78 protein-coding genes and 4 pseudogenes (1 of these 82 cut by a window edge) are annotated in these 84,705 nt (G+C 59.0%); 16 read left to right on the top strand and 66 right to left on the bottom strand.

Annotation, left to right across the window (positions count from 1 at the left end; all coding sequences use genetic code 11):
• Positions 1 to 391 (bottom strand): hypothetical protein (locus tag QZ766_RS23045; protein WP_366509357.1); only part of this gene is annotated, 391 nt, incomplete at its 3' end.
• Between QZ766_RS23045 and QZ766_RS01240 the strand changes: the two are divergent.
• A pseudogene (locus QZ766_RS01240) lies at positions 373 to 597 on the top strand (IS3 family transposase); the annotation flags it as partial. The gene QZ766_RS23045 and the pseudogene QZ766_RS01240 sit on opposite strands and share 19 nt — an antisense overlap.
• A 31-nt stretch (positions 598 to 628) precedes the next feature.
• On the opposite strand, the pseudogene QZ766_RS01235 reads toward QZ766_RS01240, so the two are convergent.
• The 31 genes and pseudogenes from QZ766_RS01235 to ssb1 all read right to left on the bottom strand — a co-directional run.
• Positions 629 to 960 (bottom strand): annotated as a pseudogene (locus tag QZ766_RS01235) (tyrosine-type recombinase/integrase); the annotation flags it as partial.
• Positions 961 to 1,053: 93 nt separating this feature from the next.
• Positions 1,054 to 1,512 carry a hypothetical protein gene (locus tag QZ766_RS01230; protein ID WP_297196393.1) on the bottom strand — a complete coding sequence of 153 codons (459 nt, stop codon included), beginning with the start codon at positions 1,510 to 1,512 and terminating at the stop codon, positions 1,054 to 1,056.
• Positions 1,512 to 2,123: pseudogene (locus tag QZ766_RS23040) on the bottom strand (RHS repeat-associated core domain-containing protein); the annotation flags it as partial. The pseudogene QZ766_RS23040 and the gene QZ766_RS01230, both read right to left, overlap by 1 nt.
• 24 nt (positions 2,124 to 2,147) lie before the next feature.
• A complete protein-coding gene (locus QZ766_RS23035; protein WP_366509356.1) occupies positions 2,148 to 2,336 on the bottom strand; it encodes a hypothetical protein in 189 nt (62 codons plus the stop codon).
• Between the two features lie 126 nt (positions 2,337 to 2,462).
• The gene (locus QZ766_RS01220; RefSeq protein WP_297196391.1) at positions 2,463 to 2,873 is read right to left on the bottom strand and encodes a hypothetical protein; all 411 of its coding nucleotides are present in this window, start codon (positions 2,871 to 2,873) and stop codon (positions 2,463 to 2,465) included.
• Positions 2,874 to 2,875: 2 nt separating this feature from the next.
• Positions 2,876 to 7,408, bottom strand: coding sequence for an RHS repeat-associated core domain-containing protein (locus QZ766_RS01215; RefSeq protein WP_297196389.1), 4,533 nt, complete (start codon positions 7,406 to 7,408; stop codon positions 2,876 to 2,878).
• On the bottom strand, positions 7,405 to 7,830 hold the full coding sequence (locus QZ766_RS01210) for a DcrB-related protein (RefSeq protein ID WP_297196387.1): 426 nt from the start codon (positions 7,828 to 7,830) through the stop codon (positions 7,405 to 7,407). Before QZ766_RS01210 ends, QZ766_RS01215 begins: the two co-directional genes overlap by 4 nt.
• Positions 7,827 to 9,752, bottom strand: a complete 1,926-nt coding sequence (tssI, locus tag QZ766_RS01205; protein WP_297196385.1) for a type VI secretion system tip protein TssI/VgrG — start codon at positions 9,750 to 9,752, stop codon at positions 7,827 to 7,829. The genes QZ766_RS01210 and tssI overlap by 4 nt, the downstream gene beginning before the upstream one ends.
• Positions 9,753 to 9,769: 17 nt before the next feature.
• Positions 9,770 to 10,342, bottom strand: coding sequence for a hypothetical protein (locus tag QZ766_RS01200; RefSeq protein ID WP_297196384.1), 573 nt, complete (start codon positions 10,340 to 10,342; stop codon positions 9,770 to 9,772).
• Between the two features lie 116 nt (positions 10,343 to 10,458).
• Complete coding sequence (locus QZ766_RS01195; protein WP_297196382.1) at positions 10,459 to 11,922, bottom strand: serine/threonine-protein kinase; 1,464 nt, start codon at positions 11,920 to 11,922, stop codon at positions 10,459 to 10,461.
• A gap of 23 nt (positions 11,923 to 11,945) precedes the next feature.
• On the bottom strand, positions 11,946 to 14,558 hold the full coding sequence (gene tssH, locus QZ766_RS01190) for a type VI secretion system ATPase TssH (protein ID WP_297196380.1): 2,613 nt from the start codon (positions 14,556 to 14,558) through the stop codon (positions 11,946 to 11,948).
• A gap of 721 nt (positions 14,559 to 15,279) precedes the next feature.
• Positions 15,280 to 16,323: a type VI secretion system baseplate subunit TssG gene (gene tssG / locus QZ766_RS01185; protein WP_297196378.1), complete on the bottom strand. Its 1,044-nt coding sequence runs from the start codon at positions 16,321 to 16,323 to the stop codon at positions 15,280 to 15,282.
• A complete protein-coding gene (gene tssF, locus QZ766_RS01180) occupies positions 16,320 to 18,191 on the bottom strand; it encodes a type VI secretion system baseplate subunit TssF (protein WP_297196376.1) in 1,872 nt (623 codons plus the stop codon). Before tssF ends, tssG begins: the two co-directional genes overlap by 4 nt.
• Positions 18,192 to 18,198: 7 nt before the next feature.
• The gene (gene tssE, locus QZ766_RS01175; protein ID WP_297196374.1) at positions 18,199 to 18,762 is read right to left on the bottom strand and encodes a type VI secretion system baseplate subunit TssE; all 564 of its coding nucleotides are present in this window, start codon (positions 18,760 to 18,762) and stop codon (positions 18,199 to 18,201) included.
• Entirely contained in the window at positions 18,759 to 19,553 is a 795-nt protein-coding gene (locus QZ766_RS01170; RefSeq protein ID WP_297196373.1) for a type VI secretion system accessory protein TagJ, read from the bottom strand. Before QZ766_RS01170 ends, tssE begins: the two co-directional genes overlap by 4 nt.
• Before the next feature lie 9 nt (positions 19,554 to 19,562).
• Positions 19,563 to 20,582 (bottom strand): hypothetical protein, encoded by a 1,020-nt coding sequence (locus QZ766_RS01165; protein ID WP_297196371.1) that lies wholly within the window; start codon positions 20,580 to 20,582, stop codon positions 19,563 to 19,565.
• A gap of 13 nt (positions 20,583 to 20,595) precedes the next feature.
• Complete coding sequence (locus QZ766_RS01160; protein WP_297196370.1) at positions 20,596 to 21,390, bottom strand: protein phosphatase 2C domain-containing protein; 795 nt, start codon at positions 21,388 to 21,390, stop codon at positions 20,596 to 20,598.
• Positions 21,390 to 23,354, bottom strand: a complete 1,965-nt coding sequence (tagH, locus tag QZ766_RS01155) for a type VI secretion system-associated FHA domain protein TagH (protein ID WP_297196368.1) — start codon at positions 23,352 to 23,354, stop codon at positions 21,390 to 21,392. The genes QZ766_RS01160 and tagH overlap by 1 nt, the downstream gene beginning before the upstream one ends.
• Positions 23,355 to 23,804: 450 nt before the next feature.
• Positions 23,805 to 24,221, bottom strand: coding sequence for a hypothetical protein (locus QZ766_RS01150; protein WP_297196366.1), 417 nt, complete (start codon positions 24,219 to 24,221; stop codon positions 23,805 to 23,807).
• A complete protein-coding gene (locus QZ766_RS01145; RefSeq protein ID WP_297196364.1) occupies positions 24,221 to 25,210 on the bottom strand; it encodes a hypothetical protein in 990 nt (329 codons plus the stop codon). Before QZ766_RS01145 ends, QZ766_RS01150 begins: the two co-directional genes overlap by 1 nt.
• Positions 25,211 to 25,275: 65 nt before the next feature.
• Positions 25,276 to 25,758, bottom strand: coding sequence for a type VI secretion system tube protein Hcp (locus QZ766_RS01140; RefSeq protein WP_297196363.1), 483 nt, complete (start codon positions 25,756 to 25,758; stop codon positions 25,276 to 25,278).
• 905 nt (positions 25,759 to 26,663) lie between these two features.
• Positions 26,664 to 28,163 carry a type VI secretion system contractile sheath large subunit gene (gene tssC / locus QZ766_RS01135; protein WP_297196362.1) on the bottom strand — a complete coding sequence of 500 codons (1,500 nt, stop codon included), beginning with the start codon at positions 28,161 to 28,163 and terminating at the stop codon, positions 26,664 to 26,666.
• Positions 28,164 to 28,165: 2 nt separating this feature from the next.
• Positions 28,166 to 28,690, bottom strand: coding sequence for a type VI secretion system contractile sheath small subunit (tssB, locus tag QZ766_RS01130; RefSeq protein ID WP_297196360.1), 525 nt, complete (start codon positions 28,688 to 28,690; stop codon positions 28,166 to 28,168).
• A 129-nt stretch (positions 28,691 to 28,819) separates the two neighbouring features.
• Positions 28,820 to 29,833 (bottom strand): type VI secretion system protein TssA, encoded by a 1,014-nt coding sequence (gene tssA, locus QZ766_RS01125; RefSeq protein ID WP_297196358.1) that lies wholly within the window; start codon positions 29,831 to 29,833, stop codon positions 28,820 to 28,822.
• 11 nt (positions 29,834 to 29,844) lie between these two features.
• The gene (gene tagF, locus QZ766_RS01120) at positions 29,845 to 30,552 is read right to left on the bottom strand and encodes a type VI secretion system-associated protein TagF (protein ID WP_297196356.1); all 708 of its coding nucleotides are present in this window, start codon (positions 30,550 to 30,552) and stop codon (positions 29,845 to 29,847) included.
• Positions 30,553 to 30,568: 16 nt separating this feature from the next.
• Positions 30,569 to 34,192 carry a type VI secretion system membrane subunit TssM gene (tssM, locus tag QZ766_RS01115; RefSeq protein ID WP_297196354.1) on the bottom strand — a complete coding sequence of 1,208 codons (3,624 nt, stop codon included), beginning with the start codon at positions 34,190 to 34,192 and terminating at the stop codon, positions 30,569 to 30,571.
• Positions 34,193 to 34,194: 2 nt separating this feature from the next.
• Positions 34,195 to 35,430 (bottom strand): DotU family type VI secretion system protein, encoded by a 1,236-nt coding sequence (locus QZ766_RS01110; protein ID WP_297196352.1) that lies wholly within the window; start codon positions 35,428 to 35,430, stop codon positions 34,195 to 34,197.
• Positions 35,431 to 35,447: 17 nt separating this feature from the next.
• Complete coding sequence (gene tssK, locus QZ766_RS01105; RefSeq protein WP_297196350.1) at positions 35,448 to 36,791, bottom strand: type VI secretion system baseplate subunit TssK; 1,344 nt, start codon at positions 36,789 to 36,791, stop codon at positions 35,448 to 35,450.
• Between the two features lie 23 nt (positions 36,792 to 36,814).
• Positions 36,815 to 37,321: a type VI secretion system lipoprotein TssJ gene (gene tssJ / locus QZ766_RS01100; RefSeq protein WP_297196348.1), complete on the bottom strand. Its 507-nt coding sequence runs from the start codon at positions 37,319 to 37,321 to the stop codon at positions 36,815 to 36,817.
• Positions 37,322 to 37,346: 25 nt separating this feature from the next.
• Positions 37,347 to 37,847, bottom strand: coding sequence for an SH3 domain-containing protein (locus QZ766_RS01095; RefSeq protein WP_297196346.1), 501 nt, complete (start codon positions 37,845 to 37,847; stop codon positions 37,347 to 37,349).
• A gap of 1,358 nt (positions 37,848 to 39,205) precedes the next feature.
• The gene (gene ssb1 / locus QZ766_RS01090; protein ID WP_297196344.1) at positions 39,206 to 39,742 is read right to left on the bottom strand and encodes a single-stranded DNA-binding protein SSB1; all 537 of its coding nucleotides are present in this window, start codon (positions 39,740 to 39,742) and stop codon (positions 39,206 to 39,208) included.
• Between the two features lie 327 nt (positions 39,743 to 40,069).
• Here ssb1 and uvrA point away from each other — a divergent pair, with 327 nt between their 5' ends.
• Entirely contained in the window at positions 40,070 to 42,895 is a 2,826-nt protein-coding gene (gene uvrA, locus QZ766_RS01085) for an excinuclease ABC subunit UvrA (RefSeq protein ID WP_297196342.1), read from the top strand.
• Here uvrA and QZ766_RS01080 read toward each other — a convergent pair whose 3' ends face one another.
• The 6 genes from QZ766_RS01080 to dnaB form a co-directional block, all read right to left on the bottom strand.
• Positions 42,896 to 43,249 carry an MmcQ/YjbR family DNA-binding protein gene (locus QZ766_RS01080; RefSeq protein WP_297196340.1) on the bottom strand — a complete coding sequence of 118 codons (354 nt, stop codon included), beginning with the start codon at positions 43,247 to 43,249 and terminating at the stop codon, positions 42,896 to 42,898.
• A 2-nt stretch (positions 43,250 to 43,251) separates the two neighbouring features.
• On the bottom strand, positions 43,252 to 43,668 hold the full coding sequence (locus QZ766_RS01075; RefSeq protein ID WP_297196338.1) for a secondary thiamine-phosphate synthase enzyme YjbQ: 417 nt from the start codon (positions 43,666 to 43,668) through the stop codon (positions 43,252 to 43,254).
• 109 nt (positions 43,669 to 43,777) lie between these two features.
• Positions 43,778 to 44,482 (bottom strand): acid phosphatase AphA, encoded by a 705-nt coding sequence (gene aphA / locus QZ766_RS01070; RefSeq protein WP_297196336.1) that lies wholly within the window; start codon positions 44,480 to 44,482, stop codon positions 43,778 to 43,780.
• 201 nt (positions 44,483 to 44,683) lie between these two features.
• The gene (locus QZ766_RS01065; protein ID WP_297196334.1) at positions 44,684 to 45,877 is read right to left on the bottom strand and encodes an amino acid aminotransferase; all 1,194 of its coding nucleotides are present in this window, start codon (positions 45,875 to 45,877) and stop codon (positions 44,684 to 44,686) included.
• A gap of 130 nt (positions 45,878 to 46,007) precedes the next feature.
• Positions 46,008 to 47,087 carry an alanine racemase gene (gene alr, locus QZ766_RS01060; protein WP_297196332.1) on the bottom strand — a complete coding sequence of 360 codons (1,080 nt, stop codon included), beginning with the start codon at positions 47,085 to 47,087 and terminating at the stop codon, positions 46,008 to 46,010.
• Between the two features lie 147 nt (positions 47,088 to 47,234).
• A complete protein-coding gene (gene dnaB / locus QZ766_RS01055; RefSeq protein WP_297196329.1) occupies positions 47,235 to 48,650 on the bottom strand; it encodes a replicative DNA helicase in 1,416 nt (471 codons plus the stop codon).
• Positions 48,651 to 48,715: 65 nt separating this feature from the next.
• Between dnaB and QZ766_RS01050 the strand changes: the two genes are divergently transcribed.
• The gene (locus QZ766_RS01050) at positions 48,716 to 49,699 is read left to right on the top strand and encodes a quinone oxidoreductase (RefSeq protein WP_297196327.1); all 984 of its coding nucleotides are present in this window, start codon (positions 48,716 to 48,718) and stop codon (positions 49,697 to 49,699) included.
• Positions 49,700 to 49,854: 155 nt separating this feature from the next.
• Here the strand turns inward: QZ766_RS01050 and pspG are convergent, their stop codons facing one another.
• Positions 49,855 to 50,097: an envelope stress response protein PspG gene (gene pspG, locus QZ766_RS01045; protein WP_297196325.1), complete on the bottom strand. Its 243-nt coding sequence runs from the start codon at positions 50,095 to 50,097 to the stop codon at positions 49,855 to 49,857.
• A 136-nt stretch (positions 50,098 to 50,233) separates the two neighbouring features.
• Positions 50,234 to 51,271, bottom strand: a complete 1,038-nt coding sequence (gene dusA / locus QZ766_RS01040) for a tRNA dihydrouridine(20/20a) synthase DusA (RefSeq protein WP_297196323.1) — start codon at positions 51,269 to 51,271, stop codon at positions 50,234 to 50,236.
• Between the two features lie 89 nt (positions 51,272 to 51,360).
• Between dusA and QZ766_RS01035 the strand changes: the two genes are divergently transcribed.
• On the top strand, positions 51,361 to 52,452 hold the full coding sequence (locus tag QZ766_RS01035) for a site-specific integrase (RefSeq protein ID WP_297196321.1): 1,092 nt from the start codon (positions 51,361 to 51,363) through the stop codon (positions 52,450 to 52,452).
• 89 nt (positions 52,453 to 52,541) lie between these two features.
• Here QZ766_RS01035 and QZ766_RS01030 read toward each other — a convergent pair whose 3' ends face one another.
• The 25 genes and pseudogenes from QZ766_RS01030 to QZ766_RS00910 form a co-directional block, all read right to left on the bottom strand.
• On the bottom strand, positions 52,542 to 52,919 hold the full coding sequence (locus QZ766_RS01030; protein WP_297196320.1) for a hypothetical protein: 378 nt from the start codon (positions 52,917 to 52,919) through the stop codon (positions 52,542 to 52,544).
• Positions 52,916 to 53,455: a lysozyme gene (locus tag QZ766_RS01025; RefSeq protein ID WP_297196318.1), complete on the bottom strand. Its 540-nt coding sequence runs from the start codon at positions 53,453 to 53,455 to the stop codon at positions 52,916 to 52,918. Before QZ766_RS01025 ends, QZ766_RS01030 begins: the two co-directional genes overlap by 4 nt.
• Positions 53,436 to 53,663, bottom strand: a complete 228-nt coding sequence (locus tag QZ766_RS01020; protein ID WP_297196316.1) for a class II holin family protein — start codon at positions 53,661 to 53,663, stop codon at positions 53,436 to 53,438. The genes QZ766_RS01025 and QZ766_RS01020 overlap by 20 nt, the downstream gene beginning before the upstream one ends.
• A 75-nt stretch (positions 53,664 to 53,738) precedes the next feature.
• On the bottom strand, positions 53,739 to 54,032 hold the full coding sequence (locus tag QZ766_RS01015; protein WP_297196314.1) for a hypothetical protein: 294 nt from the start codon (positions 54,030 to 54,032) through the stop codon (positions 53,739 to 53,741).
• 9 nt (positions 54,033 to 54,041) lie between these two features.
• Positions 54,042 to 56,282, bottom strand: coding sequence for a hypothetical protein (locus tag QZ766_RS01010; protein ID WP_297196312.1), 2,241 nt, complete (start codon positions 56,280 to 56,282; stop codon positions 54,042 to 54,044).
• Between the two features lie 18 nt (positions 56,283 to 56,300).
• The gene (gene terL / locus QZ766_RS01005; protein WP_297196311.1) at positions 56,301 to 57,911 is read right to left on the bottom strand and encodes a phage terminase large subunit; all 1,611 of its coding nucleotides are present in this window, start codon (positions 57,909 to 57,911) and stop codon (positions 56,301 to 56,303) included.
• Positions 57,908 to 58,255 carry a hypothetical protein gene (locus tag QZ766_RS01000; RefSeq protein WP_048275919.1) on the bottom strand — a complete coding sequence of 116 codons (348 nt, stop codon included), beginning with the start codon at positions 58,253 to 58,255 and terminating at the stop codon, positions 57,908 to 57,910. The genes terL and QZ766_RS01000 overlap by 4 nt, the downstream gene beginning before the upstream one ends.
• Before the next feature lie 64 nt (positions 58,256 to 58,319).
• Entirely contained in the window at positions 58,320 to 58,646 is a 327-nt protein-coding gene (locus QZ766_RS00995; protein ID WP_297196309.1) for a hypothetical protein, read from the bottom strand.
• Positions 58,647 to 58,664: 18 nt separating this feature from the next.
• The gene (locus tag QZ766_RS00990; protein WP_297196307.1) at positions 58,665 to 61,166 is read right to left on the bottom strand and encodes a hypothetical protein; all 2,502 of its coding nucleotides are present in this window, start codon (positions 61,164 to 61,166) and stop codon (positions 58,665 to 58,667) included.
• A 2-nt stretch (positions 61,167 to 61,168) separates the two neighbouring features.
• Positions 61,169 to 62,497: a hypothetical protein gene (locus QZ766_RS00985; protein WP_297196305.1), complete on the bottom strand. Its 1,329-nt coding sequence runs from the start codon at positions 62,495 to 62,497 to the stop codon at positions 61,169 to 61,171.
• Positions 62,494 to 64,362, bottom strand: coding sequence for a hypothetical protein (locus tag QZ766_RS00980; RefSeq protein ID WP_297196304.1), 1,869 nt, complete (start codon positions 64,360 to 64,362; stop codon positions 62,494 to 62,496). The genes QZ766_RS00985 and QZ766_RS00980 overlap by 4 nt, the downstream gene beginning before the upstream one ends.
• A 93-nt stretch (positions 64,363 to 64,455) precedes the next feature.
• The gene (locus tag QZ766_RS00975; RefSeq protein WP_297196302.1) at positions 64,456 to 64,944 is read right to left on the bottom strand and encodes a hypothetical protein; all 489 of its coding nucleotides are present in this window, start codon (positions 64,942 to 64,944) and stop codon (positions 64,456 to 64,458) included.
• Between the two features lie 2 nt (positions 64,945 to 64,946).
• Entirely contained in the window at positions 64,947 to 65,396 is a 450-nt protein-coding gene (locus tag QZ766_RS00970; RefSeq protein WP_297196300.1) for a GNAT family N-acetyltransferase, read from the bottom strand.
• A gap of 1 nt (position 65,397) precedes the next feature.
• On the bottom strand, positions 65,398 to 67,404 hold the full coding sequence (locus QZ766_RS00965) for a hypothetical protein (protein WP_297196298.1): 2,007 nt from the start codon (positions 67,402 to 67,404) through the stop codon (positions 65,398 to 65,400).
• On the bottom strand, positions 67,404 to 67,967 hold the full coding sequence (locus QZ766_RS00960; RefSeq protein ID WP_297196296.1) for a hypothetical protein: 564 nt from the start codon (positions 67,965 to 67,967) through the stop codon (positions 67,404 to 67,406). The genes QZ766_RS00965 and QZ766_RS00960 overlap by 1 nt, the downstream gene beginning before the upstream one ends.
• A gap of 55 nt (positions 67,968 to 68,022) precedes the next feature.
• Positions 68,023 to 68,934, bottom strand: coding sequence for a phage capsid protein (locus tag QZ766_RS00955; protein ID WP_297196294.1), 912 nt, complete (start codon positions 68,932 to 68,934; stop codon positions 68,023 to 68,025).
• Between the two features lie 371 nt (positions 68,935 to 69,305).
• A pseudogene (locus tag QZ766_RS00950) lies at positions 69,306 to 69,605 on the bottom strand (Gp49 family protein); the annotation flags it as partial.
• A gap of 33 nt (positions 69,606 to 69,638) precedes the next feature.
• Complete coding sequence (locus QZ766_RS00945; RefSeq protein ID WP_297196290.1) at positions 69,639 to 70,490, bottom strand: hypothetical protein; 852 nt, start codon at positions 70,488 to 70,490, stop codon at positions 69,639 to 69,641.
• A complete protein-coding gene (locus tag QZ766_RS00940) occupies positions 70,477 to 70,713 on the bottom strand; it encodes a hypothetical protein (RefSeq protein WP_048286558.1) in 237 nt (78 codons plus the stop codon). The genes QZ766_RS00945 and QZ766_RS00940 overlap by 14 nt, the downstream gene beginning before the upstream one ends.
• Complete coding sequence (locus QZ766_RS00935; RefSeq protein WP_297196288.1) at positions 70,713 to 72,335, bottom strand: portal protein; 1,623 nt, start codon at positions 72,333 to 72,335, stop codon at positions 70,713 to 70,715. The genes QZ766_RS00940 and QZ766_RS00935 overlap by 1 nt, the downstream gene beginning before the upstream one ends.
• A 3-nt stretch (positions 72,336 to 72,338) precedes the next feature.
• On the bottom strand, positions 72,339 to 72,563 hold the full coding sequence (locus tag QZ766_RS00930) for a hypothetical protein (protein ID WP_048286560.1): 225 nt from the start codon (positions 72,561 to 72,563) through the stop codon (positions 72,339 to 72,341).
• 10 nt (positions 72,564 to 72,573) lie between these two features.
• Positions 72,574 to 72,960: a hypothetical protein gene (locus QZ766_RS00925; protein ID WP_297196284.1), complete on the bottom strand. Its 387-nt coding sequence runs from the start codon at positions 72,958 to 72,960 to the stop codon at positions 72,574 to 72,576.
• Positions 72,961 to 73,237: 277 nt separating this feature from the next.
• The gene (locus QZ766_RS00920; protein ID WP_048275932.1) at positions 73,238 to 73,513 is read right to left on the bottom strand and encodes a hypothetical protein; all 276 of its coding nucleotides are present in this window, start codon (positions 73,511 to 73,513) and stop codon (positions 73,238 to 73,240) included.
• Between the two features lie 310 nt (positions 73,514 to 73,823).
• On the bottom strand, positions 73,824 to 75,992 hold the full coding sequence (locus QZ766_RS00915; RefSeq protein ID WP_297196282.1) for a VapE domain-containing protein: 2,169 nt from the start codon (positions 75,990 to 75,992) through the stop codon (positions 73,824 to 73,826).
• Positions 75,993 to 75,995: 3 nt separating this feature from the next.
• Positions 75,996 to 76,196, bottom strand: coding sequence for a helix-turn-helix transcriptional regulator (locus tag QZ766_RS00910; RefSeq protein ID WP_297196280.1), 201 nt, complete (start codon positions 76,194 to 76,196; stop codon positions 75,996 to 75,998).
• A gap of 131 nt (positions 76,197 to 76,327) precedes the next feature.
• Between QZ766_RS00910 and QZ766_RS00905 the strand changes: the two genes are divergently transcribed.
• The 11 genes from QZ766_RS00905 (at position 76,328) to QZ766_RS00855 (ending at position 84,048) form a co-directional block, all read left to right on the top strand.
• Positions 76,328 to 77,005, top strand: coding sequence for a S24 family peptidase (locus tag QZ766_RS00905; protein ID WP_297196278.1), 678 nt, complete (start codon positions 76,328 to 76,330; stop codon positions 77,003 to 77,005).
• 361 nt (positions 77,006 to 77,366) lie between these two features.
• Complete coding sequence (locus QZ766_RS00900) at positions 77,367 to 77,561, top strand: hypothetical protein (RefSeq protein ID WP_297196276.1); 195 nt, start codon at positions 77,367 to 77,369, stop codon at positions 77,559 to 77,561.
• Between the two features lie 238 nt (positions 77,562 to 77,799).
• On the top strand, positions 77,800 to 78,693 hold the full coding sequence (locus tag QZ766_RS00895) for a hypothetical protein (protein WP_297196274.1): 894 nt from the start codon (positions 77,800 to 77,802) through the stop codon (positions 78,691 to 78,693).
• A gap of 3 nt (positions 78,694 to 78,696) precedes the next feature.
• Positions 78,697 to 79,998 carry a DUF2800 domain-containing protein gene (locus tag QZ766_RS00890; RefSeq protein WP_297196273.1) on the top strand — a complete coding sequence of 434 codons (1,302 nt, stop codon included), beginning with the start codon at positions 78,697 to 78,699 and terminating at the stop codon, positions 79,996 to 79,998.
• Between the two features lie 16 nt (positions 79,999 to 80,014).
• Positions 80,015 to 80,563: a DUF2815 family protein gene (locus QZ766_RS00885; protein WP_297196271.1), complete on the top strand. Its 549-nt coding sequence runs from the start codon at positions 80,015 to 80,017 to the stop codon at positions 80,561 to 80,563.
• A gap of 33 nt (positions 80,564 to 80,596) precedes the next feature.
• On the top strand, positions 80,597 to 80,740 hold the full coding sequence (locus tag QZ766_RS00880) for a hypothetical protein (protein ID WP_297196269.1): 144 nt from the start codon (positions 80,597 to 80,599) through the stop codon (positions 80,738 to 80,740).
• Between the two features lie 77 nt (positions 80,741 to 80,817).
• The gene (locus tag QZ766_RS00875; protein ID WP_297196268.1) at positions 80,818 to 82,941 is read left to right on the top strand and encodes a DNA polymerase; all 2,124 of its coding nucleotides are present in this window, start codon (positions 80,818 to 80,820) and stop codon (positions 82,939 to 82,941) included.
• Positions 82,942 to 82,946: 5 nt separating this feature from the next.
• On the top strand, positions 82,947 to 83,249 hold the full coding sequence (locus QZ766_RS00870) for a hypothetical protein (protein WP_297196267.1): 303 nt from the start codon (positions 82,947 to 82,949) through the stop codon (positions 83,247 to 83,249).
• Positions 83,246 to 83,458, top strand: coding sequence for a hypothetical protein (locus QZ766_RS00865; protein ID WP_297196266.1), 213 nt, complete (start codon positions 83,246 to 83,248; stop codon positions 83,456 to 83,458). The genes QZ766_RS00870 and QZ766_RS00865 overlap by 4 nt, the downstream gene beginning before the upstream one ends.
• Positions 83,459 to 83,469: 11 nt before the next feature.
• Positions 83,470 to 83,697 (top strand): ANR family transcriptional regulator, encoded by a 228-nt coding sequence (locus QZ766_RS00860; RefSeq protein ID WP_297196265.1) that lies wholly within the window; start codon positions 83,470 to 83,472, stop codon positions 83,695 to 83,697.
• 75 nt (positions 83,698 to 83,772) lie between these two features.
• On the top strand, positions 83,773 to 84,048 hold the full coding sequence (locus tag QZ766_RS00855) for a VRR-NUC domain-containing protein (RefSeq protein ID WP_297196264.1): 276 nt from the start codon (positions 83,773 to 83,775) through the stop codon (positions 84,046 to 84,048).
• Here QZ766_RS00855 and QZ766_RS00850 read toward each other — a convergent pair.
• Positions 84,035 to 84,547, bottom strand: coding sequence for a hypothetical protein (locus tag QZ766_RS00850; RefSeq protein WP_297196263.1), 513 nt, complete (start codon positions 84,545 to 84,547; stop codon positions 84,035 to 84,037). The genes QZ766_RS00855 and QZ766_RS00850 overlap by 14 nt on opposite strands.
• 71 nt (positions 84,548 to 84,618) lie before the next feature.
• On the opposite strand from QZ766_RS00850, the gene QZ766_RS00845 reads away from it, so the two are divergent.
• Positions 84,619 to 84,705, top strand: partial view of a SprT-like domain-containing protein gene (locus tag QZ766_RS00845; RefSeq protein WP_297196262.1) — the 5' portion only. 513 nt of this gene lie beyond the right edge of the window; the window shows 87 of its 600 coding nt (coding positions 1–87); the start codon lies at positions 84,619 to 84,621; its stop codon lies off the right edge, out of view.

Raw genomic sequence — 84,705 nt, 5'->3', positions numbered from 1 at the left:
TCCCGTCCGTCTGCATCTGCCGCACTATCTGGTCCGCGCGGTCCCACTGGTAGCGCCGCTCCGACACCAGCCGGCCCCGCGCGTCGTCCGCGCAGCGCCGGTGCGTCACCCGCCCCGCCATGTCGTATCCCGTCTCCAGCGTCAGGCTCACCAGCGTCCGCCGCGTCTCACGGTGCAGCCGGTCCCGCCGGTAACCCGCCAGGGCGTGCTTCTCCCCGCCCAGCGACAGCTGCATCTCCAGCAGGTGGCCGCTGCCGTAGCGCAGGTACGCCAGCTCGCGCCCGTCCGGGTACGTCGTCCCGCTCAGGTTGCCCAGCGCGTCGTACCGGTGCGCGTAGCGCCCGCCGTGGTTCTCCTCGCCCGTACGGTCAACGCGGCAGTATGAGCGCAAAAGGCTGTTGCTATGATAATGCCTGTGCGGAAAGTTTTTTCCACTCGCTGAAGGTGGAATGCATCCACGGCGAGCGTCTGGTCAGACGTGAAGATATGCGTGCAGTGATATTTAATTACATTGAATGCGATTACAACCGCTGGCGTCGTCACAGTGCCTGCGGTGGTCTCAGCCCGGAACAATTTGAAAATCAGAACCTCGCTTAGGGGGGCGTCCATATTACGAGGAGAGGATCACTTTGTCGCCCTTACCCTGCCGCACGTACACCACCCCACGACTGAAGTCCACATCGCACCGTATCAGGTTCGTTAGCTCCATGCGCCGTATTCCTGTGCTCCAGAATAGTTCGAGGATGGCCCGGTTGCGCAGACCCAATGGCGTTCTGGCGTCGTTGCTGACCAGCACCGAACGGGTTTCCTCCTCACTGAATACGTGCGCGGGCAGCATCTTTTCCGCCTTCGGCAGCATCAGGAGGCCAGCGGGGTTGTAGAGGATGACGTGTTTTTAAGCAGCCAGCGGAACAGCCCCTTTATCGCACTCAGACGATTAAGCTGCCCGCTGACGGCCATGGCGCAGGTCAAAAGCATGCTCAGTCTGGTAAAACAGGATGTATTAGGCTAAATAAAATACTTGGGAGTGTATGACATACCACTCCCAGTTTTTTATTTCAAATTACCTACATATAATTCATTAAAAACAGTCTCATCATCCAAATCAGAAAAATAATTAAAATCATCAATGTCATCAGGCATGCCAAAATAAATAGTAAAGTCCTGATCAATTACAAGATATCCTTTTATAATATCTTGCCTTTTAGATTTATCTCTTATTTCCCGAGCTGTGATCCCAGGATATAACTTCCCCTTAAAGCTACCCGAGTAAGGAGGCTCACACCATAATGCTACAATAACATCATGATTATTAGTGGTAAATGATATAGCCCCTCCTTGCACCCTATAAAAAGAATAATTGCCCGTAGCATTACTAAAACTAGATTTGGAAATATTATATTTATATTCTATATGTCGGATAATGTCATTAACATTTGCGCCTAAAGGTATCCCTCCAATAGATTTACCTGGAACGATGTCCATATCCAGCCCTATAATAATATTATTCATTATTGCCCCCATGAGTTCATTAACACCCCATCGACATAAACAGGAGAGTTCTTGATTTTATCATAGCGTTCAAAGCCACCATGCCCAATACGCCCATACACAGTTTCTACTGGATCATTAGGTTTTATTACCTTCCAATAATCACTATTATGTGTTTTTCCTGAAGGATTATAGTCAAGATGGTATATCTCACCTGCCTTTGTTGTTTTTTCAAAAATAACATGCTGTGTTTTATGTGGTGTAGCACTTTGCGGATATGTAGTTTTCCAGCCTTTGCTGTTTAAATATTTTTCTACATCAGCAGGTTTTTTCCCTGAGAGTAAATCTACATAACGCTTAGTTATTCTATCTCTCTTATTAAATCGCTTTTGTGAATTACGACAACTCAACCCCAGCGGATCCACCCATGTTAACGGATCCCCCACATACCCATACGTATTCAACCCGCCCAACAGCCCCACCGGGTCCACCTGAGTATAGCACCCGCCCCACGCGTCGTAGTACCGCAGCGTGTTGTAGTGCAGCCCCGTATCCCGGTCCAGGTACTGCCCCTGGAACCGCAGGTTCTGCTGCCCGCGCCAGCGCCCCGACCCGCTCTCAGCCAGCGTACGGCCCCAGGCGCTGAACGTGCCCCGCTATACCGTTTCGCCCTCCGCGTTGGTCATCCTCTCCGGCAGGCCGTTCAGCTCCGCGTGGTACCAGTATACCTGTGCCGATGCGCCGAAGCTCTCCACCCGCGCCAGCGGCGTGAAGCCGCCCTCCTCGTACACGTGCTGAATTTTTGCGTCCGGCCGGGCGTCGCTCTCCTCGCCCACCATCTGCATCCCCGACCACGCGTACGCCGTGCGCTCCGACGCATTTGCCCCGTGCCGCTAGAACCGCTCGTCAGCCTCCAGTGAGCCCTGCCGCAGCGCAGATTTAAATTTTGAGCTGATCCTCAAAATTAATTACTAAAGTAAACCTAACGCAATTTCAGCGGCATCACTTATATCTGGATTTTTGGATTTTAAGGATATTTCAAGTCCATCTCTTAACATTTCATCATTAAATGCCGCTGCTATTTGCGTGCTCCAATATCTTACACCATCAGATATATTTACATCTTCAAGCACTTTTTTTATTTCCCTTTTAACTTCAGGCTCAGGACACTGATAAAAAAAATCCTCTACTAACTGATATACTCCCCACCCATCTCCATCGCCAAAAGAACGTAGAAACAGCTTTATAGCTTCACTATCTGGATGCTGGATAAAAAATTTTCTCACATCATCATATCTATCGATAATATCTTTAGTTAAATCTTTATCTGAGGGCATCGGTTGATGCTTTAAAAGAAATTTCAACGCTTCTTCTTTAGTCATTATCATTGTCCTAATGTCTTCCAGAGCTCTTTATTCTGTCTAATTAACTCGCCCAATTGCCTATTTACAATATCACGCTCATAGCCTGCATTACGTAGTATCTTTCGAAGGTCGGCAATATCTCTACCCAAATAATCTCTATTACTTAACCCACGAACCATAGGTTTTTTATAAGTCCATGTTAATTCATGAAGGTCTTTTCTCATATTGATAGTTATACCTCTACCATGCGTTGTGGGGCTAGCTGCATTTTGAATTGCGTGATGTGGAGTATGAGTCGGATTAAGGCCACTTTTTATATTAGCACCTCTCACTTGGTTATATGTTCCAACATATAAATCCTCTCCTGGTTTAGACAATTTTGATAAACTATTGCAAGGCGTTAACCCCAGCGGATCCACCCACGTTAACGGATCCCCCACATACCCATACGTATTCAACCCGCCCAATAGCCCGATCGGGTCCACCTGAGTATAGCACCCGCCCCAGGCGTCGTAGTACCGCAGCGTGTTGTAGTGCAGCCCCGTCTCCCGGTCCAGATACTGCCCCTGGAACCGCAGATTCTGCTGCCCGCGCCAGCGCCCCGACCCGCTCTCGGCCAGCGTCCGGCCCCAGGCGCTGAACGTGCCCCGCCACACCGTTTCCCCCTCCGCGTCGGTCATCCTCTCCGGCAGGCCATTCAGCTCCGCGTGGTACCAGTACACCTGTACCGATGCGCCAAAGCTCTCCACCCGCGCCAGCGGCGTAAAGCCGCCCTCCTCGTACACGTGCTGAATTTTCGTCTCCGGCCGGGCGTCGCTCTCCTCGCCCACCATCTGCATCCCCGACCACGCGTATGCCGTGCGCTCCGGCGTGGCTGCCCCGTGCCGCCAGACGCGCTTCTCCGTCCGCCGCCCCAGCACGTCGTAGCGATACTCTGCCCTCGCGTACTCCCGGTCGCCCTCGATGCCCACCGCGCTGATGCGGTCCTCGTCGTCGTAAGAATAGCGCTGGGTCACGTCCCGGTGCGCGTCGCGCCGCACCGTCATCCGGCCAAAGCCGTCGTACTCCCGCGCCACCCCGTCGAGGCGCCGCAGCATGTTGTTCCACACCGGCTGCCGCTCCGCCGTCGTCCGGTTGTCCGCCGCGTCCCACCAGAACCGCTCGTCCGCCTCCGGCTGCACGCTGCGCGTCATCCTTCCCGCCGCGTCGTATCCCCACTGCGCCTGCCGGTACTTCTCCTCCGGCAGCGCCGGCGTCCCGTCCGTCTGCATCTGCCGCACTATCTGGTCCGCGCGGTCCCACTGGTAGCGCCGCTCCGACACCAGCCTGCCCCGCGCGTCGTCCGCGCAGCGCCGGAGCGTCACCCGCCCCGCCATGTCGTAACCCGTCGCCAGCGTCAGGCTCCCCAGCGTCCGCCGCGTCTCACGGTGCAGCCGGTCCCGCCGGTAACCCGCCAGGGCGTGCTTCTCACCGCCCAGCGACAGCTGCATCTCCAGCAGGTGGCCGCTGCCGTAGCGCAGGTATTCCAGCTCGCGCCCGTCCGGGTACGTCGTCCCGCTCAGGTTGCCCAGCGCGTCGTAGTGGTGCGCGTAGCGCCCGCCGTGGTTCTCCTCGCCCAGCAGCAGCCCCGTTCCGCCGCGCTCGAACGCCACCGTCTCCGCCCATTCCGGCTCCGTCCCGGCAATCATAGCCTCCCGCCAGGCGTCGCGCTGCATCCGGCGAACCGCCGTGCGCCGAGGGCCGTAAACAAACTCCGCCCGGTGTACCGCCGTCTCCCGCGCGGTCATCCGGCCCAGCCCGTCGTACTCGTAGTGCAGCGCCTGCGCCGCCTGCCCGCTCCCGGGGGCCGGATGGCGCACCAGCGTCTCCACCTGCCGCAGCCGGTTGTGCCGGTACTCCGTCACCCGACCCGCATAGTCCTCCTGCCGCGTCAGCTGCCCATCCGGCGCGTAGCTGAACCGCCACTGCTGCCGGTTGCCGTTGGTCAGGCTCTCCAGCCGGCCCCACCGGCTGAAGGCGAACCGCGTCACCTGCCCCGCCGGGTCTACCGACTCCAACACCTGACCCCGGGCGTTGAGCACCACCCGGCGCTCCAGCTCGCCGTCGATACTCTGCCCGCACAGCAGGCCCGCCCGGCTGTACTGATACCGCGTCTCGCGCCCGTCGGCGCGGGTCCACGCCCGCAGGCGGCCCGCCGCGCTCCAGGCGTAGCCCTCGGTGTTGCCCTCCGCGTCCGTGGTGGCGACCAGCTGCCCCGCCGCGTCGTACAGATAGCGCGTCGGGTACCCGGAGCAGTCCTCCTCTCGCGTCAGCTGCCCGCGCTCGTCCCAGCGGAAGCGCTGGACGTTGCCCAGCGCGTCGGTGCGCGCGGTCAGGTCGCCCCGGTCGTCCCATTCAAAGCGCGTCACCCCGCCCTCCGGGTCGGTGAGCGCCGTCACGTCGCCGGCCAGGCTGTAGTCGTACTGCCACGCCGCGCCGTCCGGCTCCACCACCTTCTGCGGCTGCGCGTACAGCGGGTGCCACGTCTGCAGCAGCGCGCCGCCCAGCGGGTCGCGCGCCAGGGTAAGGTTGCCCCGGTCGTCGTAGTCAAACGTCCAGCGCCCGCCGTCCGGCTGCACCAGCGCATCCAGCAGCTCGCTGTCGCCCCGCCACTCGAACCGCCAGCCGCCGCCGCCGGCGTCGGTGTAGTCCAGCATCCGTCCCAGCGCGTCCCAGCGGTGCGCGGTCACCGCGCCCTCGTCGCTGCTGACCCGGGCGGTGCGCTGCCCCTCGTCGGCGTCGATGCGCCAGTGCTCCAGCAGCGCGTCGCGCTCGTCGCGCACCTCAAAGGCGAACGCCCGCCAGTGGCGGCTGTCCGCCGCCGGGCGCCACTGATAGTGCACCGTCAGGCCGGTGGCGTAGCCGTGCCGGGCCAGCATGTCGCTGGCGCGGTCCCAGCCGAACTCGCGGGTGACGATGCCGTCGGCGTCGGTCACGGCGACAAGCTGGTCCTGTTCGTTATAGCCGTAGCTGACCAGCCGCCGGCGCTCGCCGCCGCAGATCTGGTACACCGCGGCGAGCCGCCCCGCGCGCCCGTACTCGAGCGCCACGTCCAGCGCCTCGTTGTCGCCGCTGATGCGCACCAGCTGCCCCTGCGGGCTCCACTCAAAGTGCTGCACGTTCTCGTGCCGGTCGTAGATGCGGTGCAAGCGCCACTCGCCGGGATGAACCGGGTCCGGCTCGTACAGCTGGTGCTCGCCGTCGGCAAACTGGATCACCATCGCCCCGTTCGGGGCGGAGAAGAGGCGCATCCCCTCGTCGCCGAAGTCGATCACGTCTCCCGGGCGCACCTCGCCCATCGCCAGCTCGCGGCCGCTCACGTCGCGGAACATCAGCTGGTCTTCCGCCAGCCGCCACAGGCGCGTCTCAAAGGGCAGCATCCAGCCGGTGCCGAGCATCCCGGCGGTGAGGTTGCGGCTGTGGTAGACCCGCTGCCAGCGCAGCGGAATGCGGTCCGTCAGGACGAAGTCCAGGTCCTCTTCGCCGGCGAGAACCTTGGCGCCGGTGGCGATGTTAACTGGATAAGCGGTATGGCTGGCAGCGGCAATTTTTGCCCCCGCGCCGCCGCCTGCGATGCGTCCTACGCTTTGGGCGATAGCCTCCGTAGCCACGGCACCGCCGATGGGACAGATAATCTCTTTACCCAGCCCGCGCAGCAGCATGCGGCTGTAGCCGTACTGGATCAGTTTTCTGACGGCACCGCCGCCGATTAGCGTTCCGGCAAAATAGGCCAGCATATTTTTGCCGCTGCGGATGTCGCGCACCGTGATGGTGTCGCCGCCGATACGCACCCGCGAATTTTCGCTGACCTGGATCTCCGCCTCACAGGTGCTCTTGTCACCGTTGCGCGCCGCGGGCTGATTGTTGATAAAGACCTTTTTCGATCCCTGGGCGATAAAGTTCTGCGCGGTGACCGCGTGGCCCTTCGAGCACTCCACCAGATCCAGCGGCGCGGGGGTGGCGTGGGGATCGGCGCTTTCAACCAGCGGCTGGGACAGCCCCTGCCAGAGGCTTTTTCCAAAGTCGGCGACGTCGTCCCAGGTGGTGTTGCCCACCCGCTCCGCCAGCGCCGCCAGCGCGCTACCCGGATTAAGTGTCGTGCTGATTGCCGCCGCCACGGCGGTGAGCATCGTCAGGCCCACCTCGGTCCAGTTGATGCTGTCATCACCGGGGGTGACGTTCAGCGACGCCCTGTTCACCGTGCCGGCGGCGCGCGCTGCCTTTTTGCCCATGATGTAAACATCGTCGGAGCCGGTGACGATAAAGGCGTCGGGCGGGCCGGTGCCGATGAGGTTATCGACAATCTTCCCGGCAGCATTACCAATCGTCTCCAGCCCCCCGGAAACAGTGAGGCCGGCAATAACAGTTACGGCGATAACCGTCCCGATACCGCTACTCGCGGCGGCAAAAAGCCCGACAACGACCGCCCCCTCAGCGAGGGCGCCGACGAAATCCGCCAGCGCCGAGCTGTGGATCAGCGGATCGCCCATGCGGGCGGCGAGGTAATCACTCATGGCTGCGCCTCCGGCTGCAGACCGGCTTTAATGGCGGTCCAGAACGCCTCTGCCTCATCGTCGAACGGCGCCATGCGGCTGAGGGTGAACACCAGCAGGTGCTCGTCAATCCGCGCGATGGCCAGCTTCTCGTACACCGGGCCCTGCCCGCTCTGAAACTGTACCGCCACCTCGCGGGCGGGATGGCCGCCCAGCGTGCTGTCCTGCGGCTCGCCGGCGGTGAATTTTTTCATCCGCTGCTTCACCTTCTCCAGCTGCTGGCCCAGGTAGCGCTCGTCCTCTTCCGGCTTGATGTCCCACGCCCGGGTGATGGCCAGCGTCGCGGCCTGCTGCGGGAAGCGCAGCACGTTAATGCTGCAGTCCTGCCACGCGCCGGGCAGCGCCAGCGCGCCCTCGGAAAGGATAAAAGGGGTGTTTTTCATGCGTTACCGTCTCCCTGACTGAAAGCGTTCTTCACCGCGGCCTGAATCTGGCCCGGCGTCGGCTCCGCCGCGGGGGCCTTGCCCGGCTTGTTAATGTTTAAATCCAGCGTGCCGCCGGTATTGATTTCGCCGACGCCGGAGGCGTTTACCGTAAAGTTAACGCACTGCAGGGTGACCTGGCCATTCGCGCCCAGATCCAGCACCGACTGGCCCGAGACCAGCCGGATACCGGTATCCGAGGCCTGCACCAGCCCGCCCTGCACCTGCTGAATAAAGCCGCCGCCGACCAGCTCGCTGTGGCTGTGCTGGGTGGCCTGGGAGTGGGAGCCCGAGACGGTGCCGGTGTAGTCGCGGGTGACGCTGACGGTGCGCGATCCCCCCACGCTGTGCGTCTCATCATTCTTGACGTTGGTGTCCAGGTTCTTCTGCGCCTGGATCCACACCTGCTCCTCGCCCGCCTTGTCCTCGAAGCGCAGCGCGTTCGCCGTCTCCGACGAGCCGTCCTTCGTCCGGCTTAAAAAACCCATCTGCGTCGCCGCCGCCGGCAGCGCCCACGGCGGCATACTCGCCTCGTTGTATACCCGACCCGTCACCAGCGGACGGTCCGGGTCGCCGTTGATGAAGTCAATCACCACCTCGTCGCCCACACGCGGGATTTGCACCCCGCCGAACCCCTGGCCCGCCCACGCGCTCGACACACGCACCCAGCACGAGCTGGTGTCGTCACCCTTCGCCAGACGGTCCCAGTGGAACTTCACCTTGATGCGCCCGTAGCGGTCCGTCCAGATGCTCTCGCCCTGCGGGCCCACCACCCGCGCCGTCTGCGGCCCGTAGGTCCGCGGCCACGCCGTGCCCTGCGCCGGCCGCCACGCCACCCCCGCCGGGATGACCGTGAACTCCGTCCGGTGGATGGTCTCGCCGTCGCCGCCGCTCGCGTAGCGGTTTTCCTCGAACTGGTACGTCGCTTCGGTGGTCAGGTACTGCCCGTCGTCGCTGAAGAACGGCGCGTTGGTCAGCGTAAACACGTGTCCCGGCGCGATGCCCATCGCCGTTGCCGTCGCCTGTACCTGCTGGTGCTCCACCTGCCACCGCTCCTGGCGGATGCGGGCGTAGAATTCCCCGTGGCCGTGCTCCACGAACCTGCCCGGCCAGTCGTACACGTCGATGCTCCCCGGCGACGGCGACGCCGGGTTCTGCCGCGCCTGGAACAGCCACGCGTTCGGCTTGCGGAAGTCGTAGTCGTCCAGGCTGTAAATCCCCGGCGTCACGCTGTCCGCCAGCGCCCACTGGCTGATGCCCTCCTCGCTGGTGCTGCCCCCCGACGGCGTCTGGTGGTACGGAATAATCTCGTACCCGGGGAACGGCTGCCCGCTGCCCGCCGCGTCCGTCAGCACCAGCACGTGCCGGTCCGCCTCGTGGCGGAAGTGGTAGGCTATCCCCTCCAGCTCCATCAACCGGCTGATGAAGTCCAGGCTGCTCTCCTGGTACTGGACGCAGTACTCCCACTCCCGGTAGCTCCCCGTCAGCCGGTCCTCGACGTTCACCTGATACTCCGCCAGCAGCGCCTGCACTATCTGCGGCACCGTCTGCCCCTGGAAGATGCGCAGGTTGCGGTCCCGCTTCATCGGCCACAGGTCCGGCTCCACCGTCAGGGCGTATGCCGCGTAGCGGGTGCCGCTCAGCTCGGTGGCGCTCACCGCCACCCGGGTGATTTTGCCGTTGATGTAGCGCGGGGCCAGCAGGCTCTGGGTCGGAATGGTGACCGTCACCGGCTGGCCCAGCAGCCGGCTGCGGTCAATGCGCGCGTCGGTGCCCAGCAGGGTCAGGGTCAGGGCGAAGGGCTCGGACATCGCCTCCCGGCCCGCGAGCTTCCAGAACAGCAGCTCCCCGTCGGGAAGCGTGACGGTGATTCGGTTTAGCATAGCGTTCATTCCATTAATCAAAGTTTGGTTCGCTGCACGCGGGCCAGCGCCGTGATGCGCAGGGTTCGCGCGTAGAGCACAAACAGGATAAAGCCCCGTCCGTTGAGGATGATGCGGCACAGCAGCAGCAGGGCGACAAGGCCCATTACCGCGTGATGGGTTTCGCCGGCGAGCGCCGAACGTAGAAATAAAAAGGTCGTCAGCCAGATGAGCGTCTGATGCACCCGGCCATACCACGCCAGACCAGAGGTCTTTCCCCGGGAAATCAGGTATGTGGCGGTCAGATTGGCGAGGGTGAGCAGAATTGCAGGAATAAAATAGAGCGCTGCCTGCGCTGGTGCGGATAGCGCAGGCAGCAGCAGGAGTAAATCCACGGCAAAAGGCAGAATAAAACAGAACAGCACAAATGCCAGTGGGAAACCGTTTTGCCGCGGGAGTTCAGCGGGCGGTTTGTCAAACCAGCGCTCCAGCTCCGGGGTCGAATGCTGCAGCAGGCTGCCGTCGTTTCGGGCAATAACCTGCTCCATTTCCCGGCCGTGGGCCAATAGATCGCAGAAATAGCGACCTGAGATAATTGATGACAGCCTCACGCCGATACCGCCCAAAAGAGTACCCCGATAAATTATCCTCAAGACTCGAACCCGGCAGATTCACTTAACGCGCCTTGTTCAATTCTATATTCACTATAAAAAGCGAACCCGGCGTATTACCCCGCCGGATTCACCAGCCAGGTGCCCGCCTTACCGATGTTCAGGGTTTGCGTGCGGCTCTGCCCGCCGTTCTGCAGCACCAGCTCGTAGCGGCCCGGCGCCAGCTTCAGCGGCACGAAGCCGCTGGTGCCCGGCGTTACGTTTTGCGTCTCGCCGTTGAGTTTGAGGGTTTCGCCATCGTGGATGCGCACGTAAACCAGCGCTACCGGCGCCGCGGCCGGAACGGCAGGCGCGGCTTGCTGCGCAGCAGGCGCGGTTTCGGCAGGCGCCTGCGCGGTGGCAGATGCGCTGGCCGGGGCGGTTTCAGCCTGCGTCGGCGTTGCGGCCTGCGGCTGGCTTTCCGGCGTCGTGCGGCCGGCGGTTTCAGCCGCCGGTGCTTTTTCGTCGTCGCTGCCGCCGCCGCTGAACAGCAGGCCGCCGGCGATAATGCCCGCCAGCACGCCCGCGGCGATCATCCCCGGCACCTTGTAGCGCCGCCAGTCGGTCAGGCCCGGCTCCTCTTCTTCCACCACCGCCAGCATGGTGCCGGTCTTTTTCACCGTCAGCACGTCGTTAATGTCGGAGACCGGCATCTCAATCAGCTCGGCGAACTCGTCGATGGACTGCGGCCGGTCCTGAACGTGCAGGGCCAGCGCCTTATCCACGGCGCTGAGCAGCGCCAGCGAGTAGCCCGCCGGCTGTCTTTCCGCCAGCGGCACGTAGGTATCCTGAATGCTGCGCACTACGCTCACCGGCGGCGGAGAGCCGACAATCAGCGTGTGCAGCACCGCGCCGACGGCGTAGATATCGGTCCAGGCGCCCTGCTCGCTCTCGTTGTCGTCGGTGTACTGCTCCAGCGGCGCGTAGCCCGGGCGCAGCATGGTCTCGGTCTCATCATTGAGGTTGCCGATGGTGCGGCGGGCAGAGCCGAGATCGAGCAGCACCGGCAGGCCGTTCTCCTGGATCTGAATATTGTCCGGGGAGATATCCCGGTGCAAAAAGCCTTCGTCGTGGATGGTTTTGATCGCGCCAAACAGCATCGGCAGCATCCGGCGGATCCACGCCTCGTCGATCAGATCGGGCTGCTGCTCGCGTAGCCGGGTCAGCGTGGTGCCGGTATAGAACAGCGTCCCCATGTAGGCGGTGTCGTTCTGTACCCAGAAGCGCAGGACGTGAACCAGGTTCGGGTGATTAAAGCGCGCCAGCAGGCGCGCCTCCTGGATAAAGCTGTTCAGCCCGGCGGAAAAGGCCTTGCCGAAGCGCTCGCTGCGCAGCACCAGCGTCATGTCATCGCTGCGCACCGCCAGCGAGGAGGGCATAAACTCCTTGATGGCGATGGTGCGCTCAAGCTGGTGGTCCCAGGCGCGGTAGACAATGCCGAAGCCGCCGCCGCCAATCACTTCCTTGATTTCAAACTCGTTAAAACGGTACCCGAGCGGCAGCGCGTTCAGGACAGTCCGGTTATTTTCGTGATCCGTCATGTTTAAGACTCACTTAATGATTATTACGCGGCAAACTGACAATGAAACTCGCCATTCTCGAACGTCACGCGCAGGTGTCGGAACTGCTCGTCGTTGCGGCTGGCGGTTAACAATATCTGGCTTATCTGCGGAAGCAGCGTGTTGATGAGTATCGAATCCACCATGCGTCCTCCGGATTCAACTTCGGTACAGCGCTGGACGATTTGCGCCACCACGCTGTCGTCGATGTCGGAAATAATAGCGTGGTTCTCCTGCAGGCGGCGCTGAATACGGGCCAGCTGCAGGCGCACAATCTGCCCCAGCATCTCGTCGCTCAGCGGATAGTACGGCACCACCAGCAGGCGGCCCAGCAGCGCCGGCGGGAAGACCTGCAGCAGCGGCTGGCGCAGGGCAGTGCCCAGGGCCTCCGGCTCCGGCATCAGATCCGGATCGGCGCACATGGCGCTAATCAGGTCGGTGCCGACGTTGGAGGTGAGAATAATGATGGTGTTGCGAAAATCGATGTGGCGACCTTCGCCGTCCTCCATCCAGCCTTTGTCGAACACCTGGAAGAAGATCTCGTGCACGTCCGGGTGCGCCTTCTCGATTTCGTCCAGCAGCACCACGCTGTAGGGGCGGCGGCGCACCGCTTCGGTTAACACACCGCCTTCGCCGTAGCCGACGTAGCCCGGAGGCGCGCCCTTCAGGGTTGAAACGGTATGCGCTTCCTGAAACTCGCTCATGTTGATGGTGATGATGTTCTGCTCGCCGCCGTACAGCGACTCCGCCAGCGCCAGCGCGGTTTCGGTTTTGCCGACCCCGGACGGGCCGCAAAGCATAAACACGCCGACCGGCTTGTTCGGATCGTCGAGCCGCGCCCGGGAGGTGCGCACCCGTTTGGCGATCAGATCCAGCCCGTGGCGCTGGCCGATCACCCGCTGGTTGAGGGTGTCCGCCAGGCCCAGCACCGCGTCGATTTCGTTTTTCACCATCCGCCCCAGCGGAATGCCGGTCCAGTCGGACACCACGGCGGCGACTACGTTTTCATCCACCGCGGCGAACAGCAGCGGGCTGTCGCCCTGCACGGCGCTCAGCGCCTGCTGCTTCTCGTCCAGCGCTTCGCGCAGGGCGGGCAGCGCCTCATCGTCGGCAGCGTGCATCTCGGCGCGCAGGGCGATAATCGCATCTACCAGTCCGCGCTCCTCTTCCCACAGGCGGGCCAACGCGTCGCGCTCCGCCTCCAGCGCCTCGCGAGCCTGTGCAAGCTGCGCCGGACGCTGGCTGTCGCCGACGCCGACCCGGCTTTCGCGCCCGGCGATGTCGATTTCGATGTTAAGCGCGTCAATACGGTGCTGCAGATCTTCCAGCTTCGGCGGCGTCGCTCCCTGGCTGACCGCCACCCGCGCGCAGGCGGTGTCGAGCAGCGCGACGGCTTTATCCGGCAGCTGGCGGGCGGGAATGTAGCGGTGGGAGAGTTTTACCGCCGCGCTCACGGCTTCGTCCAGCAGCAGCACCCGGTGGTGCTGCTCCAGCGGCGATACGGTGCTGCGCAGCATCAGCAGCGCCTTCGCCTCGTCCGGCTCGTGGATCTGCACCGTCTGGAAGCGGCGGGTCAGGGCCGGATCTTTCTCAATGTATTTTTTGTATTCCGCCCAGGTGGTGGCCCCGATGGTGCGCAGCTGGCCGCGGGCCAGCGCCGGCTTGAGCAGGTTGGCGGCATCGCCGGTGCCCTGCTGGCCGCCCGCTCCGATCAGGGTGTGAATTTCGTCGATAAACAGAACTATCGGGGTCGGGCTGGCCTGGACTTCGCCGATCAGCGCCTGCAGGCGGGCCTCAAACTCGCCCTTCATGCCGGCCCCGGCCTGCAGCATGCCGATATCCAACAGCCACAGCGCCACGTCCTGCAGCGGCGCGGGCACGTCCCCGGCGGCAATGCGCAGGGCAAGCCCTTCGACCACCGCGGTTTTGCCGATCCCCGCCTCGCCGGTGAGCAGCGGGTTGTTCTGGCGACGGCGCATCAGAATATCCACCATCTGGCGGATCTCTTCGTCGCGCCCGACCACCGGATCGATTTTGCCTTCCCGCGCCCGCTCGGTGAGGTTCTGGCCGTACTGCGCCAGCGCGCCCTTCGCCGCCGGTACGTCGCCCTGCCCGGCGGGTTCCGCCATTGCCTGCTGGCTCTCTTTGCTCTCCGCCAGCAGGGCGTCAAACTGCTCGCTCAGCGCCTCAACGTTGATGCGGCTGAACTGGGACGAAATGCCCTTCAGCACGTTCGCCAGATTCCAGGTTTTCAGCAGGCCGATAATCAGGTGGCCGCCGCGAATGCGGTTCACGCCGTACTTGAGCGAGCCGTATACCCAGGCGCGCTCGACGGCGCTGTCGATATGCTCCGAGAGATCGGACACCGAACTGGCCCCGCGCGGCAGCGCGTCAAGGGCGGCGATAATGTCCCGGGTCAGGGCCTGCTCGTCCAGCGCGAAGTGCTGAATAATACGCTGCAGATCGCCGTCCGGCTGCTGCATCAGCTGATGCAGCCAGTGCACCAGCTCAACGTAGGGATTGCCCCGCAGCTTACAAAACGCGGTGGCGCTCTCCAGAGAGGTAAACAACAGCGTGTCCAGTTTGCCGAACAGTACGGCGCGGCTGATTTCTGACATCTTCGGTTCCATTTAATAGCGTAATACGTTGTCGTTTACCGGACGGTGATGCTGCGTCCGGCGTACAGAGCGGTGTGCGGTGTTAGTTATAAATATGCTTGGGTAGTAAGGTGTTCAGGGAGATTCTTGACCGTAGGGTGGAATATTCCGTTCACTGGCAAGACTCTGCTTCCTTGAGCAACTACAAGCTCCTTTACAGCGCTGAACCACACAACATAAAAATATATCCCATTGTTTTTTATAAATTATTTTTAATAAACGTACTATGAGGGTGTGTGCATCCGGCAAAAAATCGCCTCAGATTATTGCGGATGGCCGGGGCAGCCAGCAGGGATGCTGGCTGAGGCGAAACGAGACAGGATGTCGAGTCGAGCCGTACCCGAAAGCCAGTAGCAATAATCTGAGGTCCCGCGCAGCGGCGATTTTTGTGGCCGGGAGCCGGGTTTGCAAAGGGGGCGGCGGTGAGCCCCCTTTGCACGTTCACCGCAGAAAGCCTGACAGAAAAGCGGACACCTGTTAGTGAACGGAACATTCCACCTCGCGGCAAAGAATGAAACTAAACTCCGGCTGCGGCGATTTTTGTGGACGGGAGCCGGGTTTGCAAAGGGGGCGGCGGCGAGCCCCCTTTGCACGTTCACCGCAGAAAGCCTGACAGGAAAACAGCCACCTGTTAGTGAACGGAACATTCCACTCACCGAGAAGAATGAAATAACAAACACCCTCAGCGATCTCCCCCAAAAACCAAATCCCCCCGCGCCACAAACTCCGGCTGCTTCCCAAGCCAGGCGCTGTACCCGAGCCTCCCGCCGCCGCACAGCGAGACAGAAGGCACCTCTTCGGCGCGGAGCTGCACCTGGATCTCCCACTGAAATTCAATCCCGAGATACTGGCGCACCCAGTCGCGCAGCGCCGCGATGTCCGGCGCGTCGGGCAGGAAGCGCTCATACTCCTGCATGCTGAGCGGGCCTATCTGCAGGCGAAATTTATGCTGCACGTCGCGCACCGCCACGCCGAGAAAACCGGTAACGCCCAGCCGGGGCTGGCGGCGTCCGGCGCCGAGGCGGGCGCGGTCCCGCTCGCTGAGCGGCATCCACTGCGCAACGTTGCCGATGACCTGCACCGGGACGTGAAAGTAGTGACGCAGAATTTTCTCCAGCCCCTCCGGATCGCGACCGTTGCGGGTCAGGTGTCCGGCGTGGGTAAAGCGGGCGTGGGCGGCGAGCGCCCCTTTCGCCATTTGTCCCGGCTGGCCCATGCCGATCAGCGATGCCAGGTAGCGGTTGAAGCGCAGGTTGTCCGGGCGATCCAGCGATACCGTCGGCTGGGCGTCGGCCCAGGCGCGGTAGAACAGCAGCGTCAGGCGGTGGTGAAACAGATCCGCAAAGGCGCTGAGGCTGCTGTCCTGGTGGTGGTGCAGCCGCTCGCGGGCGTATTCGGTCAAATGGACCGGCAGCGGTCCGTTGGGGCCGAACAGGCCAAAACTCAGAATCGACACCTCGTGCAGGGTGCTGTCCTCGCGCCTGCGCGCGGCGGACAGAGTTGACGGCGCAAAGGACATCGACGGCGCCTGGCCGATGCGCAGCGCCTCAAACTTCGGCAGCGGCGCGCGCCCCAGCGGATAGCGCTCGCCGCCGAGCGCGTCCAGCTGGCGCAGGAGCTGAAACAGATCGTAGCGCCAGGGGGCGGCCATCACCCCCTGCCAGAATCCGTCCGGCAGCCGGGTCAGGCGGTGTACGGTGGCGGTGTTTTCCGCCGCGCGGCTCATATCAGCGCCCTCTTGCCCATGCGCGGGCCCCAGTAGCCAATTTCGCCGCGCTGCTGGCTGACGAGGGTGAACTCCGTAAAGCTGTTAAGCGACACCAGCCGGGCGAAAACCCGCTCCAGCACACTGCCGAACAGCCAGGGGCTGGAGCCGGAGAAGGCGCGCTCGTCAACGGTCAGGGTGATGCCTATCCCACGGGCGAAGACAATAGGGCCCGGCTCCGGCACCCGGCGGTGAACCGGCTCCAGCACGCAGCTGCGCACCCCTTCAATCTGGCGGGCGACGGCGGTTTCCGCCAGCCCGGCGTACAGCCCGAGCAGCTGGCGCAGGGCCGCGGCGCCTTCGCCGCTGTCGCCGTCCATCAGGCTCAGGTAGTTCATCTGCAGATGGCTTATCAGCCGCCAGGTGCTGAGCCCCTCCGCCAGCGCCGGGCGCGGCGGCGTCGGGCCTTTGCGCATGGTCAGGGTTTTCACCGGCACCGAATCGGGCAGCACAAACTGCCCCAGCTCCTGCTGCAGCATCAGGGGCAGATCCCGGCTGGTGCAGAGCACATCGGCGGAGATGTAGTTCAGCTCCTGAGGCCAGGGCGCGTGCTGCTCGTCCACCAGCGACACGAACGCCTCGGAACCAACGTAGCCGGTACGGGTGCCGTAGCGTAGAGCGTGTTCGGAGAGCACCCGCTGCTCCCGGCGCAGGGAAAAGTAGGCGCCGTAGTCCCCCGCGTCGCCGCGCCATGAACTCCAGAAGGGGCGGAACTCGCGCAGGTCGCGCTGGCCGTCGGCGCTACCGTGAATGCCGCTCACGGCGTAAATCTCGTAATCCAGCGGGCGCAGGTTATCCACCACCAGATGGTATTCATGCTGGCCGTCGCCAAGCTTCTGGCGGGCGGCCACTTTCGGAAACAGGTTAATCACCGGGGTGCAGTGCAGGGCGAAGTGGCTGGCATCCACCACCTGTTCCAGCCGCTCGTCGGTTTTATCCAGCAGGATAAGCAGATCGAAAGCGCGCTCGCTGTCGCACTGGCTAATCAGTTTTCCCAGCCCGCCGGCGCTGATAAAGCGAAAGCGCGCCGGGAAGGCGAAGTATTCGTGCAGCAGGCGGTAGCCGTCGAAGTTGCGCAGATCTTCCGGCAGCAGCGCCCGGTCGGCGCTGAAGCCCTCCTGGCAGATCGCCTCTTCGCCGAGCACCGCGCGCTTCGGCGCGTCGCCGACGCTCTGGCACACGGCGCCGACCTTGTGCTCCATCACCAGCTCCAGCAGGCGCAGGGCCTCAATGTCCGGGCCGCCGAGGAAAAACTCCAGCCGGTCAAAATCGAGGTGCCCCAGGTTTTGCGCCCCGCTGCAGCTGATGCGCAGGCGCAGCACGCTGGCCGCGCCGTGCTGGCTGAGGCCCAGCGCCGACAGCGGCAGATCCGCCGGAATACCGCCCAGCTCGGCTTTTTCAATGCGCAGCGGCAGCAGATTAACGTCGTGGGCGGTGGTATAGCTGCAGGTGACGCCGTTTTTCTTCAGCAGCTGGCTGTCCATCATGGTGCCGCGCGGCACCACGAAGCCCTTGCTCAGGTCGCCCTTGCCGGTATCCGGCTCCAGCTCAGCAATGGCCATCGAGGGCGTCGGCGCCAGGTAATTTGGGGCGATCATCTCCAGCAGGCGCTGGGAGAAGCGCGGAAACTCGGCGTCCATTTTTAGCTGCACGCGGGAGGTGAGAAAGGCGAAGCCTTCCATCATGCGCTCCACGTACGGATCCGCCACGTCGATGCCGCGCATCCCCAGCCGTCCGGCAACTTTGGGATAGCGTTCGGCAAATTCCGCGCCCATCTCGCGCAGGTAGGCCAGTTCGCGGTTGTAGTAATCGAGCAGTTTGCCTTCCATCGTAAGCTTACCCCGCGTCTTTTAATTCAAAATGGCCGTTTTCGAGGTCAACATCGGTGCGGAACAGGAACTCCAGCGGATACGGCACGCACCACAGCCGGCCCTTGATCTCAATGGAGAGCACGTTGTGCAGATCCAGCGAGCGGGTGTCCGAGATGCAGCGCACCTGCAGGCCCTGGGGCAGAATGCGCGGCTCAAAGCTGATAATCGCTTCGGTGAGCTTGCGCTGAATGTCGTGCCATTCAATATCGGACATCCGCATACCGGCCAGCGGCGCGACGCCGTAGTTAACCACCGAACGCCGCACCTCGGCGAAGGTTTCCAGCGCCTGCGGATCGTCGTGATTAATGGTGTTAAACAGCCACTGCAGATCGCGCAGGACGTGGCGGCGCAGGGTGCTGTGGGTGATCAGGTTGCTGTTCGCCGGCTCCTGGGTTTTGTGCGGCTGGTTGTCGGTCAGGCGGTCGAGCAGCGAGGGCTGCATTTTGTCCCGGGCGCCGACCTTGTCCTGCCTGCTGCGCGACTGCCAGCCGCTGCGCAGCGCGTCGCCGTCTGGCCGTGATTTATTCATGCAAAGGTCACCACGTCCAGCGACAGCAGCGGGAACTCGTCTTCATCGTTGAGCCACACTTTCTGTCCCAGCCCCTGATACAGCGAGCCCTCATCGTCCAGCGCCAGCCATTCGGTGGCGCGGCCCAGCAGGAAGCGCTCCTCGGGCTGCTCGCCCAGCGGATAGCGGGCCGGGATCTGGCACACCTGCTCGCTGCCGTCCGCCAGGCGCACCAGCGCGTGCCGCCACACCAGATCGGTGACGCTGGCGGGTGCCTGAAAGCGGATTTCCGCGATAGCGCTGAACGGCAACCAGAAGTAGCGGCCGTTAACGATAAGCTCGCACACCGGGCCGAGGCGGGCGTCGCCGTCCATCAGCCAGCCAAAAGCACGTTCTTCGTTATCAATGACGTTCAGCGTGCCGGGATTGGCGTCGGCCTGCTCCAGCGCATTAAGGCACAGCGCCGTCGCCTGCTGCGGCTCGGCCGCCAGTGCATCCGCTAAGTTCGCCAGCCACGGCCACTGCTCCTCGGGCATCTGCGGGCGGGCCTGTCCGGACAGCACCGCGTCGCGCTGCTGTTCGCCGCGCAGGGTTTGCTCCAGCAGGGTAACCGTCGGCTCGGCCTGGGGCTTCAGCGCCAGCCAGCTTTTAAGCTGAGTCAGCGCCCGCGCCCAGTTGCCGCTCAGGCACAGAAACTGCACGAACGCCGCCCGCAGGTCGGCATCCGCCGGGCGGGCTTTAATTTCATTCTCCAGCCGGGCCACGGCGGCAGAGACCGGCTCGTCGCCGAGCTGCTGATAGAGAGTATTCATAACACCTCCTTAGTGGGCCGCGCGCCAGGCGCGCGCCGCGGGATTGCTCAGGCGCGGCAGCAGGCCGTCGATCAGCACCACGTTCAGGCGGGCGTCGGCGGGCAACCAGGGCGCCCAGGCCTTGCGGGATTCTTCAATTCGGTCCTGCACCCGCGCGGCATCCGCGGCCTGCTCCGGGGTGATATCCACCGCCAGAGTACCGTTCACTTTCCAGCTGCTCAGGGCGGCATCGTAGGGCAGGATCAGCCAGCTCTGGCCGGCGCTGCCGGTGCTGAGCACCATGCGCTGGTTGTTTACGGCGGCGATCAGCAGCGAGTTGGCGTCAGCGTCGTCGCGCAGGCCGCTCACCGGGAAGCCGTGAACGAAGGTGACGTTCAGCGACTGCTCCGCGCCGCCCGCCAGCCGGGTCAGGGTGCTCTTGCCGCTCAGCCAGCCGCCCTTCTCGCAGTCGCCGGCGCTGCCTGAGGGGATAAACAGCGCGGGCGACCGGCTGCTCTCCTGCCAGAACGTACGCAGGCGGCAGCCGTCCTGCAGGGTAAACTCCTGCCACGGCGTGCGGTCTGCCTGAGTGGCGCGGGATTCAATGCCCTCGTCCGGGGCGCGCAGCGCCGGCGTGCTGGCGGCCTGCTGCTGTGCGGGGGGAACCGCGGTCTGCTGCGCGACGGCGGGTTTATCCTCCGCGACTTTTACCGCCCACTTGTCACTTTTTGCCGCAGTGCCGTGGGCGAGTTGCGCGTTTTGACCGTCAACCAGCGACCAGTTCATCTGTTTCAAGCGGCTGCACTGGTGCTCAAGCAGCGCGCCGACGCGCGGCAGGAAGTTATCCAGCACCTTCGGCGATTTGCTGCCGCCGGTGACGATGCGCAGGGTTAAGTCGTTGCCGCACCAGTCTTTGGCGGTGTTGCCGCTGACGTTGTCTACCCACACGTCCAGCTTTTGGCTCGGCGACTGGACGATGCGAAAATTCTCCGCCTGCGCCGCGCCCGCGGCGGCAAGGAGAAGAGCGATAGCTGTTAGCCTGAGTTTCATAGAAGTCCTTGTATCAGTCCCGCAGGGGAAAAAACTGCGCTGCGTCAGAGAGCGTATGCAGCAGCGTCGCTTCTTCCGGGCTGCCCATCCATACCGCCACGGCGCTGTAGTTGTCTTGCGACCCCTGCCCGCCCCGGCTGTTTTTTTGAATAAGTTGATTCATCAGCGTCAGCCACTCGTTCGGGGTGTTCACCATCTGCAGCGCCGATTTCATCTGCTCTTCGTCAACGCAGTGCCAGAAGCCGTCGGTGCAGAGCAGGAAGGCGTCGCCGTCTTCCACCGGCACCACGTCGCTGTAGCTGGCTTCCGCGCCGTCGCTGGCCATGCCCAGCGCCCGGTACAGCAGGTTGCTGTTGATTTCATCCGTCTGGTGCCCGGCATCCTTCATCTGCTGGACCAGGCTGTGATCGGTGGTGACGTGATAGAGCCAGCCGCGGCGGAACAGGTACAGGCGGCTGTCGCCCGCGTGTGCCCAGTAGGCCAGCTTGTAGTCCCGGTCGATAAACAGGCTGACCAGCGTGGTGCCCATCCGCCGGTAGTCCGGCGTCGCCTGCTGCTCGTCGAGAATGGCGCGATTGGCCTCCTGAACGTAGTCGCGAATCGACTGGGCGTTAAGATGATTTTCCCCGTCAAAGCGGGTCAAAATCGCGTTGCGCGCCAGCTCTGCCGCAACCTCGCCGCCGGGTAGTCCGGCCACGCCGTCGCATACCACAAAGCAGGCAGAGCGATCGCCGACGGTTTCGCCGGTCTGATCCTGGTTGCTGGCGCGCGTCCCCTGGCGGGAGAGTGATGCCGTTGTGATATCCATTATTCTTCCGAGCCGCTCTGTGAGTCTTTGTACTGGTTTACCTCCATGTCATAGGCGTAGAGGAACGCCTCGCCGAATAGCGTATGGAAGTCGTCTTCAATCTCGCCGGCGGTTTCGCCGTAGGTGCGCACGAAGTAGTCCCACATCGCCGCTTTGCGGGTGGAGGAGAGCGACAGGCGCGAGGTGGCACCGTCGCGCTTGGCTTCTTCTTCGAGCTGCTCGGGGTTAAAGGATTGCAGCATGGCGGCGATAATGGCGCGGATCCCGGAGATCATCCCCAGCTGGTGGGCCTGAAGGTCGATCAGCGCGTCGCGCACCGATTTTTTCGGCGGCATAAAGCCCGGCATCCGCGCGCCGAACATCTGCATCAGCACCGTTTTACCGGACGGCAGCAGCTTGAACGGGTTGTTGGCGTCGTCGAGCACCATGGTCATGTCCGCCTTCACGCCGCGCTTGAGGATCGAGCGCGAGGAGAGCAGCGCCACGGTGCCCTGAGAGAACATGCTCATCATCTGCCCGAGCTGGCGCATATTTTCCCGGTCAAACTGCGGCACCGGCTGCATATCGCCAAGCCCCATACCTTCAAGCAGGGCTTCCAGCAGTTCGCCCTGCAGCACGTCGCCGCTGGCGGGCTGCGACTGCGGATCCTGACCCGATCCGCTGTTTTGCACCGGATCGATGCGCAACCGCCCTTTTGGCGTCTGCGCCGCGTGGCGGGTGACGGTTTGCGGGGTCGGCAGCGTAATGCCGGACAGATCTTCATGTTCCGGCTGAGGGGGATTTTCCGGCTGCGCGTGCGGCGGCTGGGGCGCTTCCCACCGCGGTGCCGGGTCCTGCGAAGGCGGAGTTTCGCGCGCGGGCGGCACCTCGTGGGGCTCCGCCGATGCGTGAGAAGCCGGAAGATCCTGTTCAAATCGGGACGGACCGGCAGCCTGCGTGTCTTCCGCTTCAGCGGCCGACGATTCCGGGAACAGCGGCGACGCGGCCAGCACCTCGTCAGGCTCGCTTTTCCGCAGCGGTTCGGGTTCGGCCTGTCGCGGTGCGGAGGACGGTGCGGCGTCGACCGGCGTCAGCGGCGCGCCGCCCATCAGCCCCAGCGGATCGTCGTGGCGTGCCGATTTTGCCGAACCGCCGCCGAACAGCGCCAGCGGATCCAGCTCGTCCTCAGACGCTTCTGCCGCCGGTTTCGCCGGCGTCTGTTCCGCGGGCGGCACCAGCGTGCTGGGCGTCACGTCGTCGAAAATGCTCTCTTTGTTAAACGGCGTCGTTTCGGTGAACAGCTTGTCGGTTTCCACCTCCGGACGCTGGAACAGCGGTTCGCTGTCGTTGAACAGCGCCAGCGGATCTTCCGGGTTGCGGCCGGCGGGCTCCGGCACGTCGAACGGATCGTGCTCCGTCGCCGGCCGCGGCCTGGCCTTTCCGGTAGAGATGCTGTCGGAGATAGAGAACTCCTGCATCAGGCTGTCCCAGATTTCCGTCGGCACCGCTGTCGGCTCCGCCTCGTCAGCGCTGGCCTGCGGGGCGGGTTGCGCCGGAGCAGGTTTCGCCGGGGCCGCTTGCGGCGCGGCGCTGGCCGCGGGCCGCGCAGGTTTAGCGGGGGCCGCAGGCTGCGCCTGATTCGCCATCCGGCTCACCGGCTGGGTATCGAGCAGCAGATCGGTAACCTCGATCCGGTACTCGTCGATCGCCAGGATATCGCCGTCCTGCAGCTCTACCTGACGGCCGCGCTCCAGCGGAATGTCGTTGAGGATAACGCGGGTCACGTTGCCCCGGTTGGTGATGTGGCACTCCCCGTCAGCGGCAACGTGGACTATCGCCTGCAGCCGGGAAATGGCCCGGTCGCTGTCCGGCAGTACCAGGTTGTTATCCGTACCGCGGCCGATGGTGCCACCCGGCGTGTAGAAATCGCAGCTGCTTTGCGGCGGCTGCTGATCGGCCTTGCTCGAAATAATCGTGAATCGCATAGCGTATTCCTGCTCTATGATTGGCGCCCAAACGGCGCCGCTCTCGGGGAAAGCGGCGGCGTTTGGGGGACGGTTAGATAAAGGTCGGCAGCCATGAGGTCATTATTTACGGGCTGTTAGATAAATATGCTCCATCACAGTGACTGACCGACCCTGTTCGAAATAATCGTGAATCGTATAGCGCGTTCCTGCTTTATGATTGGCGTGCTGAGACTACCGATCTCGAAAATAGCAACGTTGTGACAAACAAATAAAAATATCATTCATTTATAAAACATACATCAGCATTATCATTAATCATGTCTTTTAATATGAAGAATGGATTCGGCATAATTCATAACCCGCAGTCTATTTATGGGGAAAATCATAAAGCATTTACGCTTACTTTAAAGATGCCAATATAAAACCTACGATTTATTCCCTTAAGTCACTGATACAAATCAACCATTTTTATTGATTGTGAACAACAAGATAAAGAATACCACACGTAATAAGCCATAAGGCAGTTATATACGCCTGAATTTTATAGAGACGATGTAATTTCAGTATCCATCGAATCTTACTGTCAGGTAAAGATTGTACAAACTGATAAGCCTCTTTCTGAACATAGCGATCTTTAGTGAACTTCATTTTTACGCCTTTATACAAGCGAACAAACCAAATTATCTTTTGATAGTTAACTAATGGACCGAAGAAAACGGCATAATTGGTAATTATGTCAATATCTAAATTAAGACGCCTATATTCAGAAAGAAGTAGATCATAAGCTTTTTTATTTTTCCTAAAATAATACATGCAATATAAATTAATGATAACAACTAGCACAAATAGCAATGTGGCAATAAAAATCAAAACATTTTCAATCATCAAATTATTTTATCCATTATATATTCTGACATAAAGTTCATGCTTTCACTTCCGATATATCCCCCAGCAGCGGCACCTACAATAGAACATGTCAGTAAGCCAATACCGCCAGTAGTAATACCAAGAGCTACACAGGCACCTACAGCAATCAAAGAACCCAGATTACCACCTGCTATTCCTCCAACAACACTGGCGCCAAATTGCGTATAACCTTTTACAGCAACTTTAGTACATTCATTTTCTCTTCCAGTGGTACATGCATGATATACCTCGTTAGTCGTATTTAACCCAGCAAAACCTATTGCAACCCATCCTCCAGCCTTAACAAACTTTGCTACTTTAGCCGCATTCTCCACATAGGTTGAATATCCTTTAATAGGACCAATTCCTGCGGTACTCCATTCATGAACAATGGAACGACTAGATAGCCCAAGTGCATGCTTAATTTCGTTATAAGGCTTCAGTCTGAGGGTTAATTTGGATATTTTATTGAGTAATTTATTTAACTCAGCAAACTGTAATTTCCTTTCTACAAAAAATTGCTCACTAATTAATGAACCTTGCGTCCTGAACTGGTTCTGATAAGTTCGCTCAATCGATTTAAGTCTTTTACCTATTTCTTGGAAGTATTTTTCTCCGATATCGCTCGCCAAGCCTAATGACTTATCCATAACATTAGTTACGGCAGCGATTGTCGCATAGTGTCGATTAAAAAAATCCGCATCCTCAGAACTCAACGTATTCAATGCTGTGTTAATTTTTTTCTTAGCTGATATTAGTTGGCTCAGTTGCTGTGATTGTGCAGTTTGAAAATCAGCAACAATTAATATCTGTCCAGGCTTAAGCCAGGGCGTATCTTTATTAAGTTGCATAAAATAACGAGCTGCATCGCTATTCACATTCGTAAATAACATACGAGCCTGAAAATCCAGAGTACCTGGCTGTTGAACAATACAGTAACCGGGTGCAATATTAGATTGTGCTGCCATGCGTTATCCTTATATATCCTAAATAATTTTAATCAGGCCGGAATAATTCCGGCCTGTATATAAAATTACGCTTCTCTGTTTTCCTTGATGTTCCAGCCAGCGGTGCTTTCAGCGCCTTTACCACCTGCGGAAGTCTGCTCCCAGTACTGCTGTTTCACTTTCGATGCCTGGAAAGCATACGTCACGCCAACGGTATCACCATTGTCGGCACCGGTGTACTGCACGGAGGTCACCAGCACGTCATCCAGGGTGATGCGCGCGTATTCAACCTGCTGGCCACCGGCTTTACAGATCGACACTTCAACTTTGGTCAGGTGCTTACCGCTGGCGCAGTGCTTCAGGATAGCGGTAGTGGATTTGTCGATCAGCGCGTTAATGTGCAGGTCGTTAAAGTTAACTTTACCGGCACCGCCGCCGCCGCCAACGCTCATATTACCCGGCTGGGAGGCGCCCCAGGAGAAAGAGGTAATATCGGTCCAGCCGGTGTGGTGAGAATCTTTCGATTCGCCAGTAACGCCTTCGACCTTCAGAAACATATCAATAGCCATAGTATCTACTCTTCGTTATTTAAGATGAACGCTTTCGAAAAAGCACTTATATGGCAAACAGGAAAGCATGGGGCTGAATAAAACAGTCCATATTTTACCTCTGCCTCGGGACTGAATTACGAGATGTAATTCAGGATTGATGAATATACCGGTCACACTTCGTGCTCCTGTACACTGGTTACACGCAGCACGAACTATTTGAGGTATATATTAATGCAGGACCAGATATTCTGCGGTCCCGCAATAATTTAATGATAACTGCAGCGTTTTACTTTTTACTGCTGTTAAATATCTTTTGTACATCGTCGCCGTTTGCAATGAGCGTACATTTCAGGACGTTGTATGGATCATGCGTGGAGCCCGTTAGCGGCTCTTTCAAACCTTTCGCTATTGCCGCATCTGCCTGCTGAAACTTTTCAATCGGTAGCGTACTGACTTTCAGCCTAATTATTCGATGGCGATAACATTATGTATTTATCGTTAGTAATTCCAAGCAACAAGGTCTACCACCAAGCATATAAAATTCTCTACTAAAATTATCCCCTACCGCTTATCCAAAAATTAGCATCACTTGTCAAGAAATTAACTTAATTTTATCTGCCAGAAAATATATTGTAATGGATACCATAAAAGATACAGCAATCAAAAAAACATTCATTACAATTCTCATCAAACCAACATCCCATTCAAAAACGAAAACATAATACCCAAGGGTACAAAAAAACAATAAAAAGGAAATCGCAACCAAAAGATAACTAACTAAATTTATTATTGCTTTTTTAATCACATTTCATCCATATAAACTCGCTGAATATTTGCTCATCAAATATCCCGGAGCCTGCTTGATAACTCATTTATGATTATATTTAGCACCAGCCAACACAGTCTGGTGCTAAATAGATCAATTAACCCTCTTTCGTCTTCAGCGACGGCAGCTTCGACACCAGGCGCAGGGAGACGGTGAGGCCCTCCAGCTGGTAGTGCGGACGCAGGAAGAACTTGGCGGTGTAGTAGCCGGGATTGTCTTCAATCTCGGCGACCTGCACTTCTGCGGCGGCCAGAGGCTTGCGGGCTTTGGTTTCCTGCGAGGAGTTGGCCGGATCGCCGTCCACGTAGTTCATCACCCAGTCGTTCAGCCAGCGCTCCATGTCGTCGCGCTCGCGGAAGGAGCCGATTTTGTCGCGCACGATGCACTTCAGATAGTGGGCGAAGCGGCAGCAGGCGAACAGGTACGGCAGGCGCGCGGCCAGACGGGCGTTGGCGGTGGCGTCGGCGTCGTGATATTCCGCAGGCTTTTGCAGCGACTGGGCGCCGATAAAGGCGGCAAAGTCGGAGTTTTTGCGGTGCACCAGCGGCATAAAGCCGTTTTTAGCCAGCTCGGCCTCGCGGCGGTCGCTGATGGCGATCTCCGTCGGGCACTTCATATCCACGCCGCCGTCGTCGCTCGGGAAGGTGTGGTACGGCAGATTCTCTACCGCGCCGCCGGACTCGACGCCGCGAATGGAGGTGCACCAGCCGTACTCTTTGAAAGAGCGGTTGATGTTAGCTGCCATCGCGTAGGCGGAGTTGGCCCAGGCGTAGTTGTTGTGATCCGCGCCGTCGGTCTGCTCTTCGAAATCGAAGCCGTCCACCGGGTTGCTGCGGATGCCGTACGGCAGGCGCGACAGGAAGCGCGGCATCACCAGGCCGAGATAGCGGGCATCTTCCGATTCGCGCAGCGAGCGCCAGGCGGCGTATTCGGTGTTCTGGAAGATTTTGGTCAGATCGCGCGGATTCGCCAGCTCCTGCCAGGTTTCCATCTGCATCACACCCGGCCCGGTGCCGGTGATAAACGGACAGTGCGCCGCGGAGCCGATACGCGCCATTTCGCCCAGCAGCTCAACATCCTGCGGACCGTGGTCAAAGTAGTAGTCGCCAACGATGCAGCCAAACGGCTCGCCGCCGAACTGGCCGTACTCCTGCTCGTAGACTTTCTTAAAGATCGGGCTCTGGTCCCAGCCAACGCCCTTAAAGCGCTTCAGGGTGCGGCCCAGCTCCTGCTTGGAGATGCTCATAAAGCGAATTTTCAGCATCTCGTCGGTTTCGGAGTTGTTGACCAGATAGCTCAGGCCGCGCCAGGCGCTCTCCAGCTTCTGAAAATCCTCGTGGTGAATAATCTGGTTCACCTGGCGGGAGAGCTGTTCGTCGATGCCGGCGATCAGGTTCTGAATGGTGCGGTAGGTGTCGTTAGACAGAGTTACCGTGTTCTCCAGCGCCTGCTGGGCCAGGGTTTTCACCGCGTTCTCAACGGCGGTGCGCGCCTGGTCAGTCTTCGGGCGGAACTCTTTATTCAGCAGCGCGCTGAACTCGTCCTGGCTGAAGGCCTGGCCGGACTGCTGCTCGTGTTGTTGACCTGGATTGCTCATGATTACTCCTCGCTGCCTTTGGCGCTGTCATCTTTTTGCGGAACTTGGCTCAGGGACTTGAGCAGCGTCGGATCCTGCAGAATTTTGGCGATCAGCTCTTCCGCGCCATTCTTGCCGTCCATGTAGGTCAGCAGGTTGGAGAGCTGGGTGCGGGCTTCCAGCAGCTTATTCAGCGGCTCAACTTTGCGGGCCACCGCGTCAGGCAGGAAGTCATCCATGCTGTCGAACGTCAGATCGACGTTCAGCTTGCCCTCGCCGGTGAGGGTGTTGTCCACGTGAAACGCCACCCGCGGCTTCAGCGCCTTCATGCGCTCGTCAAAATTATCAAGGTCGATATCGAGGAACTTGCGGTCTTCTACCGAGGGCAGCCCTTCTACCGGCTTGCCCACCAGATCCGACATGACGCCCATGACGAAGGGCAGCTGAATTTTGCGTTCCGCGCCGTAAATCTCGACGTCGTACTCGATCTGCACGCGGGGCGCGCGGTTGCGCGCGATAAATTTCTGCCCACTGTTACTTGTTGCCATGATGTTCTCCATCGTAGATGCGCGGTAAAGGGTGAGCGCCAGACCTCATGCCTGTCGCCCTGTACACGCTACAGACCGTCGGCGACGCAGGGCCGGCGTGAATGATGGCGCGTATCGCGTCCGGTCGCGTTAGTCGCGACGTCCAAAGATATTTTCCAGCTGATTAACGCCGTCTGGCGCCAGATCGCGAATGATCTCCATAAAGTCGAGTTCGATCAGCCGCTGCACCCGCTCGATCATCAGCGGTGCCGGATGGCTGGGCTCGTAGCGGACGAAGTACTGCTTCGCCTTCTCCAGCATCAGCTGCGCGTCGGCCCGGGAGGTAACCTGGGCGCTGCGCCAGTCAGTAGCCTGAGCAGCCGGTGCCGCGGCGGGAGATACGGCAGGTTCGTTCACGTTTTGCTCCTCGCCCGGCGGCTGAAAGGCGGAAAGATCGGTTATCTGACAGGCGCCAGCCACCAGGGCCGCGCTTTTCAGCAGCTGCTCCATCTCCGGCACGTTGCTTTCGCCGAGCTTGTCCACCAGCAGGGCGTGAATGGCCTGCAGGCGCTGGTGGATGGCGACGATCGCGTCGATGCCCGGCTGTCCGCCCCGGGAGAGTTCGTCAATCAGCCGCGCGCGGCCGCCGGGATAGTCGGGGCACTCGGTTTTGCTGCCGTCCAGCAGCGCCTGGGCATCGCGCAGCGACAGCTCGTCGCCGCTGCTGCGCAGCAGAAGCGCGTTGCGCAGGGCGCTGGTCAGGGCCGACTTGTCTCCCAGCCCGGCCAGCGCGTTGATGCGGAAAAACGGATCTTCTTCGCCATACTCCTCCAGCAGCGGAAAGAGCGGCTGCCAGTAGCGGTTCAGCGCCTGCTCGATCAGCAGCACGCCGTCGGCGTAGCCCGCCAGCCCGCGGCGGCGGGTCCAGGCCTGGGTCAGCGCAATCATCACCCGCAGATCTTTGGTGCGATCCAGCAGGCTGATAGTGAGCTTCTCCACCTGCATCCAGTCGGCGGGCTCTGCCGGGATGATGGTATCGCCGAACTGCTGCTCGGCTTTGCCCTGGCTGGCCTGCTCCATCGCCTGAAAGTCGGCGTCGTACTCCAGGTTTTCGCCGCAGGGCTGCTCGGCGCTTATCGGAACCAGAAATTCATCAATATTCATAACCTGCCTGCTTATTCAAACATCGGCGGATAGAGGCCGTGCCGGCCGGGACGCGCGCCGCCGGCGGGATCGAACAGCAGGGTAAACAGCTGTCCGGTCAGATTGCCGCTGTGGACGTGGGTGTAGAGCGGATAGCCGTCGGCGCGGTTGGTCCACCAGAAGCTGGTCTGGCGCTGGGGATCGAAACAGTCGGCGGCCTGCTGCCAGCCGAGGGTGTTCTGCGCCGCGTCGTCGTAGCCGATCACGTCCAGAATTTCCGAGCGCTGCTCCGGCGGTGCCAGCTGCGGGGCCGGGATCGCCAGCAGCGCCTGGTCGAGCTGCTCTGCCGCAAAGCCGTTGCGCACCGCGTGCAGCAGAGTACGGCCGGTCTGCTCGTACCATCCGCCGGCCTGGGTGAGGATCTGCGGAGACCACTCCAGCGGGTTGCAGGCTATCTGCGCGCAGATAGGGTACTGGCGGCCCACCCGGTCGCGTCCGGGGATCAGGCAGCCCATCTGCACCATCTGGCCGCCGAGCATCGGCGGTACGATAAAATTCCACACCGGCGCGCTGCTGAATTCGCGCTCGCCGCTGCGCGCCTGCTCCTGTTGCCAGGTCTGCAGGCCAATCTGAAACCAGTGGGACCACTGCCGGACCAGCATGTCCGGGAAGCGGCGCTGTAAAAAATCACCGGTGCTGGGTAACTTGCCATACCAGCCAATCGCAGGGATCTGGGACATTCGGCTTTCCTTGCGGTTAAGGACATGAAAAACGAGGAAGCTGGAAAGGATTGCGGATGCTGTTTGGCGCAAACTCCAGCGTGACCTGATGGCCGTCGACGTTAAAGGTGGCCTGGCGGCTCAGGCTGCTGCTTCCCGGGGCGATACGCGCCTTATCAAAGAAGCGGTTGAGCGCCCACGCGCCGCTGGTGGTCAGCGTTGAGGTGGTGCCGTCCGCCAGCCCCAGCTGCATGCGCACCTGGCTGGTGCCGCCCGGCCCCGGCCAGCTCATCATCTGCACCGCCTGCGGGCCGTGGCTGTAGCGCAGCTGCTGCCCGTCCACGTCGAGGTTCAGGTTCAAAATGCGGTTATCCATGCTGAGGGTGCGCACGGTGACCTTGAATGCCGGCGCGGTGGCACCGTTAGCAAAGAACGCGTCGCGAATTGACTGCGCCTGCTGGAACGGGCGCAGAATCGCTTCGCTGCCGGGCAGGGTTTTGCCGTCAATGCCCGGCGTGAACCGCCAGCTGCGCTGGGTGGTGTCCACTTTGTTGGTCAAATTATCGCGGAAAAAGGCGTCCATCATGCCGGTGCCGGGGGCGAACATTCGCGCCAGATCGTCCGGCGTCACTTCGCTGCTGGCGCCCCGCACCAGCGGATAGCGCCCGGCGATGGCCTGCCGGCAGAAGCCGCCCACTTCCACATTCAGCCTCTTGCGGATGTTATTGAGATCCCGCTGCTGGGTATCGCTGCTGGCACCCACCGCCATCTTGCTGAACATGGTTTGCAGCCCGCCGGGCAGACGTCCGGCGCTGGCCTGCAGGCGGCTGATGGCATCGCCGCCCGGCGGCTGCATGCCGCTGTTGGCCGCATCCTGCACCGCGGTCAGGTAGCGGTACAGTTCGTCCACCTGCTTGAGAAAATCGTCAAAGACGATGGTTTTACCGCCCTTCTCCAGCGGCTGGGCCAGCTCGATAAGCGGGGCAAAGTGCTCGGTGACCTGCTGCTCCGGCGTCTGGGCGATGGCGGTGCCCTGCGGCGTTTTCTGCTCGCCGTTGCTGAACAGCGCCTCCAGCGTGCGGGTAGCGCGGTTGTCCGGCGCTTTCTCTTTTTCAGCACCGGAGCCCTGCGGCTCGGCGCGGGTCAGGGTCAGCACCTGGCTGAGGTTAACAACCAGCCTGCGCAGCGGCGAATTGCTGCCGGAGAGCAGCCGGGCGGTGTTGATCCGCGACGACAGATCGCCGCTGTTATTCAGCTGAATGTCCTGAATGTAGCTGTCCCAGCGGGTGGTGAAATCGCGCATATACAGCTGGCGCACTGCATTATCGGTTTGCTGCTTGTCTTCCTGTACGGTAGTCGTGCCCAGCACCCAGCTGTCGTCTTCGTGCAGGGCGGTGGTGACGCTGTCGATCTGCTTATTGAACACGTTCCAGTAGCCGTCCGGCGTATACAGGCCCGGCACACCGTCGCTCACCGGCTTGCCGCTTTTACGCGAGAACACCAGCTCGCTCTGCTGGCCGCCGAGGCTCGCCAGCGAGACCGGCTTAAGGGCGTCATCGTGCTCCAGCAGGCGCTTTAGCCGCCCGTACACTCGGGTCGACAGCGGCTGCTGGTTGATCAGCGCCCGCTCGCGGCTGATAAGCCCGTCGTCTTTGGCGTAGGGCGAGGACTGGATCTGCGGCTCCAGCAGCCGGGTCAGGTGCGTTTCCAGCTGGCGCAGCTGCGCCTGGGTCACGTCCTGCGGCAGGTTGCGCTGCAGATTGAGCATCACCCAGGAGGTGAGGAACTTGCCGTCATATTTTTTCGGCAGGTACAGCATCTGGTAGGCCTTCAGCGCCTCGTAGCTGTACTCCACGTCGCTGCCGTTGTCGTTGCGCAGCCAGGTAGTGATGCGCATCGCCACTTCCGGCAGCAGCATCTGCTGCAGCGCCTTCTGGTAGAGCGTTTGCGACGCGTCGCTCACATCGTAGCCGCGATACAGGCCCATCCGGCGGGTGACGGCCGGATCGTTGATGTCGAAATCGGCGCTTTTCGGCAGATCCTGCAGGCCGTTAAGCAGCGGCAGCATGCTGAACAGATCCCGTCCGGCGGGATCCTGCAGCGCCTTGCTCTGCTGTTCGACTTTCGGCACTTTGGCGTCCACTTCCTGCAGGTAGGCTTTGTTGTTGCCAAAGCTCACCAGCCACAGCCAGCCGAGGATCGCCAGCAGCAGCAGCAGCAGCGCGTAGCCGGACCAGATCACCGCCCGGCTGCGCAGCTCCCACCAGCGGTTCTGCCCGGCAATGCCCGCCTCCTGAAAGATGACGTTTTGCAGCAGGTTCTTGATGAAGTAGCTCTGTCCCTTGCCGCCGGGGATCGGCGCTTCTTTACTGACCGCATCCCAGCTATCGCCTTCGGCACCCTGGGGCAGCGACAGCGAGCGGTTCAGTTCGCCCATCACCCGGTCAAACGGCAGCCCTTCCTGCGTGCCGCTGGCGAAGTAGATGCCGCGCGGAGAGAATTCGGTTTCAAAATTGGAGCGGGCAAACACGGTGCTGAGGTAGTCCGCCAGCAGCGGGCGCAGCGCGGCAAACTCCTGTGGGAACAGCCAGGCATCGGCGCGGGTTTTGGCGTCGTGCTCCTGCAGCATAGTATCGCCCAGTCCGGCATCCAGCCGCTGCTGGAGCTGGGAGAACTCCTGCTGGAAGTTGCCCATCAGGTCAAAGCCGGCCTGTTTCGCCTGATCCCAGGGGAAGGTGAAACCCCAAATCTGGTCGCGCTGGGCCTTGTCGTAATCGGCAAACCAGGCGCGGAAGCCCTTCAGCAGATCCGCTTTGGTCACCAGCACGTATACCGGGAAGCGGATCCCGAGCTGCTCGTGCAGTTCAGAGAGGCGCTGGCGCAGGTTGACCGCCTGCTGGCGCGAGGCCTCTGGCGACTGGGTGAGCAGATCGGAAATGCTGATGGTCACCACCACGCCGTTAATCGGCTGGCGGCGGCGGTATTTGCGCAGCAGGGCGATAAATTTCAGCCACTCGCCGGCATCCTGTGCCTGCTCGCTCTCCTGGGTGGTGTAGCGCCCGGCGGTATCCAGCAGCACCGCCTCGTTGGTAAACCACCAGTCGCAGTTGCGGGTGCCGCCGATACCGCGCAGGGCGGTTTTGCCGAAGCGGTCCGCCAGCGGGAACTGCAGCCCGGAGTTCGCCAGCGCGGTGGTTTTACCGGAGCCGGAGGCGCCGATGATCACGTACCACGGCAGCTGGTAGAGGTACTGGGTGCTGAAGCGCTGAGTCCACGCGCTGCTGCCCGCCTTGTTGAAGTGGGCTTTTTTCAGGACCTGGGCCGCTTCGTCAAAGCGCTCGGACAGCACCTGGTCTTCGCTGTTCAGGCGATGCTGCGGGCCGCCCTCTTTACCGGCCTCGCCCTTCTCCTGCTTTTGCAGGTTGTCCATCAGCTTGCGGTTGAGCCAGGCATTGTAGAGCCGCGGCAGGATGTGGCTCTGGGCCCAGAACAGGTACACCACGGCGATGGTGATGACGCGGTTTTGCGTCGACTCCAGCGGCCGGGTATCAACGATGGAGAGCAGCGGGCCGATCATCCAGATAACGGCGGCTACCGCCGTAGCGCCCATGAAGCCCCAGAGTATGCGGTTGGTGAGTATCGAAAGCAGAGTCGTCAGCATCCTTAATTTCCTTGTGGCAATCCGTTCAGCTCGGCCTGGGTATTATCAGGCGACACCAGCAGCGTAATTTCCACACGGCGGTTTCGGGCACGGTTCTCAGGCGTTGTATTTGGCGCAATGGGATCGACTTCGCCCCGCCCTTCCGCTTTCACGCGGGCGGGCTGGGTCAGGTGCTTTTGCAGCTGCTTCTGCACCGAGCGGGCGCGCTCCAGCGACAGCTCGTAGTTGGAGGCAAAGCGCGCGCTGCGGATAGGCACGTTGTCGCTGTAGCCGACGACGAGGATCCGCCCGCTGACGTTGTTCATCGCCTGGGCGATACGGTCAATGACCGCGCCGTAGCGGTCGCGCACCACCGTCGAGGCGGAGGCGAACAGGCCGTCGCCCTTGAGGATAACCACGCTGCGGTCGGCTTCATCGCGCACCGCCACCAGCCCCTCGTCGATTTCCGGGCGCAGGAAGCCGCGCAGGTTCAGCACCGCGGGCGGTTTTTCCGCCGGCTGCTGCACTGCCGCTTCAGGCAGCTGGGTCTGGTAGATTTTTGCCAGCACCGGGCTGGTGCTGTCGCCGAGGCACCAGTTGAGCACGATGTAGAACAGACAGGCGATAAAGCCCGCCAGCGCCGCGCAGGCCCACAGCGGCACCACCGGCCGCCACAGCTTGCGCAGTACCGGGCGATCTTCACCGTGGGGCGACAGCGGCGGCGCATAGCTGCCGCGCACGCCGTAAATCATCTGGCGCAGGCGCTGCTTGATGGTTTCAAGCTGGGTGCGGCCGTTGTCCATCACCCGGTAGCGGCCTTCAAAACCGAGCAGCAGACAGTAGTTAATCAGCTCCAGCAGGTTGATGTGCTCGCGGGGGTTCTGCGACAGGCGTGCCAGCAGCTGAAAGAATTTCTCGCCGCCCCAGGTTTCGTTATGGAAGGTCACCAGCAGACCGTTACCGGACCAGATGCCGCCGCCGCCCCACGGCGTCAGGGCCGCCGCTTCGTCCAGCGCCGTGCACAGGCAGTAGCGCGCGCCAACAATCACCTCGTACGCCAGCCCCGACTGCTGGCAGCGCACTTCAAAACGGCGGATTTCATCGATCAGCTTTTGCCGCAGACCCGGGCGATCGTCATGAGAAACCGAGTGCCGTATCTGCGAAATGGCGTTGAGCAGCGGGGTTGCCGCTGCCACCAGGGGATTGTTGCCGCGGGTATTTGCCTCGGCGGGAATACCGGAGGCCTGTTGTTCCTGCATAATGAGCGCTCGCTTTGTTATTCTGCCGGGCTACGAATGGCCCAAAATTCCATATTAAGACCGGGAAACTCGCCCGCCAGATGCAGTGCAAAGGCGCCTGATTTTTCCATTTCCCCCCACAGCTCGCTGCCCTTCTCCAGCTCGAAATAGTTATAGCCGGCGTGCCACGGAATTTGCGGCGGCGCGGCGGGCATCGCCCTGAGCACCATGCCCGGCAGCTGAAGCTGGACCAGATCGCGAATTTTGGTCACCGGCGCAATCTTCATCTGCGCCGGGAAGTGGGTCAGCAGAATTTCGCCCGGCACGCTGGCTTTCACCGCCAGCACGAAGCCGAAGTCGCGCACCATGCTGGTGTCCGGCACGGTGGCAATATTCAAACCGTGAGAGCGTTCGGTGAGCGGCAGCTGGATAGCGCTGTCTTCCATCACCAGCGACAGTCCCTGGCGCAGCATCAGCATCAGCTTGCCGAAGCAGCCCGCCAGATCGTCGTGGTTGTACAGCGGCAGCGTCGCGTCCGGCGCGCGCTGGGCGCTCCAGGTAGCCAGCTCGCAGGCAAACGGCAGCCAGCTGCTCCACAGCGCTTCGGGGTGAATCAGCGGCAGTTTTTTCAGGTGTGACGCGTGGCCGAGATGGCGGTTAATCAGCGACAGCAGGGTAAACTCAATCAGCTCGGAGGTGTTAAAGCGCCCCGGCTGGCGCAGACGACCGGCAATCTGCTGACTGCGCTGCAGCAGCAGGGCATGGAGATCGTTGACCATCTTGAAAAGCTGGACCTGATTGTTGGCGTTAAGCGTCGGCGGGATGTAGCTGGTGTCGAGCTGAACGAGGTTGTCGTTGCGCTTTTCCACCACGAAGGCCACGCCAACGGCGGTCCACTCGGCGGTAAGGTCTTTTTCCAGCATCAGCGTAAGCCGCGGGCGGGCAAACTGCACCGTCGCTTCGCCTACCGCGAGGGCGTTGTCGTCCTCAACCTCGCGCTCAAAGGCGATATAGCGCGCCAGCGAGTCGCGCTCTTCGTTGAAGATCACCTCTTCGCGGCCGCCGCGCCGGGCCGGCAGGGCCAGAACCACTTTTTCGTTGCTGGTGTTGTCCGGGATCGCCAGCGGCGCGGGGCCCTGTCGGGCATCGGAGAAGTGAAAGAAGGTGCCGTCCGGCAGCAGGCCGCTGGCGTAGTTCAGAGCAATGCAGCCCTGGTGCAGCATCGTGTCGTCAAGTTCAACATCCAGAAAGCCCCACAGGTACGAGCGCTGCATGTTGCCCCACTCGCGAAGCTGGTGCTGCAGGTGGCTTTCCGCCCGCTGGAAGTGGTGCGGGCGCAAAAACATGCCTTCGGTCCAGACCACCTTATCTGCTTTATTCATGCTGATTCCCTGTAGATCGCGCCTCAGTGCGTCAGGACGCGGATCCCGTTTACGTCAAGAAAGAGGTTTGCCTGGAGCTCGTCCGATGAGCGTTTCCAGAATTTCCAGAACGGCGCGTCCTCGCCGTTGGGAAGCGGCAGAGAGATACGCCACTTTTTGCCGTCCAGCGACTGGTACTCCGCCATCACGCCGATGTAGCGCGCTTCGGGCGAGCTGGCGCCGCTCAGGTCTTTCGCGAGCTGGCCGGGCATGAGGAAGAACTCATCGCTGTTGAGCAGGTTGCCGCCGAGCACCTTCTGCGCCTGATTCTGTAAAGAGTAGAAGTCAGAAGCCATAAATTCCGCATCGGATTTAAGCAGCATCACGCGGACTTTCAGGGGTGCTGAATTGTTTATCTGTGGGTGAGCTTGAAAATGAAGTTTGTATCGGGAAGGGTCACTGTGAGAGGCCGAACCACAGCCGCTGACCAACGTAGCCAAAATCAAATAAAACGCCAGAAGGCTCTGGCGTAAAAAAGAGTGTTTATTCATACGGTTTCATCCGCAGGACCTGGGATCAGTTCAGGATCCAGGTACCGCTATTGCCGTTCTGACAGGCTTTAGTGTTTCCATCTACGCTGACGCAGGTTGCCGCTTTCTTACGAACTACTTTTTTAGCGCGGCGGGACTGGTCGCGGACGGTCTTGTCGTACAGCTCGCTTTTCACCACGGCGTTAGCGGGCGCGTAGCCGATAAGCTGCTCTTCACCGTCGTCGGCAAGGGCTATCCAGCCGCCATCCACTTTGCCAAGCGCGGTGTAGCTTTGACCGGTCTGCAGTTCGCTCAGCGGCTTGCCGCCATAACCCGGCTGGTTCATCACCGATGCGCTGTACAGCGCGCGGTAGGTCTGATTAATTGGCGCAAACTCGGTAGGCGGTTTAACGATGTGCCGGTGCGTCAGGGTGACACCATCCACCTGCGAGGTCTCAATCGTGTCGTCGGTAATTTTAGGCTTTGGCGCCTGGCAACCCACCAGGCCAACCGTAATGGCGGCTGCCAGCAACATTTTCATTTTCATCTTATATTCCATTGGTTTTTATTACAGAAAGCTGCGCGCTCGCGATGCTGACGGTTATTCCCGGAGCAAAATAAGGGTTTATTACAGGAACCATTAATTATCACGCAAGAGACATAGCTACCGCACGAGCTTCTCCAAATAGAAGCCCGGTGTAATTACAAATTTTTAACCTTATGAGAAAGATTTTACAGAACGAATGTACCAATTCAACATGACAAAGAGAGGATGCGCCCAAAATTATAAAATAACGCGAATATTTAGGAGTAATCTCACGCTGGGGAAATTTAACTTAGGGAAATAAATTATGCGTTCGATTACCGGATAATAAGGGATTATCTCATCTCAGACAGGTCGTATATATTACGCGAAAAAGTAATTACACCGATAAATTACAGGTCTTTTTCCTACCCGGTTATAGGCTGTTTCCTGGTATTTTTAATTGTTAAGCAGGGATTAACAATTACCGTTAACACCGGCATTCTTTTAAAACTTTTAGATATATATAAGTTAAGTTATGGAATAACGATTCCGCCACCAGACCGCCATGCCGATCCCCTGCCGCCAGCGCCGCTGCAGCGAGGGGGAGATGCTCGCCCGAGCCCCGGCTGGCGCAGGTTTAGCCTTCAAGCCAACAGGCTCCCTTACGTGGCCGCATGCCGTATTAACCTCCGTATTAACGCACCTTATTAACACTGACGCGTAGTTTTAACCTCGCGCCGCCAGCGTCTCAATTTGCTTCATGTATTGCCGCTGACGTTATCCTGCTTCTGCTTGAGGAAAAATTTATTTTCTTCATATTTTAGTACGTTACCGGCGTTGTTCTGCCGCATTTCCGCGTTCCTGCCAGAATTGTTGTACTGTCCCTGCATCGCTCAACAACAATAATAGTTCCGCGCTAATCGAGGCTCGGCAGCACATCACTCCACAAAATATATCTGCAATATATCCTGGCCCCAATCAAAAGTCAGAAAATTCATTTCCGCCTGCCTGCGCCAGGCGCCGCGCGTGAATAAATAGTTTATGCACTCTTTTAAGCCACTGGCGTAATTACGATATCGCTTTAATTTTACCGGTAACAAACTAAATAATGCCCGCAGCCGTTAGCAACGGGCGCTGTTTAATTAATCGCCGCCATCAGATTTTGAGGATGAGCTGAATCGTTTCTAAGCCATTTTTGATCGGAAAATAATCCGAAAAGCCCTCGTTATATTTCTCAATCCTGCCTCCGCGCTGCGCGTTACCGATAGCGACATAAGACGCGCTTAATAGTTTCGCCCCGCACCGGCCTGCACAGCCCCTGCGGGGGCATAAAAAAACCCTGCCGGAGCAGGGTTTCTTGAGCGGGGTTAGCGCGGGGATCAGAACGGGATATCGTCGTCAAAATCCATCGGCGGTTCGTTAGACTGCGCCGGCGCAGAAGACTGCGGCTGCTGCTGCGGACGGGACTGGGACTGGCCACCGCCGCTGAACTGGTTGCCGCCCTGCGGCTGCTGCGGCTGGCCCCAGCCGCCCTGCTGCTGTCCGCCCTGCTGCTGACCGCCGCCCTGACGGCCGCCGAGCATCTGCATCACGCCGTTCATGCCCACCACGATTTCAGTGGAGTAGCGGTCGTTACCGCTCTGGTCCTGCCATTTGCGGGTGCGCAGCTGGCCTTCGATGTACACCTGTGAACCTTTACGCAGGTATTCGCCGGCCACTTCCGCCAGCTTGCCAAACAGCACCACGGTGTGCCATTCGGTCACTTCTTTCATTTCGCCGGACGCTTTGTCACGCCAGGATTCGGAGGTGGCGATACGAATGTTCGTCACGGCCCCACCGCTTGGCATATAGCGGACTTCCGGGTCCTGACCCAGATTACCGACGAGAATTACCTTGTTAATGCCTCTGCTGGCCATGATCGAGTCTCCTGAAGGGGTTTCTTTAAAGTTTAACGCGGGATTGTAGCATTACCAGCGCGCCCTTTGATAGTTTGCGAGGACGATTCCGAACAACATCTGCGGCAGGATGCGGATGCGGTGCGGCCTGTGCCGGGGATCGCAGCACTGTATATTCATTCAGGTAAATTTGTGTCATAATTAGCCGTTTCCGCCGTTTGTCCTGCCATCTATACACGGCATCATCGCGGTTGCCGAAGCCATTCAGCGCAGCCGATGCACAGGCAGTCTGAAAAATGCCGTGTATAATCAGACATTCCGCGTCCGAGTCTCTACCGGGAAAGGTGAATGGATAAGATCGAAGTTCGGGGCGCACGCACCCACAATCTCAAAAATATCAACCTCGTCATCCCCCGCGACAAACTTATCGTTGTCACCGGGCTGTCGGGTTCGGGTAAATCCTCTCTGGCGTTCGACACGCTGTATGCCGAAGGGCAGCGCCGCTATGTTGAGTCGCTCTCCGCCTACGCGCGGCAGTTCCTGTCGCTGATGGAGAAGCCGGACGTCGATCATATTGAAGGGCTGTCCCCGGCGATTTCTATCGAGCAGAAATCGACGTCGCACAACCCGCGCTCCACCGTCGGCACCATTACTGAAATTCATGACTACCTGCGCCTGCTGTACGCCCGCGTCGGCGAGCCGCGCTGCCCGGATCACGACGTGCCGCTGGCGGCGCAAACCGTCAGCCAGATGGTGGATAACGTGCTCTCCCAGCCGGAAGGCAAGCGCCTGATGCTGCTGGCGCCGATCATTAAAGAGCGCAAAGGCGAGCACACCAAAACGCTGGAAAACCTGGCAAGCCAGGGCTATATCCGCGCCCGCATCGACGGCGAGGTGTGCGACCTGTCGGATCCGCCGAAGCTGGAGCTGCAGAAGAAGCACACTATAGAAGTGGTTATCGACCGCTTCAAAGTACGCGACGATCTCTCTCAGCGCCTGGCGGAATCGTTCGAAACCGCGCTGGAACTCTCCGGCGGTACCGCCGTAGTGGCGGACATGGACGATCCGAAAGCGGAAGAGCTGCTGTTCTCCGCCAACTTTGCCTGCCCGATCTGCGGCTACAGCATGCGCGAGCTTGAGCCGCGCATGTTCTCGTTCAACAACCCGGCGGGCGCCTGCCCGACCTGCGACGGGCTGGGCGTACAGCAGTATTTCGATCCGGATCGCGTAATTCAGAATCCGGAGCTGTCCCTGGCCGGCGGCGCGATCCGCGGCTGGGATCGCCGCAACTTCTACTATTTCCAGATGCTCCGATCGCTGGCGGAACACTATAAGTTCGACGTTGAGGCGCCCTGGGGCAGCCTGAGCGACAAAGTGCAGAAAGTGGTACTGAACGGCTCCGGAAAAGAGTCTATCGAATTTAAATACATCAACGATCGCGGCGATACCTCCGTGCGCCGCCACCCGTTTGAAGGCGTGCTGCATAACATGGAGCGCCGCTACAAAGAAACCGAATCAAACGCGGTACGCGAAGAGCTGGCGAAGTTTATCAGCAACCGCCCGTGCGCCAGCTGCGGTGGTACCCGCCTCAACCGCGAGGCGCGCCACGTCTTTGTGGAAGACACTGCCCTGCCGACTATTTCGGACATGAGCATCGGCCACGCAATGGATTTCTTCAATAACATGAAGCTCTCCGGCCAGCGGGCCAAAATCGCGGACAAGGTGCTGAAAGAGATCGGCGATCGCCTGAAGTTTCTGGTTAATGTCGGCCTGAACTACCTGAGCCTTTCCCGCTCGGCGGAAACCCTCTCCGGCGGCGAGGCCCAGCGCATCCGTCTGGCAAGCCAGATCGGTGCCGGGCTGGTGGGCGTGATGTACGTGCTGGACGAGCCGTCAATTGGCCTGCACCAGCGCGATAACGAACGCCTGCTGGGCACCCTTATCCACCTGCGCAATCTCGGCAACACGGTGATCGTGGTCGAGCACGACGAAGATGCGATTCGCGCGGCGGATCACGTGATTGATATCGGCCCCGGCGCAGGGGTTCACGGCGGTAACGTGGTAGCGGAAGGCCCGCTGGACGCCATTATGGCGGTACCGGAGTCTCTCACCGGCCAGTTTATGAGCGGCAAGCGCAAAATCGAAGTGCCCAAGCAGCGGGTGCCCGCCGATCCGGAAAAAGTACTTAAGCTTACCGGCGCGCGCGGCAACAACCTGAAAGACGTCACCCTGACGCTGCCGGTGGGCCTGCTTACCTGCATCACCGGCGTGTCCGGCTCCGGTAAATCGACCCTGATTAACGATACGCTGTTCCCGCTGGCCCAGCGCCAGCTCAACGGCGCCACCATTGCCGAACCTGCGCCGTACCGCGACATCAGCGGGCTGGAGCACTTCGACAAGGTTATCGACATCGACCAAAGCCCGATTGGCCGCACCCCGCGCTCGAACCCGGCAACCTACACCGGCGTCTTTACGCCGGTGCGCGAGCTGTTCGCCGGCGTGCCGGAATCACGCGCCCGCGGCTACACGCCGGGCCGCTTCAGCTTTAACGTGCGCGGCGGCCGCTGCGAAGCCTGCCAGGGCGACGGCGTTATCAAAGTAGAGATGCACTTTCTGCCGGATATCTATGTTCCCTGCGACCAGTGCAAAGGCAAGCGCTACAACCGCGAAACGCTGGAGATTAAGTACAAGGGCAAGACTATCCACGAAGTGCTGGATATGACCATCGAAGAGGCGCGCGAGTTCTTTGACGCGGTGCCGGCGCTGGCGCGCAAGCTGCAGACCCTGATAGACGTAGGTCTGACCTACATCCGCCTTGGCCAGTCGGCGACCACGCTCTCCGGCGGTGAAGCGCAGCGCGTGAAGCTGGCGCGTGAGCTCTCCAAGCGCGGCACCGGCCAGACGCTGTATATCCTCGATGAGCCGACTACCGGCCTGCACTTTGCCGATATTCAGCAGCTGCTGCAGGTGCTGCACCAGCTGCGGGACCAGGGCAATACCATCGCGGTTATCGAGCACAACCTTGACGTGATCAAAACCGCCGACTGGATTGTCGATCTCGGCCCGGAAGGCGGCAGCGGCGGCGGCGAGATCCTGGTCGCCGGCACGCCGGAAACCGTGGCCGAGTGCGAAGCCTCGCACACGGCGCGCTTCCTGAAGCCGCTGCTGGGATAATCAGGCGGAAAGCTGCTGCCGGACGGCCTCCGGCAGCAGCGACAGTGCCTGCTGATAGGACGCATCCACTAAGTAATAAATCTGCGAGTCCGGCAGCGAGCCGTCGAGATAGACCGTGCTCCAGCACGCTTTATTGAGGTGTCGGCTGGGCCGGACATCGCTGTGCTGCTGGCGCAGCAGATCTGCCAGCGCCGGCGTGGTTTTTAGCGACGCCGCCGGGCGCCCCTCCACCTCTTTCACCATCGCAAACAGCACGTCGGCCACTTTAATCTGCGTCGCTTTCCAGTCGCTGTGGACGCTCTGCTCCGCGCCGGGCTTGGCCATACAGTACTGCAAGATTTCCGAATTGGTCATTGTTACTCCCCCTGAAGCGTCGCGACGATGCGCCGCGAGCCGCCGTGTATTCGATGCTCCCCCAGCCAGATGCCCTGCCAGGTGCCGAGCAGCACCCGGCCCTTCTGCACCGGCAGCGTCAGCGAAACGCCGATTGCCGAGGATTTGATGTGCGCGGGCATGTCGTCCGGCCCTTCGTAATCGTGCTCGTAGCGCGCGCTCTCAGGTACTGCCCGCAGAAAGTGCTGCTCCATATCCTGGCGCACGGTGGGATCGCAGTTTTCATTCAGCGTGAGAGAAGCGGAGGTGTGCTGGAGAAGCAGATGCAAAAGGCCGACGTTGAGCGAGGCTATCTCGCGGATCTGGCCGAGAATGTCGTCAGTGACAAGATGAAAGCCGCGGGGTTTCGCGGAAAGAATAACGGTTTGCTGATGCCACATCGGCTGCTCCTGGTACGAAAGATGACGTACTAAGTGTGCAGCAAGTTGGCAGAAAGGGAAAATTGCCGAGTGTAAATAAACGGCAGCGCGGGCGCTGCCGTTCACCGGATCAGTATTCTGAGTTGACGATCACTTCTTCGCCGAAGCTGCCGGCGTTGGGCAGCGGCCGGTAGGTGGAGTTCGATGCGCGAAGCACGCGGATGCCGCGCGCGCCAGCTTCCCGCGCGGCGGTGATATCGTTATCGGAATCGCCGTAGAACACCTTGATGTTCTTCTCGCGCAGCCACTGCACTTTGGTGTTCTGTCCGGCCTTCTCCCCGGCGAAGATCACCGGGTTCATGTTGACGCCGGGGATTAGAAAATCGTCCTGCAGGGTTTTGGAGACTGTTTCCGTTTTGGTCTGGGTTCTGCCGGTGACGAAGTAGATGCTGTCTCCGCGCTTAACGTGCATCGCTATCAGCGCCCGGCCCACTTCTTTCGGGATGCTGAACGCGTCCCAGCCGTTGTTCATTTTTTCCCAGAAGTCAGGATTGGTCAGGTAGCCTGCGCCCCAGGTTTTTTGCCCGCGCCAGAAGCCGGGGCTGGAGAACAGCACCGTATCGTCGATATCAAATCCGACCGCCATCGGCGCGCGGCCCAGCAGGCTGTTTTCAATCTGGGCGACAGAGACCCAGTGTACCGGTGCCTGTTCAGCGAGTTTCGCCACGCTGGTGCCCGGATAGAGCGGCTCAGGGGACGACGTTAACGCGCTGGCAGGGCCAGTAAGCGACAGAAGCAGGCAGGCGGCGCTGAGCGCCAGAGTATGGATGCGCATAAGTCTCAGAATGTTCCGGTAATGAAAAGTTTCAGAATAACGGTATATAGAGGAGACCTTAACGGCTCGTGACAATGAAGAAAAGGAATAAATAGCTTAAAGGTCATAGAAAAGGGTGATGATCACACTCTTCCCGGTTCGCGTTTACAGCGGGATAACATACGCTGCCCGTCCGGCGGGGCAGCGTATGTGAGTAAATGCTTACATCACTGCCGCAAAGGCTTTTGCCACGCGCTGAACGTTATTGGCGTTAAGTCCGGCGACGCACATGCGGCCGCTGGCAATCAGGTAGACGCCAAACTCCTCGCGCAGACGATCGACCTGCGCCGCGCTCAGGCCGGTGTAGCTGAACATACCGCGCTGCTTGAGCAGATAGTCGAAGTTGCCGTCCGGCATTTCTTGCTTCAGCACCTCGACCAGCGCCTGGCGCATGGACAGGATACGGGTGCGCATGGTTTCCACTTCCGCCAGCCAGCGGGCTTTCAGGGCGTCGCTGTTCAGCACCTCGGAAACCACCTGCGCGCCGAAGCTCGGTGGGCTGGAGTAGATGCGGCGCACGGTGGCTTTCAGCTGCCCCAGCACGCGGCCCGCGGCTTCGGTGCTTTCGCAGACCACCGACAGGCCGCCGACGCGCTCGCCGTACAGAGAGAAAATTTTCGAGAACGAGTTGCTGACCAGCATCTGCAGGCCCGCATCGGCGATAGCGCGGATCGCGTAGGCGTCCTCTTCAATGCCGGCGCCAAAGCCCTGGTAGGCAATGTCGAGGAACGGGATCAGGTTGCGGGCTTTAAGCACTGCGGTAACGGCATCCCACTGAGCAGGCGTCAGATCTGCGCCGGTAGGGTTGTGGCAGCACGGGTGCAGCAGCACGATGTCTTTTTCCGGCAGCGTATTCAGCTTGTCGAGCAGCGCCTCAAAGCGCACGCCGTTGGTGTCGCTGTCAAACCAGGGGTAAGTACCCACTTCGAAGCCAGCGCCTTCAAAGATGGCGATGTGGTTTTCCCAGGTCGGGTCGCTGACCCACACTTTCGACTGCGGGAAGTAGTGTTTCAGGAAATCGGCGCCGACTTTCAGCGCACCGGAGCCGCCGAGAGTCTGGACGGTGGCAATACGCTGTTCCTGGAGCGCCGGATGGCCCGCGCCAAACAGCAGCGGCGCCACGCTGCTGCGATAGCTGCTGAGCCCCTCCATCGGCAGATATAGCGACGCGCCGTGCGGCCGGGCGTTGAGCAGCGTCTCTGCCTCGGCAACCGCCTGCAGCCGTGGAATAACCCCGTCTGCGCCGTAGTACAAGCCGATGCTGAGGTTAACTTTATCGCTGCGCGGGTCTTCTTTGAATTTTTCCATCAGGGAGAGGATGGGATCGCCGGCGTAGGCGTCGACATGTTGAAACACGCGGTGGTACTCCTGAAATGTGGGAAGCGGTATTCACCACAATAAACCGGATTGGGAGGGAGATCGAGCGGGGATGTTAACGATGTTATTCACTTCCCCGCCGATGTTGCGGGGAAGTGAGCGCGGGAGATCAGTCGAGGTATTCCATCGCCACCCGCGAGGTCAGGCGCGTGATAAGTTCGTAAGCGCTAACTTTGGTGATTTCCGCAATGCGCTCTACCGGCAGCCCTTTGCCCCACATGATCACCGGGTCCCCCGCTTTATCCCGGGACTCCGGGCCGAGATCGACGCAAATCATGTCCATCGCCACGCGGCCAACAATCGGCACTTCCCGGCCGTTGACCCGCACCGGCGTACCGGAGGGCGCGGCGCGCGGATAGCCGTCGCCGTAGCCCATTGCCACCACCCCGAGGCGGGTATCCCGCTCGCTCACCCAGGTGCCGCCGTAGCCCACCGGCTCACCGGCTTTGTGCTCGCGCACGGCGATCAGGCTGGAGGTCAGGGACATCACCGGCTGCATCCCCAGCTCGTTGCCCCAGGGATGCTGCTCCAGCGGCGAAACGCCGTACAGCACGATCCCCGGGCGCACCCAGTCGAAGTGCGACTGCGGGAACAGGATAATCCCGCCGGAAGCGGCAATGGAGCGCAGGCCGGGCTTGCCTTCGGTGAAGGTGGTGAAGATGTCGAGCTGCTGCTCGGTAGCGCCGCACTCGGGCTCGTCCGCCCGGGCGAAGTGGCTGACCACGTTAACCGGCTGACGAACGTTTTTACACCGGCACAGGCGCTGGTAGAAGGCTTCCGCCTCTTCCGGGCGCACGCCGAGACGGTGCATCCCGGTATCAAGCTTCATCCACACCGTCACCTGCTCCGGCAGGTTAGCTGTTTCCAGCGCTTCAAGCTGTTCGAGGTTATGCACCGCCGTTTGCAGGCCCTGCACGGCAATTACCGGCAGGTCTTCAGCGTTGAAAAAACCTTCCAGCAGCAGGATAGGCTGAACGATCCCGCCCGCCCGCAGGCGCAGCGCCTCTTCCAGGCGGGCAACGCCGAAGGCGTCAGCATCGGGGAGCGTTCGCGCGGTCTCCAGCAGACCGTGTCCATAGGCGTTTGCTTTCACAACCGCAACAATTTTGCTGGCGGGTGCCAGCTCGCGGATCCGCTGCAGGTTGTGTCGCAGAGCGCGGCGGTCAATAACAACAGTTGCCGCTTGCATGAGTGTTCCTTAAAAAAAGAGTATCTCCGAAATCATTTGCGCTGCAGGAAGGCGGCAAGTCCGCGCATCCCCGGGAGCTTAGTCAACTAAGTGACCGGGGTAAGCGGACGCAGCCAACGCACCTGCGGCGTAAAGGATGAAGGAGATTTATTCGTCGTCGTATTGCGGGCCCGCGTAATTATCAAAACGCGACCACTGTCCGTTAAAGGTCAGACGCACCGTGCCGATGGGGCCGTTACGCTGCTTACCAATAATAATTTCCGCGATCCCTTTCAGGTCGCTGTTCTCGTGATACACCTCATCACGATAGATAAACATGATTAAGTCGGCGTCCTGCTCGATAGAGCCCGATTCACGCAGGTCCGAGTTCACCGGACGCTTGTCGGCGCGCTGCTCCAGGGAGCGGTTAAGCTGTGAGAGCGCCACCACCGGTACCTGCAGCTCTTTCGCCAGCGCCTTCAGCGAGCGGGAAATTTCGGCAATCTCCAGCGTACGGTTATCGGAGAGCGACGGCACCCGCATCAGCTGCAGGTAGTCGATCATGATAAGGCCGATACCGCCGTGCTCGCGGGCGATGCGGCGGGCGCGGGAGCGCACTTCCGTCGGGGTCAAACCGGAGGAGTCGTCGATATAGATATTTCGCTTCTCCAGCAGAATACCCATTGTGCCGGAGATGCGCGCCCAGTCTTCGTCGTCGAGCTGTCCGGTACGGATGCGGGTCTGATCCACCCTGGACAGGGAGGCCAGGGAACGCATCATGATCTGCTCGGAGGGCATTTCAAGACTGAAGATTAAAACCGGCTTATCCTGCAACATCGCCGCGTTTTCGACGAGGTTCATCGCAAAAGTCGTTTTACCCATCGACGGACGCGCGGCGACAATAATCAAATCCGACGGCTGCAGACCGGCGGTTTTCTTGTTCAGATCGTCATAGCCAGTATTAACGCCGGTGACGCCGTCGTGCGGCTGCTGAAACAGCTGCTCGATACGCGCCACGGTGGCGTCGAGCACGTCGGCGATATTTTTCGGCCCTTCGTCTTTGTTGGCGCGGCTTTCGGCGATTTTAAACACCCGGGACTCAGCCAGATCCAGCAGATCCTCGCTGGTGCGCCCCTGGGGATCGAAACCGGCTTCGGCGATTTCGTTGGCTACCGAAATCATCTCGCGCACTACCGCGCGCTCGCGCACGATATCGGCGTAGGCGGTGATGTTCGCCGCGCTCGGGGTATTTTTTGACAGCTCAGCCAGGTAGGCGAAGCCGCCAACGCTGTCGAGCTGCCCCTGCCGTTCAAGGGATTCCGCGAGAGTGATCAGGTCGATAGGACTGCCCGACTCCTGCAGGCGCGCCATTTCCGTGAAGATGTGGCGGTGCGGGCGGGTATAGAAATCGTCAGAGACCACGCGCTCGGCGACATCGTCCCAGCGCTCGTTGTCCAGCATTAAACCGCCCAACACCGACTGTTCCGCTTCGATTGAATGCGGCGGTACTTTCAGCCCGTCGACCTGAAAATCGCGATCGCGTGGCTCAGCCTGCTGTTTGTTGAAGGGTTTATTTCCTGCCATAGTGAATGGAACTTACCGCGCTAAAGAGTGGGTCGAAAGATTACCACATTCACCGAGGAGGCGTCATGGCAACACGTATTGAATTTCACACCCACGGCGGGCCTGATGTATTGAACGCCGTCGAATTTACCCCCGCCGATCCGGGCGAACACGAGATTCAGGTCGAAAATAAAGCGATTGGCATCAACTACATCGATACCTATATCCGCAGCGGCCTGTACGCGCCCCCTTCCCTGCCGAGCGGCCTCGGCACCGAGGCGGCGGGGGTCGTGACCCGCGTCGGAACCGGCGTCACTCATATTAAACCGGGGGATCGGGTGGTGTACGCCCAGTCGCCGCTCGGTGCCTACAGCTCGGTGCACAATCTTACCGCAGATAAAGCGGTGATCCTGCCTGCGGCGGTCTCTTTTGAGCAGGCTGCGGCTTCGTTCCTTAAGGGGCTGACGGTCTATTATCTGCTGCGCATGACCTACGAGATAAAACCCGGCGAGCCGTTCCTGTTTCACGCCGCGTCGGGCGGCGTGGGCCTGATTGCCTGCCAGTGGGCAAAAGCGCTGGGCGCGAAGCTGATTGGCACGGTGGGTTCGGCGGAAAAAGCCCGCCGCGCGCGGGAGGCCGGCGCCTGGGAGGTGATCAACTACCGGGAGGAGAATATCGCCGAGCGGCTGCTCGCCATTAACGGCGGCGAGAAGGTGCGGGTGGTCTACGATTCGGTGGGCAAAGATACCTGGGAAACCTCGCTGGACTGCCTGCAGCCTCGCGGGCTAATGGTTAGCTTCGGTAACTCATCCGGCCCGGTGACGGGCGTCAATCTGGGCATTCTCAGCCAGAAAGGCTCGCTGTTTGTGACCCGCCCAACGCTGCACAGCTACGTCAATACCCGGGAAGGGCTGGAGGCGGCTGCCCACGAGCTGTTCTCGCTGATGGCCTGCGGCGCGATTAAGGTGGACGTGGCGGAGAGTCAGAAATTCCCGCTGGCGGAAGCCCGGCGGGCGCACGAGACGCTGGAGAGTCGGGCGACGCAGGGCTCAAGCCTGCTGATCCCGTAAAGAATTAGGGCTTCCCGCAGGAAGCCCTTTCTTTTTTATATCGTTGTCTGTATGTAGGGTACAGCACGATGAATACGTTATTTGGCGGATGATGACAGATTTGCGGCGCGCCGACTATCGGCAGATTCTCAGGTTGTGACGCGCCCCGCAATACCTCAATAACGCCAGTCTCCGCGGCGCAGCACCGTCACTTTTTTCGGCTTGTTAACCGCGCGAATTATCCACACCGCGGCCACCGCCAGCAGCAGCCAGGGCAGCAGCTTGAACATCAGCGCAAACAACCCGCCGATAAACATTACCGCCGTGGCGACTATCAGCGCGGCGATAATCCCCACCAGCGAGATGCCGGTAACCAGCAGCACCACAAAAAATCCGATAATAAAAAGCAGTTCAAACATGGGTCGTCCCTCAGCAGTGATTCTCTGAGAACAGTATTACAAGAAACGTGCCAGATTTAATTCATTGAATTACAACAAAAACGCCCCGCCGGATGCGGCGAGGCGTGGTGAATTTGACCAGGTTTTAGCGTAACCGTTAGCGCTTATTGGCCACCAGCTGCAGCGCCTGCTCCAGCACGTTGATATCGGCCCCGGCTTTGTGCGCGTTTTCGCTCAGGTGGCGACGCCACTGGCGGGCGCCGGGGATCCCCTGAAACAGGCCCAGCATGTGGCGGGTAACGTGGCCCAGGTAGGTGCCTTTCGCCAGCTCGCGCTCAATGTAGGGGTACATCGCCCGCACAATCTCGACCGGATCGGGATCGGCGCCTTCGCTGCCGAAAATCTCGCGATCCACCGCAGCCAGCAGGCCCGGGTTCTGGTACGCCTCGCGCCCGACCATCACGCCGTCCATATGTTCAAGATGCGCCTTCGCCTCTTCCAGCGACTTGATGCCGCCGTTGATGGACATCGTGAGGTGCGGAAAATCGCGCTTGAGCTGATAGACCCGCGGGTAGTCCAGCGGCGGGATCTCGCGGTTCTCTTTCGGGCTGAGCCCGGAGAGCCAGGCCTTGCGGGCGTGGATAATAAACATCTCGCACTCGCCGCGCCCGGAAACGGTATCGATAAAGTCGCAAAGAAATTCGTAGCTGTCCTGGTCATCAATGCCGATACGGGTTTTCACCGTCACCGGAATCGACACCGCGTCGCGCATCGCCTTCACGCAGTCCGCCACCAGCGGCGCGTTGCCCATCAGGCAGGCGCCGAACATGCCGTTCTGCACCCGGTCGGAGGGACAGCCGACGTTGAGGTTAATTTCATCATAGCCGCGCGCCTGCGCCAGCTTCGCGCACTGCGCCAGCGCCGCCGGATCGCTGCCGCCGAGCTGCAGCGCCAGAGGATGCTCTTCCTCGCTGTAGGCCAGATAGTCGCCCTTGCCGTGAATAATGGCTCCGGTGGTCACCATCTCGGTGTACAGCAGCGTCTGGCGGGAGAGCAGGCGCAGGAAATAGCGGCAGTGCCTGTCCGTCCAGTCGAGCATCGGCGCAATGGAGAACCGCCCAGGCCAGTTATCACGAGAAAATCCGCTTGTGATGCTGGTTACGGGCGGTTTTTTTGTTTCTGGATTTTGGTGCATTTTCACACTTTTTGTATTATTTTTGCTTTCTCAGTACACCAATAAGGACACCATTTAAATGGTGTACCGCAAGCAATATCGGTTAAATAATGGCTTACTATAACATAGTTAAACGACCAAAGGCGGACGGCACAATCCGCTATCGCTGCACCGTAGGCATTAAAGCGGGCGGGAAACACCTGCATCGTGAGACGCGAACATTCAGCAAACTAACTTTGGCAAAAACCTGGGGCAGCCGGCGTGCGCTGGAACTGGAAGAACATGGTGTACCGGGCGGTGACGAGGCCACAGCTGTAACGCTGCGGGAGCTTATCGCGCGGTACACCAACGACCCTAACCTCGGCGGTAAAGCCGGGAGAACTAAGCGCTATGTTCTGGACATGCTGGCGGATTGCGACATCGCACGCCTCAAGCTGCCGGAACTGTCAGTTACCCACGTGATCGAGCACTGTCGGGAACGTGCGGCTGCTGGCGCCGGTCCGGTAACCGTTAGCCAAGACGTCAGCTACCTGGCGGGAGTGCTGGACTCGGCAAAACCGGTGTACGGCATCGAGTACACCAAAAACCCAGCCAGGGAGGCCCGGCCTACTTTGCTGCACATGGGCCTTGTGGGCAAATCTAACAGGCGGAGCCGCCGGCCTGTAGGGGACGAACTCGACCGGTTAGAAGCAGCGCTGAAGGTGCGGAGTGATCACCGCAGTGCGAAAATTCCGTACGTCGATATCCTTCGGTTTTCTATACTGAGTTGCATGCGAGTGGGTGAGGTTTGCAGGTTACGTTGGGATGATATCGATCAGGACGCTCGTGCTGTACTGGTACGAGACCGCAAAGACCCTCGCAAAAAAGAAGGCAATCATATGAAAGTCGCGCTGCTTGGGGAAGCCTGGGAGATCGCTCAGCGCCAGCCCAGAAGCAACGACCTGATATTCCCCTATAATTCTACATCTGTCAGCGCAGGTTTTCAGCGCGTGCGCGATAAGCTCGGGATAAAGGATCTACGCTACCATGATATGCGCCGGGAAGGGGCCAGCCGGTTATTTGAAGCGGGGTTTAGTATTGAAGAAGTGGCCCAGGTAACAGGCCACCGGTCTTTAAATGTGCTCTGGCAGGTATACACCGAGCTGTACCCAAAGTCGTTACACGCTCGCTTTGAAGAATTGCACAGAAAGGCTAAAGAGTAGCTTGGTACCACGCCTGCCAGCGGTAGGTATTCAGTCTCAGCTGGCGCAGGCACTCCGCCGTTTCGATATCCGCCTGCAGATCCTCATCGCTATTTGTTCCCGCCTGGCTGGCTCCCCGGCACGGCTCCTGCATCAAGTCCGCTGATGGTGTTGGCCGCGTCGAGGGCGCGCTGGCGCAGCTGCACAGCATCGTTATCAAACTGGCACACAGTACGGTCCGGATTATTGACATATTTCACCACGTCTCTGTAAATGGTTCGGTAGACCACGCGCCCCTCGGTGGCGGCCGTAGCCGCCTTCTGCTCGCCGGCGGCGATCGCCTTCTCGGTCGTTTTACTTTTCATTGCTGCTACCCGGTTAACCTGCTCGCTGTGGGCGTACCAGCCCTTCAGATAACCAGCATAAAAAATAGCTGCCAGCAGACCGAGCGCAGCGCCGGCGATCAGCAGCTTAATTTTGATATTCACTCATCTATCCCCCAGCACGTTAACGCACTCTCCTGGTCGCGGCGGACCACCTGGCCGTAACAGCCGTTCTTCTGGCCTTTCGTCTGCCGGCAGTCGCGGCCGCCGTCGCGGATCCACCACCTGATAGCCTCGCAGGCTCCGCGGCGGTCGCCGGCATTTATGCGCTGGTAGAACGTTGAGGGGAAACAGCGGCCAGGTCCGATGTTGTACGGGCAGAAAGAGGCAATGCCCGCTTTCTGTGGTTCAGTCAGCGGCACGTGGATATTGCCGTTGACCCAGGACAGCGCCTTATCGCGCTCGGCCACATTTACCTGGTCGCATTCCTGCTGTGTCAGGCGCATGCCCTGCACCACCGGTCTGCCGTCCACGCGCGTGGCGCCGCGGCAAATTGTCCAGATGCCGGAGCCGTCCCGGTAAGCCGTCAGGCTGTTGCCCTCTTTTTCGTTCAGGAACTGATCGAGAATAACTGACGCAGGGGCGCCGGCCAGCACCAGGCCAAGCACCGCGGCGCTGAGCTTACTCCGGGCGCTCGCCATAGAGATTATCCTTGCGACGGTCTTCCTTGATTTTGAAATAGAGGTTGGTCAGATAGGTCAACAGACCAAAGCCCACGCTCGCGAGGACGCCGATAGCGGCCCACTGGCTGGGGCTGACTTTATCGAGAAGCTGTAGCAGCCAATAACTACCGCTGACTGTGGATGTGATATATGACGTCCCGGCCGCCACATCCGGTAGGTTTTTCATTCGCATGCCTTACCCCCACGGGGAACACTGTTGTAGTGCAGTGAGGGTAAGGCGACGCGCCGGTCGGAATCCTGACTACTTATCTGTTACTTCAAACTGCTTGAGTAACAGCAATGCTTGTTCATCTAAAGTTTTATCGCTATCTAACGGCATAACTTTAGAAAACGTTTCAAAGCTGGGTTTTCCTGTGTTATATGCTGATTCAGAAACATAGACGCTAAAGCTAAATTCAACATCCCGGTATTCTACTGCGCGATCATCTTCTGTAACAGTATGCGAAAAAATTGTGGCACCTTTAAAAATAATAAAGGCATTTTGTAATTCCACACCCGTTTCGGAAACATATTTCCCGATAACACTAGTTGGCATAAAATATCCTCAGTAAACCCCAACACCCAGGGCTTTTATCTCGTAGTTAATATCAACACTTGTAGTAACAGCAAACCGTAACAGCCCCCCTTCCAGAACTACAAACGCAGCAGATGGGAATGTAATAGCTGAATCTGAGTGGCTGGCTATCAGTAGTGCAGTCTGCGACGCCGACCCTGTCACGGAGGCGCCAACATAGGATGCAACGTGTCTGTGGGCACCATCGGTTGTATATAGATGCACAGATAACACAAATGTCTGGTTAGTAGCTGGTAGCGACAAATCGGTTGTAATAGTTTGCTGCGCGGCACTTTTAAGAATTGTGCCCGCAGTTTTCCTTCCCATAATACCGGTATGGCTATTTGTTGAGTTAACGCTAAGCTGGTTCGGCCCCCCAGCGTATTTTATTACATACTCAGGACGAAAAGATGTTATCCCATTTAAATGAATCATCTGCCGTAATGTAACCTGCCCTACAGTAGAATTCGCCGACTGAGATACGATAGCGAGTCCCTGGCTCTCAAAGTTACCAGAGCCGTAACCCGTAATCGCCATTGCTTCTGCGTTATTACCACGTAGCCGCATAAGGCCACGAGATGCCTGACTATTCGTTAGGGGATTTAAAGCTTCAAGCGAATTAAACCCAGCCGTCGCAAAATTTGAATCTGCGGGCTTAGTAGGCGTCATATATCCTGAGTTAAAAAAAGGTATACTCGACGTGTCCTTGATAATGCCGGTATTACTTTGCACACGCCAGTGTCCCGCAGTGCTCCAGGTTCCGTTATTAGTTACCGTGCCGTTACCCTCGAAATACAACGTTTCAAACCCGTTTCGGGTTCCGTTGTTGAGGATCCACTGCACGCCAGTATTGCCAAAGAATGTTACCTGCTGCCAGTCAGCATTATAAATTACGCATCCAGATCCGACATCTAACCCAGTCTGCCCGGGGATGTTATTGTTAATTATATTGTTCAGGCTAATACCATGAAAAGACCCGTCGCCGCCGTCTTTTCTGAACCGAATATTTGTTGCACCGTTTTCTAACCACCCGTCTTCGATAAAATTAAACTCAGTAAAGATACCAGCTCGCGAGCCGTTAGAAAAAGAAAGATTAGTACCAAAGCGATAAGCCGCGAAGTTTTTCAGACTCACGCCGGTGAGTCCTTGCAATTTCCAACCTTCTCCAACAAAATCATTTGCCGAGTATAAAGAAATGCCCTCAAGTGATATATTAGAAGGCCAGCCTGATGTCCCTAATACGTGGATGCATGGAGTGTCTCCACCATCATAAATTATCTTTGTGGCAAACTTACCATCGCCGATGATGGATGCGCCTCGCCATAGGTCATTTTTAGTAACCACAGGATAAAGCGTTTTGGTTACAAAGTATGCCTTCCCGTTATCCTGGGAGGGGGCAAGAACAATGCCGTTAACTGCCTGTGCGTCGAGCAATGCTTGTTGAAAAGCAACCGTGTTATCCGTTCCTTTAACGATGGCAAGAGTGCCATCGCTCCTTCGAGAAACTGTAGAGTCCGGAACCCCGCCAGGATAATCCGTCACCCTGAAATACCGGCGCCCGCCTGCGACTAAATCAATGCCTTTTCCGCGCCCTGTATCCGCTAACTCCAGCATTACATCAGAAGCGGACCCCGATTCAGGTAGCAAAGCGACTGGGCTGCCATATCCGTTAAAGCCTAATATTTTGTTCCTACGCGAAAAAATATCCGGCAGGGGGCTTACCACACTCTCCGGAACTCTCAGAGTACGCTGAAGATTAACTCTACCCTGCTCAATAACGAACCGTTTATTAGCGGCATCATAATCGTTAACCGGGTCCCCCAAATTTTCTATCCGGTACCCTTTCGCATTAAACGGCCCACCCAGTAGCGGACGCGTCAGCGCCAGACCCAGGTAAATGAATGCCCGCTGGATAGCCATCCACAGCCGGTCAAAGTCCTTGTTAACTGTGTCAGCTAACAAGTCACCATTGTCCTGGTAATCAGTCAGGCGGTAGGTGGGTATGTTGCGCTCCAGCATAACCATCGCGCCGTTTGCCGGCGGTGTCAGAAAAGTGATGTCGCCGCCGCCCACGTTGCCGACCCCGCCCACGCTATACCCGCCGGTAATCACCGCCCCGTTGATCGTCACCTGGATATCGCCGGCGCTGATCAGATAAAACTCGTAAGCGAAAACCGTCGTCAGCCCGTTGGCCGTGTAGATGTTATAGGGGGTCTGGTTAGGTACCGACATGGGGGAACCTCTGGCTGGCTAATAGTTCACGGCGACCAGGTGATCGCCGTCATTTGGTTGCCAATGTTCCCTCGCCTGTCCGGTCGGAATCCCGACCAATTTACCGATGCGTACCGGTGTCTCGCTGATCGCACCGGCGCCGGAGTCGATGAAGTCGTCCGGCTGGTTGGTCAGCGCCGGGTTGAAGTCGCGCAGCTGGTCGTACATCGGGCCGTCGAGCACGTCGGTATGCGCCCACAGGAACCGCGATGAGAGCGGGGCCTCGAACGCGTCCAGGATGCGCTTTTGCTTGTTGGTAACGCTGAACTCTTCCCGCACGCCGCAGCCAGTGCCTTTGAGTGCCTGGCGCAGCAGCTTGCCCGCGAACGAGCCGGGGCCGTTGACCTCAACGCAGACCAGCGGGATCTGATATTTCAGCACCAGCTCTTTAATCTGCATCACCTGGCCGCCGGTGATTTTGTCGTTTTCGCCGAACTCCGCGAGCTCGCCGGTAAGCTCCAGGCAGATGTGCCAGTACAGGTGGCCGCGCGCGTCGGTCAGCATCAGGGAGAACGCCGAGGCGTCGGCCTTAACTTTGCCGGTGGCAACGTCCCACCAGGCCACGGCGCCGACGATCTGCGTCTGGCCGAGCCACATTGAGGCCGCGCGATTGGCGTAGCGGATCTCCGGCTGAATGTTGTACTCGCGGATGCGGTCGGGGTCGAGGCGAACCTCGCCAACCGGCTTACTGTGCAGCTGGTACTGGCTGTCCCATTCGTTTACCGTCCGGCACTCCCGCCGGCGCAGCACCAGCTCATCATGATCGAACCGGTCCGGCCAGGCGCACCCGGCGTAAAAATCGACGACAGTCTCCGGCGCCGCGGCGAACTCCACGCCGTCGGCCGTCAGCTTGTAGTCGATGCCTTCGCGCAGCAGTTTGGTCGCCTTGTGGATCCCGACAAAGACGTACTCCGGGCGGAACGGCACCCGGTAGCGCGTTTCAGTCGCCGTCTTCGCTTCGACGCGGTGCTCTTTAGCAAATAGCTTAATCGTCAGGCAGTCTGCGCCCTCCGCCTCTTTTTCATCGTAGAGGCTGTCGTGGGTGTGCGGCGTGCCGATAAATAATTTGCGGCCGCCGGGGATCAGGATGTGCGTCTGCTCGCTGAGCCGGTACCGCAATTTCTCGCGCGCTTCAGGCGTCTGGATATTGCCCGGCACCTCCACGTCATCATTCTGGCACTCGTCGGCGCGGGAGCCAGTGACGTTCGACAGAATGCCCTTGGCGAACATGCTCGCGTTTCGCATGTCCAGCGAGCCGTTAACCCACCACTGCTCGATGGTGCCCAGGCCATCCGGCAGCATGCCTTTGGTCAGCGGATGGTTGCGCAGGACGTTCTGCGTGTCTCGGCTGGTCTTGCGGGCGGTGGTGTCGGATTCGGACTGGTGCAGGATGCGGTACTGAGGATCGCAGTAATACCGCCAGGCGTTGTACACCCCCAGGATCGTAGATTTACCGAACCCGCGAAAACATCGGAGCACCGCAAGGTTGCCGCGATGCTCAAGCCAGTGGCAGGCCCGGTAATGGCAGTCGGGAACGTCCCAGTTCATCCGCTCTGCCCACATCAGGAAGAACGCGAGAAAGGAGATCACTTTTTGCCTTTTTGCTGCTGCAGGCGCTCAATGATGGCGGCCGCCTCGCGCTCGGCCTTCGATACCTGCTTGCCCAACTCGAACGCCTCATCGTCCTGGCCGGGGTTGTCTGATGGAGTACCGCCACGCGTCTGCATGCCGATCAGCGAGTGTACCTTAATCAGCAGCGTCAGAGACGCCGCCGCGTTCTTTTTGTCCCAGTAGCGATCGCCTCGCTCGTCCTTTGTCAGCTCGCTGGGCTTTTTGTCGGCGCCCGGCCAGTTGTCGGGGTCAGCCTCATGCAGCACCACATCGGTTAATTTATCGGTCAGCGCTGTCAGGCGGGTTTTGTAATCTGAATGCATAAAAAAGCCTCGTGGTTATCCATGAGGCTATCATGTGACGGGGCGGGGGTCGGAATCCTGACTATTAGAGGCTAAGTAATAAGACGATAGCTACTAAACCAGGGATGTGAAATATAATATTTAATCCAGTAGTTCCTGTTTTTCGTGCCTTCTCCTTCCAATGCTCGTAAACGTAATACGCTTCCATCAGTGAATCTGATGGGTTATCTGGCAAAGTTGGTTTGAAAGGAAAGGTGGCATTCGCTCCTTCTCTAATGAATCTTTCCCTAGCAGTGGCTAAAGTCACGCAATCATCTTTCAGGATTTTTCTTCTTATGCCCCAAACGCATAAGCATATTACTGCACTAAGTACGAACCATGTTAAGACTCGAGCTAAATAAGGGGTCAACATTTCTATACGCTCCTGATTTTAATCGCCGAATTCATATGGCTTTTTATAATAACCCATTTCCGGCGAGTAAAGGTCGCCCGACGGATCCCAGAAATATTGCTGCCCCTTCTGGTCTGCATACTTCCGTAGGCGCCGCTGATATCCGGGATTGAGCGCCTCAGCCGCGTCGTTAAAAAACATATGATCAACGGCGGCCTTTGTATACCAGTAATTCAGTGGGGCGATCTGCTGACGACCAAAACGGATAGCCATGTACCCGGCCTTCTGTGGATCCGTTGCTGCAGTGAAGCCAATTTTTCCTATCGTTGCCAGATCACCGAAAATTGGCACCGCGCTGGAGCTGTGCCCTGAATTATCCCCGCTCACGGCATCGTACATACTGGTCACCAAATCCTGGAACATCGCAAACCCGCCGCCGATGGCGATCGCTTTCGCCAGCGTTCTCACATCATCCGGCGGTGGCGGATTCTGCCCGCTGGTTACCGCCTGGGCGACCAGCGCCATGTAGCCGAAGCTGGCAGAAAGCGCAGCGGTAGCCGCGACATAGCCTGCCTTCGTACCGGCTGATTTCCGGCTCAGGCGATCAAGCATATGCGCCGTCTGTATTGCCCCGGCGCTCTTGAAGAGCATCACCTGCTTGGTCAACGCATTGGACCGGCCCCCGGCGCTCATTATGGTCTGCGCGGTGAGGTTATGCTCAGAGGTAACAATATCGCCGCCCATCCGAATAAAACCCATCATCTGGGACTGCAAGCGCAGTGTCTCATCTGGCGTTAACCCCAGAGTAGCGACGTCAGAAACGTCATGGATATCCTGCCCTCTGAGCTTTTTCCTGGGCACTCGAATGATGTTTTGCCAGTCGCCTTCGGTGATACCGGCGTTGTTCAGTAACCCCCGCTGACTGTCATCCAGCTTTGCCCACGGCGTGCGTGACCACTCGCCCAGCGCCAGCGCATGCGACGTTTGCCCCGCCCGCCTGGCGGCGTTTGTCCACGCATCGAGCAGGGTGTATTTCATGGTCGACTGGGCGTAGCGGCTGAGCGCATTGGGCAGATTAAACCGGCCTTGCGCCATGATTCGCTCTGCCCCCTCACGTGCAGCCCTAACCGCAACCTCCGCGCCGATCCCAAACTGTGCCGCCTCTTTAGGGCGGAAGGCGGAGTGCAGGACGGTGCCGATATTATGAAGCTGGCCGACATCTGCCATATTCAGCAGCATGCCTGGTGTGTCCTGGAAAACTGAACGTAGCCCAGTGCTGGTCAACTTCGTTGCGGCCTGGTAGGCGGTAAGCGCGCTGCTGTAACGGTCCCAGCGATCCATATCTGCATTGTTCTGGACCATCTGGCGGAAATACGCATCCGGACCAAAACCACCACGCCCGGCCCCTTCCACACTCCCTTTTTTGTTAAAGACCGCTCCCTCCATTTCACTGTCTCTTTTCTCAACCGTATTTTTTAACGTTGAGAAAGTAACCTCCGGATTTGGCCCCATCTCGTTAATTAACGCTACGTCCCGCGCGCTGCCCTGCAAATGGCTGAAAAATGCCGCGCCCAGAGAGCGATCGCTGAACTGTTCGTTATAGTCTATGACCGCATCGGCATCGCGCAGGTGGATCTCCCTGTGACTGCTGTTGAGCATTCTAGCCCGGTTGGATGACCCCAGCCTGCCCGCTGTTCCATCAGCGAGTCCCTGAGCATCGATTTGCGTTTTATTCACTCCATCGGTAACGATGGAGTCGTACATCTTCCTGATCACCGCCTCCAGCTGCTCGTCGTTCATTCGCTTACCGTCGGCGTTCAGGTACTGCCCCCGGTCAAGGTTTTTCATCATGAAGCTGATCCACGCACCTTTATTTTCAGGGCGCTGCATAATGGTCGGATCATGGGACTGAGGGGCATAATTATCCAGCTTGCCGACAGTACCGCCCGCCCGGTTTCTGGCTTCGCGGTAGCCGTCCATCGTTGCTGACCACTTTTGCGCAAAATTTCTGGCCGTTCCGTTCCCGGTGTCGTTCCCGTATATTTCCCGGACAACATCAGCAAAGAACGCATCGCTGCGCTTATTGCCAAAATCCAGCGTCCAGGGGCCGACTTTCGCCTCTTTCAGCATATCGCCGAAGCCTCTTACCGCCACCTGCTCCGCCCCACGTAAGGTGTTATCTACTCCCTCAAGAACATCGATCAGCGACTTGCTCCACTTTCCCGCTTTATCCGGGCGAGCGGCGGCCATCGCATCGAGTTTTTTAGCCGCATCCACGATGGCGGAAAGCTGCCGAATCTTGCTCCTTGCCTGACTGTCTGCCTGAATCTCTTCCTGTTCGCGAACCCACTTACCGATAGCTACGGTTCTCTCATCGGGTGACATCGACTGCCAGGCGGTGCGGTCTCGCCGGGCCAGAACCTTTGCGCCTTCGTGCATGCGCTCATCAATGCGGGAGATCGCCGCGGTAGTGAGCTTGACCGGCTTACCGGTTACCGAGCTGAGATGTGCTTCTACTGCCTGTATACATTGTGGTTTCATAATCAGGATCCGAATTTAAGGGCGCAGGCCGCCGCAACGTCGTAAAGCTCGGCGGTGCGGCGGGCAGTGGTGTGCTCGGCCTCAAAACTGTCAATGTGCTGCGAAACGAGGTCGCGTAGCTCGGGGTGGTTTTCCGCTACCGCATTCATCTGCTCACGCAGCAGCTGGAAGGGCTGGTCGGTCGCTTCACTCAAAACACCGGTGGGGAGACTGCTCACCCGCTCAGGTACCGCCTGACGATCCGCTGCCTGGACTACCGCATCAATCTTTTGTGGCGCGTCCCCCGCCAGCAGCTGGCGCGCGAGATTCCCCTCGTCAAGGTTACCGTTGACGATAAACGCCCGGTCGCCGGTCATGTGATCGGCAACATCTACGCCCCTGCCGCTGTTGAGCGAGTCGATAGCCGAATCCATCGCGGACACGTGCCCAGACTCGCTGGGCGCATCAGTAGCAAGCCCCGGGGCCGACTCCGTGACATAGTTGTCATGAAGAATATGCGCCGTGGCCGCGTCTTCGTGAACGCTGGTTACTCCCGGTTCGGCTCCTCGCGGGCTGCCGGTATCGGTCCGGTGCCCACCGCCCAGCAGCCCAAAGGCCCCGCCCAACACGAACTCGGTTACGCGGCTGGCGGCGTCAGCCTGGCGCATCTGCCGGGCCTGTTCGGTAAACCCTGCGCTCTCCAGAATATCTGCACGCCCCCAGCGGTCTATCTCGCCCGTTACGCTGTTCACCGCCCCACCGGCCAGGAATCGGGATCCGTACAGAACGGCACCTTTTCCTACACCGGTGAAGCCAGGGATTGCCGCACCTATCGCCATAGTGGCACCGCCCACCGCTGAGTAGTCCTCAAGGTCTTTACCCTTCAGTCCCAGCTTCGCGCCTTCAGCGTGAGCCTCAGTGTATCCCTGCGCCCCTGCCACTGAGACACCCGCCACCGGGTTCACTACCATCAGCGCGAGGGATGGCGTTTGCTGTGCCAGTCCTCCCAGAATGGTACCCACCGTGCCGACCTGCTCGCTATCGAAGCTCTTGTACTGCGGTAACTGGCTTTCATCCGGCGCTGGCGTAGTCAGGGATTCCTGTGCTGCCTGGCTGACGCTCTCGCTACCGGTTAGCTCGGCACCCGCCAGCATCTGAGCAGCGGAGGCTTTCATCTGGCCTTCGCCCAGGGTAGTCAGGCCGATGCGCTGCAGGGACGTTTTCGCATTTGCCAGGCCAGAGCTGACGCCCTGCCCGATGCCCTGAAAGAATCCGGCATCAACGCTTTTGACGCTTTCAGAACCGTTCTCGTTAAGCGCCTTTTCAAGCTCTGGATTAAATAGCAGGGTCATTTATTTACCTCAATCACGATCGGACGCCCGTCATTGCCGACTACACGTCGCTGCGTGGCTGCGTTAATCAGTACCTGGTTTCCGTCAGAGTCAGAGACAAATCCGTAAACCCCCTGATTAAGGCCATTCTTCACTGACTGGGTATCCGCCCCAAGACGATTGACCCCTGTTTTTAACGCATCGATAAAAGTATTTTCATTCCCGCCAGCCGGGGCAATAGCCACGCTGCCAAATATATTAACCGGGGTACCGATCACCGCCCGCAGCGTTTCCTGCCCGGGAGTGACATCCGGTGACGCACCGCTCCCGACGTGATAATCCCTCACGACCGGCACTAAGCGCTGTACCTGCTCCGGGCTCAGCATCGGGTACCCTGTTTTAATATTTTTAGCCACATCCTGATCAAAACTGGCAGGGAGCCGTACCTTAGGCGCGCCATCAACAGGATTGAGAAGCCGAGAGCCCTTTTCAACGGCAAGCGCGGTTTTATACCCCGCAGGGTTATTTGCCAGATTAGCGACCGCTGAAACCTGCAACGAATCCCCGCCTATTTCCCGGGCGAGTCGGTTAGCGATAGCTGGGGTGCTACTGGCCTGCGTGTTTCTCCAGAATTGGATACGCTGGTCAGAAGACATCTTCTCGTAGGCGTCTTTGGTGTTGTTGAGTTCTTCGGTGGTGAGCAGGTTTTTTCCCGCAGTGGCGCCGTATTTTTGCGATATCGCGTCCGCATTGTCCTGCCGCTGCGCCAGACCCGCGCCCCACACTCCGGGTTGTTGCAGCGCAGACTCTGGAGAGAGTGGCTCAAGTGCTGTTCCGGAATCCATAGCGAACACTGCCTGCGGATTTTTCTGCAGCTGCGCGCGGCGGTGGTCGATATTGCTCTGAACCGCATTCAGCACTTTGTACTGAACTTCGCTACCGCCGTTTTTCTTAAGCGACAGGTTGAGGTTATCTACCTCTTCCTGCGCTTTCTCCGGCGGTAGGCTGTATAAGCGCTGCGTCTCCACAAGCGCAGACCGAAGAACGGGCGCGCTTCCGTCCTGACTGGTTCCTGATACAGATGTCAGGTAGTTGTTCCAGTCCTGGTCCGTGGGGATTTCACCGTTGGCGATCCGCATCTGCATTGTGCTGCTGGCGTGCACGGCTGCATTTTCTCTCCGAAGCGCCAGCATGTCGGCGTGATTCTGTGCGGCTATCGCCCGCGCCTCGATGCGTGACTGATAGCCCATAGCCTGATTCAGCAGCGCGTTACGCTTATCCGGATCCAGCTTGTCAACGTAGAATCCCTTATCGCTGGTCAGGTCATTATTGAAAGCGGACAGCGCCGCTCCATCATTCCGTGAGGACATGAGCTGCTGCTGGGCCTTGTTGAACCAGTTTTTATCTACCCAGCTCTGTTTGATCTTCCCCCACTGGGCGCCGTAGGCAAGCCTACCCTGCGTATCCAGAGCCGACGACATGCCGTTGATTTTTTCAACGTCAGCATCAGGATAGTTCGTCAGCTTTCCCAGCTGGTCCAGCTGGCTGTCTACCTGGTCTTTTGCCTCAATTTTCAACGCGGTGCGGTAAAGCCCTTGGGCGGCGGACATGCCAGCCGCTTCATAGCGCTTAATCCCGCGCTGAGCGACCTCGGCACCCGCCAGATCCAGCCCCCCGAATGCCGGCTTCTGGAGCTTAGAAACCGCTGTTTTATAAATTCCGTCTATCTGATCGGCCTTAATCGTGCCGTCATCCACTCCCTGACGGATATTCTCATTTATGTCCTTAATTTTTATTTGGTAGTCGAGCAGCTCCTCTCCCGCCCTTGCCCGTATAACTGCATCTGCCTGCTGACTAACGTCATCAGCCAAACCTTTTACCGCCATTCCCACCGCACCGGCGTTAGGGACGTCAACCCGCGTTGGTTGAACCTGGGGTGTGGCATTACCAAAATTACCTGTCGGGATCCTCATTCCTGGTTACTCCGCAAAAAGCCCGTATTTACCTTCTTTCGCCGTTTTCCAACCGCTATACGCCTTTCCGCCAGCCGAAAGCAGAGAGCTACCAGCGCTGATGTATCCGGCATTGGCTGCATTTCGTCCGCCGATTCTGTCGGCCTGCGCCTGCGCCTGATATCGATTTGCCGTGTTAATACCGTTAACTGTCGTTAAATACGCATCCTGTTCCGCATCTCCGGTGATGTCTGAGGTAATGCGCAGCGCCGTACCCGCGCCAGTCTCTACACCGGATCCCGCCAGCGCGGCGTTGGCCTGGGAGGCCTGCTCACGGCCGGCCTTTCGAATGCGCTCTGCCTCGACCTTCGCCGCGGCGCGGGATGCCTCCGCGTCTGCCTCTGCCTGATTGGCCTGATAATTCGCCATCTTCTTTTGCTGCTGCCCGGCGGCCACCGCACCACCGGCGGCCAGAACCGATGACGCGACCAGCGCCACTTCAATACCTGTACACATCGTTAAACCTCCATCGAGTAAAGCAGGCCAGACTGCTGCAGGCCGAGGCGGGAATACAGCTGGCCGGTGCGCTCTGCGTGCACGCCGGTAGTGATCCCCATATTGATCAGCGCAGCACCGTGCGTCGTCGCCCAGGCAACAAACGCTTTAGCCAGGCGCGGGCCCGCGCTGCCGCCGCGATGCTCTGGCGCAACAAACAGCCCGTATTCGAAGGCCATCAGCTGGCGAGAGAAAAACTGCTCGGCGATACCGCCTGCCAGCCAGCCGATAACCTGACCGTCGCGCTCTTCCACCAGGACACAGCCGGCCGCCGCGTCGATCAGGCTGCGGGCCAGCTCCGCGCATTTGTCCGCATCAAAGGGTGAATTTTGCGAATAGCGGGACTCCAGATACATCCTGGTGCCCAACTCGATAAGCGCCGGGATGTCCCCGGCGGTTGCATCACGTACCATGTCAGCCCCCGTTACTGGTGAAGGTGAAAATAATTGCGAGCAGGTGGAAAGGAAGCGGCTGGCGCTGCTGGATTACGAGCGTATCCTCGCCGCGCTCCCAGCCGAGTTTTCCCATGTTGTGGTCGCCGGTGAACAGCGGCGCGGGCTGGTTGAGGATTTTAGGGCCAAAGGTGCGGAACGGGATGATTTGCCCGTTGCACTCCGCGCCGGTTGTCTCCAGAAAGCGCATCGTGACTTCGCTGGTTCGTTTGCGGGAGTTCTGCGTGGTGCCCTCGGAGGTAGGCACTTCTGGCGTCAGCGTCTCGATAGTGGTTTCGTAGTGCAGGCCGATTTCTACCCGCTTCGCCTTGCGCGTCAGCTTTATCTGGCCGCCGGAGACTGTCGCCTGCGGCATCACTGAGCCATCGGCCACCACGTCCACCGTGCGGCCCTCCAGGTGCGCCAGCCCGCCCCAGGTGGCCGTTCCCGCATCACTGCTGCCAGTTACCGCCGCATCAGTGTTCAGAGCGCTGTCGAACACCTCAACGTAGCGCACTGTCTGTCCGTTCACCTCCCGGCGCACCAGAGCGTAAACCACATCGTTAGAATCCGACGGGATGCAGGCCACCGACTCATACGCGCCGTCGGTCACCTGGCGGGACCATGCAATGACGTCCTGCGCCCGGTCGATCGCCATCGTCACCAGAACGCCGTCGGCCCGTACCAGCCAGGCGAATGCATCCGGCTGCTGCTGGTAGGCCATGTCTATCACGCCGCCGCGGGTAATGTGTTCTGACAGGACGGTCAGGTCATTTGCGGAATACGCGACGTAGCTGTCCGGATCGTAGGCCACGGCATACAGCTTGAGGCTGGCGCGCTGGATAAACATGATTTCGGTACCGACGCGCACCGGGCGGATGCTGTTGCAGCCGTAGGGGCTCGGGTTTTTAACCGATATGTTGGTCGGGGTGATCGCTGCATCGTTGCTGGCGGTAATGGTGAACTCCCCGCCGTACGTCAGGGCGATCAGCGTGTTCATCTGTGCCAGGTGCACAATCGGGTTGAGCTGGTCAGATGAAACGGTAAACGACATAGCGTCGTCGTCGTCCGTGCCCAGCTCGAACGACAGGTATACGCCCGTTTCGCTGAACCAGACGGTTTGCGGATAGCGTGGCGAACCGGCCAGGACCAGGCGCTGCTGGTACAGCGTCACCGCACCGGGATACCCGTATTCGTCTGTCCAGACAGTATCCTCACGTGTCCACGACCCGGGCGATGCGGGCTGCGTGGCTGTCAGGTCGGTACGGATAACGCCCTTTGCCGTTTGCGCATCGGTGACGCTGGTAATTTTTACCAGCCCCTCATTGATGCGAATGTAAGACCCAACGTCGGCAGCGACCCAGCCAGCGCCAGAGAACGGTGGGTTATCCTCGTATTCGTCGTCCCCGTTCTTCTCCGGCTCCGCGTCGCTCAACGTCAACGTGATTTCCGATCCGACAAACTCCTTAACTGACGGCCTGCACCACTTCTGCGGCGTGTCGCGGATTTCGTCGAATGGCTCTACCTCGAACGGAGCTGGCTCCAGAACCCAGTCGAGCTGCCCGCGGCGCTGAAGGCGCTGCGGCTTCACTGACTCGTGTACCAGGAACATGGTGTCGGCGCCCTGTACGTAATTCACAGACGGCAGCATAGCGGCGGTGTACGGACTTGCGATTTCATACGGCGTGCCGTTCCCGTTAACCAGCTGTCGGCCGTTCTGATAAATGCGCATGTAGCCGTCGCCGAATTCCAGCATATAGGCCTGCGAACGGTTGAAGACGTAGGGGATCAGACGGGCGCGGCGATCGCCGTATTTCGCAGCGGCGGCAAAGCGGGTTCCCGAGCGGCGCATTACCCCGCCCTGCACCACCACCACGCCGTTTTCTATCTTTTTGGCGCCGTTGGCATAACGCGCAATGTCCACGCGCCCCATCAGCCGCGGGGAAATCTCGCCGGCGGTGAAGTTGGTTTTAATCAGATTAGCGCGCATCAGAACCTCGATTCATAGGTCGGATAGCCGCCCAGCTCTTCCGGCGGGTCTTCCTGGCCGTCGATAGCCTTGGCACGGCGCAGGCGGTATTCAGCCTCCTGATTCAGACTGTCGCGCAGGCTTGCGGAACCGGTAACGGCGTAAGCCAGACGGGCCGCCATCATCGACTCGGCCAGGTTAACGAGTGAGGCGTCCCAGGAAGATTCGTCCTCATTGCGCCAGATATAGCGCAGGTAAATCACGTTCTGGTTGGCCTGCAGGCGGTTGCCTTCGATGCGGTACGGGATATCGTCGTAGTCACGACCAACGGACAGGATGCGGATCAGGTCGCCTGGGAGTGGGAACGAGTAGCTAAAATCGAATGCGGGCGCCGTGGTGGACGGGGAGAGAATCACGCGTTTAACAGCACAATTCCAGGGGTGCAGGCGCAGCAGGTCGTTACGCAGCGTCGGGTACAGGTTGGAGCACAGCCGGGCGTGTTCGGTGGCCTCGTCAAACGAGTTTATGGGGTGCGCGCCGAGCGCCAGGAGGGCGTTAGAGCAGATTGATACGCTGGATGCCATAGCAATACCTCAGATGAAAAAAGGCCGGGGGCGAACCCCGGCAAACACCAGCGGCTTATGCAACAAAATCGATGGCGACGACTTTCTTCTCGTTCGCACGGCCCGCACCGTAGGACGCATCGACAGAGATCTGAGTGGTGTTGTTCTTATCGCGGCGCGGCCCGATATCGACGTTGTATTCCTCGCCGGTACCGAAATGCACAGCCGATTTACACCACGCGGCAGCGGTCTTGGTAGTCACTTCCGGATCGCCATCGGTCACAGAGTCCAGCTTCTCGTAAGCCAGCCATTTGAAGCCGAGCCAGTTGCCGCTTACCGCGCCTTCCTGCAGCATCTTCACGGCCATGAAGTCGGCAGAGGTCAGCGTGGTATCGCTGAGGATCTGCGTCAGCATGTCGGCGTTGTAGGTGATGAACAGCTCTTCGCCGTTCTGCTCGTCGCACTCGTTGCGGCGGAACATCGCCTTAGCAGCGATCAGCTTGGCTTTGGTCATACCGGTTCCGCCGGCAACAATTTTCTGCGCTGCGGGCAGTGCGACCGCAGCGAACGCGCCGGTATTGGACGTTTTGCGCATAACCGGGTCGAGCAGGCCACGATAAATCACATCGTCTTTTTTGCGGTTGGCAGCGGAAAGCGTGAGCTGCAGATACGGTCCCTGCGGGTCCGCAATCAATTTACGCAGGTCGCGTTTCTCGACGGGTACGAAAACGCCATAATCGGCCATAAGCGCATTGCGCGTACCGGCCTCCGGCAAGTCCCACACCGTATTGCCAAATCGCTCAGTGATTTGGTTCATCTCGATGGTGCCCATGTCGTTAATCGTGAACGACGCACCGGTGATGCGGCCACGGTCGTGAACGGCGCTCTGCAGGCGGGAATCCTTCTGCTGAGACGCGATTTCGAACGAGTCATGAAACTGCGTGACAAACGCCGCGGTGATCATGTTTTTATTTGCATCAAAAGGCATGACAATCACTCCAAAATATTATCGCCTGCGGGGTATCGGTTTCCCGGCCCTGTTATCACAGTGCGATTGGCGCTGACGCACTGAGGGAGAGATCAGGTATCCGGCGTCCCCGCCGGGCTGGTTGTGGGAGGATTTTCAGGCAGGTATGCGGTCGGAATCCCGACCAAATGAAAAAGCCAGCGGGTTAGGCTGGCTTTATGCAGGGAGGAATTTGGGGCGCGGCGTTATTCAGATTTCCACTGAAGCGCGTAGCCGCCATCGTAATATGCTTTTCGCAACTTCTCGATCACGTCAGCACTTTCATTGTGGAAACCAGAATAAGCAAGGAAGTGTTCAAAATTTTCCTCTTCAGTATGACCGCTAGAGTCATGCAGGCGCTGCTTCAGGGCGTACCCCATAAGCGGCCATAGCTCGTTTTCTGCGTTTTCGATGGCAATCCGCTCACCAATTTCAGCGTCATCATTTTCTGAAGAAGCTGAGCATGAGGGTCTGCCGGTAACAGCAAAACCGTTTTTCGTGGTCAGAACTGCCCAGCGGAGTACCTGACCTGAAACGGAAACGTGTTTAACGATCTCTGTTTTTTCGATATTTGCCTTAAAGTCACCGAGCGTTACGCGCGGAGCGGTTAAACCTTTAGCCTGTATTTGCTGTTCGATATCTTTGTCGCTCACTGGTCTTTCCTCTGGTTGAGTTGTCGTGACATGTCACGCGACCGTCTGGTCGCCGTAGGTTTTCTGGTAGTACGCCTTTACCTGAGCAGAAACGCGCTCATGGTCCGCATGTTTCGGGTCCATGTACGCTGGCGACTTCATCAGGTCGCGAATGGACTGCTGCTCCGCCAGGTTAATATCGCCACCCGCCGGCGCGTCCTCCTGCATTTCAGCCCCGACTTTCGCCAGCATACGGATCACCATCGGGTTGTTGCCGATCGCGTCAATATCGTCACCCGGCCCCGCCAGGGAGCTGAACGCGCGGTACGCCAGGCCGATGTTTTGTTTAAACTCGGCGTCGGTCTTCCACGTTTCACGAAGCGATGCTGTGGCGGACTCTGCATCCAGGGCCGCCGCCCCGTTTACCGCCTGCTGTGCGTTTGCAACGTATTCGCCCAGGATGAACGACATCTGGTCGTTAGTGATGCCCTTAGCGTGTGCTGCCTTCAAAAAGCTCTGCGTTTCCGGCGCCGCTTTAAATTCGTCCCAGCTGAACCCCTCGGCCTTCACATCCGGGGTGTAGTCATCAGCAGTTTTCGGCGGCGTGCCGACGCTGCCCAGGCGTTTCTCCAGCGACGTGTGAGCATCCGCCAGTTTGCGGGCAGAGCCTGCGATATCGACTTTTCCATCCGCGCCCATAACGCGATATTTTTCAGGTAACCATCCGCCCTCGCCCTGGCCCTGACCATCTGCGCCGGTGCTGAGCAGCGATCCGCCAGCAGGAGTACCAGCATTCGCATTCTGAGTACCACCATCATTGCCAGCAGCATCACCACCTCCCGCATTGCCTGCCGGCGCCTCGGCGCCCTGCTCGGCGTTCATGAATAAGTGCTTAATCTTCCACATCGTCGTTTACTCCGTCTGCTCTGTTGATCTGCATCAGAATGAAATCGAGCACGGAACGCTGCCCGGCCCGGTAACACGTTTCGCGGTCGCCCTCGGCGCCGCCTGGGACATATGCCGCCCGGCCAAACCTGCGGGTCAGCTCGTCGAGCACCTGCGGGCCGCCCGCCATTTCTTCGAAAACCCGCTTATAGTCTGCGGGCGATACCTGTTTGTTGAGCGCCATCAGCCCCCCGCTACCCGTTGACCTACAGCAGCGCCTACCTGCTGGCCTGCTGTGGTTGCCGCCTCACTGCCGGCCTGCATCATCAGCGCCTGCTCTGCCTGCTGCTGTTGCGCCTGCTGGCGCTGCTGTCGCAGGTCTGCCACTGCGTCCGCACTGCGAATTACCTTCGCCGGTACGCCCAGGGCGTCGGCCACAACGCGCGTGGCTTCATCGGTGTCCACAAGGTCAACAACGTCCTGGCTGATTGCTGCCATGTTTGCGACGTTCGCCCCCAGGCGCTCGATTGCCGTTACGTCCTCCAGCTGCTGCGCGCGGGCCAGCGGCGAGATGTAGCGCACGTTGAAATTAGCGTTATGCAGGCTCTCCGGTGGCGAGCTAAATACGCCGGCGCGCAGGGCGATACCGAAACAGCGCTGCACCAGCGGCTGCAGGTATTCAGCCTGGAACCGGCCATAGACCGGGCCGAGCAGCTGGCGAATGAGCGCAACGCGCACGTGCACTTCGGTAGCGGTCATGGCCGGGCCGTCCTGGGGCTGCAGCTGGTCGGCCATCATGATTTTGCGGATTGCGGCCTGCAGTCGCTCTTCTGCCGTGAACGCGACGTTGAAGTCGGCGCCGGTGAGTAGCGGCTTCATGCTGTCGGTGCTGTTCGCCACGATGATGCGGCGCGGGCCGACCTTGACCGTGCGGGGGTTAAGCACGCCGTCGTCCTCCGCAATCCACATCCCGGCGATTGCCAGGTCCTGCGCGGCCTTCTCCATCCGCTTGGTTTCGTTCAGCTCCTTGCAGTCCGGCAGCGCGTCATACACCGGGCCGATACCATAAGCGCCGCCCGGAATCTTCATCCAGCGCGGCACGCAGCAGGGGAACTCGTGATAGCCAGACTCGCGAACCACCTGCCTGTTGCTGATATCGACGTTGAACGAGGCAAAGCGCATGTTGCGCGCCAGACGTGCGTTAGCGACGTAGTTGTCGCGGGGGAATATTGCGTGCAGAAAATCAAACTTGTCGTCGGGCTTGTTCTTCGCTGCGTCGATAATTTTGGTGCTCACCTTGTCCTTGCCGAACTCCTTCACGGCCTGCTCGGCGGTCAGCTGGTAGCGGCGGTATACCGTGTCCACGATGCCGTCGCGGCGGGTGGAAGTGACGAACACTTGGGACAGCGGCCACTGCTGGAACGTGTAGCCGCCCTCTTCCCGGTCCTCGTCGATGTACAGCGCGAACCAGCCGGCGCACACCACGTCGAGATTGGCCTCGTAGCCTTCGGCGTCGAAATTCGCGGCGTGGATGTTCTCCCACACCAACGTTGCGCACTCGGATAACCAGGCTTTCGCATCGTCCGGCAGCGACTCGCTGTCCAGATTCAGCCACTGCGCGTTAGCGGGCGTCATGCCTGACATTAGCGCAGACGCCAGCATGCGGGCGCTATCCGTGGCCGTGCCATCGAGCAGCTTCGCCACCTTATGCTTGGCACTCTGTGCATCGAGCACTTCCTCAGAGAATCCCGCGCCGCGCAGCGGATAGGTGTAGTCGTAACACTCCCGCCAGACGCTTTCGTGCTGCTGCCTGCTGGCTTTAAGCGTGTCCAGGCGCTTAATCAGCTTTGCGGCCACGTTATCCATCAATCACGCCCCTAACGTGTTTTTCTGCGCCTGGGCGCCGGTAGACAGCAGCGAGCTGCCGGAATCGTCAGCGCCTTCTGCGCCGCTCGCCAGCAGGGACGAGCCTTTCTTGCGCTTCTTCCGCGCTGCCGCGTCTGCGTTTGCCGCTTTGGCGGCTGCGTCTGCCGCGGCGTCTGCCTCGGCCTGCGGGTCGGTCTGTACGACCTTGGGTGCTCCACCTCCACACATGCGATGCTCCTTAGCCTGGTACGTGCCAGCCGTGCTCTGTCAGAACGGGCTTACCGGCGGCGGATTGCTTCTTGCCCTCTTCGTTCGTCACATAGCCGTGCGGCGCTGCGGGTGCTGCCGTGGTGGCTTTTTTGACGAGCTGGAGGAATTCGAGATTGTCGGTAAGCCGCTGGTCGGCCAGATCAGTAAAGCCCAGCGCTTCAAAGCGGCCGATGATGGCAGCGCCCTGTTCGTTGATTGTCGCCAGCAGCGTGTTGCGGGCTTCCAGCTGCAGCGCTTCTTCGCTCGGCTGCGGTTTATCGACAGTGATAACCTGCTGCTGACCGACTGTGGCGCCCTCTGTCTGCGGCGCTGACTCCTGGCCTGGTACTTCGACGGTTTTCTTTGGTCGTGCCATTGTGGTGGCTCCTGTGAATCATGGAGCCTGTAGTGTGCGCAGGGCCGGCGGTCGGGATCCTGACCAAATGAATTTTTGTTAAAAAAGGGCCCTATTTAACATAATGACCGTTACGCGCACCACGCGATCGGCACTCGTTACAAGTTTGGCGTGAAGGGGTTATTTGTTGCGGTTTACTGGCGGGGAAGTGTGAAAATTGACTGCATAAATCGTGCATAAAACAGGGCGGTTTTTGCATAGCGCTTTTAACCGATGAACGCCCTGTTTTTGCATGTTTTCATGATGGCAGGCGCTTTGCCCGCCAGGCGTAAACGAACCGCCGTGATGTGACCTGCGCCGGCAGTTCGGAGCGCGGCCGCTGCGTCACGTAACACCAGAAGTCGATCAGCGCCTCGCCCGTGTGGTGGTTCGGCGCAGCACCCTGCTTCCAGCCGATGATAGCAGACTTCGACACGTCCAGCTCGCGGGCGATTTCCTGCAGCGGGATCCCCGTTCTGGTGATGTCGCTGATTACCCTGAACCAGTCGGTCTTAAACGTTGCGACGACAGGCATAGGCCACCTCGCAAAACGCGCGCACGCGCGAGCATAGAGAGCGGTTTTGTAGTGCTCCTGGCGCCGCCGTATCGCCGTGGTGGAAAGCTATTAGTGATTGCATATCGCTACCTGCAATAAATTACATGTTTGGCCTGTAGCCACCTGCAACCACCGAAGCCACCACCTTCTTAACCTTTCCCCAACCGACTTATATATATATATGGGGTTTCTAGTAAAAAGGTGGCTTCAGTGGCTTCAGTGGTTACATCAATTTAAAATCAATTACTTAAAACGTAGCCACCTACCGCAAATAGGCGGCTACAGGTGGCTACTCCGCCACCCATGCTTTAGTCATCTTGCCGTCAACACGACGCTGAACGCGCTTATAGCCGCAGTTTTGCAAAACATTGCTAATTCGCATTTCTTCGCGCTTTCCGATATGGCTGGGATTTAAGCCAATCGCATCACGCAACACGTCGCTGGCGCGTAAAAATTCGCAATTTCGAGGAATGTCGTTCGTCATCAGGTCAGGCGTGTCGAGCCATTTCTCGACCGTTTCGAGCCACGCGTCCTTAATGGTGTACTGCTCATGGACGCTCGCGCCGAGCCGTTCAGCGTCGCGGAACTGGACGCCGCCGAGCTGCTTAAACGTCTCGCGGGCTTCCGCCCACAGCAGCAGCAGGTCGCGCTTAATGGCCTGCACATTGACGCGTGATACCTCGACGGGCAGCCACCGGCGGTTACCGGTCTTGTCGGCCAGGAACTCGTCTTCGTTGGTAGTGCCGATAAACACCAGGCGGCGCGGGAACTGAGTGGCGAACTCCCGATATTTGGGGATCCAGTTTTCATGCGTGCGCGTCACGAACGCCTTGATGGACTCCAGCTCTTTGGTATTGAGGCCGCGCAGCTCGCCTATCTCCGCCACCAGGCGGCCGCGCATCTTGCGTGCGAGATCGTCGTCTTTCTCAGCGAAGGATATCTCGGTGAAGAAAGCGGGGTCGGGGCTGAGCGCTTCAACGCCAGAGGACTTGCCGCAGCCCTGCGGGCCGACCAGGATCGGCACCATGTCCGCCTTAATGCCGGGCTCCAGCACTCTGCCCGCCAGCGCCGTCCACATGTACATCGATACCGCCCGGGTGTATGGCGTGTCGGCGGTACCGAAGTGGGTGTGGTAGAAGTTCTGGATGCGCGGCACGCCGTCCCACTCCAGCCCGTTCAGCCAGGTGGTGGCCGAGTCGAACGGCTGTTCATCGGCGGCCAGCAGCACCACGTCGCGGATCAGCTCCCGGCCCACCGCTTTAAACCCTCGCTTCTCCATCGTTATGCGCAGGCGGGCGTAATCCGGGTCGGTGAACGCCTGCCACTGGCCAGAGCCGGCGGGTGCGAACATAATTTCGTCGCGGAACTGGTCAAAGCGGATATCCACGCCGGTGAAGTCGGGCCGCATGACGGCCTGGTGCGCGTTGTTGATGGTGGATTCGATGCGCCCCCACTTGTCCCGCTCGAACGCCGGCAGCGGCGCGGGTTCGGCCACGCCGGTGCTGGTCAGGTCCTCGAAATCGTCGTCGCGGATGCCGATGGCATTCAGGAAGTCGCCGTCGTCGCGGTGCGCGCAGCTGGCATGCAGGCATTTGAAGTGGCCGAGGTCAAATCCGGCCGTGCCCGCCGGAAAATACACGGTACTGGTCGGATCGCCGCCGGTACTGTGCCCGTCCTCGAACGGGCAGCGGATGTACCGCTCGCCGTTGGCGCCGTCGAGCAGCGTCCATCCGTTGGCGTCCAGGTAGTCGGCCGTTTCATCAGTGGCGCCAGGCGTGAACGTTGACCGGTCGCGCATCTTGCTGCTGCCCGCTTCGGTGGTGACGGCCACCGGCAGCGCATCGGCCAGCCCCTGCCAGAGTGCTTCGAGCTGGTCTGCGGTCAGCACCGGCGGTTCATCCGGCAGGCCGCCGTCCCACTCAATGCGGGCGCCGCTGCCGTGCGTGCCGCAGGCGACAAACTGCTGCCCGTCCGCCAGCAGCTCAATGATACCGAGATCGCCTTCCAGGCGGTGAATGCGCTTGCGGTAATCGCCCGCGACACCCAGCAGGTACAGGCACTTGTTGCTGTTGGCACGCCAGCGGCGCGGGGGCAGCTCGCCCAGCAGCTGCTTGAGCAGGTCGCGGATAGTCTGCTGCACGCCAGCGTCCTCGCTGTCGCAGTCCAGCGCCAGCCAGCCTCCGCCGGTGCGCACGCAGACCCCATAATCAGGCTCCTTCGACCAGCGCGCGAGGTCCTGCTCGGACACAACGTGCGAGGTCCACTGCGCGATACCGGTGACCAGGCGGTCACGATTGTAGCGGCTGGGGGTCTTGCCCAGCGCCTTCAGCTTACTGTCGGGGGAAATGTCCGCCGCCGGGTTGCACACGACCGGCAGCAGCTGGTCCATGCGGCCCAGCACCAGATCGAAGTGGAACCACTCGTCAGGCGTCGCCCCCCAGGTTTTATTATCTGGCATGGGTTACGCCTTATTTGTATCAGTTACTTCCTGGTAAAGACTTTCCAGCGCCCGCACAACTGACAGGCGCGGATCGCCATTCCTGCCGGAGTAGATACGGCTTAATGAAGCCTGGCTAATCCCCGTACGCTCTTTGATATCAGTCTGGGTAAGCCCACATTCGTTAAGCGCGACAATGATTTCTTGTGGGGTCAACGTTCTCATACGCTGCATCCTCGCTGGTTATAAAAATTCGAAACTGAATCTAATAGTAATTCAGTTATGAATTCAATACCAGTGTAGAATATTCAATATAGAATATTCAGCCCTGAATAAACTAACCTAAAGGTACCGCTATGGGCTTCTCGACTGAAAAACTGATCGCTAACATTAACTTCCTGATGGCTAAACGCGGGATAAGTCACGTTACCGACCTTGCCAGGCAAATCCGTATATCCCAACCGACAATGCATCGTTTAGTGTCGGGAGAAGTCAAGGAACCCAAGTACGCCCCTTTAAAGCAAATAGCTGATTTCTTTAAAGTAAGTGTACAAGATTTGATGGAAAAGAACTTATCGAAGGAACCCGACAACGAAACTGATAATCCAGTGAACGCTGCAGCAGTGCACTTCACAGAGGTTCCCATCGTTGGTGGCGCGCAATTAGGCAACGGCGGACATTGGTCAAACCTTCAGTACCCAGTAGGTCATGGCGATGGCTTTATAAGTTGGCCCACCCGCGATCCGAATGCTTACGCGCTACGATGCACAGGCGATTCGATGAAGCCTCGCATCAAAGACGGTGAATATGTTGTTATAGAACCTAGTTACCAATACCTTCCGGGCGACGAAGTTCTTGTGGTAACTAAAGACGAACGTGTAATGGTAAAAACCTTTCTATACGAACGAGACGGCGAAGTTATGGTGATGTCAGTGAACGAAGAACATCTTCCGATCCGCTTCTCGCTGGCCGAGATTCAAAACATTCATTACGTCGCCGGCATCGCCAAACCTTCCCTCCGAGTAGAATACTAATCCCTTCTAGATACCGCCTATTCAAAAGGCGGTAAATTTTTACACGCATAAATTCACTTTTGAATTGACAAACCCATTGAGCGCTATTAAATTCACTTATGAATTAATCGACCGATTTCGAATTTTGCTCTTTAAAAAGCTGAACCGCGTGACAGGCAAGCCGCTGCGCTCCTGGCAAAACGAAATAGCACCCGATGGGATCGAGGTAAGCGCAGAGTCCGTATGCGTACGGTACGCGTAGAGGAACCCGCTGCGACGAGCTGACAAGTCACGCAGTTTGAAACGCCCCGATGATGGGGCGTGCAGTGAATTAATCAAAGGCTTCGGGCCTTTTACTAATCCACTGAAAAAGGTGAACGCGATGGATACTTACGATCTTACGCCGAAAGCGTTACCGGCGTTTGATGTAGTTGAGAACGGCCCCGACGCTACGGACTACGTTGTCGACACCGTCAAAGGTGAAAACTCAGCGCGGCTACGAGCAAGTTCGTATCAGGAGCAATACGGCTATCTCGGCTACGGATACACCATTCGCCCCACTCTTAATCCCCTGTAACCGTTGTGTAGTCTTTGCCCGCTTCCCTGGCGGGCCTTTTTATGTCCGAAAACGCATTCAGCGCAGTGCGTTCCCCGACACGAAAAGGAGCACGACCAATGAAACCTGAACACTTTCACCGGCTAACGGGGCGCGACGTGCTCCGCTGGCGCAGGATTGACCCACTCTCCCGTTTCGTTCTGGCGGTCTCCGTCATTGCGATTGTCTCTTTCATTCTCCTTGTAGCGAGGACAGTAATATGAGCTTAGAAACCAGTCTTGAACTTAATAACAAGCTGCTGACGCAGCACAACGCGCTGATCGAACGCCTTATCGAAGCGCTGACTACCGGCGCCGCAGTGCAGCCCGCGGCCGCTGCTCAGGTGCAGGAATATCGTGAAAAGGTAAAAGCCAGTGCGAGCGAAGAGCCGAAGCTCCTCGATCTTGAAACGCTGGAATTCAGCGACGTTATCGCGCTCGCCTGCTTCAACCCCCGGCCGGTGATATACACCGATGAAATGTTCCGGCAGGCCATCGCCTACCGCGACGCCGAGGGCGACGCCCGCGTGCTGCAGATCGACGCACTGGAAATGGCGCTGCGCGGCGTACAGCGCGCGGAGCATCTGAACAAGCCCGCGTTGATGGACCTGTCCCGCCACCTGCTGCGCTTCTGGGACGATCTGCCGACAATTGCCGAACGCAGGGATTTTGCCGAGCGACTGCTTGACGCACCGGCTGCCGGACGCGAAAGCGTGAAGCCGAAAAAATCCGGTAGCGGCGATAACGTACAGGAGCGCAAGGGGCCGTTCTATATCAGGAATCACGATGGTTCGGCGGCCAGCGAGCTGCACACGGTTCGCAAGCTGGACGAAATGCTCAAAAAGGGCCACGTCGAGATTAATAAGGTCGAGTACCTGCAGCTGCAGGAGAAGTTTAGCGCCGCCGACGCTACGCTGCCTGACGCGAGCGACACACCTGATTACTCAGTGCTACGCAAACAGGCAGAAGGGCTGATCCTGCAGCTGGCAAAAGGCGGCTACCGGGCCGAGGCCGTAGGCATCCTGGGCAGTTTCGGCGCCAAAAAGCTCGGCGAAGTGTCGGACGAGAATCTTGCCGAGCTGATCGCTCAGGCCGAAAAAGCGCTGGAGGGCTGATTTATGCCGGACGTTCATGCACGTTTATCGCCATCCTCCGCACACCGCTGGATGCGCTGCGCCGGCAGCCTGGCGATGGAGGCTACCCAGCCGGATGAAAGCTCTGCATTCGCCGAAGAGGGAACCGCAGCGCACGCCCTGGCGGAAAAGGTGCTCCGCAATCGCCTGTCTCACCCGGAGCATTACGCCGGATGCAATGTGGCTATGTTTCTCGATTCATACCCGCTAAGTCAGGAGCCAGGCGATGAAAAAGGCCCGAAGGTTAATGACGAAATGGTCGAGGCCGTCGGGCGCTACGTCGATACGGTCTGGTCACTGGCCGAGGGCAACGAACTGATGGTCGAGCAGCGCGTCGATTTTTCTCATATCGTCGGCGTCGAAGACTCATTCGGTACCGCCGACGCAGTAATCATCGCCGGAACCGAGCTGCAGATCCACGACCTCAAATATGGCCGCGGGGTGAAGGTTGATGCCGAGCAGAACGAGCAGCTGCAGCTGTATGCGCTCGGCGCGCTGGAGCAGTTCAACCTACTGTATGACTTCGACAGCGTCCGCCTGTTTATCCACCAACCGCGGCTTAACCACGTTTCAGAGTGGGCGCTGTCAGTGGAAGAGCTTGAGGCATTCGGCGAGCGGGCGCAGGAAGCAGCGGCAAACGTGATCGTGATTTTCAACATCGCGGAATGCGAAGGCGTGAATACTCTGCCGCTGGAGAACTTCACGCCCGGCGAGAAGCAATGCCGGTTCTGTAAAGCCAGCGCCATTTGTACCGCGCGCGAACAGTTCCATATGCAGACCGTCGCCGGTGATTTCGACGACCTGACAGCACCAATCGGTGAGCTGGTCACCAGCGCCATAGCTCGTGTACCGATGCTCACCAACGAGCAACTGGCTGAAATCTACGGACAAGCGGATTTTCTCGAATCCTGGCTAAAGGCCATTCGTGCTCGGGTCAGCAGCGAGTTGAGTGCGGGCCACACGATACCCGGATTCAAACTGGTAACCGGTAAAAAAGGTAATCGTGCCTGGAGCGATGAAGACGCCGCCCGCGCGCTGCTGAAAGACCAGTTCCGCTATAAAACGGAGGAAGTTTTCGATCTCAAGCTGATCAGCCCGACCGCTGCCGAAAAGCTGATCAAAAAAGCCAGTCCCCGCCGCTGGACGAAAGTCGAAGCGCTGATTACCCGCGCTGCTGGAAAACCGACCGTGGCCCCCGAATCCGATCCGCGCGAAGCGCTCACCCTCAACCCCGTTAACGATTTTGACGACGTGTCCGATGACGCGCTCGCCGACGACCTCATTTGATTTAAGGAACAACACCATGAAATTTAAATTAAACAATGTTCGCCTTGCCTTCCCTGCTCTGTTCGAAGCTAAAACCGTAAACGGCGAAGGCGATCCGCGCTTCTCGGCGGTCTTCCTGATGGACCCGAAACACCCGCAGCTCGATGAAGTCCGCAAGGCGCTTAAACAGGTGGCGAAAGAGAAATGGGGCGAGAAGTGGGAAACCATCTACGGCCAGCTGGAGAAAAAGCTCAACCTCTGCCTGCACGACGGCGACGAGAAAGCCGAATATGAGGGTTTCCCGGGTAATTTCTTCCTGAATGCGGCGAACAAAGCCCGCCCTACTGTTATCGACCGCGACCGCACCGCCCTGATTCAGGCCGACGGCCGCCCGTATGCCGGTTGCTTCGTTAACGCCGTAGTCGATATCTGGGCGCAGGATAACAACTTTGGTAAGCGCCTCAACGCATCGCTAAGCGGCGTCCAGTTCCTGCGCGACGGTGACGCATTCGCTGGCGGCGGTGTGGCAGCACCGGACGACTTCGACGATATCAGCGAAGGCGCCGACGCCGAAGACCTGGTTTAACCCTTCTCGCCTCTGACTCACCAAGGACTAAATATGGACAACTACACGCTAACTGAAGACCAGGCAATCGCGTTACGAAATTTTATCGGGGAGTACTGGACCGATTTCCTTCAGAGCGCCAGCTTAACAGAAGCAGAAGCCGAAACCCTTTACGAAGCCCTCGGCGGCGAAAACTAATCCACATTCCGCCCGGCCACGCGCCGGGTGTTTTGCAAAGAGCATCCCTTTTCGCAAAGCACCCGCGAGGACTATCTATGCCTGAAACTATTCTCTGGGGCGACCTGGAAACCTATTGCGAAATCCCCATTAACAACGGCACCCACGCTTATGCTGAGGGCGTCGAAGTGATGTTGTTCGCCTGGGCCATCGGCGACGAGCCGGTGAGCGTTTGGGACCTTACCGCTGGCGAGCCTATACCTAGCCGTCTGCGCAAGGCAATCGCCGACCCAGACACTATTCTGTTTTTCCACAATTCACACTTCGACCGCACGGTGCTGCGCCATGCTATGCCGGAGTTAGCTCCTCCAGTTGAACGCTGGCGCGACACGATGGCGCAGGCGCTGGCGCACAGCCTCCCCGGCGCGCTGGGGGCGCTCTGCGAAGTCCTGGGCGTTCCGCAGGATAAGGCGAAGGATAAAGAAGGTAAGGCGCTGATCCAGCTGTTTTGCAAACCACGGCCGAAGAACAGCAAGCTGCGACGCGCAACCAGCAAAACGCACCCGGTAGAGTGGCAGCGGTTCGTTGCCTACGCCGGGCTGGATATCGAGGCAATGCGCGAAGTCCATATGCGGCTGCCGAAGTGGAACTATCAGGGCGTTGAGCTGGCGCTGTGGCACCGCGATCAGCAGATTAACGACCGCGGCGTCTGCATGGATGTGCAACTCGCGCAGGCAGCGATTGAGGCCGTAGACCAGGAGCAGAAACGCCTGGCGAAGCGCACTCAGATAATGACCGACGGCGAAGTGCAGGCGGCCACACAGCGCGATGCGATGATTAAGCACATCGTCGAATCATACGGCGTTGAGCTGCCGGACATGCAGCGCAGCACCCTGGAGCGACGCATCACCGACCCCGACCTGCCGTCGGCAGTAAAAGAGCTGCTGCACATCCGGCTGCGGGCCAGCACGACCAGCACCAGTAAGTACAAATCGCTGATGAAAGGCATCAGCCGCGACAGCCGGCTGCGCGGTACGCTGCAGTTCTGCGGCGCCTCGAGAACCGGGCGCTGGGCCGGGCGGTTATTTCAGCCGCAGAACCTCCCCCGCCCGTCGCTTGAACAGGAGGAAATCGACGCGGGCATCGATGCGCTGAAGTCGGGCTGCGCCGATCTGCTGTTCGATAACATCATGGAGCTGACCAGCTCTGCAATCCGTGGCTGCATCGTCGCGCCGGAGGGCAAAAAGCTGGTTGTCAGCGACCTTTCAAACATCGAGGGCCGCATGCTGGCCTGGCTGGCCGGCGAGCAGTGGAAGCTGCAGGCATTCCGGGATAACGACACCCTGATACTCGACCAGTCCGGCGCGCCAATCTGGGACGCTGCCGCCAAAGATTATAAGCGTCGCGGCCACGACCTCTACAAGCTGGCGTACGCCAGCGCCTTCGGCATATCGCCGGAGGATGTGACCAAATATCAGCGACAGATTGGCAAGGTGATGGAGCTGGGGCTCGGTTTCGGCGGCGGCGTGGCTGCCTTCGTTACTTTCGCCCTGGTCTACGGCCTGGACCTCGAAGAGCTGGCCGACGCCGCGCTGCCGAGCATCCCCCGCGATGTGATCCGCGAGGCGCAAAGCTGGTATACCGAGTCGGTGAGGCGCAAGGCTACCTACGGCCTGTCCGAGCGCGTTTTCATCGCCTGCGATTCTCTCAAACGTCTGTGGCGCCGGGCGCACCCGGAAACCTGCGATTTCTGGTACCAGCTTGAGCGCACCGTCCGCGCGGCGATTGCCACCCCGAAAAAAACATTGTACTGCGGCGTGCTAAAGCTGCGCCGGGATGGTGCCTGGCTACGCGTGCAACTGCCGTCCGGCCGCGCGCTCTGCTACCCGTCTCCGTCCATCGTAAAGGGCGATATCACCTACATGGGGATTAACTCCTATTCGCGAAAATGGCAGCGGCTGAAAACCTACGGCGGAAAGCTGGTTGAGAACGTCACGCAGGCAGCCGCCCGCGATGTTCTGGCTGGGAACATGCCGCTGATCGAGGACGCCGGCTACAGCATCGTGCTCACCGTACACGATGAGGTACTGACCGAAGCGCCGGATACCGAAGATTTTAACGATACGGCGCTCTCCGCGCTGCTCTCCACTAACCCCGCATGGGCGCCCGATATACCGCTGAACGCTGGCGGCTTTGAGGCATATCACTACCGTAAGGACTAAACGCTATGGCCTGTAACTGCTTTAAAGAAATCAAAGAAAAAATGGACGCTCGTTTACGCGATGCAGTCGCCAGCAATTGTGCAGACGTTGATGAATCGGACTTTGACAATCGCGTTTTTATTCTCGAAAAAGGCGATTTCTGCAATGTAATGCTGCCATATCGCTTTCGTTACTACCGCCGTAAGAAGAGCGGCCAACCCGAACAACGTTGCACAAACGCCGATACCAGAATAGCGATCAACTATTGCCCCTTCTGCGGTACCAAATTTAACGGTAAAGAACTTACTGATGCGGAAACGTCACTATGAAACACGTGTATATGGTGATGGAAAGCCGCGCTCAATTCGATATCGATCGCGCCAGCATTCTCGAATGCTGCAGTAACAAACAGCCTACACGGAAATCGCTCCGGAGAGACTGGGGCGAACAAGGCGCCGTTTTGATTCGCTTCCGTGTCGTAGCAAACACCGACGGCGAAGTTGTTACCGACCCCGAAATCGTCGGCGTCATCAACTGAGGTAACCACCTATGGCGTTTAAATACAGAGACAACCCGCTGTATTACCGGTCTGCGCGCGAAGCCGTGCAGCTGGAGCAGGCGGGAGAATTTGACCGCGCGGCGAAGGTCTGGGCGAAAGCCAACCGTGAATCGCGCAACGAACTAAATCAGGAATGGAGCGAACGGCGGAATGATTTCTGCCTGCTACAGAACATGCGCGAACGGCGCAAGGCGGTGGACGATGAGCTATCGAGGTAAGGTCTTTCTGGCGCTGTTTGTTCTGCTCGCATGCTTCTGGACGCTGATCGCCTGGGCCATTGCGGAGGATTTGTAATGGCCTACGAACGCGAAAGCATTGTCGAAAAGCACCTCACGGCAGCGGTTAAGGCTGCCGGCGGGATCGCCTATAAGTTCGTGTCGCCCGGACGCCGTTCGGTTCCCGATCGCATCGTGCTGCTACCTGGTGGCCGTATTGTTTTTGTCGAATGCAAATCACCCGGCAAGGCACCACGCGCCGACCAGCTGCGCGAACACACACGGCTGCGCGAGCTGGGTTTTAACGTGGTGGTGCTGGATAGCAAAGATCTGGAGGGGGTTATTTCAGATTAAATTGGCAGTGCTCTATCACTTTTATTTTTAATAAAGCTATTTCACTTATAATCTCTTTAAACATGATAACGTCACCGCCTAATTTTTTCTCTGCATCACTTATTTGCCTTAGTTCAAATCCTTTTGCGATCACTCTCTTAAAATCATCTACTAGTGCATCATCCCTGAATACGCGAATGCTAATTTCTATAGCCCCCAATCGATTAAGATGAGCCGGGATTTTATATTTCTCGTTATCATTAGTAGATGTGCAAAAATCCAGAATATCCTGAATCTCGTCATCCAAGAACTTTAGGATATCATCTAATAGATATGATGATGTCAGGTTTATCTTGTGCTTTTCCGTCTCAAGTTTGAAGTTATTTTTTGAATTTTGCTTTTGAATTAAATACGCTATACCACCTGAAATTATGGCACCAATAATTACACCGGCAAGCCCATATACCCCCGGAGCTATACCCGCCCCAGAAGACATTTTTTCGCAATAAACTGTCAGCATTTATTAAATCCCACCTAAATAATTGTCACTAATGTTAATACATTTTTTACATAAAGTGCGGAGGTTTTTCTTTGAAATTTGATACCCGTGAGGCGTGGCTCCATGCAGCTACGCAGCAAATGGCGCCAACGTTTAATGAGTACGGCGCACCACTTCCA

The organism is uncultured Pluralibacter sp. (genome assembly GCF_913775985.1).
GTDB lineage: Bacteria > Pseudomonadota > Gammaproteobacteria > Enterobacterales > Enterobacteriaceae > Pluralibacter.
Note: the sequence above shows the minus strand (reverse complement) of the source record. Positions and strands in the feature narration are given on the sequence as shown.

Excerpts from the sequence above, each read along its gene's own strand:
- QZ766_RS01230 (WP_297196393.1), bottom strand. The coding sequence starts at position 1,512 with ATGAATAATATTATTATAGGGCTGGATATGGACATCGTTCCAGGTAAA.
- QZ766_RS23035 (WP_366509356.1), bottom strand. The coding sequence starts at position 2,336 with ATGCAGATGGTGGGCGAGGAGAGCGACGCCCGGCCGGACGCAAAAATT.
- QZ766_RS01220 (WP_297196391.1), bottom strand. The coding sequence starts at position 2,873 with ATGACTAAAGAAGAAGCGTTGAAATTTCTTTTAAAGCATCAACCGATG.
- QZ766_RS01215 (WP_297196389.1), bottom strand. The coding sequence starts at position 7,408 with ATGAGTGATTACCTCGCCGCCCGCATGGGCGATCCGCTGATCCACAGC.
- QZ766_RS01210 (WP_297196387.1), bottom strand. The coding sequence starts at position 7,830 with ATGAAAAACACCCCTTTTATCCTTTCCGAGGGCGCGCTGGCGCTGCCC.
- tssI (WP_297196385.1), bottom strand. The coding sequence starts at position 9,752 with ATGCTAAACCGAATCACCGTCACGCTTCCCGACGGGGAGCTGCTGTTC.
- QZ766_RS01195 (WP_297196382.1), bottom strand. The coding sequence starts at position 11,922 with ATGACGGATCACGAAAATAACCGGACTGTCCTGAACGCGCTGCCGCTC.
- tssH (WP_297196380.1), bottom strand. The coding sequence starts at position 14,558 with ATGTCAGAAATCAGCCGCGCCGTACTGTTCGGCAAACTGGACACGCTG.
- tssG (WP_297196378.1), bottom strand. The coding sequence starts at position 16,323 with ATGAGCCGCGCGGCGGAAAACACCGCCACCGTACACCGCCTGACCCGG.
- tssF (WP_297196376.1), bottom strand. The coding sequence starts at position 18,191 with ATGGAAGGCAAACTGCTCGATTACTACAACCGCGAACTGGCCTACCTG.
- tssE (WP_297196374.1), bottom strand. The coding sequence starts at position 18,762 with ATGAATAAATCACGGCCAGACGGCGACGCGCTGCGCAGCGGCTGGCAG.
- QZ766_RS01170 (WP_297196373.1), bottom strand. The coding sequence starts at position 19,553 with ATGAATACTCTCTATCAGCAGCTCGGCGACGAGCCGGTCTCTGCCGCC.
- QZ766_RS01165 (WP_297196371.1), bottom strand. The coding sequence starts at position 20,582 with ATGAAACTCAGGCTAACAGCTATCGCTCTTCTCCTTGCCGCCGCGGGC.
- QZ766_RS01160 (WP_297196370.1), bottom strand. The coding sequence starts at position 21,390 with ATGGATATCACAACGGCATCACTCTCCCGCCAGGGGACGCGCGCCAGC.
- tagH (WP_297196368.1), bottom strand. The coding sequence starts at position 23,354 with ATGCGATTCACGATTATTTCGAGCAAGGCCGATCAGCAGCCGCCGCAA.
- QZ766_RS01150 (WP_297196366.1), bottom strand. The coding sequence starts at position 24,221 with ATGATTGAAAATGTTTTGATTTTTATTGCCACATTGCTATTTGTGCTA.
- QZ766_RS01145 (WP_297196364.1), bottom strand. The coding sequence starts at position 25,210 with ATGGCAGCACAATCTAATATTGCACCCGGTTACTGTATTGTTCAACAG.
- QZ766_RS01140 (WP_297196363.1), bottom strand. The coding sequence starts at position 25,758 with ATGGCTATTGATATGTTTCTGAAGGTCGAAGGCGTTACTGGCGAATCG.
- tssC (WP_297196362.1), bottom strand. The coding sequence starts at position 28,163 with ATGAGCAATCCAGGTCAACAACACGAGCAGCAGTCCGGCCAGGCCTTC.
- tssB (WP_297196360.1), bottom strand. The coding sequence starts at position 28,690 with ATGGCAACAAGTAACAGTGGGCAGAAATTTATCGCGCGCAACCGCGCG.
- tssA (WP_297196358.1), bottom strand. The coding sequence starts at position 29,833 with ATGAATATTGATGAATTTCTGGTTCCGATAAGCGCCGAGCAGCCCTGC.
- tagF (WP_297196356.1), bottom strand. The coding sequence starts at position 30,552 with ATGTCCCAGATCCCTGCGATTGGCTGGTATGGCAAGTTACCCAGCACC.
- tssM (WP_297196354.1), bottom strand. The coding sequence starts at position 34,192 with ATGCTGACGACTCTGCTTTCGATACTCACCAACCGCATACTCTGGGGC.
- QZ766_RS01110 (WP_297196352.1), bottom strand. The coding sequence starts at position 35,430 with ATGCAGGAACAACAGGCCTCCGGTATTCCCGCCGAGGCAAATACCCGC.
- tssK (WP_297196350.1), bottom strand. The coding sequence starts at position 36,791 with ATGAATAAAGCAGATAAGGTGGTCTGGACCGAAGGCATGTTTTTGCGC.
- tssJ (WP_297196348.1), bottom strand. The coding sequence starts at position 37,321 with ATGAATAAACACTCTTTTTTACGCCAGAGCCTTCTGGCGTTTTATTTG.
- QZ766_RS01095 (WP_297196346.1), bottom strand. The coding sequence starts at position 37,847 with ATGAAAATGAAAATGTTGCTGGCAGCCGCCATTACGGTTGGCCTGGTG.
- ssb1 (WP_297196344.1), bottom strand. The coding sequence starts at position 39,742 with ATGGCCAGCAGAGGCATTAACAAGGTAATTCTCGTCGGTAATCTGGGT.
- uvrA (WP_297196342.1), top strand. The coding sequence starts at position 40,070 with ATGGATAAGATCGAAGTTCGGGGCGCACGCACCCACAATCTCAAAAAT.
- QZ766_RS01080 (WP_297196340.1), bottom strand. The coding sequence starts at position 43,249 with ATGACCAATTCGGAAATCTTGCAGTACTGTATGGCCAAGCCCGGCGCG.
- QZ766_RS01075 (WP_297196338.1), bottom strand. The coding sequence starts at position 43,668 with ATGTGGCATCAGCAAACCGTTATTCTTTCCGCGAAACCCCGCGGCTTT.
- aphA (WP_297196336.1), bottom strand. The coding sequence starts at position 44,482 with ATGCGCATCCATACTCTGGCGCTCAGCGCCGCCTGCCTGCTTCTGTCG.
- alr (WP_297196332.1), bottom strand. The coding sequence starts at position 47,087 with ATGCAAGCGGCAACTGTTGTTATTGACCGCCGCGCTCTGCGACACAAC.
- dnaB (WP_297196329.1), bottom strand. The coding sequence starts at position 48,650 with ATGGCAGGAAATAAACCCTTCAACAAACAGCAGGCTGAGCCACGCGAT.
- QZ766_RS01050 (WP_297196327.1), top strand. The coding sequence starts at position 48,716 with ATGGCAACACGTATTGAATTTCACACCCACGGCGGGCCTGATGTATTG.
- pspG (WP_297196325.1), bottom strand. The coding sequence starts at position 50,097 with ATGTTTGAACTGCTTTTTATTATCGGATTTTTTGTGGTGCTGCTGGTT.
- dusA (WP_297196323.1), bottom strand. The coding sequence starts at position 51,271 with ATGCACCAAAATCCAGAAACAAAAAAACCGCCCGTAACCAGCATCACA.
- QZ766_RS01035 (WP_297196321.1), top strand. The coding sequence starts at position 51,361 with ATGGCTTACTATAACATAGTTAAACGACCAAAGGCGGACGGCACAATC.
- QZ766_RS01025 (WP_297196318.1), bottom strand. The coding sequence starts at position 53,455 with ATGGCGAGCGCCCGGAGTAAGCTCAGCGCCGCGGTGCTTGGCCTGGTG.
- QZ766_RS01020 (WP_297196316.1), bottom strand. The coding sequence starts at position 53,663 with ATGAAAAACCTACCGGATGTGGCGGCCGGGACGTCATATATCACATCC.
- QZ766_RS01015 (WP_297196314.1), bottom strand. The coding sequence starts at position 54,032 with ATGCCAACTAGTGTTATCGGGAAATATGTTTCCGAAACGGGTGTGGAA.
- QZ766_RS01010 (WP_297196312.1), bottom strand. The coding sequence starts at position 56,282 with ATGTCGGTACCTAACCAGACCCCCTATAACATCTACACGGCCAACGGG.
- QZ766_RS01000 (WP_048275919.1), bottom strand. The coding sequence starts at position 58,255 with ATGCATTCAGATTACAAAACCCGCCTGACAGCGCTGACCGATAAATTA.
- QZ766_RS00995 (WP_297196309.1), bottom strand. The coding sequence starts at position 58,646 with ATGTTGACCCCTTATTTAGCTCGAGTCTTAACATGGTTCGTACTTAGT.
- QZ766_RS00990 (WP_297196307.1), bottom strand. The coding sequence starts at position 61,166 with ATGAAACCACAATGTATACAGGCAGTAGAAGCACATCTCAGCTCGGTA.
- QZ766_RS00985 (WP_297196305.1), bottom strand. The coding sequence starts at position 62,497 with ATGACCCTGCTATTTAATCCAGAGCTTGAAAAGGCGCTTAACGAGAAC.
- QZ766_RS00980 (WP_297196304.1), bottom strand. The coding sequence starts at position 64,362 with ATGGCGGTAAAAGGTTTGGCTGATGACGTTAGTCAGCAGGCAGATGCA.
- QZ766_RS00975 (WP_297196302.1), bottom strand. The coding sequence starts at position 64,944 with ATGTGTACAGGTATTGAAGTGGCGCTGGTCGCGTCATCGGTTCTGGCC.
- QZ766_RS00970 (WP_297196300.1), bottom strand. The coding sequence starts at position 65,396 with ATGGTACGTGATGCAACCGCCGGGGACATCCCGGCGCTTATCGAGTTG.
- QZ766_RS00965 (WP_297196298.1), bottom strand. The coding sequence starts at position 67,404 with ATGCGCGCTAATCTGATTAAAACCAACTTCACCGCCGGCGAGATTTCC.
- QZ766_RS00960 (WP_297196296.1), bottom strand. The coding sequence starts at position 67,967 with ATGGCATCCAGCGTATCAATCTGCTCTAACGCCCTCCTGGCGCTCGGC.
- QZ766_RS00955 (WP_297196294.1), bottom strand. The coding sequence starts at position 68,934 with ATGCCTTTTGATGCAAATAAAAACATGATCACCGCGGCGTTTGTCACG.
- QZ766_RS00945 (WP_297196290.1), bottom strand. The coding sequence starts at position 70,490 with ATGTGGAAGATTAAGCACTTATTCATGAACGCCGAGCAGGGCGCCGAG.
- QZ766_RS00940 (WP_048286558.1), bottom strand. The coding sequence starts at position 70,713 with ATGGCGCTCAACAAACAGGTATCGCCCGCAGACTATAAGCGGGTTTTC.
- QZ766_RS00935 (WP_297196288.1), bottom strand. The coding sequence starts at position 72,335 with ATGGATAACGTGGCCGCAAAGCTGATTAAGCGCCTGGACACGCTTAAA.
- QZ766_RS00930 (WP_048286560.1), bottom strand. The coding sequence starts at position 72,563 with ATGTGTGGAGGTGGAGCACCCAAGGTCGTACAGACCGACCCGCAGGCC.
- QZ766_RS00925 (WP_297196284.1), bottom strand. The coding sequence starts at position 72,960 with ATGGCACGACCAAAGAAAACCGTCGAAGTACCAGGCCAGGAGTCAGCG.
- QZ766_RS00920 (WP_048275932.1), bottom strand. The coding sequence starts at position 73,513 with ATGCCTGTCGTCGCAACGTTTAAGACCGACTGGTTCAGGGTAATCAGC.
- QZ766_RS00915 (WP_297196282.1), bottom strand. The coding sequence starts at position 75,992 with ATGCCAGATAATAAAACCTGGGGGGCGACGCCTGACGAGTGGTTCCAC.
- QZ766_RS00910 (WP_297196280.1), bottom strand. The coding sequence starts at position 76,196 with ATGAGAACGTTGACCCCACAAGAAATCATTGTCGCGCTTAACGAATGT.
- QZ766_RS00905 (WP_297196278.1), top strand. The coding sequence starts at position 76,328 with ATGGGCTTCTCGACTGAAAAACTGATCGCTAACATTAACTTCCTGATG.
- QZ766_RS00900 (WP_297196276.1), top strand. The coding sequence starts at position 77,367 with ATGGATACTTACGATCTTACGCCGAAAGCGTTACCGGCGTTTGATGTA.
- QZ766_RS00895 (WP_297196274.1), top strand. The coding sequence starts at position 77,800 with ATGAGCTTAGAAACCAGTCTTGAACTTAATAACAAGCTGCTGACGCAG.
- QZ766_RS00890 (WP_297196273.1), top strand. The coding sequence starts at position 78,697 with ATGCCGGACGTTCATGCACGTTTATCGCCATCCTCCGCACACCGCTGG.
- QZ766_RS00885 (WP_297196271.1), top strand. The coding sequence starts at position 80,015 with ATGAAATTTAAATTAAACAATGTTCGCCTTGCCTTCCCTGCTCTGTTC.
- QZ766_RS00880 (WP_297196269.1), top strand. The coding sequence starts at position 80,597 with ATGGACAACTACACGCTAACTGAAGACCAGGCAATCGCGTTACGAAAT.
- QZ766_RS00875 (WP_297196268.1), top strand. The coding sequence starts at position 80,818 with ATGCCTGAAACTATTCTCTGGGGCGACCTGGAAACCTATTGCGAAATC.
- QZ766_RS00870 (WP_297196267.1), top strand. The coding sequence starts at position 82,947 with ATGGCCTGTAACTGCTTTAAAGAAATCAAAGAAAAAATGGACGCTCGT.
- QZ766_RS00865 (WP_297196266.1), top strand. The coding sequence starts at position 83,246 with ATGAAACACGTGTATATGGTGATGGAAAGCCGCGCTCAATTCGATATC.
- QZ766_RS00860 (WP_297196265.1), top strand. The coding sequence starts at position 83,470 with ATGGCGTTTAAATACAGAGACAACCCGCTGTATTACCGGTCTGCGCGC.
- QZ766_RS00855 (WP_297196264.1), top strand. The coding sequence starts at position 83,773 with ATGGCCTACGAACGCGAAAGCATTGTCGAAAAGCACCTCACGGCAGCG.
- QZ766_RS00850 (WP_297196263.1), bottom strand. The coding sequence starts at position 84,547 with ATGCTGACAGTTTATTGCGAAAAAATGTCTTCTGGGGCGGGTATAGCT.